Source organism: Pantoea sp. T14, assembly GCF_036663535.1.
Lineage (GTDB): Bacteria > Pseudomonadota > Gammaproteobacteria > Enterobacterales > Enterobacteriaceae > Pantoea > Pantoea phytostimulans.
The window spans coordinates 692,060-807,402 of record NZ_JAWUEB010000027.1 but is presented as its reverse complement, the minus strand read 5'-3'; the positions used below and the strand labels follow the sequence as shown (position 1 = coordinate 807,402).

At 51.0% G+C, this 115,343-nt stretch carries 104 protein-coding genes, 3 pseudogenes and 1 riboswitch (2 of these 108 running past the window's edge); of the genes and pseudogenes, 62 read left to right on the top strand and 45 right to left on the bottom strand.

Going from position 1 to position 115,343, the window contains the following annotated elements; genetic code table 11:
• Together SC127_RS21855 and SC127_RS21850 are read left to right on the top strand one after the other, a co-directional pair.
• Positions 1-638, top strand: the final stretch of a protein-coding gene (locus SC127_RS21855; protein ID WP_243077888.1) for a carboxylesterase/lipase family protein. It extends 883 nt beyond the left edge of the window; only the last 638 of its 1,521 coding nucleotides appear in the window; its start codon lies beyond the left edge, outside the window; the stop codon is at positions 636-638.
• Positions 639-852: 214 nt separating this feature from the next.
• Positions 853-2,514: a methyl-accepting chemotaxis protein gene (locus tag SC127_RS21850; RefSeq protein ID WP_332628126.1), complete on the top strand. Its 1,662-nt coding sequence runs from the start codon at positions 853-855 to the stop codon at positions 2,512-2,514.
• On the opposite strand, the gene SC127_RS21845 is transcribed toward SC127_RS21850, so the two are convergent.
• Complete coding sequence (locus SC127_RS21845; RefSeq protein ID WP_332628124.1) at positions 2,463-3,353, bottom strand: LysR substrate-binding domain-containing protein; 891 nt, start codon at positions 3,351-3,353, stop codon at positions 2,463-2,465. The genes SC127_RS21850 and SC127_RS21845 overlap by 52 nt on opposite strands.
• Positions 3,354-3,479: 126 nt before the next feature.
• Between SC127_RS21845 and SC127_RS21840 the strand changes: the two genes are divergently transcribed.
• Together SC127_RS21840 and SC127_RS21835 are read left to right on the top strand one after the other, a co-directional pair.
• On the top strand, positions 3,480-4,646 hold the full coding sequence (locus SC127_RS21840) for a methionine aminotransferase (RefSeq protein WP_332628122.1): 1,167 nt from the start codon (positions 3,480-3,482) through the stop codon (positions 4,644-4,646).
• A gap of 13 nt (positions 4,647-4,659) precedes the next feature.
• Positions 4,660-5,439: a transporter substrate-binding domain-containing protein gene (locus SC127_RS21835; RefSeq protein ID WP_243077892.1), complete on the top strand. Its 780-nt coding sequence runs from the start codon at positions 4,660-4,662 to the stop codon at positions 5,437-5,439.
• 37 nt (positions 5,440-5,476) lie between these two features.
• Here SC127_RS21835 and pepT read toward each other — a convergent pair whose 3' ends face one another.
• A complete protein-coding gene (pepT, locus tag SC127_RS21830; protein ID WP_243077893.1) occupies positions 5,477-6,703 on the bottom strand; it encodes a peptidase T in 1,227 nt (408 codons plus the stop codon).
• A 119-nt stretch (positions 6,704-6,822) separates the two neighbouring features.
• On the opposite strand from pepT, the gene SC127_RS21825 reads away from it, so the two are divergent.
• Positions 6,823-8,415, top strand: coding sequence for an ABC transporter substrate-binding protein (locus SC127_RS21825; protein WP_243078496.1), 1,593 nt, complete (start codon positions 6,823-6,825; stop codon positions 8,413-8,415).
• A 20-nt stretch (positions 8,416-8,435) separates the two neighbouring features.
• On the opposite strand, the gene SC127_RS21820 is transcribed toward SC127_RS21825, so the two are convergent.
• Positions 8,436-9,353, bottom strand: coding sequence for a LysR family transcriptional regulator (locus tag SC127_RS21820; protein ID WP_332628118.1), 918 nt, complete (start codon positions 9,351-9,353; stop codon positions 8,436-8,438).
• A 165-nt stretch (positions 9,354-9,518) separates the two neighbouring features.
• Here SC127_RS21820 and SC127_RS21815 point away from each other — a divergent pair, with 165 nt between their 5' ends.
• On the top strand, positions 9,519-10,952 hold the full coding sequence (locus SC127_RS21815) for a M20 family metallopeptidase (RefSeq protein ID WP_243077895.1): 1,434 nt from the start codon (positions 9,519-9,521) through the stop codon (positions 10,950-10,952).
• On the top strand, positions 10,949-12,217 hold the full coding sequence (locus SC127_RS21810) for an MFS transporter (RefSeq protein ID WP_332628114.1): 1,269 nt from the start codon (positions 10,949-10,951) through the stop codon (positions 12,215-12,217). Before SC127_RS21815 ends, SC127_RS21810 begins: the two co-directional genes overlap by 4 nt.
• A gap of 142 nt (positions 12,218-12,359) precedes the next feature.
• Here SC127_RS21810 and aldA read toward each other — a convergent pair whose 3' ends face one another.
• The gene (aldA, locus tag SC127_RS21805; protein ID WP_332628112.1) at positions 12,360-13,796 is read right to left on the bottom strand and encodes an aldehyde dehydrogenase; all 1,437 of its coding nucleotides are present in this window, start codon (positions 13,794-13,796) and stop codon (positions 12,360-12,362) included.
• Positions 13,797-14,133: 337 nt separating this feature from the next.
• Between aldA and SC127_RS21800 the strand changes: the two genes are divergently transcribed.
• Positions 14,134-14,400 carry a DksA/TraR family C4-type zinc finger protein gene (locus SC127_RS21800; protein ID WP_215846777.1) on the top strand — a complete coding sequence of 89 codons (267 nt, stop codon included), beginning with the start codon at positions 14,134-14,136 and terminating at the stop codon, positions 14,398-14,400.
• A gap of 4 nt (positions 14,401-14,404) precedes the next feature.
• Here SC127_RS21800 and SC127_RS21795 read toward each other — a convergent pair whose 3' ends face one another.
• Complete coding sequence (locus SC127_RS21795; RefSeq protein WP_008925225.1) at positions 14,405-14,503, bottom strand: YoaK family small membrane protein; 99 nt, start codon at positions 14,501-14,503, stop codon at positions 14,405-14,407.
• Between the two features lie 35 nt (positions 14,504-14,538).
• Positions 14,539-14,862 (bottom strand): hypothetical protein, encoded by a 324-nt coding sequence (locus SC127_RS21790; protein ID WP_215846778.1) that lies wholly within the window; start codon positions 14,860-14,862, stop codon positions 14,539-14,541.
• Positions 14,863-15,220: 358 nt separating this feature from the next.
• Between SC127_RS21790 and rhaT the strand changes: the two genes are divergently transcribed.
• The gene (rhaT, locus tag SC127_RS21785) at positions 15,221-16,255 is read left to right on the top strand and encodes an L-rhamnose/proton symporter RhaT (RefSeq protein ID WP_332628064.1); all 1,035 of its coding nucleotides are present in this window, start codon (positions 15,221-15,223) and stop codon (positions 16,253-16,255) included.
• Positions 16,256-16,299: 44 nt separating this feature from the next.
• Here rhaT and rhaR read toward each other — a convergent pair whose 3' ends face one another.
• Together rhaR and rhaS are read right to left on the bottom strand one after the other, a co-directional pair.
• On the bottom strand, positions 16,300-17,172 hold the full coding sequence (gene rhaR / locus SC127_RS21780; protein ID WP_243077899.1) for an HTH-type transcriptional activator RhaR: 873 nt from the start codon (positions 17,170-17,172) through the stop codon (positions 16,300-16,302).
• Between the two features lie 11 nt (positions 17,173-17,183).
• A complete protein-coding gene (rhaS, locus tag SC127_RS21775; protein ID WP_215846779.1) occupies positions 17,184-18,005 on the bottom strand; it encodes an HTH-type transcriptional activator RhaS in 822 nt (273 codons plus the stop codon).
• 293 nt (positions 18,006-18,298) lie between these two features.
• On the opposite strand from rhaS, the gene rhaB reads away from it, so the two are divergent.
• From rhaB to rhaM, 4 genes are read left to right on the top strand one after another with little or no spacing between them, the layout of a single operon-like run.
• On the top strand, positions 18,299-19,771 hold the full coding sequence (rhaB, locus tag SC127_RS21770) for a rhamnulokinase (RefSeq protein ID WP_243077900.1): 1,473 nt from the start codon (positions 18,299-18,301) through the stop codon (positions 19,769-19,771).
• A complete protein-coding gene (locus tag SC127_RS21765; protein WP_332628060.1) occupies positions 19,764-21,020 on the top strand; it encodes an L-rhamnose isomerase in 1,257 nt (418 codons plus the stop codon). Before rhaB ends, SC127_RS21765 begins: the two co-directional genes overlap by 8 nt.
• Positions 21,021-21,030: 10 nt before the next feature.
• Positions 21,031-21,873: a rhamnulose-1-phosphate aldolase gene (gene rhaD / locus SC127_RS21760; RefSeq protein WP_332628058.1), complete on the top strand. Its 843-nt coding sequence runs from the start codon at positions 21,031-21,033 to the stop codon at positions 21,871-21,873.
• Entirely contained in the window at positions 21,863-22,177 is a 315-nt protein-coding gene (gene rhaM / locus SC127_RS21755; protein ID WP_215846782.1) for an L-rhamnose mutarotase, read from the top strand. Before rhaD ends, rhaM begins: the two co-directional genes overlap by 11 nt.
• 53 nt (positions 22,178-22,230) lie before the next feature.
• Here rhaM and SC127_RS21750 read toward each other — a convergent pair whose 3' ends face one another.
• Complete coding sequence (locus tag SC127_RS21750; protein WP_332628055.1) at positions 22,231-22,881, bottom strand: TetR/AcrR family transcriptional regulator; 651 nt, start codon at positions 22,879-22,881, stop codon at positions 22,231-22,233.
• Between the two features lie 298 nt (positions 22,882-23,179).
• On the opposite strand from SC127_RS21750, the gene bhsA (SC127_RS21745) reads away from it, so the two are divergent.
• Both bhsA (SC127_RS21745) and bhsA (SC127_RS21740) read left to right on the top strand, forming a co-directional pair.
• Positions 23,180-23,437, top strand: coding sequence for a multiple stress resistance protein BhsA (gene bhsA, locus SC127_RS21745; RefSeq protein WP_215846784.1), 258 nt, complete (start codon positions 23,180-23,182; stop codon positions 23,435-23,437).
• A gap of 25 nt (positions 23,438-23,462) precedes the next feature.
• Positions 23,463-23,720: a multiple stress resistance protein BhsA gene (bhsA, locus tag SC127_RS21740; RefSeq protein ID WP_332628053.1), complete on the top strand. Its 258-nt coding sequence runs from the start codon at positions 23,463-23,465 to the stop codon at positions 23,718-23,720.
• Positions 23,721-23,780: 60 nt separating this feature from the next.
• On the opposite strand, the gene SC127_RS21735 is transcribed toward bhsA (SC127_RS21740), so the two are convergent.
• The 4 genes from SC127_RS21735 to SC127_RS21720 all read right to left on the bottom strand — a co-directional run bounded on the left by SC127_RS21735 (position 23,781) and on the right by SC127_RS21720 (position 27,475).
• Entirely contained in the window at positions 23,781-24,965 is a 1,185-nt protein-coding gene (locus tag SC127_RS21735) for a sugar transporter (protein WP_215846786.1), read from the bottom strand.
• 174 nt (positions 24,966-25,139) lie between these two features.
• Positions 25,140-25,682, bottom strand: coding sequence for a cytochrome b561 (cybB, locus tag SC127_RS21730; protein ID WP_215846787.1), 543 nt, complete (start codon positions 25,680-25,682; stop codon positions 25,140-25,142).
• 114 nt (positions 25,683-25,796) lie between these two features.
• Complete coding sequence (locus SC127_RS21725) at positions 25,797-26,054, bottom strand: hypothetical protein (RefSeq protein ID WP_332628051.1); 258 nt, start codon at positions 26,052-26,054, stop codon at positions 25,797-25,799.
• Positions 26,055-26,224: 170 nt separating this feature from the next.
• The gene (locus SC127_RS21720) at positions 26,225-27,475 is read right to left on the bottom strand and encodes an MFS transporter (protein ID WP_332628049.1); all 1,251 of its coding nucleotides are present in this window, start codon (positions 27,473-27,475) and stop codon (positions 26,225-26,227) included.
• Between the two features lie 93 nt (positions 27,476-27,568).
• Between SC127_RS21720 and SC127_RS21715 the strand changes: the two genes are divergently transcribed.
• The 4 genes from SC127_RS21715 to SC127_RS21700 all read left to right on the top strand — a co-directional run bounded on the left by SC127_RS21715 (position 27,569) and on the right by SC127_RS21700 (position 32,197).
• Positions 27,569-28,465, top strand: coding sequence for a LysR family transcriptional regulator (locus tag SC127_RS21715; protein WP_332628047.1), 897 nt, complete (start codon positions 27,569-27,571; stop codon positions 28,463-28,465).
• A gap of 127 nt (positions 28,466-28,592) precedes the next feature.
• Positions 28,593-29,810, top strand: coding sequence for a sugar metabolism global transcriptional regulator Mlc (gene mlc / locus SC127_RS21710; RefSeq protein ID WP_215846789.1), 1,218 nt, complete (start codon positions 28,593-28,595; stop codon positions 29,808-29,810).
• A gap of 113 nt (positions 29,811-29,923) precedes the next feature.
• Entirely contained in the window at positions 29,924-30,622 is a 699-nt protein-coding gene (gene bioD, locus SC127_RS21705) for a dethiobiotin synthase (RefSeq protein ID WP_332628044.1), read from the top strand.
• 198 nt (positions 30,623-30,820) lie between these two features.
• Entirely contained in the window at positions 30,821-32,197 is a 1,377-nt protein-coding gene (locus SC127_RS21700; RefSeq protein ID WP_332628042.1) for a nucleobase:cation symporter-2 family protein, read from the top strand.
• A gap of 42 nt (positions 32,198-32,239) precedes the next feature.
• On the opposite strand, the gene osmV is transcribed toward SC127_RS21700, so the two are convergent.
• From osmV to SC127_RS21680, 4 genes are read right to left on the bottom strand one after another with little or no spacing between them, the layout of a single operon-like run.
• A complete protein-coding gene (gene osmV / locus SC127_RS21695; RefSeq protein WP_332628040.1) occupies positions 32,240-33,376 on the bottom strand; it encodes an osmoprotectant ABC transporter ATP-binding protein OsmV in 1,137 nt (378 codons plus the stop codon).
• Positions 33,376-34,023 carry an osmoprotectant ABC transporter permease OsmW gene (gene osmW / locus SC127_RS21690; RefSeq protein ID WP_215846791.1) on the bottom strand — a complete coding sequence of 216 codons (648 nt, stop codon included), beginning with the start codon at positions 34,021-34,023 and terminating at the stop codon, positions 33,376-33,378. Before osmW ends, osmV begins: the two co-directional genes overlap by 1 nt.
• Positions 34,024-34,032: 9 nt before the next feature.
• Complete coding sequence (locus SC127_RS21685; RefSeq protein WP_442955765.1) at positions 34,033-34,944, bottom strand: glycine betaine ABC transporter substrate-binding protein; 912 nt, start codon at positions 34,942-34,944, stop codon at positions 34,033-34,035.
• Positions 34,945-34,962: 18 nt separating this feature from the next.
• A complete protein-coding gene (locus SC127_RS21680) occupies positions 34,963-35,679 on the bottom strand; it encodes an ABC transporter permease (protein WP_215846793.1) in 717 nt (238 codons plus the stop codon).
• Positions 35,680-36,068: 389 nt separating this feature from the next.
• On the opposite strand from SC127_RS21680, the gene SC127_RS21675 reads away from it, so the two are divergent.
• Complete coding sequence (locus tag SC127_RS21675; RefSeq protein WP_332628038.1) at positions 36,069-37,535, top strand: MDR family MFS transporter; 1,467 nt, start codon at positions 36,069-36,071, stop codon at positions 37,533-37,535.
• Positions 37,536-37,564: 29 nt separating this feature from the next.
• Here the strand turns inward: SC127_RS21675 and SC127_RS21670 are convergent, their stop codons facing one another.
• A complete protein-coding gene (locus SC127_RS21670; RefSeq protein WP_332628036.1) occupies positions 37,565-37,861 on the bottom strand; it encodes a DUF1161 domain-containing protein in 297 nt (98 codons plus the stop codon).
• Positions 37,862-37,912: 51 nt separating this feature from the next.
• The gene (locus tag SC127_RS21665) at positions 37,913-38,236 is read right to left on the bottom strand and encodes a DUF1283 family protein (protein ID WP_215846796.1); all 324 of its coding nucleotides are present in this window, start codon (positions 38,234-38,236) and stop codon (positions 37,913-37,915) included.
• 131 nt (positions 38,237-38,367) lie between these two features.
• Here SC127_RS21665 and SC127_RS21660 point away from each other — a divergent pair, with 131 nt between their 5' ends.
• Entirely contained in the window at positions 38,368-38,694 is a 327-nt protein-coding gene (locus tag SC127_RS21660) for a YnfA family protein (protein ID WP_215848277.1), read from the top strand.
• Between the two features lie 31 nt (positions 38,695-38,725).
• On the opposite strand, the gene ydfG is transcribed toward SC127_RS21660, so the two are convergent.
• A complete protein-coding gene (ydfG, locus tag SC127_RS21655; protein ID WP_332628034.1) occupies positions 38,726-39,472 on the bottom strand; it encodes a bifunctional NADP-dependent 3-hydroxy acid dehydrogenase/3-hydroxypropionate dehydrogenase YdfG in 747 nt (248 codons plus the stop codon).
• A gap of 424 nt (positions 39,473-39,896) precedes the next feature.
• On the opposite strand from ydfG, the gene guaD reads away from it, so the two are divergent.
• The 5 genes from guaD (at position 39,897) to dcp (ending at position 47,935) form a co-directional block, all read left to right on the top strand.
• Positions 39,897-41,225, top strand: a complete 1,329-nt coding sequence (guaD, locus tag SC127_RS21650) for a guanine deaminase (RefSeq protein WP_332628032.1) — start codon at positions 39,897-39,899, stop codon at positions 41,223-41,225.
• Positions 41,222-42,664: a xanthine dehydrogenase small subunit gene (xdhA, locus tag SC127_RS21645; RefSeq protein ID WP_332628030.1), complete on the top strand. Its 1,443-nt coding sequence runs from the start codon at positions 41,222-41,224 to the stop codon at positions 42,662-42,664. Before guaD ends, xdhA begins: the two co-directional genes overlap by 4 nt.
• The gene (xdhB, locus tag SC127_RS21640) at positions 42,654-45,020 is read left to right on the top strand and encodes a xanthine dehydrogenase molybdopterin binding subunit (RefSeq protein ID WP_332628028.1); all 2,367 of its coding nucleotides are present in this window, start codon (positions 42,654-42,656) and stop codon (positions 45,018-45,020) included. Before xdhA ends, xdhB begins: the two co-directional genes overlap by 11 nt.
• Positions 45,007-45,786, top strand: coding sequence for a xanthine dehydrogenase accessory protein XdhC (gene xdhC, locus SC127_RS21635; RefSeq protein ID WP_243077915.1), 780 nt, complete (start codon positions 45,007-45,009; stop codon positions 45,784-45,786). Before xdhB ends, xdhC begins: the two co-directional genes overlap by 14 nt.
• Before the next feature lie 106 nt (positions 45,787-45,892).
• Positions 45,893-47,935, top strand: a complete 2,043-nt coding sequence (dcp, locus tag SC127_RS21630) for a peptidyl-dipeptidase Dcp (protein WP_332628025.1) — start codon at positions 45,893-45,895, stop codon at positions 47,933-47,935.
• Between the two features lie 52 nt (positions 47,936-47,987).
• On the opposite strand, the gene hpxO is transcribed toward dcp, so the two are convergent.
• Positions 47,988-49,145, bottom strand: coding sequence for an FAD-dependent urate hydroxylase HpxO (gene hpxO / locus SC127_RS21625; protein WP_332628024.1), 1,158 nt, complete (start codon positions 49,143-49,145; stop codon positions 47,988-47,990).
• A gap of 636 nt (positions 49,146-49,781) precedes the next feature.
• Between hpxO and SC127_RS21620 the strand changes: the two genes are divergently transcribed.
• The 3 genes from SC127_RS21620 (at position 49,782) to ampC (ending at position 52,465) form a co-directional block, all read left to right on the top strand.
• Entirely contained in the window at positions 49,782-50,969 is a 1,188-nt protein-coding gene (locus SC127_RS21620; RefSeq protein WP_332628267.1) for a glycosyltransferase family 4 protein, read from the top strand.
• A 67-nt stretch (positions 50,970-51,036) separates the two neighbouring features.
• On the top strand, positions 51,037-51,288 hold the full coding sequence (locus tag SC127_RS21615) for a hypothetical protein (RefSeq protein WP_332628022.1): 252 nt from the start codon (positions 51,037-51,039) through the stop codon (positions 51,286-51,288).
• A gap of 31 nt (positions 51,289-51,319) precedes the next feature.
• On the top strand, positions 51,320-52,465 hold the full coding sequence (gene ampC, locus SC127_RS21610) for a class C beta-lactamase (protein ID WP_332628020.1): 1,146 nt from the start codon (positions 51,320-51,322) through the stop codon (positions 52,463-52,465).
• A gap of 153 nt (positions 52,466-52,618) precedes the next feature.
• On the opposite strand, the gene SC127_RS21605 is transcribed toward ampC, so the two are convergent.
• The 4 genes from SC127_RS21605 to SC127_RS21590 all read right to left on the bottom strand — a co-directional run bounded on the left by SC127_RS21605 (position 52,619) and on the right by SC127_RS21590 (position 57,339).
• Positions 52,619-54,454, bottom strand: a complete 1,836-nt coding sequence (locus SC127_RS21605; protein WP_243077920.1) for a glycoside hydrolase family 15 protein — start codon at positions 54,452-54,454, stop codon at positions 52,619-52,621.
• A 63-nt stretch (positions 54,455-54,517) separates the two neighbouring features.
• Positions 54,518-55,411, bottom strand: coding sequence for an SDR family oxidoreductase (locus tag SC127_RS21600; RefSeq protein WP_332628018.1), 894 nt, complete (start codon positions 55,409-55,411; stop codon positions 54,518-54,520).
• Between the two features lie 265 nt (positions 55,412-55,676).
• The gene (locus tag SC127_RS21595) at positions 55,677-56,219 is read right to left on the bottom strand and encodes a cysteine hydrolase family protein (RefSeq protein WP_243077922.1); all 543 of its coding nucleotides are present in this window, start codon (positions 56,217-56,219) and stop codon (positions 55,677-55,679) included.
• Between the two features lie 85 nt (positions 56,220-56,304).
• Positions 56,305-57,339 carry a LacI family DNA-binding transcriptional regulator gene (locus tag SC127_RS21590; RefSeq protein WP_332628016.1) on the bottom strand — a complete coding sequence of 345 codons (1,035 nt, stop codon included), beginning with the start codon at positions 57,337-57,339 and terminating at the stop codon, positions 56,305-56,307.
• Between the two features lie 230 nt (positions 57,340-57,569).
• Between SC127_RS21590 and SC127_RS21585 the strand changes: the two genes are divergently transcribed.
• The 9 genes from SC127_RS21585 (at position 57,570) to SC127_RS21545 (ending at position 68,632) form a co-directional block, all read left to right on the top strand.
• Positions 57,570-58,598, top strand: coding sequence for an ABC transporter substrate-binding protein (locus SC127_RS21585; RefSeq protein ID WP_215846805.1), 1,029 nt, complete (start codon positions 57,570-57,572; stop codon positions 58,596-58,598).
• 80 nt (positions 58,599-58,678) lie between these two features.
• Complete coding sequence (locus tag SC127_RS21580) at positions 58,679-60,907, top strand: ABC transporter permease (protein WP_332628014.1); 2,229 nt, start codon at positions 58,679-58,681, stop codon at positions 60,905-60,907.
• On the top strand, positions 60,904-61,959 hold the full coding sequence (locus SC127_RS21575) for an ABC transporter ATP-binding protein (protein ID WP_332628012.1): 1,056 nt from the start codon (positions 60,904-60,906) through the stop codon (positions 61,957-61,959). The genes SC127_RS21580 and SC127_RS21575 overlap by 4 nt, the downstream gene beginning before the upstream one ends.
• Positions 61,960-61,982: 23 nt before the next feature.
• Positions 61,983-62,780 carry an inositol monophosphatase family protein gene (locus tag SC127_RS21570; protein WP_332628010.1) on the top strand — a complete coding sequence of 266 codons (798 nt, stop codon included), beginning with the start codon at positions 61,983-61,985 and terminating at the stop codon, positions 62,778-62,780.
• A gap of 395 nt (positions 62,781-63,175) precedes the next feature.
• Positions 63,176-63,664 carry a (2Fe-2S)-binding protein gene (locus SC127_RS21565; protein WP_332628008.1) on the top strand — a complete coding sequence of 163 codons (489 nt, stop codon included), beginning with the start codon at positions 63,176-63,178 and terminating at the stop codon, positions 63,662-63,664.
• The gene (locus tag SC127_RS21560; RefSeq protein ID WP_332628006.1) at positions 63,661-64,653 is read left to right on the top strand and encodes an FAD binding domain-containing protein; all 993 of its coding nucleotides are present in this window, start codon (positions 63,661-63,663) and stop codon (positions 64,651-64,653) included. Before SC127_RS21565 ends, SC127_RS21560 begins: the two co-directional genes overlap by 4 nt.
• A complete protein-coding gene (locus tag SC127_RS21555) occupies positions 64,650-67,037 on the top strand; it encodes a xanthine dehydrogenase family protein molybdopterin-binding subunit (RefSeq protein ID WP_332628004.1) in 2,388 nt (795 codons plus the stop codon). The genes SC127_RS21560 and SC127_RS21555 overlap by 4 nt, the downstream gene beginning before the upstream one ends.
• A gap of 64 nt (positions 67,038-67,101) precedes the next feature.
• The gene (locus SC127_RS21550) at positions 67,102-67,677 is read left to right on the top strand and encodes a nucleotidyltransferase family protein (RefSeq protein WP_332628002.1); all 576 of its coding nucleotides are present in this window, start codon (positions 67,102-67,104) and stop codon (positions 67,675-67,677) included.
• Positions 67,664-68,632: an XdhC family protein gene (locus tag SC127_RS21545; protein WP_332628000.1), complete on the top strand. Its 969-nt coding sequence runs from the start codon at positions 67,664-67,666 to the stop codon at positions 68,630-68,632. The genes SC127_RS21550 and SC127_RS21545 overlap by 14 nt, the downstream gene beginning before the upstream one ends.
• A gap of 42 nt (positions 68,633-68,674) precedes the next feature.
• Here the strand turns inward: SC127_RS21545 and SC127_RS21540 are convergent, their stop codons facing one another.
• From SC127_RS21540 to tenA, 4 genes are read right to left on the bottom strand one after another with little or no spacing between them, the layout of a single operon-like run.
• Entirely contained in the window at positions 68,675-69,640 is a 966-nt protein-coding gene (locus tag SC127_RS21540; protein ID WP_332627998.1) for an ABC transporter substrate-binding protein, read from the bottom strand.
• Positions 69,633-70,397 (bottom strand): ABC transporter permease, encoded by a 765-nt coding sequence (locus tag SC127_RS21535; protein WP_332627996.1) that lies wholly within the window; start codon positions 70,395-70,397, stop codon positions 69,633-69,635. Before SC127_RS21535 ends, SC127_RS21540 begins: the two co-directional genes overlap by 8 nt.
• Complete coding sequence (locus tag SC127_RS21530) at positions 70,394-71,134, bottom strand: ABC transporter ATP-binding protein (RefSeq protein ID WP_332627994.1); 741 nt, start codon at positions 71,132-71,134, stop codon at positions 70,394-70,396. Before SC127_RS21530 ends, SC127_RS21535 begins: the two co-directional genes overlap by 4 nt.
• Entirely contained in the window at positions 71,122-71,838 is a 717-nt protein-coding gene (gene tenA / locus SC127_RS21525; protein ID WP_332627992.1) for a thiaminase II, read from the bottom strand. Before tenA ends, SC127_RS21530 begins: the two co-directional genes overlap by 13 nt.
• A gap of 62 nt (positions 71,839-71,900) precedes the next feature.
• Positions 71,901-72,003: riboswitch (TPP riboswitch) on the bottom strand.
• A gap of 129 nt (positions 72,004-72,132) precedes the next feature.
• On the opposite strand from tenA, the gene SC127_RS21520 reads away from it, so the two are divergent.
• The 5 genes and pseudogenes from SC127_RS21520 (at position 72,133) to SC127_RS21505 (ending at position 76,740) form a co-directional block, all read left to right on the top strand.
• Positions 72,133-73,524, top strand: coding sequence for a M24 family metallopeptidase (locus SC127_RS21520; protein ID WP_332627990.1), 1,392 nt, complete (start codon positions 72,133-72,135; stop codon positions 73,522-73,524).
• 41 nt (positions 73,525-73,565) lie between these two features.
• Positions 73,566-73,667, top strand: a pseudogene (locus SC127_RS22645) (GTPase); the annotation flags it as partial.
• Between the two features lie 162 nt (positions 73,668-73,829).
• Positions 73,830-74,111, top strand: a complete 282-nt coding sequence (locus SC127_RS21515; RefSeq protein ID WP_243078534.1) for a DNA topology modulation protein FlaR — start codon at positions 73,830-73,832, stop codon at positions 74,109-74,111.
• Between the two features lie 577 nt (positions 74,112-74,688).
• Positions 74,689-75,399: a lipopolysaccharide core heptose(II) kinase RfaY gene (locus tag SC127_RS21510; protein ID WP_332627988.1), complete on the top strand. Its 711-nt coding sequence runs from the start codon at positions 74,689-74,691 to the stop codon at positions 75,397-75,399.
• 423 nt (positions 75,400-75,822) lie between these two features.
• Positions 75,823-76,740, top strand: a complete 918-nt coding sequence (locus SC127_RS21505) for a bestrophin family protein (protein ID WP_332627986.1) — start codon at positions 75,823-75,825, stop codon at positions 76,738-76,740.
• A 57-nt stretch (positions 76,741-76,797) separates the two neighbouring features.
• On the opposite strand, the gene SC127_RS21500 is transcribed toward SC127_RS21505, so the two are convergent.
• On the bottom strand, positions 76,798-77,433 hold the full coding sequence (locus tag SC127_RS21500) for a TetR/AcrR family transcriptional regulator (RefSeq protein WP_332627984.1): 636 nt from the start codon (positions 77,431-77,433) through the stop codon (positions 76,798-76,800).
• Between the two features lie 268 nt (positions 77,434-77,701).
• Here SC127_RS21500 and SC127_RS21495 point away from each other — a divergent pair, with 268 nt between their 5' ends.
• The 4 genes from SC127_RS21495 to SC127_RS21480 all read left to right on the top strand — a co-directional run bounded on the left by SC127_RS21495 (position 77,702) and on the right by SC127_RS21480 (position 82,191).
• Positions 77,702-78,853 carry a Gfo/Idh/MocA family protein gene (locus tag SC127_RS21495; RefSeq protein ID WP_215846817.1) on the top strand — a complete coding sequence of 384 codons (1,152 nt, stop codon included), beginning with the start codon at positions 77,702-77,704 and terminating at the stop codon, positions 78,851-78,853.
• A gap of 10 nt (positions 78,854-78,863) precedes the next feature.
• A complete protein-coding gene (locus SC127_RS21490) occupies positions 78,864-79,697 on the top strand; it encodes a sugar phosphate isomerase/epimerase family protein (RefSeq protein ID WP_243077939.1) in 834 nt (277 codons plus the stop codon).
• Positions 79,698-79,763: 66 nt separating this feature from the next.
• Positions 79,764-81,005, top strand: coding sequence for an MFS transporter (locus SC127_RS21485; RefSeq protein WP_332627982.1), 1,242 nt, complete (start codon positions 79,764-79,766; stop codon positions 81,003-81,005).
• 16 nt (positions 81,006-81,021) lie between these two features.
• The gene (locus SC127_RS21480) at positions 81,022-82,191 is read left to right on the top strand and encodes a dihydrodipicolinate synthase family protein (RefSeq protein WP_332627980.1); all 1,170 of its coding nucleotides are present in this window, start codon (positions 81,022-81,024) and stop codon (positions 82,189-82,191) included.
• Between the two features lie 128 nt (positions 82,192-82,319).
• Here the strand turns inward: SC127_RS21480 and SC127_RS21475 are convergent, their stop codons facing one another.
• On the bottom strand, positions 82,320-83,552 hold the full coding sequence (locus SC127_RS21475; RefSeq protein WP_243077942.1) for a type II toxin-antitoxin system HipA family toxin: 1,233 nt from the start codon (positions 83,550-83,552) through the stop codon (positions 82,320-82,322).
• A complete protein-coding gene (locus SC127_RS21470; protein ID WP_215846822.1) occupies positions 83,545-83,796 on the bottom strand; it encodes a helix-turn-helix domain-containing protein in 252 nt (83 codons plus the stop codon). Before SC127_RS21470 ends, SC127_RS21475 begins: the two co-directional genes overlap by 8 nt.
• A 200-nt stretch (positions 83,797-83,996) precedes the next feature.
• On the opposite strand from SC127_RS21470, the gene SC127_RS21465 reads away from it, so the two are divergent.
• Positions 83,997-85,565 (top strand): sensor domain-containing diguanylate cyclase, encoded by a 1,569-nt coding sequence (locus tag SC127_RS21465; protein ID WP_332627977.1) that lies wholly within the window; start codon positions 83,997-83,999, stop codon positions 85,563-85,565.
• A 388-nt stretch (positions 85,566-85,953) separates the two neighbouring features.
• On the opposite strand, the gene SC127_RS21460 is transcribed toward SC127_RS21465, so the two are convergent.
• Complete coding sequence (locus SC127_RS21460; protein ID WP_215846823.1) at positions 85,954-86,133, bottom strand: general stress protein; 180 nt, start codon at positions 86,131-86,133, stop codon at positions 85,954-85,956.
• Between the two features lie 406 nt (positions 86,134-86,539).
• Here SC127_RS21460 and SC127_RS21455 point away from each other — a divergent pair, with 406 nt between their 5' ends.
• On the top strand, positions 86,540-86,677 hold the full coding sequence (locus tag SC127_RS21455; protein WP_332627975.1) for a hypothetical protein: 138 nt from the start codon (positions 86,540-86,542) through the stop codon (positions 86,675-86,677).
• A 131-nt stretch (positions 86,678-86,808) separates the two neighbouring features.
• On the opposite strand, the gene SC127_RS21450 is transcribed toward SC127_RS21455, so the two are convergent.
• Together SC127_RS21450 and SC127_RS21445 are read right to left on the bottom strand one after the other, a co-directional pair.
• The gene (locus SC127_RS21450; RefSeq protein WP_332627973.1) at positions 86,809-87,792 is read right to left on the bottom strand and encodes an SDR family oxidoreductase; all 984 of its coding nucleotides are present in this window, start codon (positions 87,790-87,792) and stop codon (positions 86,809-86,811) included.
• A 198-nt stretch (positions 87,793-87,990) separates the two neighbouring features.
• Positions 87,991-88,956, bottom strand: coding sequence for a UV damage endonuclease UvsE (locus SC127_RS21445; protein WP_243077946.1), 966 nt, complete (start codon positions 88,954-88,956; stop codon positions 87,991-87,993).
• Between the two features lie 287 nt (positions 88,957-89,243).
• Between SC127_RS21445 and SC127_RS21440 the strand changes: the two genes are divergently transcribed.
• Complete coding sequence (locus SC127_RS21440; RefSeq protein ID WP_332627970.1) at positions 89,244-90,329, top strand: aldo/keto reductase; 1,086 nt, start codon at positions 89,244-89,246, stop codon at positions 90,327-90,329.
• A 216-nt stretch (positions 90,330-90,545) separates the two neighbouring features.
• Here the strand turns inward: SC127_RS21440 and SC127_RS21435 are convergent, their stop codons facing one another.
• From SC127_RS21435 to SC127_RS21425, 3 genes and pseudogenes are all read right to left on the bottom strand, one after another.
• A complete protein-coding gene (locus SC127_RS21435; RefSeq protein WP_332627968.1) occupies positions 90,546-91,337 on the bottom strand; it encodes a hypothetical protein in 792 nt (263 codons plus the stop codon).
• Positions 91,321-93,378: a lipase family protein gene (locus tag SC127_RS21430; RefSeq protein WP_332627966.1), complete on the bottom strand. Its 2,058-nt coding sequence runs from the start codon at positions 93,376-93,378 to the stop codon at positions 91,321-91,323. The genes SC127_RS21435 and SC127_RS21430 overlap by 17 nt, the downstream gene beginning before the upstream one ends.
• 305 nt (positions 93,379-93,683) lie before the next feature.
• Positions 93,684-93,896, bottom strand: a pseudogene (locus tag SC127_RS21425) (hypothetical protein); the annotation flags it as partial.
• A 196-nt stretch (positions 93,897-94,092) separates the two neighbouring features.
• Between SC127_RS21425 and SC127_RS21420 the strand changes: the two are divergent.
• Together SC127_RS21420 and SC127_RS21415 are read left to right on the top strand one after the other, a co-directional pair.
• Complete coding sequence (locus SC127_RS21420) at positions 94,093-94,974, top strand: ROK family protein (RefSeq protein WP_332627964.1); 882 nt, start codon at positions 94,093-94,095, stop codon at positions 94,972-94,974.
• Positions 94,975-95,119: 145 nt separating this feature from the next.
• Entirely contained in the window at positions 95,120-96,220 is a 1,101-nt protein-coding gene (locus SC127_RS21415; protein ID WP_215846828.1) for an NADH:flavin oxidoreductase/NADH oxidase, read from the top strand.
• 100 nt (positions 96,221-96,320) lie between these two features.
• Here SC127_RS21415 and SC127_RS21410 read toward each other — a convergent pair whose 3' ends face one another.
• On the bottom strand, positions 96,321-96,620 hold the full coding sequence (locus SC127_RS21410) for a putative quinol monooxygenase (protein WP_243077949.1): 300 nt from the start codon (positions 96,618-96,620) through the stop codon (positions 96,321-96,323).
• Positions 96,621-96,949: 329 nt separating this feature from the next.
• On the opposite strand from SC127_RS21410, the gene SC127_RS21405 reads away from it, so the two are divergent.
• Complete coding sequence (locus tag SC127_RS21405) at positions 96,950-97,981, top strand: NADP-dependent oxidoreductase (protein ID WP_215846830.1); 1,032 nt, start codon at positions 96,950-96,952, stop codon at positions 97,979-97,981.
• Between the two features lie 209 nt (positions 97,982-98,190).
• Entirely contained in the window at positions 98,191-98,970 is a 780-nt protein-coding gene (locus SC127_RS21400) for a prepilin peptidase (RefSeq protein WP_332627959.1), read from the top strand.
• 165 nt (positions 98,971-99,135) lie between these two features.
• On the opposite strand, the gene lafU is transcribed toward SC127_RS21400, so the two are convergent.
• On the bottom strand, positions 99,136-100,038 hold the full coding sequence (lafU, locus tag SC127_RS21395) for a putative lateral flagellar export/assembly protein LafU (protein WP_332627958.1): 903 nt from the start codon (positions 100,036-100,038) through the stop codon (positions 99,136-99,138).
• Here lafU and SC127_RS21390 point away from each other — a divergent pair.
• Positions 100,013-101,728: pseudogene (locus tag SC127_RS21390) on the top strand (flagellar biosynthesis protein FlhA); the annotation flags it as partial. The gene lafU and the pseudogene SC127_RS21390 overlap by 26 nt on opposite strands.
• Before the next feature lie 281 nt (positions 101,729-102,009).
• Positions 102,010-102,219 (top strand): hypothetical protein, encoded by a 210-nt coding sequence (locus SC127_RS21385; protein WP_215846832.1) that lies wholly within the window; start codon positions 102,010-102,012, stop codon positions 102,217-102,219.
• Positions 102,220-102,350: 131 nt separating this feature from the next.
• On the opposite strand, the gene SC127_RS21380 is transcribed toward SC127_RS21385, so the two are convergent.
• Complete coding sequence (locus tag SC127_RS21380) at positions 102,351-102,815, bottom strand: YlaC family protein (protein ID WP_332627956.1); 465 nt, start codon at positions 102,813-102,815, stop codon at positions 102,351-102,353.
• A 404-nt stretch (positions 102,816-103,219) separates the two neighbouring features.
• Here SC127_RS21380 and SC127_RS21375 point away from each other — a divergent pair, with 404 nt between their 5' ends.
• Positions 103,220-103,612 carry a GFA family protein gene (locus SC127_RS21375; RefSeq protein ID WP_332627954.1) on the top strand — a complete coding sequence of 131 codons (393 nt, stop codon included), beginning with the start codon at positions 103,220-103,222 and terminating at the stop codon, positions 103,610-103,612.
• 54 nt (positions 103,613-103,666) lie between these two features.
• On the opposite strand, the gene SC127_RS21370 is transcribed toward SC127_RS21375, so the two are convergent.
• Together SC127_RS21370 and SC127_RS21365 are read right to left on the bottom strand one after the other, a co-directional pair.
• A complete protein-coding gene (locus SC127_RS21370) occupies positions 103,667-104,656 on the bottom strand; it encodes a lysozyme inhibitor LprI family protein (RefSeq protein WP_243077954.1) in 990 nt (329 codons plus the stop codon).
• Between the two features lie 184 nt (positions 104,657-104,840).
• Positions 104,841-107,201, bottom strand: a complete 2,361-nt coding sequence (locus SC127_RS21365; protein WP_332627953.1) for a membrane-bound PQQ-dependent dehydrogenase, glucose/quinate/shikimate family — start codon at positions 107,199-107,201, stop codon at positions 104,841-104,843.
• Positions 107,202-107,884: 683 nt separating this feature from the next.
• On the opposite strand from SC127_RS21365, the gene SC127_RS21360 reads away from it, so the two are divergent.
• Both SC127_RS21360 and SC127_RS21355 read left to right on the top strand, forming a co-directional pair.
• Entirely contained in the window at positions 107,885-108,868 is a 984-nt protein-coding gene (locus SC127_RS21360) for a GT-D fold domain-containing glycosyltransferase (RefSeq protein ID WP_215846837.1), read from the top strand.
• A gap of 379 nt (positions 108,869-109,247) precedes the next feature.
• Positions 109,248-110,567: an MFS transporter gene (locus tag SC127_RS21355; protein ID WP_332627952.1), complete on the top strand. Its 1,320-nt coding sequence runs from the start codon at positions 109,248-109,250 to the stop codon at positions 110,565-110,567.
• 125 nt (positions 110,568-110,692) lie between these two features.
• On the opposite strand, the gene SC127_RS21350 is transcribed toward SC127_RS21355, so the two are convergent.
• Both SC127_RS21350 and SC127_RS21345 read right to left on the bottom strand, forming a co-directional pair.
• Entirely contained in the window at positions 110,693-111,946 is a 1,254-nt protein-coding gene (locus SC127_RS21350; RefSeq protein WP_243077958.1) for an enolase C-terminal domain-like protein, read from the bottom strand.
• Positions 111,947-112,033: 87 nt separating this feature from the next.
• Positions 112,034-112,735 carry a FadR/GntR family transcriptional regulator gene (locus SC127_RS21345; RefSeq protein WP_243078498.1) on the bottom strand — a complete coding sequence of 234 codons (702 nt, stop codon included), beginning with the start codon at positions 112,733-112,735 and terminating at the stop codon, positions 112,034-112,036.
• Positions 112,736-113,011: 276 nt separating this feature from the next.
• Between SC127_RS21345 and SC127_RS21340 the strand changes: the two genes are divergently transcribed.
• The 3 genes from SC127_RS21340 to SC127_RS21330 all read left to right on the top strand — a co-directional run.
• Positions 113,012-113,779, top strand: coding sequence for an SDR family oxidoreductase (locus tag SC127_RS21340; protein ID WP_243077959.1), 768 nt, complete (start codon positions 113,012-113,014; stop codon positions 113,777-113,779).
• A 77-nt stretch (positions 113,780-113,856) separates the two neighbouring features.
• A complete protein-coding gene (locus SC127_RS21335; protein WP_332627951.1) occupies positions 113,857-115,155 on the top strand; it encodes an MFS transporter in 1,299 nt (432 codons plus the stop codon).
• 3 nt (positions 115,156-115,158) lie between these two features.
• Positions 115,159-115,343, top strand: the start of a protein-coding gene (locus tag SC127_RS21330; protein ID WP_243077961.1) for an MFS transporter. 1,177 nt of this gene lie beyond the right edge of the window; the window shows 185 of its 1,362 coding nt (coding positions 1-185); its start codon is at positions 115,159-115,161; its stop codon lies off the right edge, out of view.

Below are 115,343 nucleotides of genomic sequence, written 5' to 3'. Positions count from 1 at the left end.
TCGCCGCCCGGCAACATCGGATTCCGCTTATCGCTGGCAGTAACAGCGATGAAGCCAGCGTGCTAGAATTTTTTGGTGTGGATGCCACAGCCGTATTGCATCAGCTGCGTGATAAAAATCGGATGCGCTATCGCCTGCTCAAATGGCTGTATGACATTCATGACGACCAGCGTTTGGGCCGAGCCGTTGCGCGCGATATGGCATTTAGCGTGGTGCCTTGGCTGGTGATGCGGGCTCAGCATAATATTGGTATGCCTGGCTGGCGTTACTGGTTTGATTATGTCTCCGAAAACGCCCGCGATCTTTATCCTCACGGCACCTGGCACGGTAATGAAGTGCCTTATGTGATGAATACCTTGGCTCAGATGCCGACCGCCAATGATAATCGCGCCTATACCGCGAAGGACAAGGCTTTTTCTGACCGGGTGTGTGCCTACTGGTTTGCATTTGCCCGCGATGCCAGCGAATTCAAACACCAGCTTGAGGGGGAAGTTCCCTGGCCAGTCTGGCATCCGGGTGAGGACGTTACGTTATCGCTGGGCGATGAGCGCGAAGATCGTATTGTGCTGAAGCGTAATTTTATGAAGGCGCGTATGCGGCTGTTTCGCCTGATGATGACGCACATGGTCAAACTTTAATAAGCTTGCTAATCATCAAGTGGCGTGAATGAAATCCGGTTCATCATTCCAGGCTAACTTGATGATTATTGGTTGTGTTACCCACGTCACTAAAGAATAACGCAACAATAAATTAGCCAATAAAACCGTTACATCTTCCCCATTCCCTGCCGATAAATTCTCTATGCCCGCTTAAGCTGGGCCAACGTCGGTTATCACCGTAAAGGATTTAGGTATGGGAATTCTCAGAAACTTCAGCATTCGTGCTGTCATGCTTACCGTTCTCGGGCTGTTTTGTCTGCTCTGGAGCGCTGTCGGTCTGTTCAGCATTCACGCATTGGGCTCACTCAGTGAAGGCAACGACGTCGATCGCCATTTGGTTGAGCAGATGACTGTCTTAAGCAAAGGAAACGATCAATATTTTCGCGTGGTTACACGTTTGTCACGTGTAATGGAAGCCAAAGCGGCGGGCACCACGCTTGCGGATACCGCCTATGCGCCTGCACAACAGGCGCTTGAAAGCATGGCGCAGCAGCTGGTGCGTTTTAAGCAATTAGCCCCGGGTCCAATGCGTGCTGAAGTCGTGGACGGCGTGATCAGCAACTGGCAAAAACTGCTGGACGAAGGTGTGGCCTTACAGCTGCAACGCGCCCAGCAAGGATCGTTGGAGGAATATCGTCAGCAGGCCAATAACGTTACGCCTGCGTTGAGCCGCGCGTTTGGTGCCAGCGCGGAGCAGTTTAATCAGGCTGCCGCCGTTAAGCTTGATGAAACGCGCGTTGCAGTTGATGGCCTGACCGCCGTGACAAAAGTGATCATCATGGTGGCGGTGATTACAGGATTGGTGATTTTACTGTTCACCGATCGCTATCTGGTGGCGATGTTGGTGAAACCGCTGGACCGTGTGCGTGAGCATTTTGCCGTCATCGCCAAAGGCGATTTGAGCCAGCCGGTACAGGAATTTGGTCGCAACTGCGTCGGCAAATTAGTGCCGCTGTTGAGCGCAATGCAGGACAGCCTGCGCGAAGCTGTCAGTGCTATTCGCAGCGGTACCGAAAATATTTCACGCGGTGCGGCAGAAATTTCAGCGGGTAATAACGATCTCTCTTCACGTACCGAAGAGCAGGCGGCCGCGCTGGAACAGACCGCTGCCAGCATGGAGCAGTTAACGGCGACGGTGAAATTCAATGCCGACAATGCACGTCAGGCCAGCTCGCTAGCAGAAACGGCGTCAACCACTGCGCAACGCGGCGGAAGTTTGGTCAGCGAAGTGGTCAATACTATGCAGGGCATTTCTGGCAGCTCGAAAAAGATTGCTGAGATTACCAGCGTCATTAACGGTATCGCATTCCAGACCAATATTCTGGCCCTGAACGCAGCGGTTGAAGCGGCGCGAGCGGGTGAGCAAGGTCGTGGTTTTGCCGTGGTCGCCAGCGAAGTGCGCAACCTGGCGCAGCGCAGTGCTGGCGCAGCAAAAGAGATTGCGACGCTCATTGAGGATTCCGTTCAGCGCGTTGAAAAGGGCGCGGAATTGGTTGGTACCACGGGTATCACCATGAACAACATTCTCAAATCAGTACAGGATGTGGATGCGATCATGAAGCAAATCGCAGCCGCTTCTGAAGAGCAGAGCAAAGGCATTTCCCAGGTTGGCACCGCAGTAACAGAAATGGACAGCGTGACGCAGCAGAACGCCTCACTGGTGGAGGAAGTCTCAGCCGCCGCTAGCGCACTGGCGCTGCAAACCGAAGCGCTGCAAGCCTCGGTTGCCAAATTCCGCCTTTCCAATGCTCATCACGAGGTGCGTCCGGTAACAAAAAGCGCGCCACCAAAAGCACCGTCTCTTCAACCGTTGACTAAACCTGCCGTCGATAACGGCGAATGGGTGACTTTCTGAGACTGACACAACCACGCCACCAAATCCGCCAGGAAAGGTGGCGCTTCAGCCGACGGTCGCTGTAATAAACTGTAGGCTGCACCGGTTTTCACACCGCCAGCGAAAGGCGCAACCAGTCTGCCGCTGGCGATATCGTTTTCGACCAGATTGATATCCGCCATTGTAATGCCAAACCCCTGAATGGCGGCGCTAATGGCCAGATCCATGGTGGCAAAGTGCTGATTACGTTTCATGGTGAGCGCGACCTGCTGCGCATCCAGCCATAATTGCCAGTCACGGGTATCGTTGGTGGGGTGCAAAAATGTCATGCCCGCTACATCCTCAACCCTGGCAGGTAGCGGCAATCCTGTCGCCATCACGGGCGTTACCGACTCCTCAAATAACAGCATGGCTTCGGGCTGCGGCTTGCCGTAGACAATCGCAGCATCGAAATTATCCAGTTGCGACACATGATCAAGCGTGGTGGTTAAGGCGACATGCAACTCGGGCCGTGCTTTTTCTAATGAAACCAGCCGGGGAACCAACCAACGCATGGCGCAGGTGGGCGCTTTAAGGCGAATGCTGATGTGGGTGCGGCTGGCCTTTTCCGTCGCACTCAACATCAATTCAAATCCCTGGCGCAGCTCTGGTAACAGCGCCGCGCCTTGCGGCGTCAGACGTAAGCCACGTGCATGGCGATCAAATAACGCAAAGCCAAGCCAGCTTTCCAGCGCGGCGATTTTGCGGCTAACCGCGCCTTGTGTGATGCACAATTCACTGGCAGCGTGAGTCAGATTCTCATGACGTGCTGTCACCAGAAACGCGTGAATAGCATTAAGCGGAAGGGATGAGCGTGTCACGTTAACCTCGAGCTATGCATTATTGTCATGGCTATTATGACAACAATTCGCTTGTCGACTCAAGCCATACTCAGTTGAATAGAAATCTACTTGCCGTCGCTTTTTATGCATTCAACCGGAGTAAACATGTCCCTGGAAACGCCCGTACAGATCTCCTCGAAACTGCCGGATGTCGGTACCACCATTTTTAGCGTCATTGGTCAGCTCTCGGCCCAGCATAAAGCGATTAATCTTTCGCAGGGCGCGCCTAATTTCCCTTGCGATCCGGCGTTGGTTGAAGAAGTTAGCCGTGCCATGCGCGAAGGTCATAATCAATACGCCTCAATGACCGGTTTGCCCGCATTGAGAGAGGCGTTGGCGAATAAAGTCGAAACGCTGTATGGCCAACGCTACGATGCGGCGAGTGAAGTGTTAATAACCGGCAGCGCAAGCCAGGGCATTTACATGGCTATTACTGCGCTGGTCCATCCGGGTGATGAAGTGATTTTTTTTGAACCGGCTTTCGACAGCTATGCGCCGGTGGTGCGTTTGCAAGGCGGCAAACCGATTGGCCTGAAATTACAGGTACCAGATTTTGCGATTAACTGGGATGAATTACAGGCCGCGATCACGCCACGCACCCGCATGATCATTATCAATACGCCACATAATCCCAGCGCGCAGGTTCTCACTCCAGAAGATCTTGATCGCCTGGCAGCTTTAACGCGTAACACTGATATTGTGGTGCTGTCCGATGAGGTGTACGAACACATTCTGTTTGACGGGCGTAAGCATTGCGGCATGGCAACGCATCCAGAACTCGCCGAGCGCAGCGTTATCGTCTCCTCCTTCGGCAAAACCTTTCACGTTACCGGCTGGCGCGTGGGGTATTGTCTGGCACCGGCCGCGCTGATGACTGAGTTGGTAAAAGTGCATCAGTTTATGATGTATGCGGCGGATACCCCGATGCAGGTCGGTTTCGCGCATTATCTGCAAAAGGCTGAAAACTATCTTTCTCTGTCGCGGTTTTATCAGGAAAAGCGCGACCGCCTGCTGACATTGATGAAAGATTCACCGTTCAAGCTGCTGCCTTGTGCCGGCTCCTTCTTTATGTTGGCCAGTTACGGACATTTCAGTGACGAATCTGATAGCGAAATGGTAAAACGTCTCATCGTCGATCACGGTGTGGCGACCATCCCGCTGTCGGCGTTTTATATGGATGGCACAGACAATAAACTTATTCGTCTCTCGTTCGCTAAAGATGATGCAACGTTGCAAGCTGGCGCCGCTGCGCTGTGCAACGTAAAACAATAATCAGGGGTCAGTAATGAAAAAAATCAATACGCTGTTTCTCGCTCTGGGCATGATGACGTCGGTATCCGTTTTTGCGCAAGACAGCCTGCGTTACGGTCTTGAATCACAATATCCTCCCTTTGAAAGCCGCAATGCACAAGGCGAACTGGAAGGGTTTGATATCGAATTAGGTAACGCGATCTGTAAAGCGGGCAACTTTAACTGTCACTGGGTTGAAAGCAGCTTCGATGCCTTAATTCCGGCGCTGCAGGCGAAAAAATTTGATGCGATCAACTCAGCAATGAACATCACCGAAGCGCGGGCGAAAAATATCGACTTTACCCGCCCCATTTACCGCATCCCAACGATGTTAGTCGGTAAAGAAGGGCAGAAAATGGAGCCAACTGCGGCAGCGCTGAAAGGCAAGAACATTGGTGTGTTGCAGGGTTCGATTCAGGAAACCTATGCCAAGAAGCATTGGGAATCGCAGGGCGTTACTGTGACCGCGTATCAAGATCAGAACCAGGTTTATAACGACATGGTCGCGGGCCGTTTGGATGGCACACTGGTGATGTCAGCTGCTGGACAATCGGGCTTCCTCGACAAGCCGCAGGGCAAAGGTTTCGCTTTTATCGGCAAGCCGGTAGAAGATGACGCTATCCTGGGCTCCGGCATTGGTTTTGGCCTGCGTAAAGGCGATGCCAACCTGAAGCAGAACCTGGATGCAGCCATCGCTAAAGTCCAGAGTGATGGCACGGTGAAGAAGCTTGCCGAAAAATTCTTTCCCGGCATTGATGTTAGCGTGAAGCAGTAAATCCAACATCGGGCGCGTCTGCGCCCGATTGCTTTTCCTACCGTGCCGCCAGATAACACAATTTTTCTGCCACCTGATACGATTTCACAAATGACGTGATCGGTAAAAACTCGAAGCGGGAATGGAAATTGTGCGCGCCGGTAAAGAAGTTTGGCGTCAGTAAACCCTTGGCGGACAGTGCCGCGCCGTCGGTGCCGCCGCGCATAGGTATGACCTTCGGTTCAATATCCAACGCTTCCAGCGCGTTAAAAATCAAATCAATCGCTCGACGATCGTCGCCCAGCGCATTAGAGATGTTGCTGTAGGTATCACTGATCGTGATGTCAACCTTGCCGGTTGGGTAACGCGCCGCAATGTCTTGTACAACCTGCTGTAAACGCTGTTTGCGCAGCGCAAAGTTAGCCAGATCAAAATCACGAATTGAGGCTTTCATGGTCGCCAAACTGGCGTTAGCGTGAATTTCATTGAACCAGATATAGCCTTCACGGCCTTCGGTATGCTCCGGCGTTTCTAGTCGATCAAACTGGCTGATAAAGTCGTGCGCCATTAACAGCGGATTCACCAGCACGCCTTTGCCGGACATCGGATGTGCGGGGACACCGGTGAACGTAATTTCCGCTGCGGCGGCATTGAAGTTTTCATATACCACTTCGCCAAGTTCGCAGCAGTCGATGGTCCAGGCAAAATCTACGTTGAACCGCTGCTCCAGATCCAGCGCTTTAGCGCCGCGCAGACCAATTTCCTCATCCGGCACAAATGCCACCACGATGTCACCGTGATCGCCTTGCAGATTTTCCATCAACGTCATCACTACGGTAACGGCCGCTTTGTTGTCGGCGCCTAGCACGCTGGTGCCGTCGCTAAAGATAATCTCCTGACCGATATAAGGCGCAATTTCAGGGTGTTCATCTCGGCGTAGCCAGATATCTTGCTGCGCATTCAGACACAAATCTTCACCTTGCCAGGTCAGTATCTGTGGATGAATATCGGGCGACAGCCCAACATCAACCGTATCGATGTGGGTGATAAAACCGATGCGCGGTGCGTCAGGACGATTACCCGGCTTCACGGCGGTCACGGTGGCGTGTTCATCTATCACCACGTCCTGTAATCCCAACGTCAGCAGCTCATCCGCGAGCAGTTTTGCCATCACGTGTTGGCTTGGCGTGCTCGGTAATGTGGTGGATTTGGCATCGCTTTGGCTGCTTACTGCCAGGTAGCGAAAAAAGCGTTGGGTTAACTGCGTCTCAAGTTTGCCGGTCATCACTAATCCTTATTGGTTCTGAGGTTCGCTAAGCTGCCGAATCGTGCTATCAATGAAGCATATGAATGATTCATTTAGTTATTCTGATCAACGGAAGTCAATAAAAAGCGAGAGTAATGATGAAAATGAAGATGGCCATGTTAGCGCTGCTTACCGCTGGGATAAGCATCACCAGCAGCGTTAACGCGAAAACCCTGGTTTACTGTTCAGAAGGTTCACCAGAGAATTTCAATCCACAAATTTACACCTCTGGCACCAGCGTCGACGCCAGTGCGGTACCGATTTTTAATCGCTTGGTCGATTTTAAAACCGGCACCACTGAACTGGTGCCGAGCCTGGCAGAGCGCTGGGAAATCAGTCCAGACGGCACGGTTTATACCTTCCATCTACGGCAGAACGTTAAGTTTCACAGTAATAAATCCTTTAAGCCAACGCGCGATTTCAATGCTGATGACGTGATTTTTTCGTTTATGCGCCAGATGGATCCCAAAAATCCCTATCACAATGTCTCTGGCGGCACTTACGCCAACTTTGAAAGCCTTGAGCTTTCGACACTGATCAAAAGCATCGACCGCGTCGACGATCACACCATTCGCTTTACCTTGAACCACGCAGAAGCGCCATTTCTTGCCGATCTTGCCTGGTACTTTGCTTCCATTCACTCGGCGGAATATGCCGATAAAATGCTGAAAGCGGGAACGCCAGAAAAGGTGGATATGGACCCGATCGGAACGGGACCGTTTGAACTGGCGCAGTATCAGAAAGATTCGCGCATTCTCTATAAAGCCTTCCCGGATTACTGGCAGGGCAAAGCCAAGCTGGATCGCTTAATCTTCAGCATCACGCCGGATGCCTCGGTGCGTTATGCCAAGCTGGAAAAAAATGAGTGTCAGGTTATGCCATTCCCTAATCCGGCAGACTTAGAAAAAATGCGTGAGAACGCGACTATCACGCTGGCTCAGAAAGCAGGATTGAATACCGGTTTCCTCGCGTTCAATACCACCAAAGCGCCTATGGATAACGTTAAAGTGCGCCAGGCACTGGCAATGGCAATCAATAAGCCCGCTATTATTGAGGCCATTTTTAAAGGCACCGGCACGGTAGCGAAAAACATTCTGCCGCCGGGTGTCTGGAGCGCGGATAAAGACCTCAAGGATTACGACTACGATCCCGAAAAAGCCAAGGCGCTGTTAAAAGAAGCAGGCATCAAACCCGGCACTGAAATTGCGCTATGGGCGATGCCAGTACAGCGACCTTATAATCCCAATGCGCGTCGTATGGCTGAGATGATTCAGGCAGATTGGGAAAAAGTCGGTATCAAGGCCAATATCGTCAGTTACGAATGGGGTGAGTACCTTAAACGTGTGCGCAGCGGCGAGCATCAGGCGGCCTTGATGGGCTGGACCACCGCAACCGGCGATCCAGACAACTTTTTTGGCCCGCTTTATAGTTGTACCTCTGCTCAGGGCGGCTCTAACTCCTCCAAATGGTGTTATCAGCCATTCGAGAAGTTAATTACTGAAGCGCGTAAAGAGCCAGATCAGGGCAAGCGCACTGCACTTTATCTTCAGGCGCAGCAGATCATGCATGACCAGATGCCTGCCGTGATGATTGCGCATTCGACAATATTCGAGCCGGTACGCAAATCTGTCAGCAACTATGAAGTCGATCCTTTTGGGAAGCACATTTTCTATCAGGTAGACATCAAATAATGCCGCTTGCGGCAGGCCAGTTAACCCGCCTGCCGCAGTTGTGCATCCATCTCCGTTAAACGTTGCTGTAGGAACGTCAGGAACAGATTCAATGCCGCGCTGCGCTGTCGACCCGATACGGTTTGCAGCTGCAGCGTGCGCTGGCTAAGTTGATCAACACCCATTGAACGCAACACCAGCTGCGGCGTTTCTTGCCTAAACAACAGTGTAAAGGCGCTGCAAATCGTCACCGCCTGCGGTGTATGGAGCAAGAAGTTGTAGAGGGTAGAAAAATAATCGCAGGTTAGTACCGGTTCAACCACGCTGCCGTTCATCTGACAAGAGAGATCAAACAGTTGGCGCACAGTGGTGTTTTGCCCCGGCAGCGCCAGCGGATAGTGACTTAAATCAGCCAGCGTGACCTGCCGTTTTGCCAGCGGATGCGTGGTTTGCATCGCCAGCAAAACCGGGGCAGGCCACGAACCCAACACCTCAACGCCCCGCTCAGGATGCAGACTAAATTGCAGCGCGACATCACATTCTCCGGCTCGCACCGCTTCCGCCACGCCCTGTGAATGCGTGACTTTCATAGCAAACAGCACGCTGGGATTAGCCAGCCTGAATTCCGCTAGCAGCCCCGGCAACAGGCTGAATGCCATTCCATCGGTACAAGCAATCCTTATTTGCGTGCGGCGCACCGCTTTCAGTCCTTTAATTTCAGCCAGTGCATATTCCATATCCAGCTGACTTTTCCGGACGTGATGCGCAAAGATTTCACCCGCTTCATTCAGCACCATGCCGCGAGCGTGGCGTTCAAACAGCGGTACGCCAACCTGCGCCTCCAGCCGTTGAATCTGTCGGCTGATTGCCGACACCGCGACGAACAGCTGTTCACTGGCGGCGCTCAAGGAACCCTGGTTAACCACGGCGAGAAAATAGCGTATTTCACTACTGAGCATTGCGTAACCTTCGTGTTCAGGTGCCTTAAAAAGGGGCATGCCTCTTAATCGGGCAAATAAGCTTTGTCTTAAAAGCAAAGCTTACTCGATAAATTGATGATTGTGGCAACGCTAATTTTTTGACAATTATAGGTTCATTATTAAGACAAAAAATGCAGGGCAAACATGACACAGCAACAGAGCGTACAGCAGGCCGTAGAACAGGCGATGCGTTATTTCGATAGTGGCGAATTTCAACAGCTTTTAGCACGCCGCATCGCCTGCGTAACAGAGAGTCAGCGTCAGGATCGTGACCAGGAATTAGATCATTACCTGCGCGATGAAATTGCGCCTCAACTCAAGGCGTTGGGATTTACTCTGCACTTCTTTGACAATCCACAAGCGGCTAATCGGCCTTTCCTGATTGCTACACGCATTGAAGATGCTGCTCTGCCAACGCTGCTCTGTTATGGGCATGGCGATGTGGTGTTTGGAGATGATGAAAACTGGCGGGAAGGTTTGTCGCCTTGGCAGCTCAAAGAAGAGGGCGATCGCTGGTATGGACGCGGCAGCGCAGATAATAAAGGCCAGCACTGCGTCAACCTGGCCGCGCTGGAGCAGGTGTTTTCTGCGCGCGGCGGCAAACTGGGCTTCAACTGTAAAATCCTGTTTGAGATGGGTGAAGAGATCAGCTCGCCTGGGCTGGCAGAAATTTGTCAGCAGCAGCAAGAATTACTGCGCGCCGACCTGTTTATCGCCTCTGACGGCCCGCGCCTCAATGCAGTCCGCCCCACGTTGTTTCTTGGTTCACGCGGCGCGGTAAATTTCCGCCTGACGATTAACGCTCGTGACAACGCTTACCATTCCGGCAACTGGGGCGGTCTGCTCAGCAATCCCGGCACGCAACTCGCCAATGCTATCGCCTCTCTGGTCAATGCGCAGGGCGTGTTACAGGTTGAGGCGCTGAAACCCGATTCTCTCACCGAGGCGGTACGTGAAATTCTCAGCGACGTTGAAGTGGGCGGTATGCCGGGCGATCCTGAACTGGCAGCCCACTGGGGCGAGCCAGGGTTATCTCCGACGGAACGATTGTATGGCTGGAATACGCTGGAAGTGCTGGCGTATGAAACCGGCAATTTAGCGCGTCCTATGAATGCAATTCCTGGTAAGGCCACGGCGGTCTGTCAGCTGCGTTTTGTTGTGGGAACAGACTGGCAGAATCTGGTGCAGCACGTTGAAGCGCATTTGCGTCAGCACGGTTTTGATAATGTCGATGTTGAGTTTATGCGAGGTTCACCGGCTACCCGTCTTGATCCTCTCAATCCGCTGGTGACTTGGGCGCTGGAAAGTCTGGCTATTAGCAGCGGCAAAAAACCCGCGTTACTGCCCAATCTTGGGGGGTCGCTGCCGAATGAAGTCTTCTCCGACATTCTCGGTTTACCCACATTGTGGGTGCCGCATTCCTATCCCGCTTGCGGTCAGCATGGCGTGAATGAACATATGCTGAAGTCAATAGCGCGTGAAGGTTTGCAGATCATGACACGCCTGTTTTGGCAGTTAGGTGAAGAGGGCGAACAGCTGATAGCTCGCCATCGTGCTTATCAGGGCGGTGTAAAATGAGCAGTCTGGCCCAAGAAATGCCATTAGCAAAACCGAGCCTGCATAAAACGCTGTTTGCGACCTGTATCGGTAATGCGCTGGAGTGGTTTGATATTGCGGTTTATGGTTTCTTCGCCAGCTATATTGCACACAACTTTTTCCCTACCAGCGATCCTTCAGTGTCCATGCTCCTGACTTTTGGCAGCTTTGGTGTCTCGTTTTTGATTCGTCCGTTGGGTGCTATTGTGCTAGGCAACTACGCCGATCGTCATGGGCGCAAGAAAGCCCTTTTGCTCTCCATCAATTTGATGATGCTGGGCGGCGCGATGATTACCTTTATGCCGAGCTATGCCACCCTCGGCCTGGCTGCGCCGCTGCTGATTTTAATGGCACGTCTGATTCAGGGATTCTCTGCGGGTGGCGAATTTGGCAGCTCAACGGCGTTTTTGGTTGAACACTTCCCGGAACGCAAAGCTTTCATCGCCAGTTGGCAGTTCGCCACGCAGGGCGCGAGTACCTTAATGGCGTCGGCGTTTGGCCTGGGATTAACGCAGCTACTGACAGAGGCGCAGATCCAGGATTGGGGCTGGCGAATTCCCTTTGCTTTTGGCCTGCTGATTGGTCCACTGGGCTGGTATATTCGCCGCAACATTCATGAACCTGCCAGCTTCGTTCAACAGGAGAAGCATGCAGCGCCGCTGAAAGCGCTGTTTGGCAAGCAGAAGTCGCTGATTACGCTGGCGATTGGCTTAATGGTGATTTCAACCGCCGTCAATTACATGCTGAACTACATTCCAACCTACACCACGAAAACGCTGCATTTACCGGGATCGGTAGCGTTTAGTGCCACGCTGGTGGCAGGCATTATCCTGACGGTGGTCACGCCGGTGATGGGGTTGTGGGCGGAGAAAATTGGACGTTTACCCTTGATGTGGGGATCGCTGCTGCTGCTGATCATCACCATCTATCCGGCATTCAAAGGGATGGTGAATCACACCACGCCAACTACGCTCATTCTGTTGGTCGGTTGGATGGCGCTGCTGAAATCGATCTATTTTTCGACCGTGCCGTCGGTGATGGCGGATATTTTCCCGCTCACCACCCGAGCTAGCGGCATGGCGATCAGCTACAACGTGGCGGTAACGGTTTTTGGTGGTTTTGCACCGCTGATTTGCAGCATGTTAATCAGCAGTACCGGCAGCAGCCTGGCACCAAGCTATTACTTGATGGCCGTCGCGTTATTGAGTGGTTTGGCCTTATTGCGTAGCGGCAAGCGCATGGCATAAAGAGATCGGGCCGCTGAAAAGAGCGGCCCGGCTTGCTATCTGAAACAATGTGAGCCGCAGTGCGCCCAAGTGCTTATTCAAGCAGGCGACCAGGGTGAACAAGCGACGCCAACGTCTCTGCGCCAATAACTATGATGGAGAATTAGGTGAATTGCAGATAGGCGACATGGGTCTGCAGATACTCTTCCAGTCCATGTTTTCCATCGGCTCCGCCGACGCCTGATTTCCGCCAGCCCGCATGGAAACCCTGCATCGCTTCAAAATTCTCACGGTTAACGTAGGTTTCACCAAACTTCAGCTTACGCAGCGCGTTCATCGTCGTATTGATGTTTTGCGTGAAAATCGAGGAAGTTAAGCCATATTCGCAATCATTCGCCAGTGCAATGGCTTCATCCAGCGTTTTGAACGTCATGACAGGTAATACCGGGCCAAAGATCTCGTCACGCATGATCTCCATATCCTGGCGCACGTTGGTGATAATGGTTGGCTCAAAGAAGAACCCTTTATCGCCAGCACGTTTGCCACCCAGCACCAGGTTGCCGCCATCTGCCAGCGCATTAGCCACTTTCTGCTCAACGCGAGCCAATGCAGCGGAAGTGATCAGTGGCCCCATATCGATATCCGCTTTTTCGGCTGGATTGCCGAATTTAATCTCTTTAAAGGCGGCTGTAATGGCTGTCAAAAAGCGATCGTAGATGCCTTCCTGCACATAAACACGTTCCACACAGTTACAGACTTGTCCGGTATTGATGACGCGTGAGCTAACAATCGCTTTTACGGCGATATCCAGGTCAGCATCATCCATCACGATGGCGGGCGCTTTACCGCCCAACTCCAGCGACACTTTAGTGACGTTTTTGGCTGCCGCTTCCATGGTAGCGATGCCAGCACCGACGCTGCCAGTCAGGCTGACCAGGCCCACTTTCGGGTTTGCAGCCAGTTCCTGTCCCACTTCTGGGCCATAACCGTACACAAAGTTGATCACGCCGTTGGGTAATCCGATCTCTTGCAGAATTTCAGCAAAAATACCGGCATTGTTTGGGGTCACTTCGCTGGGTTTAATGACGATGGTGTTGCCGGTAATCAACGCCGGTGCGGCTTTGCGCGCAATCAAGAAGAAGGGAAAGTTCCACGGTAAAATACCGGTGGTGACGCCAATCGCCTTTTTGAACAGGAAAATATTCTCATTGGGACGATCGCTGTTAATGATTTCGCCTTCATAGCGGCGCGCCCATTCCGCCATATAGTCAAGATAATCGGCGGTAAACAACACTTCAGTCTGTGCCAGTCCTTGCGTTTTACCGCCTTCGGCCACAATGGTTGCCGTCAGTTCAGGCTCTCGCTTGCGAATAGCGGCCGCAATTTTGCGTAACCAAATACCACGCTCAACAGCGGGCAACGCTTCCCAGCCTGGCTGCGCGGCTTCTGCTGCGCTGATAGCACGGCTGGCGTCGGCAGCACTGCCTTCAGGAATACGTGACAGCAATGCTTCGGTTGAAGGGTTGATAACTTCAATCCATTTATCGTTCTGGTGGGCGACAAATTCGCCATTAATATAATGTTGAAGATGAGTTGTCATTCGAAGTGCTCTCCGCTATCGGTACGTTACATTTATGTAAGCTAAAGGATGTAATAAGTGCAGCCTGAAACAGATCAAGGTGTAGCACCTTTTTCTGGTTGCCAGCGGAGAATCAGACATGGCAGTCAATCGCAGGTTGACGTGACCTTCACAGCAAATCTGCGAGTTTGTTGTAAAATAAAGGTGTTATACCTTAAATGATTCGCGCGCCAGGAAGGCGACAAGCTTGTGCTTTCTCATGTGATTACGCCGTCAGGTGACGGGGACGAATGAGGTGAATCAACGCATCTGCAGCGTAAAGCAGGTTGGATAGGGTGGTTTAAACGAGGGCGAGATCATGGCAAATGGTTGGGCGTCTGACGGCGCAGTGCAAGAACAGATCGACAGCACAGTGAATGACGAGATTAGCCGTGTCCGTCAGTCGCTAGGTCAGGGTGAAAGTGCCACAGAGTGCGAAGCTTGCGGCGAGCCCATTCCTGAAGCGCGACGTAAGGCGCTGAAAGGTGTGCGCTATTGCGTAGCCTGTCAGGAAAAAATGGATAAACAGCAGAAGGGCGCAGGACTGTTTAATCGTCGCGGCAGCAAAGACAGCCAGCTGCGCTAAAAGATCAGGAACCGGGCATTGCCAGACCGCTGCCGATGAACCAGGCGAGAAAGCCGACGCCTGCCACGATAATGGCGATGGGAAACAAAATACCAATTCTCATTATTTTCCTGCTATTCAGTGAAAAAAACGATTTTATCACGCTAACTGCAACACTGCGCGATGGGTTTTCAGCAGGGTGAAGAGCTGGAACTGCGTCTCGTCATCCACCTGACGTAAAACGTCACCCTTCTGATAAGTAATGTGATGCACATGCCCTAACTGACGCCAGACCACAATGGCTGAAGCCACCAGCGCGCAGTTTTCCTCAATTTGAATACATTCCACCGTCGCGTAATGCGACTCATCAAGTCCATTGATAAATATTTTTACCGCTTCGGCAGGCAAAATCGCGCGAATATCATCCAGCATCACGCGGCTGACGGCGCGTGAGAGAAAAAGCGTTAACCACTTCGTTGTCATCACAATCCCTGATATCGATGGATTTTCCCTGTTTATACGACCTTGGCTGGGCAATGAAAAGCGTTCTTTGTCTCTTTGCCAATTTTGCTGATAGGGCGGCAACCAACACGAAAATGTGCTGCGCCACACAGCAATTCAGTAAAAAAATCATAATAATAAGCGACTTAACAGGTTGAGTGCCCGACTTTCCGACAAATGTGATTTTGTGATCTCTGACGGGAATAACAATTAAATATTGCCACTACGCCTTCGCCTTCGGCAGCCATTCAAAGGCTGATGAATTCCTGCAAAACGTAGACTGCGTGCTAAGCGGGAATCTTCGGATTTCTGTAGGCCTCAACCTTACGAAGGAATAACAATGAACAGTGCCATTATTGCAGGTATCTTCTGGCATTTTGTCGGAGCTGCCAGTGCCGCGTGTTTCTACGCGCCATTTAAACAGGTGAAAAGATGGTCATGGGAAACCATGTGGTCAGTTGGCGGCATCATGTCCTGGCTGATTTTGCCTTGGGCAGTCAGCGCCGTATTACTGCCAAATTTCTGGGCGTATTACAGTAGCTTTAGTCTTTCACAGTTGATGCCGGTGTTTCTGTTTGGTGCGATGTGGGGCATAGGAAACATCAACTACGGGTTAACGATGCGTTACCTTGGCATGTCGATGGGGATTGGTATCGCCATTGGCATCACGCTGGTCGTCGGTACGCTTATGACGCCCCTGATTCAGGGTCGCTTTGGCGAGCTCTTTGCTTCCACGGGCGGGTTGCTAACGCTGTTAGGTGTGTTTGTGGCTTTGATCGGCGTAGCGATTGTTTCGCGTGCGGGTTTACTTAAAGAACGCGCACTGGGAATCAATGCCGAAGAGTTCAACCTGAAGAAAGGCTTAGTACTGGCTGTGATGTGCGGCATTTTTTCTGCTGGCATGTCCTTCGCCATGGACGCAGCCAAACCTATGCATGAGGCGGCAGGGCAATTAGGCATTGATCCCCTGTATGTCGCTTTACCAAGCTATGTTGTCATCATGGGAGGGGGCGCCTTGGTTAACCTTGGTTTCTGTTTCTTCCGCTTGATGACCAAACCCGAGTTGTCGATACGCAAAGATTTTTCTGTGGCTAAGCCACTGCTGCTCGCCAACGCAGCTTTTGCTGTATTGGGCGGCACCATGTGGTATCTGCAATTTTTCTTCTATGCATGGGGCCACGCCAAAATCCCACCGCAGTATGACTATGTAAGCTGGATGCTACACATGAGCTTGTATGTGCTGTGTGGTGGCTTGGTTGGCCTGCTGCTGAAAGAATGGAAGTCAGCGGGGCGCCGTCCGGTTAGCGTACTGTCGATTGGCTGCGTGGTCATTATCATCGCTGCCAATATCGTTGGCTTAGGCATGGCGGTGTAGATCTTATATCCGGATGCATTACAGCGAGCCTTAACCGGCTCGCTTTATTGTTTTTCAGTATCAGGAATTTTAAGCGTGTGACGAGGCGAAAGAAAACGCTGGCGCCAGGCGCTGGGGGTTAATCCAGTATCTCGCGTGAATACCACAGAAAAATAGTTACTGTCATCAAAGCCGCAGCGCGCGGCCACTTCTCCGATTAAACAGTCTTGTGTACGCAATAAATACTTTGCCTGACACAGTTGCAGTTGGCGCAGGTAATGGCCAACGGTCATCCCGGTTTGCTGACGAAACAGCTGTTTTAGCGATCGCTCATTGAGTTGGTTTTGCTGACAAAACACGGCAAGGTCAAAGGGCCTGGCAACGGCACCTTGCAGTGCTGACATCAACAAATCGAGTTGTTCACCTTCAGGCAAAGCCCAAGGCCGATCAGCGGCATAGCCGTGACGACGCAAGATGATGGCTAACTGAAGGAAAAGTGCTTCTGAAAGTTGAATGGAGAGAGGATCGGTTTTGCGGCTTTCCCGTTCAAGCTGACTAATCACGCCGCGCGCCAGCGCCATGCCGCGCGTGGTTAAACGCCAGCATCCTGGCGCATCGTGACCTTGTGAAGGAATGAGTTGCTGCCAGTCCAGTCCCAAACCAAAGCGATCGCGACAATAGAGAATGTTATCCAGCACTAAATCGTTGACGCTGTCATAGCTGTGGCAATCATTATCTCGGATATAGAAAACGTCGCCGCAGGTGACTAACCAAGGTCGATCATTCAAGACATGCAAGCCATTGCCTCGCCAAACAATGACAATTTCGCTGAACTCATGCCGATGAGGGGGAAATGAGGGTTGTGGCATACGTTCTGCCACCGCAACCGGGAGGTTAGGGGCAGGAAAATAATCCTCTCGGCTGAGTAACAACGTCATGGCTGGCTCCTCTATAACATCTGCTGGCGCTCCGCCCGTGGAGCACAGCCAAATTCACGCCTGAACAAAGTAGAGAAGTGATTGCTGTCACCAAAACCACATTGAAAGGCGATATCCGTAATGCGCATATCACTGTGACGCAGCAAGTGACGCGCTTGCAACAAGCGCAGCCGGTTGAGATAACGCTGCGGCGTACTGCCTGTTTGCTGCTTCATTTGCCGATGTAGCGTACGCAGCGAGAGCGAAAAACGATCCGCTATCTCATCCCATATAATTTCATCACTGTAATGATCGTTCAACCAGTCCAGTAAACGGTGTAAACGCGCCTCCTGATCCTGTGCATTTTCGTCACGGCAGGCTTCACGCAATAACACCAGCAGCTGCAAGAACAGTTGCTCCTGACGCGCTTGTTTTTCCAGTGACCAGGCCTGATCCTGGCGCATTTGTGCCACCACGTTCAACGCCTGCGCCATCACTTTATGATTGATGCGCCAATGTGATGAATATTGACCATCCTGGTCGCAGGGCAGCAGCGCTTGCAGGCCAGAGAGAAAACGAAACGCACTGGGGCTGCGGTAAAGCACATTCGTCAGGCAAAGGTTTTCCGTTTGCTCATATAAGTGGCGATCGTGATCGCGGATAAAGCAGACGCATCCTGCACATAACGTTTGTGGCTGACCATTAAAGACATGAATTCCCGATCCCTGTTCAACCAGCACAATTTCGTGGAAATCATGATGATGCTCTGGAAAAGCCTGTTGCGGCACGCGAGGTTCAATCGCTATCGCGTAATCACCTTCAGGGAAAAAATCGGCACTGTGCAAAATGGTCATGGTCGCCTCTTATTATCGTTAACAAAAACGTAACCGAGTCTAAAGAGGACACCCAAACTCTACCTTGAATTTTTACCTTAACTCAGCAGGAATTATGCTGTTTATTTAAGAAAGCCGCAGTAGATAACAGAATTGCGGCGAATGTCACATCCCCTCGCATGCCACCTCTGTGATCTCCCTCACGAACATCTTTGCAAGTCTGCCAGCGCTAATGCGCCACTGGCAGTATGCGGAAGGTGCAGAAAGGGCAAGGTTTCTACTCTGTGAACATCAAATCACAGGAAGAACACGCCATGAGTAAGCGAAATATCGTTGCCATAGATTTAGGCGCATCCAGCGGACGAGTGATGCTTGCCCACTGGGATGCAGCGACCCGCCATCTCAATCTGCGTGAAGTCAAACGCTTCGCCAATCAACGTCAACGCCGCGCCGGCTATGACTGTTGGGATGTCGATCAGCTCGAACAGGAGATTCGTGCTGGTCTGGCCCAGTTAGATCAGGAAGGTATCGTACCCGATAGCATCGGTATTGATACGTGGGGTGTCGACATGGTGCTGCTGAATGCCCAGGGTGCGCGCGTTGGCGAAGCGGTTAGCTATCGTGATGCACGTACTCACGGCGTGATGGAGCGTGCCCTGCGAGAAGTGGGCAAAAGTGCCATCTACGCACGCACCGGTATTCAGTTCCTGCCTTTTAATACGCTGTATCAAATGCGTGCGCTGCATGAGTCGCAACCCGACTGGCAAGCTGACGTAGCACATGCTCTGATGATTCCTGATTACCTGCATTATCGCCTGACTGGCAACATGAACTGGGAATATACCAACGCCACGACGACCCAAATGCTGAATATCGAAAGCGGCGAATGGGATGCCGATTTGCTGGCATGGGCAGGCGTTGAGGCTAAATGGTTTGGCAAGCCCCAGGCGCCAGGCAATACCATCGGCTTTTGGAAAAGCGCAACCGGCGAACCCATTCCGGTGATCGCCGTTGCCACCCATGATACCGCCAGCGCGGTTTTGGCCACGCCGTTGATGCAGGATGATTCCGCTTACCTCAGTTCAGGCACATGGTCATTGATGGGGTTTGAAAGCTTACAACCTTACGCTTCAGAAGCTGCGATGCGCGCCAATATTACGAATGAAGGTGGCGCAGAAGGGTATCGGGTACTGAAAAATATCATGGGCTTATGGCTACTACAGCGAATTTGCAGCGAACTGAATATTGAAGATTTGTGCCAACTGATCGCCGAAACAACACACGAACCCGCCTGCCGCTCGCTGATTAACCCTAACCATGCGCGCTTCATCAATCCCGACAGCATGGTAGGTGAAATTCAAAATGCCTGCGCTGAACAAGGTATGCCCGTTCCGCAATCTGCTGCTGCTTTAGCCCGCTGCATCTTTGACAGCCTGGCGCTGCTTTATCGTGAAGTGATGGGTGAGCTGGCGACGCTGCGTGGACAAAATTTCAGTCAGTTACACGTGGTCGGCGGCGGCTGCCAAAATCATTTTCTTAATCAACTTTGTGCCGATGCCTGTGAAATCTCTGTGCTGGCGGGGCCAATTGAAGCCTCAACGCTCGGCAACGTCGGATGCCAGCTGATCGCGCTCGGCGAACTGACCGACGTGGCGGATTTCCGTCGCTGCGTAGCGAAGAACTTCCCACTCGAAAAATTTGAACCGCAAACTAACAGCGCTTTTGGTGCCAGCCAGGCACGCTTCACCGCGCTGAGCCAACCTGCTAAGGAACTCGCTTATGACTAAGCTAATTGAACAAGCCTTTGAACTGGCTAAACAACGTTTCGCTGAAATTGGTGTTGATGTAGAAGAAGCCATTAAGCGACTGGACAGCGTGCCTGTTTCAATGCACTGCTGGCAGGGAGATGATGTTCGTGGATTTGAAAACCCGCAAGGCACCTTAACGGGGGGGATTCAGGCAACGGGAAATTATCCCGGTCGTGCACGTACAGCAGAAGAGCTGCGCGCCGATCTTGAGAAAGCGTTGTCATTGATTCCTGGACCTAAACGCCTGAATCTGCATGCTATTTATCTGGAAAGCGACACGCCGGTTGATCGCGATGCTATTGAACCGAAACATTTCGCTAACTGGGTAGAATGGGCTAAGAAAAATAAACTGGGCTTGGACTTCAACCCAAGCTGCTTCTCACATCCTTTAAGCGCAGACGGCTTCACGCTGTCTCACACCGATAAAAATATTCGCCAGTTCTGGATTGATCATTGCAAAGCCAGCCGCCGTATTTCTGCTTACTTTGGCGAGCAACTCGGTACGCCTTCCGTCATGAATATTTGGGTGCCAGATGGCATGAAAGATATCACCGTTGATCGCCTGGCTCCGCGTCAACGCCTGATGAGCGCGCTGGATGAAATTATCGCTGAGAAGCTCAATCCAGAACATCATATTGATGCGGTCGAAAGTAAGTTGTTCGGTATAGGTGCCGAAAGTTACACCGTCGGGTCAAATGAATTCTTCCTGGGATACGCCAGCAGCCGTCAAACCGCATTAACGCTGGATGCCGGACATTTCCATCCAACCGAAGTGATCTCTGACAAAATTTCTGCCGCCATGTTGTACGTACCACGCCTGTTACTGCATGTCAGCCGTCCGGTGCGTTGGGACAGCGATCATGTGGTGCTGCTTGACGACGAAACGCAAGCCATTGCCAGTGAAATCGTACGCCACCAGCTGTTCGATAAAGTACATATCGGTCTCGATTTCTTCGACGCATCCATTAACCGCATCGCCGCGTGGGTCATCGGTACGCGTAACGCGAAAAAAGCGCTGCTGCGCGCCTTGCTGGAACCTACCGACCGCTTGCGTAAGGTGGAAGCGGAAGGTGATTACACCGCGCGCCTGGCGCTGCTGGAAGAACAAAAATCACTGCCCTGGCAGGCGGTGTGGGAAGCCTGGTGCCTGCGTCACGACGTCTCGGCTGATGCCAGCTGGTTAAGCGATGTCCGTCATTACGAACAGCAAATTTTGAATCAACGTTAAGGATTTCACTATGCAAAGCATTCTTTCTTCCTGGTTTGTTAAAGGAATGGTTAAAGCCACGAGCGACATGTGGTTGAAAGGCTGGGATGAGCGCAACGGCGGCAACGTTAGCTTGCGTTTGCTGGAAGAGGAGGTGAAGCCTTTTGCTGAGGATTTCTATGCTGAGCCGCGCTGCATCGAACTGACGCAACCTGCGCCAGCGCTGGCAAATTGTTGGTTCCTGGTCACCGGCTCCGGTAAGTTTTTCCGCAATGTACAGCTCGATCCAGCAGATTGTCTGGTATTGCTGCAGGTAGATGATAAAGGCTTGTCATACAAAATTCATTGGGGCTTGTCGAATGGCGGATTGCCAACCTCAGAACTGGCCTCGCACTTCCAGTCGCATTGTGTGCGTAAAGAGGTCAGTAACGGCGTAGATCGCGTCATCATGCATTGTCATGCCACAAACTTTATGGCGCTGAGCTATGTGGTTGAACTCGATTCTGCTCGCTTTACCCGTTTGTTATGGGAAGGCAGTACCGAGTGTCTGGTGGTCTTCCCGGATGGTGTGGGCATTCTGCCATGGATGGTACCGGGCACCGACGGCATTGGCGCCGCTACCGCCGAACAGATGCAGTCGCATACGCTGGTGATGTGGCCTTTCCACGGGATTTTTGGCACCGGGCCAACGCTGGATGAAGCTTTTGGCTTAATCGACACCGCAGAAAAATCATCAGAAGTGATCGTGAAAGTGCTTTCGATGGGCGGTATACGTCAAAGCATTACCACTGAGCAGTTGATTGCTTTGGGTGAACGCTTCGGCGTGAAACCGTGGCAGCCAGCGCTGGATGTAGGACCTGCCAATGCTGCGTAGAGCGTTTGTTATGCAGGTGAACGCAGATTGCCATGCAGAGTATGAGCGTCGCCATTCACCTATCTGGCCAGAGCTGTCCGAAACGCTCAAAGCGCACGGCGCACACAATTATGCCATCTGGCTGGATGCCGATCGTAATTTACTGTTTGCAAGCGTAGAGATTGAGTCGGAAGAGCAGTGGAATGCGGTGGCACAAACAGACGTTTGTCAGCGCTGGTGGGCTTCAATGAAAGATTTGATGCCATCGAATCCCGATAACAGCCCTAAAAGCCAGGCCTTGAAGCCGGTGTTTTTTCTGGAATAGCGTTTGGCAGTAATTTTGCGAATAAAAGGGGGCGGATAATGCGCCCCCTTTATTTAGTGCTGCCCCTGACACAAACCGGTTAACGTTGGCCACATTGCCATCAGCGTATCAATAATACTGTCGAGATCTTTTCTTAAAGCCCCTTCACGTGCCCGCACAGACATCCCTTGCAGCATACAGGCGAGATAACGCGATAATGACTCAATGTTTACTTTTTGGTTGAGTTCGCCGCGCTGCTGACGCGCCACTAAAAAACGACTCAACGTCGCTTCCTGCGCCTGATTTTGCTGCTTCAGCATATTAGCAATTTCGCTGGATGATGCGGACAACGCCGTCGACGTGCAGATAAAGAAGCAGCCAGAAGGTGAATTCCGGTCAGTGAAGCAGGCGGCTGTCGCGCGGAAATAGCCTTCAATGGCTTTATCTACCGCAAGTTGATCATCATCAAGTGCCGCTTCACGATAAGCACAGAACTTTTCTGTATAGCGCGCCATAGCCGCTCTAAACAAACCTTCTTTATTAACAAACTCTGCATAGAGTGTGGGTGCTTTAGCGCCAGTGGCGGCGACCAAATCGGCCAGCGATGTTCCTTCGTAACCATGCGTCCAGAAAAGTGTCAGTGCTTTATCCAGCGCAGCCTCACGATCAAACACTTTTGGGCGGCCCCGACATTTCTTCACATCGCAATCTTGTACCTGGCTCATACAACCTCACTACTTTAGAAACACTCTAATAAATTACCGATCATTAACTTAATTAGCAAGGTGCTCTGTCAACGGGCTGTAAACGCGTTGCCAATTTGTGCCTTACCGCAAACTATCCGCCCCAATGGTTAAGTGAAAATCCACGCTAAAGCCCATAATCACGCCACTTCGCGATTAAAATAACGCTCATTAAATAAATATTGACGACAACCGAGTAACAGGTCTATCATTTATTTAACGGTCGTTAATTAAATGGCGACAACGATTTTTAAACCTCATTCGTAAGCGAGAAAATATTATGAACAACATCAAATTCACTCTGGCAGCGGTTGCACTTTCTACTCTGACTTTTGGTGCTTTTGCTGCAGAACAAGTTTCCAGCGATCCACTGAACCAACAGCAGGTCGGTACCATTTCTGTCCAGGCCGGTAGCAGCCTTGACTCGGTTGAAGCGCAATTGAATGCGAAAGCAGACGCAGCGGGTGCCAAATCATTCCGCATTATCTCAACAACCGGTCAGAACAAATTGCACGGCACTGCTGTGATTTATCAGTAATTGAAGAATTGAGAAGGGGTTCGTTATGAAAAAGCTACATATTGCCTTGATGGCAATCGTGCTAGGCAGCGTCTCGTTTGCCTCGCTAGCTGCGCAGGAAGTGAGTCATACGCCATTAGATCAACAGCAAGTGGGTGTGATTAGCGCCACCGGCAGCACTAATCTCACTTCGCTTGAGCAACAGCTCTCCGAGAAGGCCAGCGATGTGGGGGCAAAGTCTTTCCGCATCACTTCGACCTCTGGCAACAACAACCTGCATGGCACAGCCGTTCTTTATAAATAAACAGTGATAAATAAGTCACTAAGCAGGCTTCAGATAAGGAAACTTATCTGAAGCCTTTTTTTAGCCGTTTGAACGTAACTGCGGATAACGGCGGAAGATATAGACACACCAGAGCAGCGCAACCAGACCAATTATCCCGCCGACATTCCCTACATCAGCCATACGCATATGCAGGCTAACCTGGTTGCCTAACAGTGCACCGGCACCAATGCCAATGTTATAGATGCCGGACATTAATGACATGGCGACGTCCGTCGCATCAGGCGCCAGCGAAAGCACCCGTACCTGCATTGCCAGACCAATCATCATCATCGACATGCCCCAAATTACGCACAATGTCGAGATAGCTGCAGGACGAACCGCAGCAAAAATCAGTAATCCCATGCACAGCGTAATCAGTGCTACCGCCGAAATTAACAGCGCAGACGGAAATTTATTACCCAGTGAGCTAAACAGGATGCTGCCCAGAATACCCGCCGATCCAAACAGCAGCAGCAGCAGCGTGGTAAAATTCTCACCAGAGTTCGCCACCACCTGCATAAAAGGCTCGATGTAGCTGTAAGCGGTGTAATGCGCCGTCACAACTAAAGTAACCAGCACATACATACTGACTAACGCCGGGCGGCGAAACAGCATTGGCACGCTGCTGAGAGAACCGGTGTGTTCGCTTGGCAGGCGCGGCAAAATGCGAGCCAGCATGATCATCAACACCAACGCGGTAAGGCCAATGATGCCAAACGTTGTGCGCCAGCCAAGGTATTGCCCAACGACGCGTCCAATCGGCACGCCTAATACCATCGCCAAAGCAGTTCCGGTCGCTAACATGCTCAGCGCCTGTGTTTTCTTGCCCGCAGGTGCAACGCGGATCGCCAGTGAGGCGGTGATCGACCAAAAAACCGCGTGTGACAACGCAATGCCGATACGAGAAACAATCAGCGAGGTAAAGTCCCAGGCGAAAGTTGTCAGCACATGACTCACGATAAAGATGACAAACAGCACCGCCAGCAGCATGCGCCTTTCAACGTTGCGCGTTAGCAGCATCAACGGCAATGAAAGCAGCGCGACGACCCACGCATAGATGGTCAGCATGATGCCAACATCAGCGGTTTTCATCGAAAAGTCGGCGGCAATATCAGACAACAGGCCAACAGGCACAAATTCGGTGGTGTTAAAAACAAACGCAGCGATTGCCAGCAGCACCACGCGTAGCCAGGCCGTTTTACGGGAAACAGTTATTGATTGCATGAGGAGTCAATTAGTCAGAACAGCGAAATTGGATGACGTTGAGCATCCAGTGAAAGTGACTTGCGTCACAATTTAGCGACTATTGTGGATGAAGAATGCGGATTACGAAACCTTGAAATCCGCTTTTATTATTGAATATTTTTTATCGCCCCCAGTGAAGGCGATAGCCTGAGGTTATCTACCGCGCCGTTGACCCGGCATCATGCGCATCAGCGTGTTGTCTTTCAAAAGATAGTGATGAAACAGTGCCGCAACAACATGCAGCCCTACCAGCCAATAACCCAACGGTGCCAGCGTTTCATGCCAGTCGATCAACGTATCGGATAAATCGACGTTGGGTTCACTGGCAACCGGCATCGACAGGCCAAATAACCACCAGTCGCGACCACGCAGATAACGCGAAGCGAGCCCTAAAATCGGCAGCGAGATGAACAGGGCATAAATTAAGGTGTGAGTGAGATGCGCCAGTCCTGTTTGCCAGCGCGGCGCGGGTGGCAAAATCGCCGGGCTGCGATGGCGTATGCGCAGAAATAACCGGGAAAGCATGATAACCAGTACCGTCGCGCCGGCACTAAAATGCGTAACAATTAGCGTATAACCTTGCCACGAACCACGCTGGGCAAAGCCGCGAAGTTCGATAGTGCTGTAAGCAATAACAATGAGAAAGAAGGTAAGCCAGTGTAAGGCAATCTGTGACGCCGCAAATTTTTCCCGCATGTTAAATCCGAACAAAAAGAATCAAGAAGCCTAACATAGCGGAAACGGATGTAAATGCTTAACAAATTGACACAGCAGCAGCGATAGTAGCCTGCCGTGAAGGGCAGGCTACTATCAGAGACAGACCATATGCTTTAGTCCCACGCTATTCTGGATGTTCAGCTTTTTTTTTAGCGTGACGGGACAGCAGTTATCGCATCCTAATGCATTGGGATAATATTTGCGTGCTTGCTGAATAGCGGCTGTTGGGGCGTAAAAACTGCCCAGAAAAAGTCGTCCCGCCTGGGACGGCAAGTATTTGCACCCTGAAGCATGGACCACATGGTTATCGTTATACCCTGATTGTTTATTGACGTAATAGTAAAGAGCCATAGGGCATCCTCATTGCTGTTAAAAAATGAAAAATTACATTTATCGTTGGAATGGAATCGATTATAGCGAGGAAAATACGTTTTGTTTCATTTGGCCCTGATAACCTAACAATTTATCGTCTGGCGATCAAAAAAGGGCGCTTGCGCGCCCTTTGTAAGAGATTAATTAAATTACAGCTTTCGACATTGCAACCGTCTGGCGACGAGTAAGGCAAGCAACAGCAATACGGTGATGAAAAGGGTAATGCCTGTCCAGCCGTAGCGATGCCAGAAAAGCCCGCCCAAGGTTCCGGCAACACTGGAACCCAAATAGTAGCTAAACAGATAGAGTGATGAGGCCTGACCTTTGGCACGGCGGGCGCGAGGACCAATCCAGCCGCTGGCAACAGAGTGTGCGGCGAAGAAGCCCGCCGTGAACAGCATCATGCCAATCAAAATGACCCAAACAGAACTGAAAGCCGTAATAAGAAGCCCGGTCAGCATAATTGCTGTAGCGCCGAACATCACCGGTCCACGCCCCAGTTTGCTGGTCAGCGCCCCGGCTTTGGGAGAGCTCCACGATCCTGTCAGATAAACCACAGACAATAAGCCGACCACTGCCTGACTCAAGTGCCACGGCGCACCCAGTAACCGATAGCCGATGTAATTGAACAGGGTCACAAAGGCACCCATCAGTAGGAAGCCTTCAGCAAACAGCAGCGGCAAGCCTTGATCACGCCAGTGCAGGCGAAAGTTAATGATCAGGCTGCGTGGACGCAGTGAGGCGGGACGAAAATGGCGGGAAGCGGGCAAAATTTTCCAGAACATCACCGCAGAAGCCAGTGCAAAGCAGCCAATCACTGCAATCGCAATCCGCCATGAGTAAAAGTCTGTTAACACGCCGCTGATCAGGCGGCCACTCATGCCACCAATCGAATTACCGCTGATGTATAACCCCATTGAAAAAGCAACCATGCGGGGGTGGATCTCTTCACTCAGATAGGTCATTCCCACCGCAGCAACACCGCTTAACGACAGACCAATCAAAGCGCGCATCAATAATATGCCGTGCCAGCTGGTCATGGTCGCAGAGATAAGCGTACAAATAGCGGCCAGCATTAACGCGGTCACCATCACCGGTTTCCGTCCAATGGCGTCAGACAGCGGGCCCGTTACCAGCAAACCTAATGCCATTAAACCGGTTGAAATCGACAGAGAGATACTGCTTGCAGCGGGCGAAACGCCAAATTGCTGGGAGAGAACCGGCAAGATAGGTTGAACACAGTAAAGGAGTGCAAACGTGGCTAAACCGGCAGAAAACAGCGCCAGAGTCACACGCATAAATTGCGGCGTTCCGCGTTCTATCCATCCTGACGTCGAGACGGAAGCGGGCGAACGGGGTGATTCATCATCAATTATCACCGCCTGAGAAGAGCGACTCACGGAAATACCTCCTTTGTTCCTGATGCGTCAACTCTAGAAAAGCTGGATTAGGTTGTCTAATATATTAATAATCTCAAATAAGATGTTTGGCATATGAATATAGAGTTACGTCATCTCCGATACTTTATCGCTGTGGCCGAAGAGCTGCATTTTGGGCGCGCCGCACAGCGCCTGAATATTTCTCAACCGCCACTGAGTCAGCAAATTATGCAGCTAGAGGCGGAAACCGGCGCGCAACTGTTTAATCGCACCAACCGCAGCGTAAAACTCACCGCCGCTGGACAGCAGTTGTTGTCAGATGCACGCGCTATTCTGTTGCAGGTGGAGCAAGCGGCAGAACGGGCAGCACGCTTACATCGTGGTGAGGAAGGGGAGTTACGTATTGGTTTTACGTCCTCGGCGCCTTTCACGGGCGTGCTTTCCAATGCGTTGTATCAGTTTCGCCAGCGTTGGCCGAAAGTGCATATTCAGATGCAGGAAATCAACACGCGCCAGCAGTTAGCCCCGCTACATGACGGTCGGCTTGATTTAGGTGTTATGCGTAATACGCCGCTGCCGGGCGATCTCCGTCATCAACTGCTACTCAGTGAACCGCTTTACGCTGTGGTGCATTGGGCCCATCCTTTGGTGGATGCGGACAAAATCTCCATCAAGGCTTTAGCGTCTGAACCTTTTGTCTTTTTTGATCCTCAAGGGGGAACCGCACTTTACAGTGAAATCCTGGCGCTGCTGCATCGTTATCAAATCAAACCCTATATCACGCAGGAAGTCGGCGAAGCCATGACCATTTTAGGGTTAGTTGCCACAGGCTTAGGCGTGTCGATTTTACCCGCTTCGTTTCGGCGCGCACGTCTAGCCGATGTTGTGTGGTTACCGCTGGAAGAGCCTGATGCGTTATCAGAACTGTGGTTGGTCTGGTCAGGGGAGCGCGAAATAAATGCGCAAATGGATCGAATGATGCAGCTACTGCGGCGTGACTTTGCGGGGTAATCCCTCTTTCCCATCAGCAATGTGTGCGACAAATCACATTTCCAATCAAATATTTGACGCTCAAGGCTAATCTGCCGCACCATATCTCATGTTTATTTAGAAGCGCGAAAATAACCGGGAGCAGGGTGTGAACCTGGACAGTCAACCTGGCCACATTGACCAAATTAAGCAGACTAATGCAGGCGTCGTTTACCGATTAATTGATCTTTATGGTCCCATTTCGCGTATCGAACTCTCTAAACGGGCACAGCTCGCGCCAGCCAGTATTACCAAAATTGTGCGTGAAATGTTAGAAGCGCATTTGGTGCAGGAAACGGAATTTCAGGAGCCAGGAAGCCGTGGAAGGCCTGCAATTGGCTTGATACTGGATACTGTCGCCTGGCACTATCTGGCGATCCGCCTGCATCATGGTGAGATGACCATGACCCTCCGCGATCTCAGTAGCCGTTCACTGGTTGAAGAGATCCTGCCGTTACCGGAAGAAACTCAACAGCCGTTACTGGCCTCACTTGTGAATGAGGTGGATGCGTTTTTCATTCGCCATCAGCAAAAGCTGGAGCGTTTGACGGCAATTGCGATCACGTTGCCCGGACTGATCAATGCGGCATCTGGCGTGGTACATCGTTTACCCGGCTATGCTGTACAGGATATGCCGCTCGGTGAAGTGCTTGCAGCCCGTACCGGGCTACCGGTTTTTATTCAGCATGATATTTCCGCCTGGACTTTAGCAGAATCACTGTTCGGTGCTTCACACGGCGCGCAGGATGTCATTCAGATTGTCATTGATGAAACGGTCGGTGCAGGCGTGATCAGCGGTGGTCAGCTACTGCATAAAAGAGGCAGGGCGTTAGTCGAAATCGGTCATACTCAAATCGATCCATACGGTAAACAGTGCTATTGCGGCAATCATGGCTGCCTGGAAACCGTCGCCAGCACCGGCAGTTTGCTGGCGCTGGTCACACAGCGATTAGCATCGCAACTCGACAGCACGTTGCATCAGCAACCGCTGACGCTGGAATCGCTTTGCTCGGCCGCACTCGCGGGTGATCGACTGGCATGTGATGCTATTGCCAGTGTCGGCCATCACGTTGGCCGCATGTTAGCTATGATGGTTAACATCTTTAATCCGCAACAAATTCTTATCGGTTCACCGCTTAATCAGGCTGCTGAAGTCTTATTCCCCGCAGTAAGTAGCACCATTCATCAGCAAGCCTTACCCGCTTACAGTGCCGAAATTAATCTGGCTACAACCGAATTTCGAGAGCCCGGAACATTAGGTGCCGCCGCTTTAATCAAAGATGCGCTTTACAGTGGATATTTACTGGTGAAGCTATTGCAAGGTTAAGCCTGACTTAACCTTGCGCTAACGCAAGTTGCGTCGCGAACCCTTTCCTTACTATGCCTCTTCGTACTTATGTTCATTGTCGACTGGACAAACCAAGTCTGAAGGAGGATGGGGTGAAAACACTCTTTGTCACCGGCACCGATACTGCTGTTGGGAAAACGGTAGTATCGCGCGCGCTGTTGCAATGTTTTACGCAGGCGAACCTGAGCGCAGTGGGTTATAAACCCGTTGCACGCTGTGCCGCGTCTACACAGAACGGCCTGAGAAATAAAGATGCTTTAATTCTGCAAAGCGCGTCCTCTCTTGCGCTTCCTTATGAAGCGATCAATCCACTGATTTTCGAGGAAGAGGAAATCTGCATCCACCCACACAACAGCATCGATTATGCTCAACTCACTAACGGCTTAAACAGTTTGCAACAGCAAGTCGATCGGGTTGTTGTTGAAGGAACCGGCGGCTGGCGTAGCCTGATGAACGATGAACGGCCGCTTTCTGCTTGGGTAGTCGAGCAGCAACTCCCGGTTGTCATGGTGGTGGGTATTCAATCGGGTTGCATAAGCCATGCACTGTTAACGGCAGAAAGCATTGTCCGTGACGGTTTACCCCTTTTGGGCTGGGTAGCAAATCGCATCAATCCTGGCCTGGCACACTACGCGGACATCATTGCTGTTCTCCGCGCCAAAATTGCCGCACCTTTGGTGGGCGAGCTTCCTTATTTGCCCCGCCCAGAGCAACGCGATCTCACCGCTTACCTGGACATATCATTATTACTTGAGGCAGGCGTGCACAGTATAAGTGCAAACAGCGCCTAGCCCTGCAACAAATGGCATCAAAAAGCAGCACGGTGAACGTAAAGTTTCATGGGCGTCGTGCTGTTTCTTCTGAATAATTTCTCATATTTAACAATAACCTGATTTATTTTCAGCCTGTGAGCTGACGGTGTGGCGCAAAAAATGCATTAGCAGCTTTGATAAATAGCACAGCTAATAACTATTTGCCGGAGCACCATTATGTCGCAATCGCACGAGAAAGGTTTGCTGTACGGGCTTGATGCTCGGATCGGGCCTGTACCCGCTTTTTTTGCCGCGCTACAACATGTTTTGGCCAGCGTGGTCGGAATCATTACGCCGCCGTTGATCATTGGGTCGCTATTAGGGCTTCAGGCCTATATCCCTTATCTGATCAGTATGTCTTTGCTGGTCTCTGGCTTGGGTACGTTTATTCAGGCGCGCCGTTTTGCGGGTATAGGTGCAGGCATGATTTGTCTACAGGGCACCAGCTTCGCTTTCCTTGGCGTGATTCTCTCTGGCGGATTGATGGTGAAAGCGCGGGGTGGCTCACCGGAAGAGATTATGGCGATGCTGTTTGGCTGCAACATGGTGGCAGCCTTCATTCCTATACTGTTAAGTCGCTGCGTCAAACAATTGCGTAAAGTGCTAACGCCCGTGGTCACGGGCACGGTTATTACGTTGATCGGTATTAGCCTGATAAAAGTCAGCATTACCGATTGGGCGGGAGGACATAACGCGCAGGATTTTGGTGCGCCCGGTAACTTAGCATTAGGCGCATTAACTTTGCTGGTGATTGTGGCATTGAATCGCTCGCGTAACCGTTGGGCCCGCTTAGTCGCTGTGGTGGTGGGGATTACTGTGGGATGTATCGCCGCTGCGTTGACGGGGCACTTGCAAGTTAAGCCTGCCGTTGAAACCGCTTGGCTGGTGATGCCTTCGTTCTTCAAATTCGGTTTTAATTTTGACTGGACCCTCTTTGTGCCGATCGCGCTGGTTTCTGTGATCGCGGTGATAGAAGCGGTAGGCGATCTCACTGCCAACTGTATGTTGTCTCAGCAGCCAATTGTGGGCCCTCAGTTTCAACGGCGGTTAGAGGGCGGCATTATGGCGGATGGCATTAGCTGCATGCTGGCTGCCATCTTCTCCGCCTTTCCCAATACCACTTTTGCGCAGAACAACGGCGTGATCCAAATGACCGGCGTTGCGAGTCGTTACGTGGGTATGGTTTTAGGCTTGATGCTGGCGCTGTTGGGGATCTTCCCGGCGATTGGGTCGCTGTTGCAGCAGATTCCGCCGCCGGTTTTAGGCGGGGCAACCATTGTGATGTTTGGTAGCGTGGTCGCGGCAGGCATTCGTGTGATGACGCAAACGCCATTAGGCCGACGCGAAATGTTAATTGTGGCCATCTCTTTTGGCATTGGCTTAGGCGTTGAGGCGGTACCCGATGTGCTGAAACAGTTCCCTGTGCTGATCACTAACCTGTTTGGACATGCTGTTACCACAGGCGGTATTTTAGCCATTCTTCTTAACATTATTTTGCCTACTGAGCAGGGCACATTACCGTTAGCGGAAGGCGAAACCGTAAAAGAGCAGTAAGAAAAAGGGCCGTTATGGCCCTTTTTTGTTTTTGAGTTTACATCAAGGATTCAAGCGGCGGCGCGTTCGTCCAGAGCTCAGATAATCCGCAATATAATCTTGCGAAATTTCTCCGCTATAACGTCCATCCTCATCCACGATAGGCATCCACACTGTGTTGTGCTCGTAAAGCTTAGAGAGTACCACGCGCAGGTTTTCTTCTGCTTTACCGGTCACTTTAAAGGTGTTCAGGATGTCTTCGCAGTTTCCGCTGGCGTTGCGTGCCTCGCGACGCTTCACAAAGCCCAGAGGTTTACCATCATTATCGACCACCGTAATAGACCGCATGTCATTGTCATCCATCATGCCAAAGGCTTCTGACAACGGCGTCGAGCGTCTAACGGTAATCGTCGGCTGTTGATCGGTAACATCACCTGCTTGCACTAACAGCAGGCGTTTCAAGGTGCGGTCTTGGCCCACAAACGACCCCACAAACTCATTAGCCGGTGTTGCCAGCAGTTCATCCGGGCTGGCGCACTGCACAATTTTGCCCTGACCAAACACCGCTATTCGATCACCCAGTTTCAGCGCCTCATCAATATCATGACTCACCAGCATCACGGTTTTTTTCAACTGGCGCTGCATATCAAGAAATTCGTTTTGGATCACTTCACGGTTGATGGGGTCGACAGCGCCAAAAGGTTCATCCATCAGCAACACCGGTGGATCCGCTGCCAAGGCACGAATCACGCCGATACGCTGCTGCTGTCCGCCCGACATTTCACGCGGATAGCGATGCAGGAACTTGGTTGGATCCAGCGCGACCATGCTCATAAGTTCAGTTGCGCGCTCATGGCAACGTTTTTTGTCCCAGCCCAGCATGCGCGGTACGACCGTGATGTTTTCCTCAATGGTCATGTTGGGGAACAGACCAATTTGCTGAATCACATAACCAATGTTACGGCGTAACGTTGTGGTGTCCTGCGTGCTGGTATCTTCGCCATTAATCAAAATTTTCCCGCTGGTGGCAGGAATAAGGCGGTTGATCATTTTTAAGGTGGTGGTTTTGCCGCAGCCTGAAGGGCCAAGCAGCACACACATTTCCCCGGCAGGGACTTCAAGACTGACGTTATCCACGGCTTTCATGGTAGTGCCGTTCTTTTGCGTAAAGGTTTTCGTCAGGTTTTCCAGTTTTATCATTATCGAATCCCCTTAGGAGTCAGCGCCAGCTGCAAACGATGAAGCAGCCAGTCAAGAATAATGGCCAGCAGGCAAATCATCAGCGCCCCGGCAATCAACATACGAATATCACTGCCGCTGATCCCATCCAGCAGCAACAGGCCAAGACCGCCTGCGCCAATAACTGCGGCAATCGCCATCACACCCACGTTCATCACCACAGCGGTACGAATCCCGCCAAAGATCACCGGCAGCGCCATAGGAATTTCTACCCAACGCAGACGTTGCCAAAAGGTCATCCCGATACCGCGTCCTGCTTCACGCAGGCCCGGCGGCAGGTTTTCCAACGCTGTGTGGGTGTTACGCACAATCGGCAGCAGAGAATAGAGAAACACTGCGGTAATTGCCGGTAATGCGCCAATGCCTTGCCCAATCATGGAAAACAGCGGAATCATCAGGCCAAACAGCGCAATGGTTGGAATGGTGAGCACCACCGTAGCGATGCCCAATACCGGCGTAGCGAGCCATTTAAAACGCACAATCAAAATGCCAAGCGGTACGCCGATGACGATGGCAAAACCAACGGCAACCAGCACCAACCAGGTATGTTGCCAGGTGAGGTTAAGCAGGCTATTCCAGTTATGCATGATGTAGTGAAGGGTATCCATGATGCCTCCTTACAGCATGTGTTTTGAGTTAAGAAATTCGCGTGCCACCTGTTGCGGTGACTGATGATCAATATCCACGCGCTTGTTCATTTCGGTAATCGCTTCGTTGGTCAGCAGTGGAGTAAGCTGATTCAATGCGTCTTCTAAACCGGGATGGCTCTCCAGAACATCTTTCCGCACCACCGGCGTCACGTTATAGCTCGGGAAGAAATGTTTATCGTCTTCCAGTACTTTCAGGTCGAAGCCTTTGACGCGCCCGTCAGTGGTGTATACCAGACCTGCATCGACAAAGCCGTCACGCACCGCGTTGTAAACCAAACCCGGATCCATTTGACGGATTTGTGGGCGATCCAGTGGCATGTTGTAGGCTTCCTGCAAAGGCTTCATTCCATCCGAGCGCCCGGCAAACTCCAAATCCAACGCTAACCGCCAGTTTTTGTCAGGATCGGTTTTACGTACTTGCTCCAGCTTCGCCACCATTTGAGACATCGAGGTGATCCCCTCTTTTTCCGCCCGCGAACGCTGCATAGCGAAGGCATAGGTATTGTTCATCGGGGCGGGATTGAGCCAGACCAGACCCAGTTTGGCGTCGAGCTGTTTCACGGTGTTATAGGCATCTTGAGACGACATCGGTTTATTGATGTGGTTAAAGATAATCAGCGATGTGCCAGTATATTCCCAGGTCATATCAATCTGTTTATTAATCATGGCATTACGGCCAATCGTCGTAGCGATGTTACGTTTCGGCACGACCTGAAAGCCTTTCTTTTGTAGCCACATTACCGTCATTGCAGAAAGAATATGCTGCTCGGTAAAGCTTTTCGTCGACATCACGATCGGTTCAGCGGCATGCGCCGCCTGACTCATCGCCAGCGTTGCCGTTAGGGCGAGGGCGGTCTGTTTTATCCAACGCTTCAGCATCACAAAGCTCCTTAAATGTTATGCCGCAGCGTGCGGGCTGAGATAACGTCCCAATGCTGCCAACAGCATGTCTAAAACCAGCGCAACCAAAGCCGTGGCGACTGCGCCGAGAATTAAAGTAGGGAAGTCGTTCAGGTAAATACCGGGGAAGATCAGTTCGCCAAAACTGCTGGCACCGATCAAAAAAGCCAGCGGAGCGGTGCCGACATTGATCGCCGTTGCAATACGCACACCGGCTAAAATCACCGGCAGCGCATTAGGCAGTTCAACCTGGCGCAGGCGCTGGAACTTGGTCATGCCGATGCCGTTCGCCGCTTCAATCAACGATGCAGGCACGGCGCTCAGACCAGAGAAGGTATTACGCACAATGGGCAGCAGCGAAGCCAGGAACAGCGCAATCAACGCGGGACGATCGCCAATGCCGATCACGACCATTGCTAACGCTAATACGGCCAGCGGCGGCAACGTATTACCGACATTAAAGATTTGCATGACGTATTCAGCCCAGCGACGGGCAAAAGGGCGGCTAAGGATAATGCCGCTGGGAATGCCAACCAGCAGAGCGAACAGCATTGACCAAAACACCAGGAAAAGATGTTGTTGACCGAGGTAGAGTAAATCGACTTTGCGCGCGACCAGCGTGTCCCAGCCAATCCCCCAAACCAGCACAGCCAGCACGATAACGACGGCAAGCAGCGCAAGACCGGCGCGTTTGGCCAGCGAAGCATTTTGCATAAGGTGAGTCTCCCTGTTTATTCAGTCGATCTCATTTGTTATGGCAAAGAGTGACAGCACAACAAAAGCTAAAAACGGGCAGAAGCTTCCAATACTGTGTCTGTCGTAAATCGCAGATAAAAAGTGTGCTTATCTGCTCTTTTTCAGCGGGGAGCGAAAAAGTTGCTTTATTTCTATAGCAGCGCAAAGCGAAGCGCGCTAGTTTTTATGGGCAAAATCAGTCAGATAGAACACCTTGAAATGCGAGCTGATCCCGCGTAATCACTGACGATAGGCGACAATAAAAAAAATTCATCGACTTAACGTGACGCTGTCACACAACGAGCGCACTAAGAGGAAACCCTTTACGCCTTTTATGCGCTAGCCTTGCTGCATAAAAAAGGAGAGTTATGACTGAGAGCGCACAACTTCAAACGGGTCAGCGTCATTGGGTTTTGATTGCCTGCATGCTGGCGATGTTTATGGCGGCCATCGAGGTAACGATAGTTGCTACGGCTATGCCAACCATCATTGCTGAACTGGGCGGTTTTTCGCAGTTCGGCTGGGTTTTCTCTATCTATTTGCTCACGCAAGCCGTTAGCGTTCCTTTATATGGCCGACTCGCGGACATGTGGGGACGTAAAAAGATGCTGTTTATCGGCACCGCCATTTTTCTTATCGGCTCCATTTTATGTGGATTTGCCCACAGCATGACCTGGCTCATTCTGTTCCGTGCTTTTCAGGGTTTAGGGGCTGGAGCCATCATGCCGCTTAGCTCAACCATCGTCGCGGATATTTATTCTCCACGTGAACGCGCCAGCGTGCAGGGTTGGTTATCCAGCGTCTGGGGCGTGGCGGCGATTATTGGCCCGCTTACCGGTGCCTGGCTGGTTGAGCATTTCAGCTGGCCGGTGATTTTCTGGGTCAATCTCCCCATTGGGGTGATCAGCATGTTGATGCTGGCGCGCTGGCTTCCCGCTCATCAGCAAGATGAAAAGCCACAACCGCTTAATCTGGCCGGTAGCGCATGGTTGATGTTATGCGTAAGTGCCTTATTAATTGCACTGCTTCAGGCGGAGTTACTGCGTTATTGGCTGCTGCCTTTTGTTGCACTGTCACTTTTTGCTGGCTGGCAGCTCAAGCGGCATGAACAGCGGGCTGAAGCCCCTTTATTTCCGATAATTATCTGGCGTAGCCGACTGATTATTGCCGGTAATGCAGGCAATTTAATTATTGGCGCGGCGATGATGGGGATCAGCGCTTTTTTGCCCACCTGGATCCAGGGCATTACCGGCGGCACACCTTTAGCCGCAGGCAGTGCGCTGGCGATGATGTCGATAGGTTGGCCGCTGGCCAGCACGCTCAGTGGCCGATTAATGCTGCATACTTCCTACCGCTTTACCGCTCAGCTGGGCGCATTGCTGCTGATTGCCGGCAGTGCGTTGCTGTTGCTGCTGCAAACAGGCAGTTCAATTTATCAGTCTGGATTGACTGCGTTTGTGATTGGCACCGGGATGGGCATGACCAGCACAACCTTTTTGGTTTCGGTGCAGAATCATGCAGATTACGATATTCGCGGTATTTGCACCGCCTCGATCATGTTCAGTCGTATGATCGGCTCCGCAATTGGTACAGCTATAATGGGCGCGGTGCTGAATATCAACCTGGCGTGGCGATTACCGCATGCACAGGATCCGGTACAGCAAATCATGTCAGAAGAGACGCGCAAGGCCTTACCCGCCGACACATTGCATCAGATGGTGCAGGGCATTGCAGTGTCGTTGCATTGGGTATTTGTGGTTGCGTTGTTGATTGCAGCGTTGTCGCTGTGGGTAGCCTGGTTGATGCCGCGTCAGCGGCCAGAACATGCGGAGTAAAGCAAAGGGCGACGATGTCGCCCTGAATATTACTGCGCTGGCGAGTCTTGTGAGCTGCCTGCGCTGTCGGGCACGCTGGATTCATCGTCCCGGCTGGTTTTCTTATAAACGATTTTCTGTGTGTCATTTTCACAGTGACCGACTACCTGGCCGCCTGCTTGATCAACCTGATCATTAGCCACGATGCCTAACGTGAAGCCTGACTCAGGAACACCGTTTTGAATAATTTTCTGGGTGATATCCGCTTTCACCGATTCACATGAAGCCTGTGCCAGTATTGGCACGGCAAGTAACGCCGCTACCCACCATCCAGTCTGTTTCTTCATTACCTTCTCCTTATGTAACAGGTCCGTCATTACTATAGCAGCGGAATGTAATCAGGGTGCTATGGGACGACCAGAACGACGATCAAGGCAACGCAGGGTGTTCGGTTCCCAATATGCATTGAGATTCAGGCTCTGTTCGCACTTATCGCGGGTATCAAATGCGGTATCTGTCTTATCGAACTCTTTTTCCACCCGCGAATTAACTTTGTTACGCAGCATACGCGTGTCGTTCCATTGCTCTTTACTTTGACGCGCGGCTTCATTGCTCGCAGCGCTGCTGCCATCTTCAATAATCACCCGATTAGTGGTGGCGCTAACGCTAAATGCGGAAGCAGAAAGCAGAGCCACCATCAGGGCTGGAATCAATTTTTTCATGATATTTTCCTTCGGTTAACGCAGACAGTGCCCACAGTAACGGCTGTTGCCACGGATTTGCATAGTATATCATCGCCATTTCTTCGCTCACCAGCGATGAGCGTTTTGTTTACTGTTATGAGAGTAAAATGCTGATTAAAACCGCGCTGCTGTTTTTCATTACCGCACTGGCAGAAATTATTGGCTGTTTTTTGCCATGGCTATGGCTAAAAAAGGGCGCTTCGGTGTGGTTGTTGATTCCTGCGGCGGCGAGTCTGGCGCTGTTTGTCTGGTTGCTGACACTTCATCCGGCAGCCAGTGGGCGTGTTTATGCGGCCTACGGCGGCGTGTATGTTTTAACGGCGTTGCTGTGGCTGCGTGTAGTTGATGGCATAAAGCTGAGCGTGTGGGACTGGAGCGGCGCCGCCATTGCTTTTACAGGCATGCTGATCATTGTGATGGGTTGGGGACGCGCCTGAAAAGAGCCAGCCGCTGGGGCTGGCGATATTATTAGGGTTTATGCACTTTCAGACCCGCCAGCGTCTGGCTCACCGGCATCATTTCAAGGCTGTTGATGTTGACGTGTTTCGGCAGCGTTGCCACCCAATAAACCGCTTCGGTAACATCTTCAGGGGTCAATGCTTTTGCACCTTCGTAAACCTGGCCTGCTTTATCGTCGTCGCCCTTGAAGCGAACGTTCGAAAATTCTGTTCCGCCGACTAAACCTGGCTCAATATCCGTTACGCGCAGCGCGGTGCCATGTAAATCAGTGCGCAGATTAAGGCTAAATTGGCGCACAAAAGCTTTGGTCGCACCGTAAACATTGCCGCCTGCATAAGGCCAGCTGCCTGCAATCGAACCGATATTAATGACATGACCGACATTGCGTTCAACCATGTGCGGCAGCAGGGCGCGCGTCATGTAAACCAACCCTTTGGTGTTGGTATCAATCATGTTTTCCCAGTCTTCAACGTTGGCTTTATGTGCCGGTTCTATACCCAGCGCCAGCCCAGCGTTGTTCACCAGAATATCGATGTTGCGCCATTCTGCAGGTAACGCCGCCACGGCCTCATCAATCGCCGTACGATCACGCACATCAAGCTGTACCGTATAAAGGTTATCGCCCAGCTCATCTTTAAGTGCTTGTAGGCGCTCGGCGCGGCGTCCGCTGGCAATAACTTTGTGACCTGTCTCGATAAATCGGCGGGTGATACTTTGACCAAAACCGGCCGTCGCGCCGGTAACAAAAATAATCATCTCACTGTTCCTTATGCAATTTCAGGTTCGACGCATTCACCATACCATTTCGTTTTAGCTTGTGCCTGCCGAAATCTGGCCTGCGCTGTAAAGGGATTTTTCTGCCGTCGCGCTATGCGCTTATTTAGCGCACGACGCACTCGAAAAGTGCATCACGGTGGGGCGTTTTATGCGGGTAACCTCTTTTTTGTGTCTCTCTTTTTGATAAAACCCTAATAGCAAACGGTTGCTTTAATGAGCAACCGTTTGCGCACAGATCCAAGGTGGTTACATTTAGAAGTTACTGCCAAATCTTCATAAGCTATTGATATTTAAATGATATGCAAAACTCAATTATTGGCATGCCTCTTGCTAATCTTGTTTAAGGCCATTACCTGCATAATTAATGAGAAAGCCCGAAGTTTTCTCACAAGAAGGAAATCTCATGCCTTTAACTAAAGATACGGCTATCCGCGCCAGTTTTTTCGATTTTGCTGCTATCGCGGAACAGCCAGAAGCCATTCTCGAGCACGCCCGTTACCTGGAAGATGGCGTGCTGCTGCTGCGTGAAGGGCGCGTGGTTGGTTTGCATGAATGGCAAAGCGTGAGCGAACAACTCAACACGCACGACATTATCGATATGCGCGGCAAGCTCATCATGCCGGGATTTGTCGATACGCATATTCATTACCCACAAACTGAAATGATTGGCGCGTTTGGCGAGCAGCTACTGGAATGGTTGAATCAATATACGTTTCCGGTGGAAGCGCAATATCACTGTCCCGATCATGCGGCGCAGATGTCCGCGTTTTTCCTTCATCAGCTGCTGGCTAACGGCACCACCAGCGCGCTGGTCTTTGGCACGGTACATCCTCAATCAGTGGATGCACTGTTTAGCGCGGCTGAAGCGCTGGATATGCGCATTATTGCCGGCAAAGTGATGATGGATCGCAATGCACCTGATTATCTGACGGAAACGCCCGAAGAGAGTTATCAGCAAACGCGAGCGCTGATCACGCGCTGGCATGAGCGGGGCCGCTTGAGTTACGCCTTAACACCACGCTTTGCGCCGACCTCATCGCCCGCTTTGCTTGAGAAGGTCCAGCAGCTGCGCGAAGAATTTCCCGATACCTGGTTGCATACCCATTTAAGTGAAAACCCGCAAGAAATCGCCTGGGTAAAAGCGCTGTTCCCGGAGCGCGCAGGTTATCTGGATGTTTATCATCACTATAAATTAACTGGCCGCCGCAGCGTCTTTGCTCACTGTATTCATCTTGAAGAGAGAGAGTGGCAATGCCTGCACGATACCGATTCTTCCATTGCTTTTTGCCCCACCTCAAATCTGTTTCTCGGCAGCGGCCTGTTCAATATCAAACGCAGCTGGCAGCAGGGCGTTAAAGTGGGCATTGGCACTGACGTCGGCGCAGGCACGACCTTTAATATGCTGCAAACGCTGGGTGAGGCTTACAAAGTCGGCCAGCTACAGCAATACAAAATCAGCGCCGCTGAAGCCTTTTATCACGCGACGTTGGGTGGTGCGCATGCGCTGGATCTCGACCACGCCATCGGCAATTTTAATCCGGGCAAAGAGGCGGATTTTGTGGTGCTCGATCCTGCCGTATCCGCGTTGCAAACCTTACGCATCGGCAACAGTAAAGATATCTGGGAAAAGTTGTTCGTGTTAATGACGCTGGGCGACGACCGCAATATCGCGCAAACCTGGGTAAATGGTCGTCCGGTTTGGCATCGTGACGCCGGGGAGAAAGCCGCATGATCCAGTTTCTGCTTAATAATCAGTTGGTCACTGAAACCGAAATCGACCCGAATCTCACGGTACTGAATTATCTTCGCACTCGCCAACGGCGCACAGGCACCAAAGAAGGCTGCGCCTCTGGCGATTGCGGAGCTTGCAGCGTGACATTAGGTAAAGCTGTTGCAGGAAAAATGCAGTACGAAACCGTTAACAGCTGCCTGACGCTGGTCAGTACATTACAGGGTAAGCAGCTCATTACCGTGGAAGATCTTAAACAAGGTAGCCAGTTACATCCTGCCCAGCAGGCGATGGTGGATTGTCACGGTTCACAATGCGGGTTTTGTACCCCGGGATTTGTCATGTCACTGTTTAGCTTGCAAAAACAGGCTAACGGTTGGGATCGCCATCAGGCAGAAACCGCGCTGGCAGGCAATTTGTGTCGCTGCACCGGCTACCGCCCGATTATGGATGCTGCCGAACAGCTTTGCTCGCAACCCAGTAGTGATAAGTTTGACCAGACAGCCACGCAGGTGGTGCAGCGTCTTGAGGGGTTGGCACACGATCAAATGCAGGAGCTGAGCGGCAACGGACATCGCTGTTTTCTGCCAAAAACGGTGCAGCAGCTGGCGCAAATTTACCTCGAGCATCCCAACGCGAAACTGGTGGCAGGCGGCACCGATCTCGCGCTAACCCTTACTCAGCACTATAAACCGCTGCCAACGCTCATTGCGTTGGAGCACATCGACGCATTAAAAACCTGCAGTGAAACTGACGAAACGTGGCTGCTGGGAGCAGGCGCTGCGCTAAACACCATCAGCGCGTTTTTAACTGAACGTATTCCTGGCGTCAGCGAAATGTTGCAACGCTTTGCTTCATTGCAAATTCGTTCTCAGGGGACGCTTGGCGGCAATATCGCGAATGCTTCACCGATTGGTGATGCCTCGCCGATGCTGCTGGCGCTGAATGCGTCATTGCTTTTACAGCAGGGCGAAACGCAGCGCAGCGTTAAGCTTGATGATTTTTTCACGGGCTATCGCCAAACGCTGCTTGCTGAAGGGGAGTTCATCCGTGCGATAAGTATCCCTAAAGTGACAGTGTCACCTGATTTCATCGCGTGGAAAGTTTCTAAAAGGCTGGATGATGATATCTCTGCAGTGTTCGCGGCGTTTAATATTTGGGTTGAAAATGGCGTAGTGCGCAATGCCAGTATTGCGTTTGGTGGTATGGCGGCAACACCAAAACGTGCCAGCGCCTGCGAACACGCATTAACAGGCCAGCCTTTAAATGCGACAACGCTGGCGCAAGCTTGTGCTGCGCTTGCCGATGATTTCCAGCCGCTAAGTGATTTCCGCGCCAGTGCAGATTATCGCTTGCAGGTAGCCCGCAATTTACTGCGTCGTTATTACCATCGTTACAATGGCGATGTGACCATTACGGAGGTAAGCCGCTATGTCTCATAATCGTCCCGCGCTTTCAGAAGATGTCATCAAGGCGCAATTCGCCGCAGAGATCCAGAGTGGCGTAGGCCGCAGCAATAAACATGAAAGCGCTGAAAAACATGTTTCTGGCGAAGCGATCTACATTGATGACAAACCTGAACTGCCAGGCCTGCTGCATTTGTGCCCGCGGCTGAGCGAACATGCTCATGCTCGTATTACACGTATAGATGTTCAGCCGTGTTACGCCATTCCTGGGGTGATCAGCGTATTGACCTGGCAAGATGTGCCGGGCATTAACGATGTCGGGCCGCTGGAACCGGGCGATCCGCTGTTGGCTCATGAAAAAGTGGAGTATCTCGGTCAAATCATTATCGCCGTCGCGGCGGAAACAGCTGAAGCCGCTCGTCTGGGGGCGGAAGCCGCCATTATCGACTATGAAGTGCTGGAGCCGCTGTTGGATGTTGAGCAAGCTCTGGCGCTGGGCAGTTTTGTGCAGGAACCCCATATCCACCAGCGAGGCGATGCAGAAGCTGCTTTAGCGCGTGCGCCACACCGTATCAAAGGGCAATTCCATATTGGCGGTCAGGAGCATTTCTATCTGGAAACCCAGACGGCGATGGTAATCCCGGGCGAGGACAGCTCGCTGCAAGTCTTCTCCTCTACGCAAAACCCAACGGAAGTGCAGAAGCTGGTAGCGGAAGTCATGGGCATTACCATGAATAAAGTCACCATTGATATGCGTCGTATGGGCGGTGGTTTCGGTGGTAAAGAGACGCAGGCGGCGGGCGTAGCGTGTTTATGCGCCATAGCAGCACGGCAAACCGGCCGCGCAGTGAAAATGCGCCTGGCACGCAGTGACGACATGCGCATTACCGGTAAGCGGCATCCTTTCTTTGTTCGCTACGATGTTGGTGTGGATGATGATGGACGTTTTTGTGGGGTGAAAATCGATCTTGCCGGCAACTGCGGTTATTCACTGGATCTAAGCGGATCCATCGTCGATCGTGCGATGTTTCACGCCGATAACGCCTATTACCTCGGTGATGCGCTGATTACCGGCTATCGCTGCCGTACCAATACGGCTTCTAACACCGCTTATCGGGGTTTTGGCGGTCCGCAGGGCATGGTAGCGATAGAACAAATCATGGATCACGTGGCGCGACAGCGTGGATTGGATCCTTTAGATCTTCGCAAACGCAACTATTACGGCAAGACCGAACGTAACATCACGCATTATCACCAGCAGGTCGAAGACAACTTGCTGGATGAAATGACCGAACAGCTGGAACGCAGCAGCGAATATCAGGCACGTCGCGCAGAGATCACTGAATTCAATGCCAAAAGTCCGTTTTTAAAACGTGGCCTGGCGCTGACGCCGATTAAGTTCGGCATCTCTTTTACCTCCAGCTTTCTTAATCAGGCTGGTGCACTGATTTTGATCTATACCGACGGTACGGTGCAGCTTAACCACGGTGGCACTGAAATGGGCCAGGGGCTTAACACCAAAGTGGCGCAAATTGTGGCTGAAGTGCTGCAAATCGACGTTGATCGCATTCAAATTACCGCCACCGATACCGGCAAGGTGCCAAACACATCGCCGACTGCCGCTTCCAGCGGCACCGATCTCAATGGCAAAGCAGCACAGAATGCGGCAGAGATTTTGCGCGGCAGGCTAACTGAAATGCTGTGTAAGCTGCATTCGTGCGATGCAAGTGACATTGGTTTCCGCAACGGCATTGTGCGGGCCGGTAATAAGCATTACACCTTTGCCGAAGTGGCGCAGCTGGCGTGGTTTAATCAGGTGCCGCTCTCAGCAAACGGCTATTACCGCGTACCGGGCATTCATTACGATCGGCTCGCGGGCCGTGGCAAGCCGTTTTATTACTTTGCTTACGGCGCAGCCTGTTGCGAGGTGGTGATCGATACCTTAACCGGCGAATATCGCCTGCTGCGCGCCGATATTCTGCATGACGTTGGTGCATCCTTGAATCCGGCGATAGACATAGGTCAGGTGGAAGGTGGATTTGTTCAGGGTGTAGGCTGGTTGACCTGCGAAGAGCTGGTGTGGAATGCCAAAGGCAAATTGCTGACTGACGGCCCCGCGAGCTATAAGATCCCGGCAATCAGTGACGTACCGCCTGATATGCGCGTCACTTTGGTCGAAAACCGCAAAAATCCACAGGACACTGTTTTCCATTCCAAAGCCGTGGGTGAGCCGCCGTTCATGCTTGGCATTGCCGCGTGGTGTGCTTTGCAAGATGCCGTGGCCAGCGTTGATGATTATCGTCAACATCCCTTGCTGGATGCGCCCGCTACGCCAGAACGTGTCTTCTGGGGCGCGCAGCGGTTAGCAGGAGCCTGCGATGATTTATCATGACTGGATAACCGTGTTACACGCGCTACGCGAAAAACGGCAAAGCTGCGTATTGATTACCGTCTTGAGTGAGCGCGGCTCGGTGCCGCGCGACAGCGGCAGCAAAATGGTGGTCACGCCACACGAAACGTATTTGACCATTGGTGGCGGTCATCTGGAATTCCAGTGCATCGCGCAGGCCCGTGAAATGCTACACAGCGGCCAGACAGCGCCGCGCAGTGAAGATTTCTCTCTTGGCGCACGTTTAGGCCAGTGTTGTGGCGGCATGACCACCATTTTGTTTGAACCGTTGTTACAGGCGCAACCGATGATTCAGGTTTATGGCGCAGGTCATGTCGGGCAAGCGCTGGTGACGTTGCTGTCTACGTTACCCTGTCACATAAGCTGGATTGATAGCCGTGCAGCGCAGTTCACTTCTGTGCCTGCGGGCGTGACGGTGGTTCAGCCTGAAGATCCGCTGGATTGCGTGGCGCAGGCGGCACCCGACACCTATTTTGTGGTCATGACGCATCATCATCCGCTGGATCTGGCGTTAACCGAGGCCATATTAAAGCGCGGTGATTTCCGCTATGTCGGTCTCATTGGATCTCAAACAAAATCTCAGCGTTTTCGTTACCGTCTGGAAGGCAAAGGCATTTCTGCCGACCAACTGGCGCAACTGCGCTGCCCGGTTGGTCTGCCTGATGTCAAAGGCAAATTGCCCGCAGAGATTGCCGTGGCCATTGCGGGTGAAATCATCACTGTTTATCAGCAGCACAGGCTTAATTAGCCGCAAATTTCTTATCAGTAGAAAATTGTCTACGTTGTTCAAGCAACAACAACCTGTCAGGATGCTGTTTGCGATGATGTGTTGTATTGGCCCTCCAGGAGCGACTATGAACGCCCGACAAAACCCTTTCTTTAGCGTCAGCGATTTACCGTATCAGGCACCGCCCTTTGATCAGATCGAGCTGCACGATTTTTTACCTGCTTTGCAAGCCGGTATTGAAGAGAAGCGCCAGGAAGTATTGGCGATAGCCAACAATAAAGATGAGCCAACCTTTCTGAATACCTACGAAGCGCTGGAACGGAGCGGCCAGTTTTTAAGCCGCGTCAATTTAGTGTTTGGTGCGATGACCGCGGCGCATACCAACGATTATTTGCAACAGATCGATGAAGAGATCGCGCCGCAACTCACTGCGCTGAATGATGAAATTATGCTGAACCGTCCGCTGTTTGCTCGACTCGATGCGGTTTATCAACAGCGTGCCAAACTGGATGCCGAATCCAGGCGTTTGGTTGAAGTCACCTGGCAGCACTTTCAGCTGGCGGGGGCTAATCTGCCGGAAGCACAGAAGCACACGCTTAAAGCGCTGAATCAGGAAGCCGCCAAACTTAGCACGCAATTCACCAACAAATTATTGGCCGCAACCAAAGCGGGCGGTTTAGTGATTAACGATCTTCAGCAGCTTGACGGTTTAGGTGCTGCCGACCTCGCTGTGGCGCAAGCGGCAGCCAAAGCGCGCGGTCTGGAAAATGCCTGGCTGCTGGTGTTGCAAAACACCACGCAGCAACCCGCTTTGCAGAGCCTGAAACAGCGCGATACGCGTCATGCCCTGTTCCAGGCTGCGTGGACGCGCAGCGAAAAGGGCGATGAAAACGATACGCGTGAAGGGGTGTTGCGTTTGGCGCAGGTCCGTGCAGAACAGGCAAGGCTGCTCGGTTTTGCCAGCTATGCAGCCTGGCAATTGCAGGATCAGATGGCGAAAACCCCGGATGCGGCCTTTGCCTTTATGCGTAATATCGTGCCGGCTGCGCGTGCCCGAGCCGAACGCGAAGCCGCTGCGATTCAACAGACAATTGATCAGCAACAGGCTGATTTTACGCTTAGCGCCTGGGACTGGAGTTTCTACGCTGAGCAAGTGCGTCATGCGCAATACGATCTGGATGAGAGCCAGATAAAACCCTACTTTGAGCTCAACAATGTGCTGGAAAAAGGGGTGTTCTGGGCAGCGACGCAGCTGTTTGGCATCACTTTTTCTGAGCGTCACGACTTGCCTGTTTATCACCCTGACGTGCGGGTTTATGAAATTTTTGATGCAGATAACCAGCCAATGGCGCTGTTTTACACCGATTTCTTCAAGCGTGACAGCAAAGGGGGTGGCGCGTGGATGAGCAATTTCGTCAATCAATCGACGTTGCTCGATAGCAAGCCGGTGATTTACAACGTCTGCAACTACACCAAACCGCCCGCTGGCGAACCGGCGCTACTGAGCTGGGACGAAGTTATCACGCTGTTCCATGAATTTGGTCACACGCTGCACGGCTTATTTGCAACCCAGCGTTATCCGAGCCTCTCTGGCACCGCCACGCCGCGTGACTTCGTCGAGTTCCCTTCACAAATTAATGAACACTGGGCCAGCGAAACCGCGGTTTTCCGCAATTTTGCGCGTCACTATCAAACCGGCGAAGCGATGCCCGCCGAACTGCATGAGAAAATCGTACGTGCTGAGAAGTTCAACAAAGGGTATGACATGAGTGAATTACTGGCAGCCGCGCTGCTGGATTTGCACTGGCATAGCCTGAACGGCAGCAATAGCCCAAAATCAGTTGATGGTTTTGAACAGCAGGCGCTGCAAAGCGATAATCTGGCGCTCGCCGCCGTACCCCCGCGCTATCGCTCCAGCTACTTTCAACATATTTGGGGAGGAGGGTATGCGGCAGGTTATTACGCTTATATCTGGACGCAAATGCTCGCTGACGATGGCTTCCAATGGTTTGTCGAGAATGGCGGGTTAAATCGCGAAAATGGGCAGATATTCCGTGAAAAAATCCTGTCTCGCGGCAACAGCAGTGATCTGAAAAAACTGTATGAAAGCTGGCGTGGCGGCGAACCGCAGATTGAACCGATGTTAAAAAATCGCGGTTTAGCTGAGTAAGGCAAGGGCGGTCGGCTTTCGAGCCAATCGCCCTTTATCGATGACCCCGTGATTAACCGAATGGACCGCCTTCGATGGTTTCACACATGCCCGCTAATACGCGTTCACCCGTCTCTTTTTTCAGCGATTGATACCATTCAGCCGTCACGACCGGATCTTTGCCGTGCGTGACATCGCAACGCTTACGCGCTTTCAGCACTAAATCCTTTACTCGCTCAACGCGCCGCGACTGATAGCGCAGCAATGCATCTTCTATACCCAGCGAGTGTGATGCCAGCGTTGAAGCAAGGACAATGGCATCTTCCATAGCTGCACAACCGCCCTGGCCAATGTCGGGAGTGGTGCTGTGTGCCGCATCTCCTAACAGCGCCACCCGACCTTTAACGAAACTGCTAAAAGGTTCGATATCATGAATTTCAACCCGATTGGTGGTCTCTGGATTAATCGTCGCGATCAGCCTCTGTACCGGTTCAGCCCAGCCGCTGAAATAACCTCGCAAATCATCTTTAAGGGTAGTGCGATCTTCGGGTAAGCCTTTCGGTAATGGCACATCAAAGAAGAAGTAGAAGCGGTTACCGCTAACAGGCATCAGTGAAACACGTTTGCCTTCACCGACAAAGGTGGTCCACTGATCGGCTGGCGCAATGGATTCATCAATTTCAACTAAACCATTCCAGTTAACATAGCCGGCGTAACGCCGTTCTGGCGCCTGCTCGACGACATATTGGCGGATCACGGAATGCGTGCCATCAGCAGCAATCAGGAAATCTCCGCTTACCTGGCTGTTATCGTCAAAGGTCGCAATGACGCCATTTTCGCTCTGCTCAACCTGAATAACGCGTTTACCAAAGTTAATGCGCGTGCGCCCATAAGTATCAATCAGCATTGCTTGCAGTTCTGCGCGTGCAACCGGGTAAGGGTATTCACCAACCTGTTGCACCAGCGGCGACATGCTAAAGCGCGTTAGCGTGGTGCCTGAAGCGAAATCGTTATAGGCCATATAAGCCATATTTCCACCCAGCGCCCGCAGCGCCTCTTTCATCCCTAAGGCATTTAAACACTTCACGCCATTTGGCCAGATGGAAATTGCCGCGCCTACCGGTTTTATCTCTTTGACCGCTTCATAGACTGCCGTTTGATAACCCGCTTTTTCCAGTGCAATCGCGGTACTCATTCCGCCGATACCGCCACCAATCACAATCGCTTTCATATTTATCTCCTGTCATCTGAAGATATCTTTGCAACTTTTGTACCAATGCCGAGAACGCCGTATCCGTAAAAATTAAACTTAATAAAATGAGTAAGATAATGGCAAATTTAAATTGATGAGACACGCTGATGCACGTTTAAGAGGCACTGATTTGCTCTGATATGGTGCACTTAAAATCATTAAACGCGCTGTTTGCACCTTTTGTTTCATCAAAGTGGCGCGAGAAAAGCAAAACCGCTGAAACGTTAGTTAAATAATCTGTATGTAATTTTGATATTTTCCGGCGCGATAATTAATCTGTTTAAAAATAATCATTAGATCAAGGCCGGCCTGCGAGTTAACTTAACGTAATGAGGATTTATTCATCACTGCGTTAATAGCGGTAAGAATAAATAAAGGGCATTAATCAATTTAATTAATCAAGCAGTTACTGATTGTTTTTATGAATGATCGGGACTTATTTTCTGCGGGATATCTTAAATTAACTCAAGAAAGCGACTTTGTTATTAAATTGTGAATGATTAATCTTTTTAGATGTTTTTCTTTGGTGGGGTTTTTTAAGAAGTTCCGTAGGTTCTCGCTTTCTCGTCTCATGATATATATCAACGTAGGAAACACTGGCCTCGGAAGAAAATGATGAAAATAGGCATAACCAATAACCAATATCCGGAGCGGCGTAATATTATTGTTAACCCGGATAACACATATCTAAATCTAAAAAAGCACAATCTCTTTTACTTCCTCAATCCTTTTCGCACGCGCATTCTTCAAAAGAATAAAACTTTTGTGTTTTTACCGCTTCCCTTATTGGCACGACAGCAGCCAGATATTTTGCACTTATTCAATGAGGTCGCGATAACCCGACGAAAATGGTTAGCGACTTTTGAAACCGAATTACCCCGCGTGTTGCCTGTCGCAGGGGTCGCTAAACAAGATAACCCTGAGCTAAAGCGTTTGATCCCCCACGTATTAAAAGACAACTGCTTCGGATTAATCGCTATTTCAGAGGCCACGCTGAACATTCAGATGAAGCTCTTTCAACATAAACCTGATATTGCAAAGCGTATGCGAGCCAAGACGGTGGTGCTTCATCCACCACAAAAACTGTTTTGCCAACAAAAAATGCCACGTTCCCCAGGGAAATTGCGCCTGGTTTTTGCGGGCGGTGAGTTTTATCGCAAGGGCGGTGCTGAAGTCGTACTGGCAATAACGCAATTGCTGGATGAGAAAAAGATTGATGAGTCACAATTAGAGGTGCAGTTAATTGGTGATCTCACTAAGCGCCATAACATTGCGCATCGGCAATATCAGGACAATGAAGACTTTTATCGCAGTATTGAAAACCGTATACAGCGCTATCGCTGTTTTAAACATCAAACCCGCATGGATAATGCCGCGCTAATGGCGCTGTTTCGCCACAGTGATGTCGGTTTGCTGCCCACCTGGCAAGAGACTTACGGCTTTTCCGTGCTGGAAATGCAATCCAGTGGCTGTCCGGTAATAACCAGTAATGTGCGCGCTTTACCTGAAATTAACCCACCTGGCGCGGGCTGGTGTATTGGTGGGGCCTTAAATGATGACCGTGAATACAGTATCTCCAGCGTCACTGAAAAAGACCACCTGCGTCAGGCATTGATTAATGCCTTAAAACGCACGCTGATGGATATTATTGAAGATCCCACCATCGCCCATGAAAAAGGTGAGGGCGGCATTACACGTATCAGAGAGCAACATTGTCCGCTGCGTTATATTCACCAACTCAACGATATTTATCACCGTGGCGTAGCAGAATTTGTGCGTCATCCGCCGATGATCTCAATTTGATAAGATTTCTCTGACGTGACGTTGTGCATTGACCATACTTAATGCAGCGTTCATCTGGAGAACCATCATGAAATCTATCCTAAGCCTTAGCCTGCTGCTGTGCGCATTTCTGTTCAGCAGCGCCTTCGCTCAAACCGCCGCTATGTTTCCTTCTCGTGCGCCTCTTGCCCAACTCACACCCATTGCGGCTAAATGTGACGTTTCAGCCTGTCAAACCAACTGCTATGTAGAACGTTCACAATGTAATACCCGGAATAACAGCTCCTGCAGTTCACAGGCACAAATATGCGTGCAATCATGTGCATCTCAATGCAAATAATTTGATTCAGTGAAGAAACGAATAATCGCTAATGAAAAAGCTGCTCTCTTTGGTCTTACTTTTCTCTCTTTCGCCCTGCAGTGTTGTCGCCTCACCCGATTTGACGTCACAGCAGGTCACTCTGTTGGTCCAACAAACCATCGAACCGCTGCTGAAGCAACAGGCGATCCCTGGCATGTCGGTAGCGGTGCTTTATAAAGGCCGCGCGCAGTACATTAATTTTGGTCTGGCCGATGTTGAATCAGGCCGAGCGGTCACGGAAAACACCATTTTTGAATTAGGATCCGTGAGCAAAACCTTTACGGGTGTGTTGGCCAGCGTGTTGATACGCAACGGCGATCTGCGTCTTACTGAGCCAGTGAAAAAATACTGGCCGGAACTTTCAGGGGCGCAATGGCAAAACATCAGAATGTTGCATCTCGCGACCTATACGGCAGGCGGATTGCCTTTGCAGCTTCCTGATACTGTTACCGATCAGGCTTCGCTGCTGAGCTATTACCAAAACTGGCAGCCACAAGCGGCACCGGGCACGATTCGCCAGTACTCCAACGCCAGTATTGGCTTGTTTGGTTACTTGATGACCAAAGGCCGCTTCGAAGAAGCAATGACCAAAAGTGTGTTTCAGCCTCTGCGTTTGACGCGAACCTTCTTTACCGTACCGAAAACCATGATGTTTGATTACGCATGGGGCTACAAAAATGGCCAGCCGATACGCGTTTCACCCGGCATGCTCGACGCCGAAGCCTATGGGATAAAATCGTCGGCACGCGATATGCTCACCTTTATGCAGGCGAATGCCAATCCCAACGGCTTATCATCCGGTAATACGCTGCTGCGAAACGCCATCATGACATCACAGTCACGCTACTTTGAAACCGGTTTAATGTTCCAGGGTTTGGGATGGGAAATTTATAACTGGCCGGTTGCTGTGCAAACGTTGGTGGATGCCAGCGACAACAACGTGGCGTTATCAGCACAACCAACAAAAATGGTAACGCCTGCGGGACCGACCGATCGCGCCTCATGGGTTCATAAAACGGGTGCCACCAACGGATTTGGGGCTTACATCGCTTTTATTCCAGCACGCAACACCGGCATTGTGATGCTGGCTAATAAAAATTACCCCAATCAAGAACGCATTAAAGCGGCATTTCACATTCTGGAAGCGCTGCAGTAAAAAAAACGCCAGCCCACTTAACGCGGCTGGCGAGTCGTTGCATTGCATTTTGTTGGGGTCGCCTTTCTCACAAAGCGGAAGAGGGGTCATGCGCGATTTGCAGCGCGCGGCACGCTTCACCCACTCAGTGAAATCACCGAGCATGTAACCCGGTCATTCTGACTGCGTCTGCTCTTTTTGATGTTCAGTAATCGCCTGCGCTGCACAAATTAATGCCAGATGACTCAATCCTTGCGGCATGTTGCCGCGCCAGCTATTGCTGCGGACATCAAACATCTCATTAAAAATATCAACATTACCGTGTTGGTTTAGCGCAGCCAGAATGTCGGTCATCGTCTCTTTTGCTAATTCAATTTCACCCAGCGCAGCCCAGGCTTCAGCCAGCCAAAATGAGCAAGCGAGAAAAGTACTCTCCTCTTTTTCTACACCGCTGTAGCGATAGAGCATGGCGGTATCATGGCCTAACTCTTTTTTGATTGCGCAGTAAGAGGACAGCATACGTTCAGGATTGACCGTGTTGCCGTAGTGATGCATCAACCCCAGCGAGGCATCGAGACGATCTTCACAGCCTACGTAAAACAGGTAAGCCTGTTTCTTCTCCGACCAACAATGCGTTTCTATCCAGTCGCTAATGCGATCACGCTCGCGCCGCCAACGCTCAACCCAGGTAGGTTCGATGTATTTCCTCTCTGCCATGGCGACAGCCTGATCAAGCGCCAGCCAGCACGCCATTTTCGAGTGGGTATAATGCTGCTTTTCTGGTAACTCCCAGATACCGGCATCCTTCTGACGCCAATTATCGGCACAGCAGTTAGCCAGTTCGCCCAGCATGCGCGATGTAGTGAGATCCAAAACGTGTCCCGCTTTGATGAACAGCCGGGCCGTTCCCAACATGTCGCCGTACATACTTAACTGGAGTTGATCGCGCGCATTATTCCCCACGCGAACCGGCAGTGAATCCTGATATCCCGCTAATTCGGGATAGCGTTCTTCAGGCACAATATCGCCTTCAAGCGTATAACAGGCACGTAATCTCACCCCATGACGAATAATGGTTTTCGACAGCCAGGAAAATGCGGCTTTACAATCTTCGAGCGCACCCAGATAGACAAACGCTTTAATGATCAGGCAAGCATCACGTACCCATGCAAAGCGATAATCATAATTTTTTTCGCCGCCGATGCCTTCAGGGAGGGACGTGGTCGCCGCCGCAGCTAACGCCCCGGTCGGGGAGTACCAGAGAAATTTCAGCGACAGGGCGGAGCGTTTTACTAATTGCGGAAAACTGCCGTCATAACTCAGGCTTTCAACCCAGTCGCGCCAGGCGATATCGCTGGTATCGATGCGGTTATCGATTGCCGAAAGTTCAGGCACCGCCAGCGGTTCATTTTCACTGATTAACAGTGCGCAGAGTGAGCTTGAGCCAGGTGAGGTGCGCAGTTTCCCGGTGAGTTTTTCATCATCTAAATGATCAATATCGATATCTTCGCTGGTACGCACCATCGCCAACACATTGGCAATGTGAAAAACCTTGCCCTGATCACTTTCTGCAATCCACGGCGAGCGGGTTTCAGCCGCTGTACCAAAGCGCAGACGAACAATCAGTTCGACATGGCCTTCAACACCTTCTATGCGCCGTGCCAGCTCGCTCCAGGGCAGGCGACCTGCCAGCGTGCTGTTAATCGATTCGGTGAGCAGTACGCTGCCCGCATCGGTTTCAAAGCGCGTTTCTAAAACGTTACTGTTTTCACGATACTGGCGCGATACGCGATAAGGTGCGTTAGGAACGATTTGAAAATAGCCGCCGATGTTAGGATCGAGCAGGCGGTCAAACAGTGGAGTGGAATCCAGATTGGGCGCGCTCCACCAGTCTATTGAACCGTCGGGCGCTATTAGCGCCACTGAGCGTCCTTCACCAATGGCGGCATAATCGCCCAGGCCGGCAAAGCCATTGTCTCGGGTTGGAGAGTCGAAAATCTGGTTTTCCATAATCATCCTGGTATACGAAAAACAGAAAAATGGCCGCATGATGCGGCCACATTGGGCGTTTAATTACAGTGTGCCGGTACCGCCATCGGTGCACCAGACTTGTCCTGAAGTGTAGCTGGATTCCGTTGAGGCCAGCGTGACATACAGTGGGGCGATCTCAGCCGGTTGACCCGGGCGGCCCAGTGGCGCTGACGCACCAAACTGTTTAATTTTTTCTTGCGGCTGACCACCGCTGGTTTGCAATGGCGTCCAGAAAGGTCCCGGTGCCACAGCATTTACGCGAATGCCTTCCTCGCCAAGCTGCTGCGCAAGGGATTTAGTGAACGCCACGATACAGGCTTTAGTTTGTGCATAATCCAGCAAAATTTCGCTGGGTTTAAATGCCTGAACAGAAGAGGTGTTAATAATACTGGCACCGCGCGGTAAATAATCCACTGCCGCTTTCGTGATCCAAAACATCGCATAGACGTTGGTTTTAAACGTAGCGTCAAAATCTTCTGTACTTAACGTACGAATGGATTCATTAAACTGCTGGCGACCCGCGTTATTGACCAAAATATCCAGGCCACCTAATTGTTCTACCGCGTCTTTAACCAGTTTCTGGCAAAAATCTTCACTACGAATATCCCCAGGAATAGCGATAGCTTTACGGCCTTCCGCCTGAATCAGCTTAATCACTTCAGCTGCATCAGATTCCTCAGCAGGTAAATAGTTGATCGCCACATCCGCACCTTCTCGTGCATAGGCAATCGCTACGGCGCGACCAATACCCGAATCACCGCCCGTGATCAGCGCTTTACGGCCGGTAAGGCGTCCAGTGCCGCGATAGCTGGTTTCGCCATGGTCGGGAACCGGTACCATTTTGCTGGCTAAACCCGGTACATCTTGTGATTGTTCTTCAAAGGGTGGTTTTGGATATTCGTTCAAATCGAGGGCTTTATTGGTTGGCGTTGTCATATCTGGCTCCTTGAACTTTGCTATCTGAGAATATAAGCCTGGCACAAAGGTGATATTTGTCACATCCAACAGGCGACTATTTAGGCAGTTAGCTAAATTTGATAACGTAACGAAATGAGACTATTTAAATAAGCGGAGCGACTATTTGCAATTGAGGTAGGGCAATAAGGGGTTATTTCAATAAGAAAGGGTATTGCAAGAAAAAGTATAACCAAATATGAATGGTGCATTTATTTTAGAGGGCGGTTTACCCTCTATTTGGTTATTAAAAAATATAGGTTTTAGTCAAACAGGTTTTAACAAAGGGCCCCGATAACGTGTCATTGTGGTGGGCAATAATCGCCTCGGCAGGAATGACTTTAGAATCGGTCGTGGTGTGCGCATCGGCGATCAGCACCACGCTGTATCCGGCATCTGCGGCAGCCCGACAGGTCGTATCAACGCAAAATTGGGTTTTCATGCCAACAATAACCAGTTCATTGATGTCGCGCGCTTTGAGTTTTTGATGCAAACCGGTATCCCGGAAGCAGTTGGGGAAGCGCTTGATAAACACCTCATCTGTATTGGGTTCAACCTGTAGCTCCTCAATCAGATGGGTAATCGGATTGTCAGGATCAAAAGGGGAACCGGCGGGCCCGGTATGCCTGGCGGCAAATACTGGTGCACCCGCAGCCCGCGCTTTTGCGATCAACTGATTGATGTTCGCCAGCACTTCAGTGCTATTGAAAGGATCTTCGCTGCCGTAAAACAGCGCATTTTGCATATCAATAATCAGCAACGCTTTGGAACAAAAGGGGGAAGATTCCATCTCTACTCTCCGTTAATGCCTGCTGGGCCGGCGTTCTCACCCCAACCAAAACAGGCGGGGCTTGCGGTTTTACATGGTTTTTTATTCAACCGCCACGTACTGAACCGCGCCATTTCACCTCTGCTTCATACATCCGGCTATCACTTTGCTGTTCCGATCGCAGTAGAAGGGTGTGATCCTGCTGTTCAGCGTCAATCAGCCACTGCACCGCATCGCGGGCAAAGCGCTCCACAGGCTGCGCAAAGGTGGTGAGGTTATAGGATGACCAGCCCGCCTGCGTGATGTTGTCATAGCCGACTATGCATAAATCTTCGGGGATTCTCAACGAGAAGCGATGGCGTGCTTCATCCATAAAACCACACGCAATGAGATCGGTAACGCAGAAAACCGCATCCGGACGATTGTCGCGGGTCAGCAACCGATGCGCCAGGATCTGGCCGCTTTCATAAGAGGTCGTCCCAAAGCGTTCTACTGTCACCGGTAAGTTTGCTTTGTCTGCTGCGGCAAGGAAATCCTTTTCACGCTTCATTAGGCTGGGCGTTCCCGCCAGGGAATTAGCAAAAGCCAGGTGACGACATCCGGCGCGTAAAAAAGCCATCACTGCCATCTCAGCCGCAGAGCGTGAATCGAGATTAATACTCAACGAACCCGGCAGCGATTCATCTCGATTGATCAGCACCAAATGTTGTCCATGCTTTGAACAGAGGCGGGTAATCGCGCTGTCGGGCATGCCGGAAAGAATAATCGAGGCATCGGCGCGAAAATTAATTGCCTGCTGCAACGCGGCAGAAACGCTGTCATCAGAGCGATCGGTATTAATTAACATGGCAATTTTGCCCGCTTCCTGCAGAAACTGGGTTAGCCAGCGCACCAGATTGGCACGATAGGGCGTATCAACCTCAGACGCGATCAAACAAACGATACCGCTTCGATTGCGCACCAGCCCGCGCGCCAGATGATTGACGTGATACCCCAACTCCTCGGCGGCCTTCAAAACACGGGCGCGGGTCGCTTCTGAAACGCTGGCACCGGGTGTGTAGGTACGCGAAACGGCGGAGCGAGAAACGCCCGCGCGTTCCGCGACGTCCTGCGCGCTCACTACCCATTTGTCATTGTTCATCAACACATTTCCACCCGCAAAAGACTCGCCTGTTTAATGATGCAATAAGTCTGCCTCAGATTGCAAAGCTGTGCAAAAAACAATTTCACCATAATGTTTAATATTTGTGACATCGCCTAACAATTGCACAACAAGCGGATTGACAGCGTGTTGCCGCTTCTCTACTAATTTGCACACACGTGCAAAAAAAGGTGCCAGTGAAGCACCACCCTACACATCAGGAGAACATCATGCGTTACTCATCGCTCGCCGCCGTTCTGGTTTTAAGTAGCTCGACGCTGTCCTTTTCTGCCTATGCAGCCGGTAATCTCAATATGATTTGCTCCGCAGACGTGGTGGTTTGTGAGCAGATGACACGCATCTTCAGCCAGTCACATCCCGATATAAAAGTCAGTATGGTCAGGCTTTCAGCCGGTGAAGCCTATGCGCGTATCCGTAGCGAAGCTCGCAACCCGAGAACCGATATTTGGTGGGCGGGCACCGGCGATCCCCATATGCAGGCCGCAGAAGAGGGGTTGTCGCAGCCTTATAAGTCACCGTTATTAGACCAGCAGCAGGATTGGGCAAAAAAACAGGCGGAGATTTCAAATTATCGCACCGTGGGCATTTATGCGGGCGCGTTAGGCTGGGGCTATAACACCAAATTATTGGCCGATAAAAAGCTTAAAGAGCCGAAGTGCTGGGCCGATCTGCTCGACCCCGCGTTCAAAGGCGAAATTCAGATTGCTAACCCGAACTCATCCGGCACCGCCTACAACACCCTGGCGACGCTGGTGCAGATCATGGGTGAAGACAAGGCGTTCGATTACCTGAAAAAGCTCAACGCCAATATTTCGCAATATACCAAGTCAGGTTCTGCGCCGGTAAAAGCGGCGGCACGTGGCGAAACGACGATTGGTATTGTGTTTATGCATGATGCGGTGGCGATGCAGGTTGATGGGTTCCCGATTAAATCTGTCGCGCCCTGTGAAGGTACCGGTTATGAGATTGGCTCAATGTCGATCATCAAAGGCGCGCGTAATCTCGCCAGCGCCAAAATCTGGTATGACTGGGCACTCAGCGCCGAGGCGCAATCACACATGAAAGAGGCAAAATCTTTCCAGCTACCGTCTAATCGCAGTGCTGAAATCTCGGAATACGCACCACGTTTTGAAAACATCAAGCTGATCGATTACGACTTCAAAACCTACGGTGATTCAGCGAAGCGCAAAGCGCTGTTAGGACGCTGGGATAAAGAGATTGGATCCAGCGCACAGTAATGCTCCGGTGCGACACGCCGAACACTGAACAGCGGTGGCCTGAGCCTGATTTCCGCTTCCTTACAGGGTCGAGGTAATTCATGAATGCGTATAATCGCCGCTTAAGCGGCGTACTGATCGCGGGCGCTATCGCGCTGACGTTGCTGCCGTGGTATAGCCTTGAAAATGGTTTTTTCGATGGCGGCTGGCTAACGACGTTATGGGGCGATGCTGCCAGCGCGCCCGCGCTATGGCAGATTGTTACGTTTGAACATCCGTGGCTGGCTATCGCAACCGGGCTATTTTTACTTTGCGGAGCCAGTTGCCTGTTGCCTTCAGGTCAGACGCGAAGTTTGCTGTTGCTGGGTCTGAGCGCAGTCGGCGTCGCTTATCTGGTTGTCGAGGGACACGCGATCGGTTACAGCGGCTGGAATTGGATCTGGCTGGAAAATCTGCTTGGCCCGCTGGCGCAAGGCCAACCCGCAATGGGCGCAGGCGCGCTGCTGCTGCTGACCGTTTTTTTGCTTATTTTCTCGTTTGCGCTGGCTGAACGTGGCGTACTGCGGGGCGATGCATTTGTCGTGGCATCCATTGTTTTGCTGGTGGCGCTGGTCACGACCTTTGTGCTGTATCCCGTGCTGAGCCTGTTTGTGGCCTCGGTGCAGGATATTGACGGCAGCTTTAAACCCGATGGCCTGATCAACAATATGCAAGATCCCTCAATCTGGAGCTTGTCATGTCTGGCTGGTGGCACCTGCGGCACCGCCTGGCGCACCTTGTGGCTGGCTCTGATGACCGCCAGCGGATCCACGTTGCTGGGATTGGCCTTTGCGCTGGCGGCCACGCGTACGCCGTTGCCGTGTAAAAAAGCGCTGCGCATGCTGACCATTCTGCCCATCATCACGCCGCCATTTGTGATTGGTCTGGCGTTGATTCTGTTATTTGGCCGTTCGGGCGTCGTCACTGCGCATCTCGCCACGCTGTTTGGTATTGAACCCGGCCGCTGGTTATATGGCTTAACCGGTATCTGGATTGCGCAGGTGCTCTCCTTTACCCCCATTGCTTTTCTGGTACTGATTGGGGTGGTGGAGGGCGTCAGTCCTTCTCTGGAGGAAGCATCACAAACCTTACGCGCTAATCGTTGGCGCACCTTCAGCCGGGTTTCGCTGCCGCTGATGGCGCCGGGTCTGGCAAATGCCTTCTTAATTAGCTTTATCGAAAGCATGGCGGACTTTGGTAATCCGATGGTGTTGGGTGGCAGTCACGGCGTGCTTTCAACCGAGATTTTCTTCTCGGTTGTCGGTGCACAAAATGATCCGAGCCGCGCGGCGGTACTGGCGATGATTCTGCTGGGCTTCACGCTGGCGGCATTCCTGATCCAGCGCCTGTGGCTGTCTGGCAAAAGCTTTGCCACCGTGACCGGCAAAGGTGATGGCGGCACACACGGTAAATTGCCCGCACCGGTACGTTACAGCGTGTATGGCCTGGTGATCCCTTGGGGCATTTTCACCCTGGTGATTTACGGCATGATCCTGATCGGCGGGTTCGTGCAATCCTGGGGGCTCAATAATAATCTCACCCTCGATCACTATATTCACGCCTTCAGCGTCAGCGTCAGTGATGGCAGCCTGATATGGAGCGGCGTGGCGTGGAACTCGTTCTGGACCACGCTGGAGATCGCCTTGATTGCTGCGCCGCTCACCGCCATTGTTGGCCTGCTTACCGCCTGGCTGATTGTACGGCAGAAATTTGCGGGGCGGCAGACGTTTGAATTCATGTTGATGTTGAGCTTCGCCATCCCCGGCACCGTTATCGGCGTCAGCTACGTCATGGCCTACAACTTGCCGCCGCTGGAAATCACCGGCACCGCGATGATCCTGATTGCCTGCTTCGTCTTCCGCAATATGCCGGTCGGCGTGCGTGGTGGCATTGCGGCCATGAGCCAGCTCGATAAAAGTCTTGATGAAGCTTCATTAACTCTGGGTGCCAACAGTTTCCGCACCTTACGTAAAGTGGTGCTGCCGCTGCTCAAACCGGCAATCAGCGCGGCGCTGGTGTATGCCTTCGTGCGCGCCATCACCTCCATCAGTGCCGTGATTTTTCTGGTCAGCGCCCAATACAACATGGCGACGTCTTACATCGTCGGGCTGGTTGAAAACGGTGAGTATGGCGTCGCCATTGCTTATTCATCCGTGTTGATTGTAGTGATGTTAGTCATTATCGGCGCGTTTCAGCTGCTGGTGGGCGAACGCCGCTTACGTCGCAGCACCCGCAGTGTGGACGTTCCCACGCCGCCCCCTTCGGTATTAACTCAGGAGCGAATCGTATGATCTCACCCGGATCGGTTGTTTTTGAACATGTCTCCAAACGCTTCGCCGGATTCACCGCGCTACCCGATCTCTCCTTAACGGTTGAGCCGGGTACGCTGGTCACGTTGCTGGGGCCTTCCGGCTGTGGGAAAACCACCACGTTGCGGCTGCTGGCCGGGCTGGAGCATCCCACCTCGGGCCGCATTTTGATTGGGGGTAAAGATGTTACGCAGTTGCCGGCCAACGAAAGGGATGTGGCGATGGTGTTTCAATCCTATGCGCTGTTTCCGCATATGAACGCCTTAGACAATGTCATGTACGGGCTGCTTTCCTCTGGGCTCACCAAGCGGGAAGCGCAGGATCGGGCGCGTGAAGGGTTGAAGCTGGTTGGGCTGGAGCATCAGGGAGAGCGGCTGCCCTCGGAGTTATCCGGTGGGCAACAGCAGCGTATCGCGGTGGCGCGAGCGTTGGTGCTGGAGCCGCAGGTGCTGTTACTGGATGAACCCTTATCCAACCTGGATGAACGGTTAAGAAGGCGAGTACGTACCGATATTCGTGATCTGCAACAGCGGCTGGGATTTACCGCTGTGTATGTGACGCACGATCAGGAAGAGGCGCTGGCGGTCTCTGACAAGATTATTGTCATGAAAGAGGGGAATATTGCTCAGCAGGGCGTGCCGGAAACGCTTTATCACTCGCCCAGCTCGGTCTTCATCGCTGACTTTATGGGAGAAGCTAACATTGTGCCCTGTGAAGTCGAACAGCTGGAAGGCAGCGAGGCGCTGGTCAGGATTGGTAGCCAGCAATATCGCATACGTGGAGAGGGCGCGCAGAAAGGTGCTGCGCAGCTGGCGGTGCGGCCGCAATTCATTACGTTACGCGGTGAAGGTACGGGCGCATTAAAAGGCGAAATTACCCATAGCACCTGGCTTGGCAATCACATTGAATATGAAGTGCAAACCGAACTGGGTTCGCTGTTTATCGTCGATTCAATGATGGAGCAACGGCTGGCGTTATCGACCCGCGTTGCCGTGGATTTTAAACCGCAGGGTTTGGCCCTGATCGCGCGTTAACCGGTTAACTTCAAGGAAAACCTATGGAACAGCAAAACAGTGAACTTTCCGCACGTCTGGCGTTAGCGGAAGCCGTGGCGCGCAGCGGCGGCGCGGTTGCCTTAGATTATTTCAATCGCCGCGAAACGCTGGTGATAGAAACCAAGCATGATTTGCAGGATGTGGTGTCAATTGCCGATCGCGAAGTGGAACAGCTGATCGCCGCCCGCATTCGGGACACGTTTCCCGACGACGGATTCCTCGGTGAAGAATATGGATTGCAGCCGGGAAGCTCGGCGTATACGTGGGTGGTCGATCCGATCGATGGCACCAGCCCATTTTTGAATGGCATGCCGAACTGGTGCGTGTCAGTGGCGGTACTGCATGAAGGCGTGCCGGTGATCGGCGTGATTTTCGCGCCTTTTTATCAGGAGTGTTACGTGGCGGCGTTGGGCCAGGGCGCGACGTTGAATGGCCGCACATTACAGGTTGATGCTACGCGAACCTTACAAAATCATGTCACCGGTTTTGGGGCGAACAGCTATGTCAGCCCGGAAAAAGTTGGCGAAATCCTCGCGTCTCTGCTGGCTGCGGGGGGCAATTTTATTCGCATCGGTTCGGGTGCGCTGATGCTGGCGTGGGTAGCGGCAGGACGCGTCGTTGGCTATTACGAACCCTATATGCACGCCTGGGATTGCCTGGCGGGTTACTGTTTAGTGAAAGAGGCGGGCGGTTGGTATCATCCGTTTAATACCGAAGGCGAACGCATTACTAAGGGTGCGCAGGTTTTAGCGGTGGCACCGGGCGCCGAAGCCGATTTACGGCGCATTGCCGGTCTCTGACTCCTCGACACCGCAGGCCGTTAACCCCACCTGCGGTGTTTATTGACATCATCTTTGCGCCACTTCGATGCAAAGCGAGCGTCTCTTCTGTAAAGCTGCCCCTCCAACGCCGTAAAGACAATTAACCCGCTGTGCGATCACCTCCCGCTTAAATCATTTATTAGTTCAACTAAATAGGCTCATAAATGAATAGGCATAATGGCTAGAAATATTTCTGTTAGGATTTTTATTACACATCCTTGGTGTGGTTTTTGTGCTGCACAGTAAAAAAAAGCACGCGATATGCTGCGCAGAAAACAGGTAGACGACGAGAAGCTTCGCGGATTTTTTACTTTTAGCCGGTCGGTGTTTTACACCTTTATGGCCATTTCCCTTCACTGGAACAGGTAATCGCAATGTCTGAGAAAATAACTCTTCAGTTGATGATCAACAATGAGACGCAACACCTGACTATTGATCCAAGGGTAACGCTGTTGGATGCGCTGCGTGAGCATTTGCAATTAACCGGCACCAAAAAGGGGTGCGATCAGGGTCAATGTGGTGCTTGTACTGTGCACGTAAACGGGCAGCGCGTATTGAGTTGTTTGACGTTAGCGGCACAAGCGCAAGGCGGGAAAGTCACCACTATCGAAGGGCTGGCGGATAAACAGGGCAAACTGCATCCGGTGCAATCCTGCTTTATGGCCAATGATGCCTTCCAATGCGGTTACTGTACGCCGGGCCAAATCATGTCTGCCGTCGCCTGCATCAAAGAGGGCCACGCGGGTAGCGACGCTGAAATTCGGGAATATATGAGTGGCAATCTCTGCCGCTGTGGTGCGTACCCCCACATTGTTGAGGCGGTAAAACAGGCCGCAGCAGAAATGTCAGGGGATGCATCATGAATGAGTTTATCTTTAAAACCCCCGCCAGCGCCGACGAAGCCGTTAAGCTCAACGTGGCTGAATCCTCACGTTTTTTAGCCGGGGGGACCACGCTGCTCGACTTAATGAAATGCAATGTTGAAGCGCCGCCACAGCTGGTGGATATTTCCCGCTTAACCACGCTGCGCGACATCAATTTCAGTCACGATACTTTACGTGTTGGCGCCTTGGTTCGCATGAGCGAGCTGGCAGCAGATAAAGAGTGTCAGCGTCTGGCACCTGCTATCTATGAAAGCCTCTGGCAGGCAGCCTCACCGCAAATCCGTAATATGGCGACCATTGGCGGCAATTTACGGCAGCGTACGCGCTGCGGCTATTTCCGCGATCCCGCTACGTTCCCCGCGTGTAATAAGCGCCAACCCGGATCGGGCTGCTCGGCAATTGAGGGAATCAATCGCGGTCACGCTATTTTAGGCGCCAGCGAAGCGTGCGTGGCGGTTTATCCGGGTGATTTGGCAGTAGCGTTAACCGCTTTTCAGGCGCAGGTGATCCTGCGTAATAGCCAACAGCAGGAACGTCGTGTACCGGTTGAAAAGTTCTTTCTGCTGCCACGCGACACGCCACATCAAGAACATGATATTGCCGCCGACGAGATGATCGTCGGTGTAGAGGTGCCTTTGTCTGCCGCGTTACGGCAGTCTCACTATTTGAAAGTGCGCGATCGCGCATCTTATGAATTTGCGGCGGCCAGTGCGGCGGTGGGCGTTGAGATGCAAGGCGACATCATTAACGATGTGCACATTGCTATCGGCGGCGTGGCCACCAAACCCTGGCGTGCTTATGAAGTGGAAGATGCGTTGCGCGGTAAAGCCTTCAGTGAAGTGCTGATCCGTCAGGCATCCGAGTTGGCGGTGATTAACGCCAAAGCGCTGTCGCATAACCAAGCCAAAATTGTCCTGGTTCCGCGCGTCATCAGTCGGGCCTTATTAGCGGTAGGGAAGCCTTCATGAAAAATTACACTGACAAAACACGCAGAAATTTGCTCAAGGCCACTGCCGCTGTATCGGTGATGGCCGCAGGAGGTCTCCACGTGAAAAGCGTTCGTGCCGTACAACAACATCAACTGCCCCTTTCTGAACAGACGCCGCCTCAACAGGGTTTAGGTGCTGCGCCACAGCGTAAAGATGGCACGTTAAAAGTCAGCGGGCACGCCACGTATGCCGCTGAACATCAGGTTGAAAACGTGCTGTATGGCGTGGTAGTACAATCAGCTGTTTCCAGCGGCCGCATAACGGCAATGGAGACACAGGCGGCCCGCCGCGCAGAAGGCGTACTGGCCGTTTATTCGCACCTCAATAGCCTGAAAATTAACAAGCCGAGGTCGATTCCTGAGGGCGGTGCTGCCCAAACCACCTATCTCCCGATTCAGAACGATCGCATCATCCATAACGGGCAGAACATTGCCTTGGTGGTGGCAGAAACCTTTGAGCAGGCAACACATGCCGCCTCCCTGATTAAAGTGGCGTACGCCGAGACGCCCGCGCTGATTTTCCCGGAAGACAAAGGCGCTAAACCGCAGGATCAGGATTCGCTGACGATCACCATGGGAAATGCGCAGCAGGCAATGGAACAGGCCGAGGTGCGAATTAAAAATAAATTTATTACGCCGCGTGAATACAATCAGCCGATGGAACCGCACGCCTGTATCGCGCACTGGCAGGATGACAAGCTGACCGTGTGGGAACCGAGCCAATGGGTGGCGGGCGCGCGTACCGCCATTGCTGAATGGATGGGAATCGATATCAGCAAGGTTGAGATTATCTCGCCTTATGTTGGTGGGGGGTTCGGGTCAAAAGCGTCGCCTGCCACCCACGTTGCGCTCGCCTGCGTGGCCTCACGTGAACTGAAGCGTCCGGTGAAAGTCGCGCTAACGCGCCCGCAGACCTTTACCGGTTTTGGCGGCCGTGCGTCTACCCATCAATCTCTGGAGATGGGCGCAACGCGCGACGGTAAAATCACCGCCATTATTCATGATGGCTATAACGAAACGTCCCTTGATGATGTGTTTGCCGAAGGCACCAACCGTGTCACTGCGCGGATGTATGCGATTGAGAACGTGACCTCTCATCATCGCGTTGTCCCGATTAACACCGTGACGCCTGGATGGATGCGCGCGCCAGGTGAAAACCCCAGCGCGTTTAGCCTGGAAGTCAGCATGGATGAAATGGCCTATGCACTGAATATGGATCCGCTGGCGTTGCGCATAAAAAACTGGGCCGATCACGATTATCAACAGGGTAAACCCTGGAGTTCTCGCCAGCTGAAAGAGGCGTATCAAAAGGGCGCTGAAGCATTCGGCTGGAGTAAACGCAGTATGGAACCGCGTTCAATGCGCGAAGGGCGAGAGCTGATCGGCTGGGGAATGGCCAGTGGAACCTATCCAGTGAACCTGCAACCGGCGGAAGCGACTCTGATTCTGCAACCGGATGGACACCTTACGGTGAAGAGCGCGGGCGCGGATATCGGGACCGGCACTTACACTATCCTGGCGCAGACCGCAGCCGATGTGCTGAAAATTCCACAAGATCGTATTCAGGTTGAACTGGGTGATTCGCGCCTGCCGACAGCGGGCGTGGCCGGTGGGTCCCAGTTGGCAGGTAATCTCACCGCGGCCGTGTTTAAAACGGCGCTGGCGTTACGTGAACGTCTGTTCACGCTGGCCATCGAAACCCCTGATTCACCGTTGTTTGGCACACCGCGTGACAAGTTAGTGGTCATGGATAACGGCGTGGCGATGACTATGCGTCCCAACCGTAAAGTGACGTTTGAACAGTTGCTGTCATTAGCGGGTTTACCTTCGCTTGCACTTTCTGCTGATACCTTTAAAGGTAATGCCTCCGCTGAAGAGCGCGACAAAATGCTCAGCGCACTTAATACCATTACGCGCCCAGAAGATGTTTCGGCACATAGCTGGAGCGCGCTGTTTGTTGAAGTTCGCGTGGATGAAGACTTTGGCACAGTACGCGTGAAGCGTATGGTCGGTGCTTTTGACAGCGGAAGGCTCTATAACCCCGCGCTGGCACGCAGCCAGTGGATAGGGGGAATGGTAATGGGACTGGGACAAGCGTTGTTGGAAGAAGGCACCCTTGATCCGCGTAATGGTCGGGTTATCAATAATAATCTCGCCGATTATTTGGTGGCGGTGAGTGCAGATGTGCCAGAAATCACTACGATTGATGTCGGTCAGCCAGATTACAAGGCTACAACGATGGGCGGCAAAGCGGTGGGTGAACTGGGTATTGTCGGCATGGCTGCGGCAATCAGTAATGCAGTGTTCCACGCAACCGGTAAGCGCGTACGTGAATTGCCCATCACCATGGAAAAACTGATTTGATTGGATACTGCGCGCAGGGCTTTTGCCTGCGCCTCGTTTGTGGCCTTTACCTCGGTACGCATAAATGAAAGTGGCAATTTTGGTGATGGCTGCTGGCTTCGGGCGGCGTTTTCGCGAGCAGGGCGGCGGTCAAAAACTGTTGGCTGAGATTCAGGGGCTTCCCATGTTATCGCATACCCTGCGCCACGCCCTGGCGACGGGCGCCGACGTGTACGTTGTTACCCAGTCAGAAGATCGGGCGATACACGCGCTGCTCAACGGGTGTCAGCCCATCTATTGCCAGAGCCAGGGATTAGGTGAGTCGATTGCTGCAGGCGTCCGTGCAACGGCGGACTATGACGGCTGGATTATCGCGCTCGGTGATATGCCGTGGCTAAAAACATCCAGCTATTTGGCTGTTATACATGCGCTAGCGACTGAATCCATAGTCAGGCCGCTGGTGAATGCTCAGGCCGGTCATCCGGTGGGCTTCAGTCGAATTTTCTATCCCCAGCTGGTGGATTTGCACAAGGATGAAGGGGCGCGTTCGATACTGGCGGCGCATCCCGCCACCTTAATTACGTTGCACGATCCCGGATGCCTTAACGATATCGATTATCCCGTCAACCTGAACTCGGGAGAACAGAATGATTACGCTTGATCAACGGGTTATTGATTGTGCTTTGTGCTGGCATCAGTTGCAGCAGCCGGTGTGGCTCTGTACCGTTTTGCATACGTATGGCTCGTCACCGCGTGCGCCCGGCACCATGATGACCATTAACATTCAGGGTGAACATTGCGGCTCGCTTTCGGGCGGCTGTATTGAGGAAGATTTTCTGCAACAGCTGGCGTCAGGTGCCTATCGTGATAGCAGCCAAATTGTGCGTTATGGCGAAGGGGGATTACGTCCCAATGTGGCGTTGCCGTGCGGCGGCAGTGTGGATGTGTTGATCGAGTATCTTCCCGCTGACCCGGAGAGTTATGCATTGCTTACCGCCATGCAAACCGCGTTGATCGGTAAACAGCATCTGGTAAAGAATGTGCAGCTTGGGCAACGCGCCGCGTGGGAGATCGTTTCTACAGCGCATGTACTGCCCGCGTTATCGCATCAGCAGAATCAGGTCGTGATCCCCGTGGGTGCGGTGCCGCAACTGTTGATTGCCGGTTATTCGGTGGTGGCGTTTGAGTGCATTCGGCTTGCGCTGATCCTCGGTTTTAGGATCACCGTCTGTGAACATCGCCCCGAGCAGCTGGCTGAAACAGAACGCCATTTTGGCGCGGAATATCATGTCACTATTGTGCCGCAGCATCCGGCTAAGTGGCTGGAGAATCATGAAATAAGCAGTAAGGTGGCGATACTTTCTTTGACGCACGATCCGCGTATTGATGAACTCACCATGATGGAGGCGGTTAATACCCCTGCGTTTTATCTCGGTGTGATGGGTTCAGTTAAAAACAGCGCTAAACGCCGACAGCGGCTGGTGGAGATCGGGGGACTGAGTGAAGAAGAGCTGACGCGCATTCAGGCGCCCGTGGGCATTAGGATTGGCAGTAAAACACCGGCAGAGATCGCCTTGTCGGTGATGGCAGATGTGGTAAGGGTCAAAAACCTTTAACCGCTGAAGTGGGTTAGCCCGCAACAAGGCTAACCCAACACGTTAATTAATTTCTGTCGCGTATTGTTCAACGGGCGTGATTTTCTTAATCAGCTTGTTATCAAATAAAAACTGCTCATAAGCCTGATAACGCGGTTTATCTAACTTCGCAGGCTCCGTGGCAAACAGCGGCAGCGTCTTCATCCACGCCTGATGATTCAATGGGGTATTTAACTCAGGATGCTGACGAGCAAAAACCTTCCAGCTCTCTTCAGGATGCGCACGTAAATAGGCTGCACCTTTCTCTAGCGCGATAAGAAACTTTTTGATCTTCGGTTCGGCAACGGCATCGCGGTTAGCCACAATAATTAATTCATCGTAAGCCGGGACGCCATAATCCTCGACGTTAAGCACGACCGGATCTTTACCCTGCAATGTCATCTCCAATGCTTCGATATTGCGGTAGCCGCCAATCACGGCATCAACCTTTCCGGTTAACAGGGCGCTGGTGAGCTGAAAGTTTACGTTGATCAGTTTGACTGCGTTTGCGTTGAGATTTTCATGTTTGAGCATGGTGGCCAATGTCGCCTGCTCGATGCCGCTCACAGAATATCCCACGGTTTTACCGTTGAGATCGGCTGGCGTCTTAATGCTTTTATCCAACGAAATAACGGTGTTAAGCGGCGTGTTAATTAAGGTGCCTACGCGTACCAGCGGCAAACCCTGATCGGCAAAAAAATGGATTTGCGGCTGATAGGTAATGGCTAAGTCGGCCTGTTTAGCCGCCACAAGGCGGGGCGGTAAAGCGGGATCGGAGGGGGGGATAATCTGCACATCCAGCCCCTGCGCGCTAAATGCGCCGATCTGCTCAGCAACCATGATCGGCGCGTGGTCGGGATTGATGTACCAGTCGAGCATGAGAGTGAGTTTTTCATTGGCGCTTGCGCTGGTGGCTAAAACGGCGCTGGCAATCAGGGCGGTTAGTCGCGTTTTAAACAGGGTTTTACGTGGGTGATTGAGGTTATTCATCGTTGTCAGGCATCCAGTTGATTACACGTTTCAGCAAAGCATCAATCACGCTCCAAAGCAGAAGCGTCATCAGCACCAAAATAAACAGGGCGGCAAAGCACATATCACTCTGCATTCGAGCATTGGCATTCAGCATGACGAAGCCCAATCCTTCAGCCGAACCGACCCATTCGCCGATGATCGCGCCGATCGGTGCCACGGCGGCGGCCATGCGCAATCCTGAACCAAACGCAGGCAAGGCCGCCATCAGGCGTACGTGACGTAACTGGGCATACGGCGAAGCGCGCAGGGTGCGGGCTAAATCGAGGTAGTCGTTATTGACGCGGCGCATACCGTCGAAAAACGTGGATGTGACCGGAAAGAAGATCACTAACACTGCCATCACCACTTTTGCGCTCATGCCAAAGCCAAACCACAGCACCAGCAGCGGGGCCAGCGCAAACACCGGAATCGCCTGGCTGGTCAATACCAGCGGCATCAGCCAACGTTGCAGTCGTGGCGAGTAGATCATGCACAGCGCCAGGCTACAGCCGAGCAAGACACCGATGACGAATCCGCTGGCAATTTCTGACAGCGTAATCAGCGAGTGGTAGGCCAGGAACGGCGCATTATCCCAGGCGGCAAGCAACACGGCGCGCGGCGCGGGCAACAAGAAAGCAGGGATGTCACCCCATTTTGTTGCCAGCCACCAAACGCCAATCAGGCCGATAAAAACGCTGAGCCCACGCCTGCTGCGTGCAAGATGATTGTGTTTCATCCTGCCGCCTTGATCAGTTGTTGCAACAGCTCAGCCTGACTTCTCATCGAATCCAGATCGTCTGGCGCACGCGGCGGTAATCCGGCAATGCTGTGCGAGTCATCAATACCGAAAGGATAGGGTGAAAGCACCAACAAACGGTGACTCAAGCGGCAGGCTTCAGCGGGATCGTGGGTAATCAGCAGCACGGTATGTTGTGCCAGTAATTCAGCCGCCAGGGTTTGAATTTGCGTGCGGGTAATGGCATCCAGCGCGGAGAACGGCTCATCCATCAATACAATCGGTTGCCGTTCATAGAGGGTACGGGCCAGCGCAGCACGCTGACGCATACCGCCGGAAAGGGTGGCCGGCAGGGATTTTTCTTCGCGGCTCAAGCCTACGCGCGCCAGCAAATGCCTTGCCCAATCGCGATCGACTTTTTCGCCCCGCAAACGCGCGCCCAGCGCCACGTTATCTATCACTGATAGCCACGGATAAAGCAGATCTTTTTGCCCCATCCAGGCAATGCGACCCGCCAAGGGTTGATTATCGCTGCCCGTCACCGAGCCAGAAGTGGGCGGCGCAAGGCCAGCAATAATGCGTAACAAGCTGCTTTTCCCTGCACCGCTGGCACCCAGAAGCGCCACGAATTCGCCGCCGGTGATATCCATATTCAGCCGGTCAAAAATGATCTGCTCACCGAACTTTAGGCTGAGATCGCGCACTTTAATACCGGGAATGGCGCTTAGCGGCTGCATGCGGAAATCAACGCGTTTGAGGTGTTACCGGCATTGAGTCCCATTTGCCAAAATGCGCTTTCTAAGCGCGTTGCAGTGGTGAAAATATTGGCTAGCGCATCAAAACGGCTTTCACCACCGCGCTGGCGGGCAATATTTTCAAACAGCGTCAGTGAAGCCTGCACGCCAGCCAAATAGCTTTCATCGCCATAGTTTTGTATCCATGCAGCATAGGGATTATCGCGTATCACAGTGGCGGGATTGTTTAATAAACCAAGCCCAATTTCGGCATAACCTGCGACACAAGGCATCAATGCCGCCAGCAAATCCAGCGCATCACCTGAATGTCCAATATCCAAAACGTAGCGGGTGTAGTTCAGCGTTTCTGGCGCTTCAGCGTCGTTGACGATGTCGCTTTCGCTCAATCCCCATTGCGCGCAATACGTGAGATGCAAGGGCAGCTCACTGACAATAGCGTTGAGGGATGTGGTTGCCGCACGCATTTCGGGTAGCGTGTGGAGTTTGCTGACCAACAAGGCGTAAGCGCGGGCAAAATGCAGCAGGAAGAGATAATCTTGCGTGAGGTAACGCTGAAAAGCGGCATGCGGCAGGGTACCCGCAGCGAGCTGTTGCACAAAAGTGTGCGAGACATAATCGTGCCAGTGTTGACCCGCCTGCTGGCGAAGACGGCCATATAAGCCATCATTGAACATTGAGAGAGACATGGGACCTCCAGTGATAAGTGGAGATCCGGGCATACTGAGGTAAGAACAGGCATTTGCTGAGTGCAATATTGCCAACCCGTCCCTTCGCTGGCATGACCCAGATCAGGTTCAAAGGGTTCGGCTTACGCCATCTCAGCCCATTTCAGGACACCCCTCGGAGACACTTTTTATACGTCAATTAAAGGGTGAATTCAACGTGTCGATATTGTGGGTTTGGCCGAGTTAGCCACGCTTACTGCAAATTTCCCTCTGCTTTTAAAAGAGAAACCTCTCTTTAACTCTTCAGGAGACGCCATGGATACACGCTATTCGCTACAAACGCTTTCGCCACCGCAATGCTTCCGTCATATCGCGAGCCCCGTTTTATCTGATGAAACCCTGAAGCAACGCGTGGTTGAAGTGGTTAATATGATGAAGCAGCACGGGTTGGCGCACTTGGTTATCTATGCAGATAAAGAACATGGCGGCAATTTTGAGTATCTGGCGGGGTTTATTCCGCGTTTTGAAGAGGCACTTTTAGTACTCAGTGATCAAGCTGCTATTAGTTACATCATAGGTAATGAGAACCTCAAACTTGTGCCTTATGCACGTAATGCAGGATTACCTCTGCATGCGCCGATCTTTTCGCTGCCCAATCAACCCATGACACATGAACAGCCGTTAGAGATGTTGCTCGCGAGCGCAGGTTTAATCGCTGGGCAAAAAGTGGGCGTCGTCGGGTGGAAGCTTTTCACCGGCAATGCTGAGCAGCGAAGCAGCCTGTTTGATGTTCCTGCATTTATTCTTGATGCGGTTAAGAAGGCGGCAGGGGGACAACATTGTGTTGTTAACGCAACGGGGATATTTATCTCGCCTGAATATGGCGTTCGCCGCATAAACCGGGCAGATGAAATCGCTTTTTATGAATATGGCGCCAATTTGGCCTCAACTAATGTCCTTAGCGCGCTGGACAGCATTGAACTCGGCAAAAGCGAAAAAGAGATCGGCCATTTGCTGGCTGCCGACGGTCAACCGAATAACGTTATTATGATTGCCGCCAGCGGGGATCGCTTTGCGTATGCCAACCTTTATCCTTCGGATAAACGCATCTGCCTGGGCGATAAGATCTCGCTGACGGTTGGCTTCAAAGGTGGACTCACCAGTCGCTCAGCCTATGCAGTTGCCGACGACACCGCGTTGCCCGACGCGGTTTCTGACTGGCTGACGCAGTTAGCCACGCCGTATTATCATGCCGTGGTGACCTGGCTCGAGAGTTTGCGGGTAGGCATCACGGGCGGAGAAATGTATGCCATTGTCGAGAATGTTCTACCAAAAGCGCGTTATCACTGGCATTTGAATCCGGGGCATTTGGTGGCGGATGAAGAGTGGCTTTGCTCACCAATCTATCCTGATTCCACAATTCCATTAACCAGCGGGATGCTATTGCAGATTGATATTATTCCCTCTTTGCCGGGTTATGGCGGCAGTAGCATAGAAGATACGGTTGGGCTGGCAGACATTACATTGCAACAGCAGCTAGCGGCACAATTCCCCGAAGTATGGAAAAGGATGGAAATTCGCAAACGTTATTTGAAAGAGGTATTAAATATTAAGGTTTCAGATGAGGTGATTTTACTTTCTAATACGGTAGGTTATCTGCGTCCTTTTTTGTTGGATAAAACTCGCGCACTGGTTCGCGTTAAGTAATGAGCAGGTCGCATTTACTTTATGACTAACAGGCGTTAACGATGAGCAGTGACATTAAATCTTTATCTTTTCTTGGACCGCGAGTCGCTATTATAGGGCCATCTAACAGTGGAAAATCGACGCTGGCCAATGCGATTTCTCATAAAACATCTTACCCCGCAATACACCTTGATCAGCTTTATCATTTACCTGGCACGCATTGGCAGGCGCGACCTAAATCGCATTTTTTAGCCCTGCATCGAGCGGCTATCGATCAAGAGTGTTGGATTATTGAGGGTAATTACTCCAGCTGCCTGAAGGAAAGAATGGATCGCGCAACAGGCGTAATTTTACTGGATATCAGTTTACCCTTGATGCTAATGCGTTATTTCCGCCGTACCGTCTTCCAGCGTGAACGAATAGGTGGCGTGCTGGCAGAACATCAGCGCGATCGCATTAATAGCGACATGTTGAAATATCTGCTTTTCACCACCCCGAAGAACAGAGCGCATCACCGGACGATATTTGATGAATTAACAATGCCAAAAGTGGCCTTGTTATCAGCAGAGCAGGTGAAGCGTTGCTGGAAAGAGTGGGCGTTGAAATGAACCCGCTGCAGCGGACGTCAGTGGTTAAAAAGAGAAGGGGGTACATAACGAAGAAGCCAACGTGTTGGCCACAGGCATAAAACGATATCCATATAATGCAGGCTATTCGGTCAAGCGAAGTTAAACAGATTAATCTGCTTCTTAACGGATAAGGCGTAATAAAGATACGCCCAACGTGCTATTTTCAGTGAATCTCAATGTTATTTACTGAAGGTTTAGACATGCGCGTAAATAATCTGCTCGAAAATTTTCGCATAATAGAATCATGAGACTTAAATGATTAATTAACGTTATTATCACTCTGTAATAAAGGTGAAATTTTATTACTTTTAAGCATTTTCTAACAAGATTGTTATATCTATATGTCGATAATTCCTACTTTTATTGTCTGCCTTTTTGTAGGTGCTTACCCGTTAAGGTCAGCGGCCTGGCAGATATTGCAGGAGGTATTTATGGCGATATTTTTACCGCTATTACGATTGTATGGCTTTTCCGCCGCCGCAGAGTCGCGAAGGGCGCAGATCGGGTCTATACCTAACGGAATTATCCATTTTTTCACTCTGGCCGTAGGCTAATTATGCTGCACAAAACTAAATATAATAATCTTACGCTGTGCTTCAAAGAGAGTCGTGTTCCGTATAACGAGATCCTGGAGGATTTTGTTCATTTACGTCTTCCGATACGTAAAGTGTTCCGCAACAAGGACAATACCAAGGTCATGCTGGTCCAGCACCAGGAACAATTATATATATTGAAAGTATTCAAACCCAACGGTAAAAAAATCGAAAGGGTGCTTAAATCCTTTTTCAGAAAGGATTACTTTTTAAGTCTGATTCAACTCAACGACGAGCTCTGGTCAAGAGGCATGCGTTTTCAAAATGACGTTTACCTGTTAGCGCAGCGCAAACAGGGTCCTTATACCGATCTCTACATTATGTTGAATGAATACATTCCCGGCACGGTGCTGAATGAGTTTGATGTCATTCCTGAGGTAATCAAACAGGACCTTGTGCATAACATGGCGTTATTGCATCAACATAAACTCATTTCTGGTGACGCCCATAAAGGCAACTTTATCCTTTCTGAACACGGGCTGCGTATTATCGATTTATCCGGTAAGAAGTTCACCCGACGCAGAGTGGCAGAAGATCGCCTGGCGCTGGAGAGTCGTTTCAACATCAAGGAGATAGAGAGGGACTTTTCCTACTATCTGCTCAAAGCGAAATTCCACCTCCGACAAAAAATCAAAAGCGGTAAGCAAGTTCTGGCGAAGATGTTTGCCTTTTAAAGGATATTTTCGGCAAGTGCGCAGTGTTTCTGTTTCGGCCAAAAAATTGACGCTTGCTGAGCTTTTCTGCGGCAAGTGCAGGCCGAAACCGGCGTAACTTTCGCGTAGCAGCGTCAAAATGGGTAGCTCTGAAAAAGAGCGGTAAAGCTGCCATATCAATATAGCCAGACGCGGACATCTGAATTTAGCCGCCATAAGCTAAAGTACGCATAATGTATATTATGTTAAATGGGATAAACATCGGTGCGGTTAAACCTGCCTATAAGCCCTTTACTCCCTTTTCAGTCTTACCTTCATTCATTCAAACCCGGCTTTTCATTACAACGCGCATCTCAAATGATCCTCTCAGCTTTCGAGGTCGATTTTGTTTTTACAGCAGCGTACTCTTTAGCAACGACATTTAAACAGCCCTCATCACACCTTATGATTATTCGTCCTTCCCAACACTGGTTCCGCCGTTTGTTTGTCTGGCATGGTTCCGTGTTATCAAAAATTATGTTTCGCCTGTCACTCAACGTGTTGATGTCTGTTATTGCGGTACTGAGTTACCAATGGTACGAGTCGCTGGGCGTTCACCTCACTCTTGCACCTTTTAGCTTACTTGGCGTGGCTATCGCTATCTTCCTTGGTTTTCGTAACAACGCCAGTTACGCCCGCTTTATTGAAGCCCGCACGCTTTGGGGTTCATTGTTGATCACTCAGCGCTCGCTGTTACGCCAAATCAAAAGCACGCTGTTGTCCGATGACGCTGCGGTTCGCGAAATTTCTGCACTGATGATGGCGTTTAACTGGAGCCTGAAACATCAATTGCGCCAAACCGACGGACGCGCTGATCTGCTCCGTCTACTGCCGCCACGCTGGCATGATCAGGTGATGAACGATCCGTCGCCGTGCAATCAGCTGTTACTCTGTATGGGATTTTGGTTAGGTGAACAGCGTCAACGTGGCGTAATCTCTGATATTGTCTGGCAAAGTATTGATGCCAATATCAATCATCTCTCTCAGGTGCTGGGCGGTTGCGAGCGTATCGTGACAACGCCTATTCCTTTTGCATACAGCCTGATATTGCATCGCACCGTTTACCTGTTCTGTACCCTACTGCCTTTTGCGCTGGTCGCCGATTTGCACTACATGACGCCGCTGGTATCCGTGTTTGTTTCCTATACCTTTTTGTCGCTGGAATCATTGGCAGAAGAACTGGAAGATCCCTTTGGTATGGCTGCCAACGACCTGCCGCTGGATGCGCTTTGTGTGATTATCGAGCGCAATTTAAAGGCGCTACAGGGTGATTACCCGCTTCCCGAGCCCTTGAAGCCAGACAACCATTACAACTTAACATGATTCAAGGGCTAAAACCGGCGTGTTGGCGCCGGGTTTATTTAACATAAAAAGCGCGCATCAGGGTTTAATCCATGCGGCTATACACTCTTTCATCACGCGCAAACGCTCTGCCAACGCCGTTTTTTCACTGAGATCTTTTTGATACAGAATCGACAGCGTTGATTGGTTGATCAGATAAAAGAAACCCAGCGCTGAGATATTGATATTTAGCTGCATGACATCAATATTCGTCCTAACGTTACCTTCAAGGACGCCGCGTTCCAGCAGGCTTTTGGTAATGCTGATCCAACTCTGGTTGATCTCTACGGTCACAGATGAATCTTTGAGATGCCGCGCTTTGAGTTGGTTTTCACTGTTCAGCAGACGGATGAACTCTGGATTTTTTAGATAATAGTGCCAGGTGAACTCAACCAGTTTGAGGATCGCTTCATTGGCAGGAACTTCATCCAGCGACAGCGCCGCTTCGTGCTCACGTATATCCCGATACGCATCTTCCAACACCCGAGTAAACAGCACATCTTTGTTGGTGAAGTAGTAGTAAATAAGCTGTTTATTCGCCTGAGCACGTTCTGCGATACTGTCTACACGCGCCCCGTCAAACCCCTTCTCTGCAAACTCTGCACGGGCAGCCTGGAGAATACGCTGCTGTTTATCAGCCGAATCATTTTTATCTTTAACGCTCCTGTTAGCCAAACTCCTCTCCTCATTTTCGCTGCGCTTTTCAACAGTATAGTGCCTTAATTTGTCGGTAAAACAAGCAAGGAAAAATTTTCAACCAACTAGTTGGTTATGTGAAATTGATCAAAGTTAAAATGATTTTTGACTCCTATAGTGAAGCCATCAACCAGTTAGTTGAATAACTATTAACCGGCTTGCTCATCGTTTCCTGAAGATTTGAGGCGTTATGTCGTCTCGATCACAACTCACGCGGCAAAGCGATTTTCAACAATGAGGTGAATGAATGGCTCAGATTCCCGTTGGCATCATCATGCATGGCGTTACAGGACGGATGGGGAAAAATCAGCACTTAATCCGTTCGATTGTACAGATTCGCGAGCAAGGTGGCGTGCCGTTGGCCAATGGTGATCGCCTCATGCCTGACCCGATTCTGATAGGTCGCAACGCGGAAAAGATCGCCGCACTGGCGCAGGAATTTGGCATCAACCGCTGGGGAACGGATGTTGATGAAGCACTTGATAACGCGAGTGACATCATCTTTTTTGATGCGGCGACCACCCAGGCGCGCCCTGCTCTGCTGAAAAAAGCCATCAGCAAAGGTAAACATGTTTATAGTGAGAAACCGGTGGCGATGGGCCTGGATGACGCGTTGGATCTTTACCATTTCGCCCAGGAAAAAGGCGTTTGCCACGGTGTCGTTCAGGACAAACTTTGGCTGCCGGGCTTGCAGAAACTCAAGCTGCTAAATGAATCGGGCTTTTTCGGTAAAGTGTTATCGGTGCGTGGCGAGTTTGGCTACTGGGTATTTGAAGGCAACCTGCAACCTACGCAGCGCCCATCGTGGAATTATCGCAGTGAAGATGGCGGCGGCATTATTCTCGATATGATTTGTCACTGGCGCTATGTCATCGACAACCTGTTTGGTGAGATTAAAAGTCTCAGCTGTATTGGCGCAACCCACATTCCTCAACGCTGGGATGAGCAACATCAACCCTATCAAGCCACGGCGGATGATGCTGTTTACGCGACCTTTGAGCTGCACAACGGCACGATTGTGCAAATCAACAGTTCCTGGTGTGTTCGCGTTCGCCGAGATGATTTAGTGACTTTTCAAGTCGATGGCGTTAACGGTTCGGCGGTTGCCGGTCTAACTGATTGCTTCACCCAAGCCAACGTCAACACGCCAAAACCGGTGTGGAACCCCGATGTTCGCCAGACGCATAACTTTTTTGCCGACTGGGCGGAAGTGCCTGAAACCCAAACCTATGACAACGCGTTCAAAGTGCAGTGGGAACTTTTTCTGCGGCACGTTTGGGGCGAAGGCGATTATCGCTGGGGCCTGCTGGAAGGCGCCAAAGGTCTGCAACTGGTGGATCTGGCACTTAAAAGCTGGAAAGAGCGGCGCTGGATTGATGTGCCTTCATTAGAGCGTTGAGGATCACATCATGCAGAGACCTAATCCACATAAACTTTCTCTGAATACGGCAACGGTTCGCCAGCAGTGGAATCTCCAGCAGATTATTGAAGGTTGTGCCCGCCACGAGATTCGCGGCATTTCACCCTGGCGCGATCAGGTCGCCGAGCTGGGGCTCAAGCAAACGGCCCGGCTAATTAGAACACATGAACTTAGCGTCAGCGGATATTGCCGCGGCGGGATGTTTCCGGCTAATACCGCTGAACAGCGCCATAACAACCTCAGCGACAATTTTCGCGCCGTGGATGAAGCGCTTGAGTTAAACGCGGCTTGTCTGGTGTTGGTGGTGGGCGGATTACCCGCTGGCTCCAAAGATTTAGCGGGCGCCCGTCAGCAAGTACATGACGGCCTGAACACCTTGCTGGAATATGCCCGGCCCCGCGGAATGCCGTTAGCCATTGAGCCGCTGCATCCAATGTATGCCGCTGATCGGGCCTGCATCAATAGTTTAAAGCAGGCCAACGATCTGATTGACGATCTGGGTGATGAGGGATTGGGCCTCGCGGTCGATCTCTATCACACGTGGTGGGATGCGGATTTTCATCACGAAATCCAGCGAGCGGGAAAGAAACGACTGCTGGCTTTTCACATCTGCGACTGGCTTAACCCGACACAGGACCTGCTCGAAGATCGCGGCATGATGGGCGATGGCGTGATTGATATTCGCGGTTTTCGTCTGGCCGTTGAAGCACTGGGTTATGACGGTTTTCATGAAGTCGAAATTTTTTCCCGCCTCAACTGGTGGATGAAAGATCCTGACGAGGTGCTGCGCACCTGCAAAATGCGCCATCAGGAACACGGTTAAACATCACTTGTATCTGACAGAGCTGAAAAGCTGTTTTCGTCGGTCAACAGACATGTCGAGAAAAATATGAATACAGATACCCGAAAAATGATTCTGGTCACCGTGCTTTGCGGCCTGGGATACATGATGTACTCGGTTGATCGAATGACGGTGTCGTCGGCGATTGGCCTGATTGCCGCTGAGTTTGGTCTGGGTAAAGGCGAAAGCGGCATTCTGCTCTCCTCCTTCTTTTTTGGCTTTATTCTCTTTCTGTTTATTGCCGGGATTATTGCCGACAAGCTCAGCGGAAAACCGGTTTTGATTCTGGGATTGATGATGTTTTCGCTCGCCACTTTGTTCACTGGCGTGGCGGGTAGTTTATCGAGCCTGATTTTTTACCGAGTGATGACCGGCATCGGTGAAGGCATCTTCTGGCCTGCCGCCTCACTGGAGGTCGCCAATGTCACCAGTGATAAGCAACGTACTACGGTAATGTCGCTTTACTGGATGGGTTATCCGATTGGTGGCTTTCTCGGCACGTGGATGGGCGCGGTGCTGGGGCCGGTGTTTGGCTGGCGCGTGGTGTTTTATGTCGCCGGTGCGATGGGCATGCTCGTGGCGTTGCTGTATGCCGTATTGGTCAAAAACGATCGCAAACCGGCCGACCTTGTTGCCCGCCAGGCGGCTGAGAAAGTGCCGCTGCGCACGCTGTTTCGTCATGCGCCAGTGATGATGATGGCCTGCTATTACTTCGTGCTGCTGGCCGGCTGGTGGATTGTGCTGCTGTGGGCACCGAGCTATCTCATGCAGGTAAAAAATCTGACGATCGGTACCGCTGGAACCATCGCCAGTTTGCTGGGACTCACCGGCGCGCTGGGTGGCTTCCTGCTTGGCCGTTACTGCGATAAAGGCGATTTTCTTCGCCGCCGCAACATCCTGATGACCATCACCATTGCCAGCGGATTTCTGATGGCGGCGATGGTTGTCAATCTCTCCGTTCCGTTGGTGATTGTGCTGGTGATGCTGCTGGGTTTTTTGGGCTATCCCATCACGCCTATCGTGCTGTCTATTACCGCCGAACTGGTTCCCCCTTCTCTGCGCGGCTCGGCCATTGGCTTTGTTATGAATATGGGAATGGCGGCAGGCGGCATCTCGCCCATCGTGGCAGGTTATTTCGCTCAAACCTACACGCTGCAACCCGTGTGGCTGGTAGCTGCCGCAGTGATCCTTTGCAGCAGTTTTGTGCTGCTGGGTGTGCGTAAACTCCCCGTTTCCGCCACAAAAAACGCCGCAGACGCCGTGCCGCATGGGCGTCTGGTTAAGCATTAATCGAGAGGGACAGAAAATGACGATCAGTAATAAGGTGCGTTTAGTGGACAGCGACGGGCAACCGTTCAGCTATGTGGTGAAAGGCCAACGACACTGGAGCGTACCGCAAAAACCGGTGTTTAACCGCAAGGTGTTTGCCGCGGCACACGTGGTCGCTGATCCTGTAAAGATGCAGAATCCTACAGGTGATATGGCTATCGACTGGGAGTCAACGCTGGAATATCGACGCCATCTCATGTCACTGGGTTTTGGCGTGGCAGAAGCGATGGACACCGCTCAGCGCGGCATGGGACTTGACTGGCCAACCAGCCTTGAGCTGATTCAACGCAGTGTGGCCCAGGCAAAGGATTTTCCGCAGGTTACTATTGCCAGCGGCGCGGGCACCGATCACCTGACTGATTTCACGGGTTTGACCTTAAATGATGTGATCAATGCTTATGAACAGCAGATTGCGGCCATTGAAGCCTGCGGTGGTCGCATTATCCTGATGGCGAGTCGGGCACTGGCCGCCATCGCTAAGGGGCCTGAAGATTACATAACCGTCTACGACACCGTGCTAAAGCAGGTGCGTGAACCGGTGATTCTGCATTGGCTGGGTGATATGTTTGATCCGGCGCTGCGGGGTTACTGGGGCGCCGGGCAGATCCACAGCGCCATGGAAATTTGCCTGTCGGTGATACGCAACAACGCAGCGAAAATTGACGGCATCAAAATCTCATTGCTGGATAAAGATCGCGAAATCGAGATGCGCCGTCAGCTTCCCGCCTCCGTCAAAATGTATACCGGCGACGACTTCAATTATCCCGAATTGATTGCGGGCGACAGTCAGGGCTATTCACACGCACTGCTAGGGATTTTGGATGCGATTGCACCGGCAGCCTCTGGCGCGCTGCATGCGCTGGCGCAAGGCGATCAGCAGAAATATCATCAGATTCTTGCTCCGACGTTGCCGTTGGCACGACATATCTTTGCCGCTCCAACGCAGTACTACAAATCGGGCATTGTGTTCTTGGCCTGGCTCAATGGACATCAGCGTCATTTTACCCTGCTGGGCGGTATGCAGAGCGCACGCAGTCTCACACATTATTGCACGCTGTTCCGCCTGGCTGACGAAGCGGGATTACTCGATAACGCTGACGTTGCGTCGGAAAGGATGTGGTTACTGGCTAAGCTCCATGGGATTTAAACGGTTCCCCTCCGCTTCAAGGCAGAAACGGAGGGGAAATACCCTGGCGGTGGCGACATCACCAGAACAGTAAGCCAGGCAGCAACATCCCGCCGCCGATCATGCCTGTATGAGCGAGTCGAAAAAGGCTACAGCAGAGAATCTGTTTTGCGTTTTTTAGGCCGTTTCACATCCGTTTTTAAAAAGAGGTTATTGGTTGCGCCCGCCTTGGTTAAAGAACGGCTGATCGCCGCCTGCAACTCAGGAAACTCGCCAAACAGATCTGGGTTTGCCAACTGATCGCTAATCAAATCAGCGAACTCTTCCAATACGCTGGCAGGTTTAACGATTTTAAGTTCGCGACCAAATTTGATCAGGCTATCCCGGTCTGGGAATAGCTTGCTTTTATTCATTTTCAGCGCCATTTCTTTATCGTTGGTGGGATAGATAAACGTGTTAACCACATCATAAAGCGGCGAAAGTGTTGGGGTCGGCTCACCGTTTGCGGAATATAACAGTGAGAAATTCTTGAGATGCGCATCGCCGTTGCCCACCATGCAGCTGAACAAAACGTAGCGCCAGTAAAGCTCAACCTGAGACTGATCGCGTGTAAAAAGAGCGACAATTTTGGCGCCGGTTTCATAAGAGCCGGCGTACTTATGATCAGAGGTTTTCCCCGCCAGGACGCAGAAATCTTCCATCGCTAAACGCTTATCGCCCGCGATATCGAAACGCTCCATGATAAACAGCTCTTTATTATCGGACAGCCAAAACGGCGCGACCGGTAATCCACAGGTTTTGGCCAACGACATGCAGATAAATTCATTTTCTGCCAGCCGTGGATACTCTTCATCGCCGGTTTTCGCGATCAAATTGGGATAAAGCACTGCGCCTCGGCTTTCAGTGCTGATCATCACTTTGGGTTGTACACCGGAAATAGAGGTGTTGAGCAGATATTTATTCAGTAGATATTCGAATGCGCTCTCTTTGTGATCCCATTTCAGCAGCTCTTCAAGCTTTTCTGGCGCTGGCGTGGGCAAATCAATATTGCTCACGTATGAGAGTGCACCGATGCCCGTATCCTGTTGCAAAGCAAGAAACAGCATGTCTGAAATGTTTCCCACGTAGCGGCGTAGACGTTCAGCAATATGATAACGAACGTAGCCTTCCGGGATATTCATTTCAAAGATGTTGAACAGCCGACTGGCGTTGTAACTCATTTTGTTATCGGGCTGCATGGTCAGCGACACGCGCCGCCGACGGGTGTCAGCATAGGTGAAATTGTAACTGCCGTGTTCGTGGATGAGCTTGCCGCTGTATTCACCGCCGTTATACACATCGATATGACGTACAGGTTGTGAAAGCTGTTTGAGGTCAGTCATCGTCAAAGAGCGCCTCAAGTTCATCCAACTGCGGTAAACCTGAAGACTGAACGGTTAATATCAGTTCCACCGCCGTCAGATAAAGGGTCAAGGATTTCAGCGAGCCGGTGTAGGCACCGTTCTCAATTTCTGAAATTACCGTTCTTTGAATGCCAGCACGCAAAGCCGCAGCGGATTGCGTCCACCCTTTTGCTTTGCGTTTTTCACGGCACTTCATTCCTATCGCTTTCAAACCCGGCAGCATAAGCCCTCAAAATGTCACTATATAGTGACAATAATGCGTTATTCATCATAATGTCACTATATAGTGACATATTCAACCCGTTTTCCCTCTTAAATACGTGACGTTAACAAGCGCGATGTTTGTAACAAACAGCCAAATAGCCTTGGTTTACCCGTGTTACCTCATCATCAGGGAATAATTAACTGTGCTTTACTTTATGCATGGAGATAAGAAACGTTTTTACACAGAAGCCCAACGCGCAACCGGAGGCAGAACGCATTGCTCGTTCCCCGCTGGTCAGAAGCATTTGGATTTTTGGCGGCCTGCTGATCGTTGCCGTGCTGACCATTAATGCCTGGTCACTCAGTCAATCCTGGCAACGAATGATTCGCAACGCTGAGGATACAGCCATCAACCTTTCACTTTCTCAGGCGCGCCAGGCGGAAGATACTTTCTTGCAAACGGAAATTACGCTTAGAGAATTGCAACGCGATCTTCAGAGTAACATCGCCGCGGGTGCCCAGGGTTCCAGGCTGAGTTTAACCATGCGAGACCTTAAGAGCCGCCTGCCCCAGCTGCATGGCCTGTTTTTTTATGATGCCAGCGGTAAGTGGATTGCTACTTCGGCGCAACCGGTGCCGGTCGGCATTAATAACTCCGATCGCGACTATTTTGTCTATCACCGTAACAATCCGCGCAACAGCGTACATATCGGGCCGGTTATTCGCAGCCGCAGTACTGGCGAGCTCGTTATACCGGTTTCCATGCGAGTGACCAGCGCGGGTGGTGGGTTTGGCGGCGTGCTGTTAGCCACAATAAAGGTGGATTATTTCCGACATTATTACGGCTATTATGAGATGGGCAACAGCGATGTTTTGGTCTTGATGCTTGCTGATAGCACGGTGCTTTACGCCCGCCCAATGCCAGACAGTTACATAGGAAAAAACCTTTCTTCAAGTTGTCTGTTTCGCGAAATGTTGATGAAGTCTGATCGCGGTAGCGGACAATGGAGTGCGGCGTTGGATGGAAAAAAACGCATCTTTGGATTCGCACGCTCTGAGCGTTATCCGCTGGTGGTCGCCGCCGGTTATGACAAACAGAGCCTGATAAAACAGTGGATGAAAAGCCGGGTGCAGGATGTCACGTTAAACCTGGCGCTACTGGCAGGCATCCTGATCATGATTTTTTTCATTCTGCGCCAGGCGCGCATGAATCTGCGTTATCAAGCTGAGCTGACTCAACTGCGTGATGAATTAACGCTCGTGAACAACAGCTTAAAATCGATGGCAATGATTGATGGGCTAACTGGACTGGCTAACCGCAGGCAGTTTGATCTCTATCTGCACGAGTGCCTAATGCGCTCAGCTGTAAACGGGGAACCCGTTTCGTTGCTGATGATCGATGTCGATTATTTTAAGCGTTACAACGACACGTATGGTCATACTAATGGCGACGAATGCCTACGGCGTTTGGGTGATACGCTGAGTAAAATGCCCCATCGCAGCGCTGATTTAGTGGCGCGTTATGGCGGTGAGGAGTTTGCAATTATCCTGCCGAACACTCAGCAAAAAGACGCTTTACGCGTGGCTATGCGCGCTGTTGAAACGGTCCGTAGCCTCTCGATTTCTCACCAAACAACTGACGTTCCAGCAGGTATCGTCACTATCAGTGCCGGTTGTGCCACGATCACGGCAAGTGGAAAAGAGAAAGATGTGCAACAGCTTCTCACCCATGCAGATGCTGCCCTTTACCGCGCCAAACACCATGGGCGAAATCGGGTGGCGCTATGAGTTCGATAATCTACAAAAGCGAATGGGGTTATTAGTGAACCGTAAGCGGATGCATAAAGCAAAAAAATCATCTGTATGCAGAGGATTGGGCGGATGTAGAAGATTCAGTTGTGTTTACCAAAACAGACTGACTTATTTAGCCTTGCGTTAATGCGCTAAATATATATCTATTAAACTTAAGCGCATTATGAAATTTAAATGAACAAAATTGCAATTTAGACGGAAAGATCAAAGAACTATTCTTTAAAAATAAATGAGCACTACGATATTTAAATTAATTCCACGACTGACAATGCGGGTACTTTTATTAAAAATAGCGTACTAAAAAAAACATGGCCCCGACACTGAACGTGCCGGGGCCTGTGGCTAAAAGAAGCTAATCGCCCTTTTATTCAGACTTGCGTCCGCCACCATGACTGCTTTGGCCGCCTTTTTTACCAGCCTCAGAAGCCTTCTCACGATCATTTGCGAAATTACCGCCGCTGTTCTGTCCGCCTTTTTTACCGGCTTCAGATGCTTTACCAGGATTTTCCGCAAAATTACCTGAACCACCACGATGTTCGGCCATAAATTCCTCCTGAACATATTGTCATTAATTTAATGGCAAACAGCATAATGCTAATTACGCTGAACGTTTTCTTCGTGTTGCAGGATTAATAGTAGAGAAGGATGCCAGGCTTGCAAATATATTTCAGGGGATTTTTAGGCATATTTGTACAGGACACATTAGCATGTACATTTATAAACAAAGCGGCAGCGATAAGTTTTACTTATATTATGCGGGTTTAGCGCCACGCATAGAGCGAGTCTTTACAGCTGTAAATTCACATAAAGTTACACTCTGACACCCATAGAAAATAATACCGAAACAGTTTATGCCTACGTTTTGCGACAGTTTCACCGCGTCAATCAGCCGCTGACTGACAAAAATCGGTACGAAAAAAGAATACAGAGAGTCTTGGCAGAAAGTCACCGTGCCTTATGCCCTTTGCTCAGAAGATCACAACGGCGCAGTGTTGTTACTGACAAATTTCAGCGAGAAGCCGCTGAAGGTGGAGATCAGCAAAGCGGGCGCTGAAGAACTCACGGAACAGCTGGCCGGAAGCGAATAATCGCTTTCCGGCTTTAAAAAATATCCGTGAGAAGATGATCTCAGCGGTTATGGTTATCGCGGGTTCACGGTTAAAAAATCGCCAGGTAAATCTGCTGGGCAATGCCGGAAAACGCCGACAGTGTCCATACATTAACGTGCTTTTCCGTAACGTTTGCACAACGCCAGCAGCGCCAGCCCGGCTACCGTGAGCACGAAGTTGCCGGGTAATCGGGCATCCACCGTTATCGCCTTCTCTTTTGCTTCGTGATCAAAACGTCCGTGCGCCTGATGTAAACCTTCCACTGGCTTATCCAGGTAGTCCGGTTTTGGTGTCGTGATGGGCGCTGACTCTTTCTGCCCTTCCCAAGCCTGTTTTGCCATCATCTTGTCGAGCAAGTCAGGAAAGAGAAAATGGCCCACAATGGACTGAAAGCTGGTTTTACCTACCCAAACTTCACGCACGTTGCGCTGTGAGGCGTTAAAAATAGCGTTGGCAGCCACCTCAGGTTGATAAACCGGCGCAACAGGCCGAAGCGGACGATCCAGTTTGTTGCGCGCCCAGTCAAACTGCGGCGTATTTATTCCCGGCAACTGCACCATCGTCAGCCTGACCGCGCTTTTCTCATGAATAAGCTCACAACGCAGTGAATCGGTGAATCCGCGAATAGCGGCTTTTGCAGCACAGTAAGCAGACTGGAGCGGTATTGAGCGATACGCCAAGGCAGAACCTACCTGGATAATGATCCCTTTATTGCGCGGCTTCATGAGTCGCAACGCTTCTCGGGTTCCATTGACACTGCCCAGATAAGTCACGTCTGTTACGCGGCGATATTCGTCATCGCTGAAGGCATCAAAAGGTGCCAGAACCGTACACATGGCGCAGTTAATCCACACATCAGGTGGGCCGAGTTCAGCATCAATACGATCTGCTGCTTGCGTAACCTGGCGGGCATCTGCGACATCTGCGCTGATGCCGAGCGCTCGGACAGCGTACTTCTCTACGTTTTTCACGGTCTCTGCCAGACCCGCTTCACTGCGGGCAATTACCGCCACATCAAAACCCGCTTGGGCAAAGCGTTCGGCTGTTGCTCTACCCACGCCCGCCGTTCCGCCCGTAATCACCACTATACTCATAACGCCTCCTAAAGCCTGACGAGGAGCGCCAAGGCTGATTTGTCAGAGGGGATTATGTCTTTATAGACTCTGGCTGAGCAGAAGGCATAGCAGGCGTATGACGTTATCGCTCAGCAAGCCGAGAAGCCAACCCACTGACAGAGAAAAACAACGGCGACAACCAAGAGCAGCGTAGGAGCCGCACAGCATGCTGGCCCATCAGCGATCAAGATTGGCAAGTAAACGCTTATATAACGGATCTCTGGCTAAGTTTTTCATTTTAACTTCACACATAATATCGAAATCTGTGAAAGATAAAGCCCAGTCATTTAATGTTTCATTAAAATAGAAATCAGAATGCGCCCTTAACTTCGATTTAGAGAGACCTAAAATGTTTTGATCAGGAAAGCCTTGCTCAGGAATTAATCCCTCTTGGGAAATTGAGTAATGTAGAACGGGCCTTACGCCTCGCCACGATGCTTTGATTAATGCGATGCGAGGGTCATCAGGTTTAATAAATTCATTTTCTTTAACCCAGTGATGATGAATATCCAGCACGATTGGGCAGAGATCCTTGGCTTGTAACACATCATCAAGTGAACATGATATCTCGTCATTCTCCACGGTTAACATACGCTGGGCTTCGGTGCTGAGCTTCAAAAATGATGCCTTAAAACCACTGAACCCAAGCTTGCCATTCATATGGATATTGATTTTGAAATCCTGAAATTCTTGACCATAACCCATTAATTTAGCGCAAGTTGTATGATACTCCACATCGTCGATAGCGCGCTCGACCACGGCCGGATTGTCTGAGGCTAATACGGTATATTGCCCTGGATGAAATGAGAGCCTGATATTATTTTGTTTGGCAACGTTGCCGCAGGCTAAAAACAGTGGGTATAAATCGGGTAATAAATTCGCATAAGGCTTTTTTGCTTCAGGAACGGTATATAACGGCAATAAATCGCTGCCTATTCTCATCATCCTCAGTGCTTCAGGTAATAAAGCTAACTGTTCCAGAGTTGAGCGAAGATGCGTTAAATTCAACGTTGCCAGATCGGCTAATACGCTTTCTCTTTGCGCTTCATTCAGGCTTAAAAACCGGGTGCGCGTAGTACCTTTCAGAGGAAAAAGTTGTTTTAAATCTGAATTGATATATTTACATGCGAAGCCTAATTTCATTACTCATCCTCTTATACATCCCTTAAAAATAACAATATAAGTCTAACAAACCCGCAGCCGGGCGCTGAAAAATTTAGCGACTTTCCACTTATAGAGACGTGTACACAACGTAATGCACCGCGATGAGATGATTCAACGGCTTGCGTTAATGTGCTTTGGGCATTTGCAACAATCACAGATGCTTTCTACCCTTTCCTTCCATCACATTTATAACAAGACGTTTATCACAAGAAGATGCTTGCCCTCTGTGCCAAACCGCTTAATTAACCAGAAAGGGAGAATGAAATATGCAGTACAACAAGCTAGGTCATTCAGGATTACTGGTCTCGCAGTTCGCCTTGGGCACGGTGCCATTCGCAGGTAAAGCTGGGTTTGAAAAAACCGGTAACGTTGATGCAAAAGAAGCGCGCCGGTTTATCGACATTGCGCTGGATTATGGCGTGAATATGATCGATACCGCTGATCTTTACTCAATGGGCGGCGCAGAACAGGTTGTGGGTGATGCGTTGGGCGACAAGCGCGACAGCGTTATTCTTACATCTAAAGCGCGCAGTCCGCTGGGCGACGATCCTAACAACAGCGGTGCGAGCCGTTATCATTTAATCAGAGCCTGTGAAGCGAGCCTGCGCCGGTTGAAAACCGATCACATCGATTTATATCAAATCCACAATTGGGATGGTGTTACGCCCGTTGAAGAAACGCTTAGAGCGTTAGAGGATTTAGTAAAAAGCGGGAAAATCCGCTATTTCGGCACCTCAAACTACACGGCATGGCAAATGATGAAGACGCTGGGTTGCGCTGAAAAATATAACCTTCTCAAACCCATCAGCCAGCAAATTTATTACACGCCTGAATCGCGTGAAGCAGAATATGAACTGCTGCCGATGGCACGGGATCAAGATATTGGCACGCTGGTCTGGGGCCCACTTGGTGAAGGTTGGTTAACCGGAACGGTGCGCCGTAATGTCAAAACGCCTGAATCGTCACGTCAAGGTAATGGCTGGCCGGAACCCTATGTGCACGATATGGAACACGCCTATAACGTGATTGATGTGCTGGCTGAAGTCGGTTCAGAACTTGATGCCTCAGTAGCGCAAGTTTGTCTGGCTTGGCTCGCTACCCGTCCAGGCATCACGTCATTACTCATTGGCAACCGCACTGAAGCGCATTTGCGCGACAATTTGGCTGCCGTCGATCTGGTTTTAAGCGATGAACAGCGGCAGAAAATTGAACAAGTGACCCGTCCTGCTCCGCAATATCCTTACTGGCATCGGTTTACCAGCGGCATGGATCGTTTAGATGCCGCTGAAAAGCCATTTTTAGATGAACATCGGCAGACAATCGATAACAGAAAGGATTTGTCTGTTAAATGATACGGTTAAGCCGCCTGCCGGGCGGCTTATGCCCCACACATCCCGGGTTACTTCGATTGTTAGATCCTCTTTTCATCAAGCTTATTTTTAAGCGTGAAATCGGCCCAATGGGAGCGAAGCTGCAAAATGCGACATTTTACTAAATGTGCAGGTTCGAAGGCTAAAGTGTAAAAAAAGGATCTCAAGAAGATCCTTTTTAGATGGATGAATGCATCATTATTTCATAGAAAGTAATTTTGTATAGTCGGGAATAATACCTCTAATCTTTTCGGTCGTACCATCTGGATATAACACGGTCATCCCCGGGCTATCTTTCCGATTTCTAGGACTTTCAAGTTTGACAACTTTTTTGGAATACACTATTGGTTCAATGCGTATATTTTTTGTACCACTAAGCCTGTAGTACCTATTCCATTTCTCATATTTTGTATTCCCAGCAAACAGCTGAGCATACGTCTCAATGAACATATTATTGGTAATGACCATCGGGAAAAACTCAGTTTTAAACATTAAGTCACCACTGACAAAATTTGGTTTTCCTTTCCCAAATGCATTGCTGTAGCCCTCATCATCAAAATCAAATACATAGTTTGCAGGAATAATATCTTTCCCGTTAGCCAGTACAGAGGTTTTGGCTAACTGTATTCCGACCCTGATACCGCTTAGGGTCCAGCCACACTTTGTTCCACCGTCAAAGGCAATACGAATCTGGCGAACACCATTACCATCGGCTGGACTGAGATCCATCTGCATGGGATTAAGTCCCCTTTCCGTACTCACATGTGATTCAGTCGTGGGATCATAAACTTTCCGTCGGCATGTCTCAGAGCGATAAAGCACATCCAGCGGTAATACCTCCGTCTCAGCTGGCAGTTTCACCGCTACCGTTACCCATTCACTACTGGCTGGGGGTCTAAGAGTATAGTCCGGGCGACTGGCACAGCCACTCAAGGGTAACAGCGCCAGAAGTGGCAGCAATCCTGCCAGAGATTTAGCGTGTCGATTCAACTTCTTCCTCCGTAATCGATTTAAAACGGGTCAGGGCATTCTCACCGCCCAGCAGCTTCCGGGTAATCGTCAGCGAACTGCCCACCATATCCTGCAGGGCCAGGAACATCCGGTTTCGCTTCAACTCTTCCGGTGGACTGCTTGTCCCGTAATCCGCCATTTGCTGCCGGAAATCCTCACGGTACTCTTTCCGGCTCAGTTTCAGTTCCGGCCATGCCGATTCCAGAAGCTGGTTGTTCAGGAACGGCAGATACTCACTCGCCATTGAGTGCTGGCCCGGACTGGTCATATGGTCAAAATTTGGATTGGTGTTCCGGGGGAAAATCGTCTGAATATCCGCGGCCGGGAACTCTCGCACAAACGCCTCCTGCGCCTCTTTCGCCTCCGTGTTTTCTGCCTCAGACAGCGACGGGACAAGGAACAGTTTAACTTTGTGCATATCGCTGGAGCTGAGGCGGCGGCAGGAATAATTATTTATCGCCTTGCATTCCAGCCAGGTTCGGGTCTGTGTGGCGCGGAAGAAGACCACCGGGCTGCCGTGATGCCAGTAATGCTCACCAATGTAAGCCCCTGCCATCTGCGCCGGCAGCTCGGCCGTCAGTGTCCAGAAAAAGCCCAGCGTGGCGCCGAGAGGACCAAACTTACCGTACAACCAGTTATCCAGATTGGCATCAAACGGCACGCTGGTGATGGTGTCGCTGTCGTTGACGTGCCGGTAGTGGGTGATCTGATACAGGTTACCCACAGCATCCGCAGTAAAGGTCCGGGGCATTCCGTATGTGTAGAGTATCGGCTCAGCTGCTTTCATTTCTGCCGCGTAAGTCAGCCCTAGCGCTCCCCCCAGACTATGCCCGCAGATAAACAGCTTTTTCGTTCCATTAGCGTCTGCCAGATCATCTTTTATTTGAGTAAACGTATCCTTAAACCGCTCCTTCGCCAGCTGGTATGCCTCCAGAAAACCGCCGTGAATACGACCGGCTTTAGCCAGCTCAGCCGGGCATGGTTGCGGTAAATACCAGCTGTCGGTGATCCAGTCCGGCACCTCCTGCGTTCCCCGCCATGCCACGATCACATGGGCCGCATTTTCCACGTAAAAAAGCTGGGTGCTGTCGAGCAATAAGCGGGCGGGGGCTTTGTGACTTAAGCGGGATGAGTCCAGAAATTCAGCAGTGATGTACCGCTCACGGAACGGTACATCAACAACAAGCGCGTAAGGAAATGATGGAAATTCTTCATATCTCGGTGTCGTGGACAAATCCAGGCATTTTTCCAAGAAAAACGGCTTAATAACCTTATTCCCACCTTTCGCATAGGCCATATCAGCCATCACGCCGAGGTTATAGCCATTTGCCAGCGAATAGTCTTTCGTGTCATGCAGCACCAGTGTCCACGCCCGAAACGGGCAGATTTCTATCACATGCCGCTTCTCCAGCATCTCCCGAGGGATTTCCGTGCCTTTCAGCGATGTTCCATGCGGAAAGTGAAACCGTGGCGGCTCTTTATCTGTCCATTCAGGGATATCGGGCATCCGGTCACACAGTTTACCAATGGTCACATAATGGTGGTCATAGCCGTGCTGCTCAGCGCTAATCTGCACGTTTGAACGCCATTTCGGATCGCGCGTTTCTGGCCGGAAAATATTATTACTTACCGGCTGACTGTTCGGGTTCCGGCTGAGGCCCAGCGGACGCTGTTCCATCTCGTCGGCCAGCTGCTGGCCGTCTGTTTTCACGTCAACGCTAATCCAGTACAGGTCGTCGAACCGCACCAGACCCTGGCTGTCGGTCACCCCGACGGGCGGATTCGCCGGCGGTGTGGGGTCAAACCGGGCGTGACCGCCCCTGGCCCACAGCGCCAGCTCCTCCGGCGTTGCCAAATGATGGTACTCCAGCTGAACCTTCAGGCCGGATACCGCATTGTTGTCCTCGTCTACAAACTGCAGTTCCAGCCAGTGCATCCGCTGCTTATCACAGGTGACCTCTTTGTACTTCATTTTGTGGCTCAGGCAGGTCACTGTTGTGTTATCTTTCGCGTCCGCCATGCATTTAAATCCTTTTAGTTTCTCAGGTTAAGTATCGGTCCATCATACACCGCAGGCATTTTATCGCCGTTGCCGGGGAGACACACAAAAGTAAATTTTGTAAGGTGCGGCACTTTAACTCACTAAACTGGCTGCTTTTACCTGAGAATAGTTTGTCGGGTAGTGCTAAATTCACGGGCCACGGCACTCACAGTTATCACCATGCTGAATCGTTCCAGAACCGATTTCTTTTATTCATCATTCAGTGCAGCGGGGCGTCCAAAGCGTTTCCCTGATGCTTTTGCCCGTGCAATACCGGCATGTGCGCGCTCGATTAGCTGATCCTTCTCAAACTCAGCGATAGCTGAGATCACCTGCATGGTCAGATAGTGACTACCGTAAGAAGAACGCATGGATTCATGTACTTCCTGTTCGGTATTTACCCCCAGTGTTTTTAATTCATCGACCAGATTTTGCAGCATTTTCTGTGAGACAACAGGATAGACAACCTCCTTTATGACGCCGTCCGGCTGGTCTAGGTAATCGCTATGGTAACCATTTCACAGGTGAGTAATTTTTAATCAGATCCAGTTCAAAAAAGCCAGATGTCGCATTTTGCAGCTTCGCTCCCACTAGGCAAATCAGTGATTAAAGACACTTGAACGCGTTTTAACGTCTGGTGTTTTCATCGCCCTCTATACTTCTAAGCGTTGATTGTCTTTCTGGGAGAAAAAAATGAAGATTGCGGCGTTTGATATCGGTGGTACTTCGTTGAAAATGGGTGTTGTAACTAATGAGGGTGAGATGCTGTGTCAGGAGAGCGCGGATATCTCGCACAATTCTCGCGATAAAATCCTTAATGAAATATTGGGTTGGTTGAAGAAAAACAGTGAGTGTGAAGGTATTGCGATTAGCGTGCCGGGTTACGTTGATGCACAGCGCGGCTTTATATCCATGGGAGGCACGGTCAGAGAGTTTGATCAGTTCCCGCTTGCCGAATGGTTATCAGAAAAAACCGCATTACCGGTGAGCGTCGAAAACGATGCGCATTGTGCCCTGCTGGCAGAATATTGGTTGGGTAAAGCCAGCAAAATGTCAGATTTTTTGATGCTGACCATCGGCACAGGCCTGGGTGGTGCCGCCTTTTGTAATAACGCCTTGATACGCGGCAAACGCGATCGTGCCGGTGAGTTTGGCTGCCTCCTCACCTCTCGCCCTGCCAGCAGCAATATCATGCATTACAGCATGAGTAAGACCTGCACCATGACCGCGCTGCGCGAGTATTACAGCGAGCAGAAAGGTTTATCTACTAAAGACGTTTCTGGCAAAGATGTTTTTGATCACTATGACCAAGGCGACGCCATCGCCAGCCGCATGGTGACGACCTTCTACCAGGATCTCTGCTCTGGCATCTTTAATTTGGCCTCCATATTTGACCCCGAAACGATATTCATTGGCGGCGGTATCGCCGAACGGGAATCCTTTTTAGACGAGGTCAAGTTTCATCTCGAATGGTTCAGTCAGGATATCTCGATTGATACGGCAACCCACGGCAATGATTCAGGCATGTTGGGTGCGGTTTATCACTTCCTGCAAAGCCAGAATGTTGATAAATAATTGCGCGGCTCAGGCATGTCGCCCGCTTATCATTAACATATCTTGCTGTTTTTGCACCCTATTCATCTTTTAAGGCGCATAAGAAAACAGTCAGTTCTATAGTTGTTGAAGGCCATTTCAGTCGGTAAAGCAAAAAGAGGTTTTCATGAGTCAACTTTTCTCCAACATCAGTATTGGTCAGTTAGCACTGGATAACAGAATCGTGATTGCGCCCATGTGTCAATATTCTGCTGACGCGGGCAAGGCAACAGCATGGCATCGCATACACCTCGGTCAACTGGCCTTTTCTGGTGCCGGCTTGCTGATTATCGAAGCAACTGCCGTTGAAGATATTGGCCGCATTACCCCGCAGGATTTGGGGCTATGGAATGATGAAACGGAATCTGCGCTTCGCACAGTGCTGGAAGATATACGCCAATATTCATCTATACCGATCGGTATTCAGCTGGGTCACGCAGGTCGCAAGGCGTCATGTGCTGCGCCATGGGAAGGCGGTGAGCAGTTAAGTCTGGATGCGGGTGGATGGCAAACTGTTGCGCCTTCAGCGCTGGCCTACAGCGAACAACAAAACCCACCTATCGCCATGGATGAAGCCGCTCTGGAACGCGTTAAAAAAGCCTTTGTTGAAACCGCGCAGCGTGCCGTTCGCTTGGGGATTCAACTGATCGAGGTACATGCCGCGCACGGTTATTTATTGCATCAATTCCTTTCTCCATTATCGAATCAGCGCACAGATCAATACGGCGGCTCTTTAGAGAACAGAATGCGTTTTCCCCTGGAAGTCTTTCGCGCGGTGAGAGATGCCGTGCCAGAAAACATCCCTGTTGGCGTACGCATTTCAGCAACAGACTGGGTCGAAGGTGGATGGGATGTGACGCAATCTATCGCTTTCTCTAAACAGCTTGAATCACTGAACAGCGCCTATATCCATGTCTCCAGCGGAGGGTTGTCGCAGGATCAGAAAATTGAGGTCAAAGCGGGTTATCAGGTTCCGTTTGCCCGCGATATTCGTGAGCAAGTGACGATTCCAGTGATTGCGGTTGGGCTAATTACAGAACCGCAACAGGCAGAAACCTTGCTGCAAGAGGGCGAGGCCGATTTAGTGGCGCTGGCTCGCGGCATTCTCTACGACCCACGCTGGCCATGGCACGCAGCAGCAGAATTAAAAGGCAAAGTCAGTGTTCCGCCACAATATTTGCGCTCTGAACCGCACGGCGTCAAAGGCATACTGGAGTCAAACGAGTAATTGATAATGACTTATCGCAAAACGCGTCAGCGTCTTTATTGATGAAGGAATAAAAACGGGGCCATCGCGGCCCCGTTTTTTCATCGTACATTGATAACTCTTAAGCGTGTCCGCCTGCGGCCTTATTCAGAATGATCACCTCTGAAGATTCAATATGCGCTGGCAGATCGGCAAAAAGCTTAACGATATGGGGCGCTTCCAGGTGCTTTTGCAGCGCCTCACGCGACGCCCACTCTTCAGTCCAGACAAAACGACGTGCATTGTCATTGTCACGGTTGAGCTGATACGTAATGCAGCCCTCTTCCACCAGCGTCGTCTCAACCACGCCTTTGAACAGCGCTTCTACAACCTCTTCTTTGCCAGCTTTAGCGGTAAAAATAGCCACCACGGGTACGGTCATCTTTAACTCCTTGTCAAAAGGCTCACTCAAATGAAGCCCGAGCCTGTCGTTTGCAGGTTAGGGATTGTTGAGAACGCGTTGAGCGTTATGGCATCGCACTCTTGCGAGGCAATAACGTCACTTCAACCGCCGTTCGCCATGAAGCGTAGCCTCTTCAACAGGTTATGTCTGCGACATCCGTGCGGTAATACCCGTTTAAATGCGTCACGATAAAAAATTTCTTACCCCACAAACCGCTAATCCCTCTTGGTCAGGCTCTGCTAGACCTACACTCTAACGGAAGAACACCTTCGTTAATGCAGCACACTGAAGATGAAAAAGGAGAAACAATGTCGAATCAGCAACCGCAAAATCACGCATGGCTTTTGGCTTCACGTCCTGATGGCGAACCTACCAAAGATAACTTCCGTTTTGTTCAACAGCCGATTCCAGAACTGAAAGAGGGCGAAGTGCTGTTGCGCACCGCTTATCTGTCGCTGGATCCTTACATGCGCGGTCGCATGGATGACGGAAAGTCTTATGCCGCGCCTGCCGAATTGAATGAACCTATGGTGGGCGGCACCGTTTCTCAGGTCGCCGCATCAAAACATGCTGATTATCAGGAAGGAGATTGGGTCTTAGGCCAAAGCGGGTGGCAGGAATATGCCCTCTCCGACGGTTCCGGTTTAGCGAAGTTAGGCAATGACCTGCCCCATCCTTCATGGGCGCTGGGTATTTTGGGAATGCCTGGCTTCACGGCTTATATGGGATTGATGGATATTGGGCAACCTAAAAAGGGTGAAACTTTAGTGGTTGCCGCAGCCACTGGCCCCGTGGGCGCAACGGTGGGTCAGCTAGGTAAAATGCAGGGATGCCGCGTGGTTGGCGTAGCGGGTGGTGAAGAAAAATGCCGCTATGCGGTAGAGACACTGGGCTTCGACGCCTGTATTGATCATCACAGCAACGATTTTGCTGAACAACTCGCCGCAGCCTGTTCAGATGGCATTGATATTTATTACGAAAACGTCGGCGGAAAAGTGTTCGACGCGGTGTTTCCTCTGCTAAATACCGCTGCACGCGTGCCAGTGTGTGGATTGGTTTCGGGCTATAGCGCAAAAGATTTACCGGAAGGCCCCGACAGAACGCCGTTAATTATGGCGGGCATCCTCAAGCGCCGCATCCGTATGCAAGGCTTTATCATTTTCCAGGATTACGGTGATCGTTATTCTGAGTTCTTATCCGTCATGACGCCGCTGGTTGAGAACAAGAAGATTCATTATCGCGAACACGTTATCGATGGGCTGGAAAACGCGCCACAGGCGTTTATCGATATGCTCAACGGAAAAAACTTCGGCAAGACCGTGGTGAAAGTTTCAGAGTAGCCCGTTGGCGTTACGCTAAGACGCTTCACTTATCCCCGTGTCAGCCCTTTCTGACACGGGTTAAGCAGCAAAATCTCAACGCTTCGGCACAGCGCATAAAACTCAATGAAATCCCCTGTAATCACCGAGACGCAATAGCGGCGGAGCGTGGTTGCGTTTACTGTTGCATCCACTCTTTCCGCTGCAATTGGTTCATCAGAGGTAACAGCATGGATGTTGACATCATTACCGGGTCGATTACTGTTTTAATTGCACTTTCTGCCGGCAGTTTTATTAATGTGGTGGTCTATCGATTGCCACTACAGCTTCTTCAGCCGACGTCTCCGGTGACGCTCTGTCGCCCTCGATCCCATTGTCCAGACTGTAAAACCCCTTTACGCTGGCGCGATAACCTTCCTTTGCTAAGTTGGCTGCTGCTACGCGGTAAATGCTTTCACTGCCAGGCGCCGATTAGCCTGCGCTATCCGCTTACTGAAGCCCTGACCTTGTTAATCGGTGTCGTGTCCGCCTGGCAACTGCCACAGGATCGCTTTTTAATCATAACGCTGGTGCTGTGTTGGACGCTGTTGGCTTTAACGCTGATAGATATCAAACACCAGCTGTTACCCGATGCCTTAACGCTTCCCTTGCTTTGGCTAGGTTTATTACTGCACGTTTATGCACTGTTGCCGGGAAGTTTAGGCGATGCGGTTATTGGCGCGGCCGCAGGTTATAGCCTGTTGTGGCTATTGGCCACCAGCTATCGCTGCTTGCGGCGTTGTGAGGGATTAGGAATGGGCGATGCCAAACTGCTGGCTGCGCTGGGCGCCTGGCTTGGCTGGCAATCTTTGCCTGAACTGTTGCTTATTGCTGCCGGAGGTGGGTTAACCTGGATGCTGCTTAATAAAGCTCTTTTCAACCAAGCCTTGTCCCGTGCAATTCCCTTTGGCCCGTGGCTTTCCCTGGCGGGTGTTGACCTGTATTTCAGCAATTGTCTATCGCGGCTGTAAAAACGTAATGCGGTATGGGGATTGCAAGCGGTGGAGCATCCATCCCAGCTGGCCTCTTTGAGTTTGATCGCTAAAAAGAACCGGTGGCACTTACCACCGGTCGAGCCAAATCGGCTCAATGGCACTTCGCTTCATGGATGACGACAAAACTGCCCTTTATTGCCGCTACCTGAGATGCTGAGTAATCGGCTTAACCACCTTTTCACCATTAACGCCGTAGAACTGGAAAAGAGAGTCTGTTGCGGCTTCGGTCAGTACCATGATTTCAATACGACGGTTACGATCGGCCAGCGGATTCTCCGTATCCAGCGGCATGCGTCCCGCCATGGCGTTAACCTGGATAATGCGATTTTGTTCCAGGCCACCCTGCTCCAGCGTACGACGCGCCGCTAAAGCACGATCGCCCGACAGATTCCAGTTGTTATAAGCCGCCTTGCCACTGTATTGCGCGGCGTCGGTATGACCGCTGATCATGATCTTGTTATCCAGGCGGTTAAACGCTGGCGCAAGTTCAACCAGCAACTTGCTGAAATAAGGGGTCAATACCGCGCTGCCTCGCGGGAACATCATGCGGTTACTGTCATCCTGAATCAGAATACGCAGCCCTTGCGGCACTTTTTCCAGCACTAAGTTGCCTTGGGTATTAAGGTTCTGCATGATTCGCATTATTAGCTGGCGTAACGCTTCCAGCTCGGTATCCGATCGACTTAACACGCTTTCAAGGCTCTCTTTGGGCGCGTTGTCTAAGGCGCTATCCAGCACGCTGTCAGCCTCCTCGCGAACGGGTTCAGACTGTGCTGCGAGGCTTTCTCCCACCAGCACTGCCCCTTGTTCCCCGGAATCTTGCAGCGGATTAAAGGAAGACTCGTTAAAAATAGAGGTGCCGTGCAGCTGTGCAACGATCTCTTTGCGCTCCTCTTCTGTTACCGAACCCATGATCCACAGCACCATAAACAGCGCCATCATCGCCAGGGTAAAGTCCGCGAAGGCCACTTTCCACGCACCGCCATGATGTGCGTTGTGCGCTTTTTTGGCCGATCGTTTGATAATCAACTTTGTGGTGGTCACCAAAGGCGCAGAACGTATCTCAGAGGTCTCTGCGCGCTTTACGCTGGACGCATTGCCCGGTAAACAGATGGCGATTGATGCCGATCTTAATGCCGGTTTAATTAATCAGGAACAGGCGCGCGACCGCCGCCGCGATGTGGGCAACGAAGCGGACTTCTATGGTTCGATGGACGGCGCCTCTAAATTTGTTCGTGGTGATGCGGTCGCAGGCATCATGATCTTGCTGATCAACGTGATTGGCGGGATTTTAATTGGCGTATTCAAACACAACTTGCCCGCCGGTCAGGCTTTTGAACAATATGTTCTGCTCACCATTGGTGATGGCTTAGTGGCACAGATTCCGTCATTGCTGTTGTCAACAGCGGCGGCGATCATCGTGACCCGCGTCAGCGATGGTAACGACATTGGCGAAGAAGTTAAGTCGCAGATTTTGGCTAAGCCGACCACGCTTTATAGCGCAGCGTTGGTGATGTTTATCCTCGCGATTGTTCCTGGCATGCCACACACCGTCTTCCTGCTGTTCACCGCCCTGCTGGTGTTTGCCGGATGGCGTCAAAGCCGCCAGGTGGCAAAACCCACCCAGAATCCTGAAGAGATCGCAGCCCTGACTCAGGCACTCCAGCAGGAAGAGGACGTTGCGCCGATAAACTGGCAAAGCATTCCAATGGTTGAGCCGATTGGCCTAAACCTTGGTTACAAAGTGGTGCCGCTGGTTGATAGCTCACGCGGCAGCCCGCTGAAACAGCGCGTACGCGGCGTGCGCCAGGTGGTCTCTGAAACCAGTGGTGTGCTGCTGCCTGAAATTGCCATTCGCGAAGATTTTCGCCTTAAACCCGCCCAGTACGCCATTCAGATCAACGGGGTGCGCTCGGCAACCGGCGAAGTGCATCCCGACCGCCTGATGGCGATCCCGACCCCGGAACAATATGGCGAAATTGATGGTGTGCTGGATACCGATCCCGCCTACGGCTTAACCGTGACCTGGATTTTGGCTGAGCAGAAAGCCAAGGCACTCAATCTTGGTTATCAAGTGGTGGATTGTGCCAGCGTTATTGCGACGCACGTCAACAAGATAGCGCGCGAAAATCTGCCTGAATTGTTCAATTACGATGACATTACTCAACTGCATGATCGTCTGGCTGCGATGGCACCCAAACTGGCTGAAGATCTCAGTCAGGCGTTGAATCACAGTCAACTGCTGCGCGTTTATCGTCTGCTGCTGACTGACCAGGTTTCACTGAAAGATATCACCACCATCGCGACCACGCTGCTGGAATCAAGTGCCGTGACCAAAGATGCGATTCTATTGGCTTCAGATGTGCGATTCGCGCTGCGCCGCGCCATGGTGGCGGCTATCGCGCCAGACCACAAGCCGCTTTCGGCTTACACACTGAACAGCGAACTGGAGAACCTGTTGCTCAACTCACTCAATCAGGCGCAGCAGGCGGGCAAAGTCTCGCTCGACAGCTTCCCGGTGGATCCCAATATTTTGACGCAGTTGCAGTCAACCTTGCCGGTGATCACCGAACAACTGAAAGCGCAAAACCTGACGCAGGTCTTACTGGTTACGCCGCAACTGCGTCCGCTGATTGCGCGTTACGCTCGCTTGTTCGCCAGCAGCCTGCATGTGCTTTCTTACAATGAGATCCCGGATGACGCTAACCTGAATGTGGTTGGCGTGGTGGAGTGATTGACTGGACAGCCCTGACGTCATCCCTGGAATTATGTTGGGGCTGGCGTTTAAGTTTTTCTATTTTAATTAGAGTAAATCAACGACCGGTTAAAGCGTTTTCCCCTTTTTTTGCTAGCATTACCCAACTTGCAGTCAATTAAAACGGCACCAGCCGATATTTTTGATTAGGTGAAACGTGGAAAGTTTAAGCGAGGCCGTTAGGTTATACTTACCGCTGAAATTGGATGTTTTTGTTTGTCTTTTTTAACTACCTGAAAGGTCAAAATAAAGGAGCAATAATGGACGATGCTGATTTAGCTCAGGAACGCGAGGAAGCGTTGATAACAGCCGCACTTTCGGCCCGACAACCACGACTCAAAAGTCCTGACGGAAAATGCATCTGGTGCAAAGATGAACCTGTCGTATCAGATACCGCATTTTGTTCAGCCGAATGCGGTGAGGATTATTCCAGGCATACGCGTGAGATGAAACAACGCATTAACGAGTAATTCAGTGATGACGCCATCCCAGATTTATTTAGGATGGCGTTTTTCTCTCTGCTTCATGGGGAAGAGACGAAGCATTGTGTGGCATCAAAGCGGAAATTAAAAACAGCGGCACTTACCAACACAACACCCGTTTATTTATGTCTTAATCTGTAGATATCAGCAAAATAGAGATAACCTTTCTTTTGGTATTGTCGGTCAAGAGTGGCTTTTTCCTCCTGCGTGAGCAGGTCTCCGTTCAATAGTTCTTGTATAAACGCTTCCCGAACGTGAACTTCCATATACCAGTCGCCGGTGTAACAGTTTTTCCACGCCCCTTTATCGATATCTTTGGCTTTATAAGAGGGATTGATATGGAAAAAGAAGAAAAAGTTAAGCACGAAAAAGATCAGGCAGCAGACAATGACTTCGGCTTTGCCAAAGGTATCGACATACAGAAGCACGCCCAACGTGATGAGAAAAAGAATCCACATCAGAGCATAAAGCCCTGAATATTCCTTGATAAAGGAGATATCAAAATAGGGTTTGTCGTCTCTTTTTTCTGTTGTGTTAATGTGGTCAAGTTCGCGTTGTAATCTCTGCTCTAAGGGCTCAATCATTTACTGTTATCCTGCGCGCAACGGTAATTAAAATAATTTCATGCTGTATTTTACACCTAATCACCCCCGTCTTCCAGTTTAGAAAACCCTCACTTTAAATTATAAATCAATAGGTTAAAGCAAATAATAATCAGCCAAAGATCCCCTATTCACGCTGTTCTCTGCCTGGCCGCTGGAAACGCAGTGGAAGCAGAAGACCTTGAGGCGCTAGCGGTTATTTATCAGTGCGGTTTAACGGGAGCGACGATGGTTTCGCCTTTTGCTGTGTGGCGATAACTCTGCCACCTCCATCACACTACAGGTTTAAAAACTTCATCTTTATGCGCAATCGCTGAATAGTAAGAACTGCCCTGTTTCGACCTAAGGGTAACTATTCCACTTCCTTTATTTTGAGGAGATAGCGTATGGAAAAATTTACGGGCGGTTGCCTGTGCGGCAATGTGCGTATTGAGGCTTCAGGACTTCCCTACCGGGTTGGCCTGTGCCACTGCCTTGACTGCCGTAAGCATCATGGCGCGCTTTTTCACGCCTCTGCCATATTCCCTCAGCAGGCGGTGACCATTGTGGGAGAAATGCGTGACTATGCTGGACGCTTTTTCTGTCCACACTGCGGCTCGTCTGTTTTCGCACGCTCCGACGATGAAATCGAAGTAAATCTGGGATCGTTGGATAGCGCCGACCAGTTAAAGCCGACTTACGAAAGTTGGATCGTGCGTCGTGAATCCTGGTTGCCTCCGTTTCCGCTGATAAGGCGTTATGAAGGCGACCGTGACGCCACAAGCCGATTTGAAGATTAAATCGGCGGACGTTGATGATGCCAACCTGAATAAGATCGACGTGGTCAGCGTGATTTACTGCGTAACAATAAAGTGGCTGCGCCATCCCTGAATCGTTTTAGGGATAGCGCTTTTGTCTTCCTGATTGGTCAGGTAATGGAATTCCAGTTTGTTCTGCGCATTGGGCGCAACACGCATTGCCCAAATACTGCCACTTGGGTTGTACATGATGATTGCCGCACGGCGATTGGCTTCGCCAATGACGCGCAAAGTCATGGCTTTCGCTGACACATTATCCAGATCTTGGGTGTAATGCAGGGCATTAGCCGTGGCGACGTATTGTGCATATTCGTCACCTGCCAACTGGCGAAACGCACTGTCCAGTTTTTCATCGGGTAAGATTCCTGTATTCAGCAGCGTCGAGGCTGGACGGGGATCGTGATCTCCCCTTACATAAACGCCATCAGGCCGTACGTCGGTGGGGAAAAGTAATGCGCAACTGCCATTGCTTTGTGTGCTGACTTCCAGATTGCCGTCTTGACGCGGTACCACAATCATGGCGCAATTTTCTGCCCCGTTGATATTGTTGACATAGAGCACGCCATAGTAGCGGCGCGCTTCGCTATCGATATCAATTTTGTAAGCACCCCGTACGGCGTGCAGATCCAGTTCGGCAGAAAAATCACTGGCGTTTTTAATCACCAGACGTCCGCTTTCGCCATTGGTGGCGCTGACGTTCCACCACTCACCACTCCAGTCGATATGGCGATTAGCGTTAAACAGTTGGCCGTAACCCTGAAAATAGGCGCGCTTGAGGCAAAACGGGCTACTACAGGCTTTACGCTGTTGCAGCCACTCGGTATAGAGTTTGCCGTTGGGCTGTGCTTGCCCCACCAGCTGTTCAAGCCAGCGGGCATCTAAGGTGTGATCCAACCAGCGCAACTCGGGATCGCGACACACCATTTGTTCGGTCGGGCTGCTTGCACGCTGGCAATCAACTGCCTGCGCTGCGGTCGAGAGCAGCAAGACCAAACCTGTCAGCAGGAAGATAAAAAACGTTTTCATTTTTTCTCTTTAGTGGAACGTAAGGATAGCGAAGCGGCAGGATGCCAAAAAGGGCTGTAATTATAGGTTGAGGTGGCTGTTTTCGATAGCGCGAAGCTGAGGAATGGGTGTAGAAGTATTGAATTAAATAATCGGCAAATCAAAAAGCTGAGTGCCAGACACGCTGGCACTCAGCCTGTTACGCTTACTTCAGTCGGAACGCGACTACGCTGTCACCCGCTTGTGTACCCAGCGAGCCGTGACCGCCTGCAGCGATAACCACATATTGCTTACCATCTTTACCCATAAAGGTTGATGGCGTGGCTTGTGCGCCAGCAGTCAGTTCAGTCTGCCACAGTAACTCACCGGTGCTGCTGTCATAAGCGCGGAAGAAGTTATCTGCCGTTGCGCCGTGGAAAACCACATCGCCCGCAGTGACCAGCGGCCCACCGTGCGCCACCATACCCATCGGGAATCCGATTGGGAAACGGCCCGGCAGGAAGCTGGTTTTCAGGTTTTTGGTGGTGCCTACGCGGCGCAGCCATTCTGTTTTACCGGTTTTCAGGTCAACACCCACCATGCGTCCCCACGGCGGCGCGATACACGGAATACCGAGACCGGAAGCCAGCTGCTGGATATGAATGGCATAGTCGCCGTGGAAGTTTTCATTCCAGTAAGGCTGACCATCTTTGGTGAAGGTGCGCTGAGTGGCGGTCTCAGGCGTACGTTTGATCAAGTTGTATTTGTAGGCCAGACGAACAGGTGTCGCAATTAACATCTGACGTTCAGGATCAATAGCCACCGAACCCCAGTTAAACACCCCGATGTTACCTGGGAAAACCAACGTGCCTTTTTCCGTTGATGGCGTCCATGGGTTGCCGTCGTAACGCAGTTCACGGAAATTCGCACGGCAGCTCATCTGATCAAACGGTGTGATGCCCCACATCGATTTTTCAGTCAACGGTTGCGGAATGAAGTTCAGGCTGGAAACGGGCTGCGTAGCAGCAAACTTCTCGCCTTCCACCCCACCTTCGGTTGAGACCTTGACTTGCTCAACCGGATAAACCGGTTCGCCGGTAAGACGGTTCAGCACAAACAGGTTGCCGGTTTTGGTCGGCAGAATCACAGCAGGCTGCGCATTACCTTTGTAGGTGATATCAACCAACGATGGCTGAGAAGGATTATCGCGATCCCACAAGTCGTGGTTTGAACTCTGATAGCGCCATTTGAAGGCACCGGTTTTCAGATCCAGCGCGACCAGCGCATCGCGAAATTTCTCGGTGTTGCTGTTGGCATCACGCTCAATGCCCACTTCGTCCGGTGACGCATTACCAAATGGCACGTACACCAGACCATTTTTCAGGTCAGCGCTTAGCGTGCCCCATGCGACTGGCGTATCTTGTGGATAGGTCGCATCAGCCGCAACCGGCGCGGTGTTTTCCGGGTTTGCTGGATCGAAGTTCCAGACCAAACGGCCGGTGATCACATCGTAAGCGCGGATCACACCCGATGGATTGCCGGTGTTAAAACCGTTATCCATCACCGAGCCCCCAACAATCACCAAATTGCCAGCGACCAGCGGTGCCGCAGTTTGCATCAGAGCGTGTGGACGCACTTCGCCCATATTGTCACGCAGATTGACTTCGCCGTTCTGGCCGAAATCGGCGCAGCGTTTGCCGGTGTCAGCGTCAAAGGCAATCAGACGTGCATCGGTGGTCGCGTTGAAGATGCGCTTGCGACACATTGCGGGTTGCGCAGCACTGTTTTCTGCAGCCGCGTTGCTCTCTTCGTAATAACTCACGCCACGACAGGTTTGATGCTGTTGCAGATAAGAGCGATTTTTATCCGGCGTCGTTTTCCATTTCACCGCACCCGTTTCGGGGTCAAGCGCATGCACTTCGTTATGCGGTGTACAGAAATACAACATACCGTTGGCTTTCAGCGGCGTAGCTTCAAAGGTGTATTCGGTCGCGTCATCGCCCTGGCGCAAATCACCCGTGTGATACGTCCAGGCCACTTCCAGATCCTTGACGTTATCTTTGGTGATCTGATTCAGTGACGAGAAACGCAGGCCGTTGGTTGAACCGCCATACGCGCTCCAGTCATTACCCGCGCCCATAGAGGCAGAAGGCGCACGCGTATTGCTGATAGTGCCCTGTTGCGGCAGCGGATCGTAAAAGCACAGGCCAATCACCAAGGCAACCATGATCACAACCGTACTGCCCAGCAGCGGATGGAAGCGGCGTTGACCTTGATAAAGCGGGCGGACGACAAACGGCAGCGCCAGCCATACGCCGATTACGCCAAACAGGTCGCCGCGTGGAATCCATTGCCACTTATCAAAACCGACTTCCCAGATAATCCAAAATAATGTGATCCACATCAGCAGTGCATAAAACGTTAAGGCGCTGCGTTTATTCAGGAACAGTAAAATTGCTGTGATCAATAAACCTGCCGCCATCAGCGCATAGAATGCACTGCCTCCAAGCAGCAGGAGTTCTCCCCCCATGTACAACATCACAACCGCGACGATTGCGATGATTACACTGGTAATTTTGTTAACCATGATCCTTCCTCAGGCCATCAATAATGATGATTACTCAAATAAAAACACATAAAATCAACGCGATTTTAACCAACGTAATGATTTTGTAAAATCACTGTAAAGGGCGAGTGTTTAGTTTAATTAACGAATTGGCGGGCGAAGATTAGCGTAGCGGCGGGCTTTGAAGGCTTTTTGTTAAGACTTTTCCGTGACATTCATCACATAAAATTAACCATTTCCCCAGATTTATCGCATCTTTTGTGCAAAACAAGGATTAATTCTCTCACCCATTCGTACGAATCTTTACGTAAATCCTGTTGAAAGATCAAAAATGGTTTAACAGTTAATTCATATTGTCCTGCAATTATTCTTAATAGCGGATGAAGTATAACGATCAATTTAAATTGATTTAAGAACCGAAATAAAATAATTACTAATATTTTCAGCGGGTTGAATTTTCAGCGCCCTCCATTCTCGTTATTGAAACTTATCATTCATCTCGACTTCTTCTTATTTCATAAAAATCATTTTTTAATAAAACATTAATTAATGATTGTATTTCATGCTCATTATTCTCTTTAGGATATTTCGCAGCTTTGAAATAATTCCTAACGTGTTATAGATAATATTAACATGCTCCTGATGATTCTCTGTTTTAACGCCACCAGAATGCGTTAAATCGCCACCTTAAAGGCAGGTAAATAATGGCCATGCTTTATTCTATCTATCGAAAATTCCGTTTTCCGATCAAGTTCCTTCACGCTTCGGTTAAATACCCCGCAGCACAGAAAAAAGTAAATAAAATAGCTATCCTTTCAATTGAAGAAACGATAGATCTGTTATTAAGAAATGAAAAGCTCTCGCTGGCACGGTACGGTGATGGCGAACTGGAAATGACTTACTACAAGAATATTGGCTTTCAACCCTTTGATGAGCGCCTCTCTGCCCGGCTTAAAACGCTGTTGCAGCGCAGTCCGCAGGATAATCCCGATTGTCTGATCTGCCTGCCCGATGGTTTTCGTAACACCCGCCAGATGCGTTCAGGTGCCGCCCTGTTTTGGTTCTTCCATAAATCATTTTACTTTTCACGCTATGAGAACTTGTTGAGTAAGAATTATCAATATGGCAATACGTCCGTAACGCGCCCTTATCATGATTACAAAAGCAAAAATTTATCACGCGCCATTTTCGACAAATTTAAATTACTGTTTAAAGACCGAAAAGTATTAATCGTTGAAGGAAGCGGAACACGATTGGGATTAGGTAACGACTTACTGGATGGTGCAAAAGAAATTAAGCGGATAACCACGCTTAATCGCAACGCTTTTTCAGTTTATGACCCGCTCTATGCCTCTATTTTAGTCCACGCCAGTGAATTTGATCTGGTCCTTATTTCACTGGGCCCGACGGCAACCGTGCTGGCTTATGATCTCAGTTTGCAAGGCATTCGCTGTATTGATAGTGGGCATGTAGATATCGAATATGAGTGGATGCTGGCTTCAGCTACCACAAAAATAAAAGTTGAAGGGAAAAACGTAAACGAAGTGGGTGTGTTATTAAGTGAAAATAGCGCTGTGCTGGATAGCAATTATCAGCAACAAATTCTGTGTCATATCGATGAAACCACACCCGCCGCGATCACCCTTCATCAGCCGCCTTTGGCTTCTTCCCATGAAACGGCTGCCTGACGTTCGTTCAAAGGATTTATGCCGTCCCTCCATGCGGTAAGCGATTGTTTGTTCAAGGCGCGCACTCACCGCTTGCAGCCACAATCCTTTCGCACCGTCAGGCTTTTAGCCGGGTGCGCGGAATAATTCCTATATCATGGATTTTAACGCTAACCTGACAGCGTCAACAGAAGCATCTGGTTGTCATGTAGCGAGCAAAATCCGCACCAAATTGATGCGCAGGCTCATTATTAACCGTAAAATTAATCAGCAATATTGATGTTCCGTCTCGCTACGGGCCTCTTTTATAGTTTTATGTCCCTGTTTTTGCGATAGTTAATCATTTCAGGCATCTATTTTGCTTATCACTTCTGTCAGTTTTTTATTCAGGAGAGATGAGATGAACCCGGGTCGCTATCGTTACACTATATTTTCAATGCTGTTTCTCATTGCCCTGATTAACTATGTTGATCGCGGCGCACTCTCATTTGCCGCGAATGCCATTTCAGCGGAATATCACTTTTCAAAAGTGCAGCTTGGCGCGGTGCTGGGCTATTTTGGCTTTGGCTATCTGTTTGGATCGCTGTGTGGTGGCTTTCTGGCCGATCGTATCGGCACTAAAAAAGTCTGGATGATGGCTGGCGTGCTTTGGTCGATTCTGGAAATTGCCACTGCCTGGGCGGGTGATTTAGGCATGGCGCTGTTTGGCGGATCGGCCATCATGGGGTTTGCGGCGTTACGCATCATGTTTGGCTTTTCGGAAGGCCCGGCGTACGCGTTGATGAACAAAGCCATCGCGCACTGGGCACCCGATAACGAACGCGGTTTCGCTCTGAGCATTGGCCTGCTTTCCACCCAAGTTGGATCGTTACTGACAGCGCCGATTGCTGTCGGTCTGCTGCTGCTGACCAACGACTGGCGCATGATGTTTATCCTGCTTGGCGTGATGTCGCTGCTGACAATGCTGCTTTTTGCCCGCACCTTCAGCGATAGCCCAGATACCAGCGCTGCAACCCATGCCGCAGAACGTGAGTTTATTCACCGCGGACAAAAGGTGACTCAACACGACGATACCCCGCTGCCGTGGTGGCGCTTTTTTACCAGCCGCACGCTGGTGTGCAATGCGCTGGGCTATTTCTCCTTTCTCTACATCACCTTTACGCTGGTGACGTGGATGCCGAAATATCTGCAGGATAACTTTCATTACGATCTGCACGCATTGTGGTACGTCGCGATGATTCCATGGAGCGGTGCCTGTATTACCGTGCTGCTCGGGGGACGTTTTGCCGACTGGCTGCTGGCTCGCTTCAACAATCTGCGTCTGGCACGTAATGTTTTTGCCGCCGTCACGCTGTGCGGCACCGCTTGCTGTTTTATGGCGATTCCGTGGATGCACTCAGCGGCGGGTATTATCGCCTTGATGACGCTGGGCAACGCACTGAACGCCCTGGTGAACAATGTTTACTGGTCTGTGGTGATTGACGTAACGCCGAAATCATCGGTCGGAACCTACAGCGGCATGACATTGGCTATTGCCAATCTCGCCGCGATCATCTCCCCGATGCTCTGCGGTTGGTTGGCCGAATATTATGGCTATAACGCCATGTTTACCGTCACCGCTGTGATCGCGTTTGGCAGCATGTTGGCGATGACGCTGCTGCAACCGGAGAAGCGCTTGCACCCTCAAACTGAGGCTAACGTGACGCAGCAAACGGCCTGACGGCGCATCAGCGCGTTAACATGAAAAAAGGCGGAGTGGTTAGCTCCGCCTTGTCTCACGTTCCGGCTAGTTGCATAAGGCGACTATGCTCGCCTTGCCACCACTGAACGCCTTTTCCTGAGGTATTAAGGACGTGCGGCCGTACCATCGGGTAGACGCGCAAGGGTCCATTCTGGAATGCCGCCGGATACCGGATATTTAGCGGCTTCTTTTAAATCGATATCTACGCCCAATCCAGGTCGATCGCTCAGATAGGCATAACCGCGATCAATTTCAGGGCAACCGGGGAAAACGTCCTGCAACGCGTCATTCACCGGCGTGTATTCCTGTATACCCAGATTGGGGATGCTCATGTCGATGTGCAAATTCGCAGCCACCCCAACCGGTGAAATATCGCCCGGACCATGCCAGGCGGTACGCACCCCGTAAAGCTCAGCAAAGGTCGCGAGTTTTTTCGCCGGTGTAATCCCGCCAATAGTACTGACATGGCAGCGAATATAGTCAATCAGTTGATTTTGAATCAGTGGCTTCCATTCGTTGATTTGAGTAAAGAGTTCACCCATCGCAATCGGGGTGCTGCTCTGACTGCGCAATTTGCTCAGCCAGTCGATATTTTCAGGCGCAACCGGATCTTCAAGGAAGAATAACTGATAAGGCTCAAGCGATTTTGCCATCTGTATTGAGGCTATCGGTGTAATACGTTCGTGAACGTCATGAATAAACTCAACGCCAAATCCCAGCTTGCTGCGCAGATGATCAAACAAGCGCGGAACCGCACGCGCGTACGCATCTGGATCAAAGTAAATGCCGTGTGTCTGACTGCGCGGCGACACTTTTGGCTGAATGTTGCGCGCTTTAGCCAGCTTGCCGGCGATCAGACGCATATCGTCGGTTCCCGCTCCACCATACATGCCAATCTGACAACGCACATATTGATAGCCCTCTTCCATGCGCGCCCGAATGTTATCTTCCACTTCAATTTCATCTGCACCGTCGCAGTGACGATAAAGCGGAACGCCATCCCGACACTGGCCACCCAACATTTCAAACACCGGTAAATTAGCCACCTTGCCTTTCAAATCCCACAGTGCCATATCAATGCCGGATAACGCATTGTTCATTACCGGGCCATTGCGCCAGTAACCGCTTACCGCTGCCGATTGCCAGATGTCTTCAATCCGCGCCGGGTCTTTGCCAATCAGAAACGGTTTCATGTAATTTTCAATCGCCGCGGCTACGGCAAAGATTCGCTGAGTAAAGGTTGCGCAGCCCAAACCGTATAAACCCGGTTCGCTGGTTTCAATTTTCACTACCACGAGATCGATGCCGCCGGGCGCAGTCAGTATGGTTTTTACATCGGTGATCTTCAGATTGCTCATGATGTTCCTCACGTATTCTGGATAAGATGTTGTATGATGTCCTACATGTTGGGCACTTTAAAAAGCCCTTCAGGGCTTTTCGATGAATCAGTTGTGACGTACGTCTTCTATCGCATGAACATTGTGCGTCATAGCACTGTTTAGCGTCTCAGCCGCCAGCGAAGCGTCGCGATTTTTCAACGCCATAAAGACCTTGATATGCGCCTCTACGCTTTCCAGCGTGATGCCCAAAACCCGGTTCAACTCCTCGAGATAATGTACGTATATCCCTTTCAGCGACTCCATCACGTGAATGAAGACTTTATTGTGTGAAGCTTTGACGATGGCAAGATGAAAATCATAATCGGCCAGCGAATATTTTTTATAGTCATCCTTACTCACCAGCATACGATTTAAAGCATTTTCCAACCCTTTCACATCCTCGTCAGTGGCGTTCTGTACCGCCAGCTCCATGCACTTAAATTCCACGGTTTGACGGAAAACACGCATATCATCGAATTCCTCCTGTGATAAATGCAGAATCGGCTGGTTATCACTGAATGCCCCGTAGCGTGCCACTTCGCGGGTCACATACGTGCCTTTACCTTGATGCGTCACAACCACACCAAGATCCCGCAGCTTCTGAACTGCACTTCTGACACTCACACGGCTGACCTGAAAGGTGGCCGTCAGTTCAGCTTCTGATGGCAGTTTGCAGCCGGGTTCCCACAGTCCATCCTGGATGTTCTGCTTCATCTGCTCGTAAATCACATCGACTACATTATGTTTTTGGATACTTTCCAGCGCCACAGCATTACTCACTTGTCCTACATGTCTGGAGCTTTTTTAACGTGTCGCCGCTGCCATGACAAGAGAAAATTTGTCGGGTCTTTTTACGTTTCCAGCAAACACATTTTATTTATCATGAAGTTATCTGAATTTCCTTCATCGTATCGCATCGTTCTTAAGTTAAAAATTTGTGAAGCATCTTACAAATTTACGCTGTGCTAATTGCCGCTTTAAGACGCTTGACGTAAAACAAATCCACTTAACTTGTTAGTCATGTTACATGAGGCGGATATTATCATGCAGACGTTTTTTAACCTGAGCGGAAAAACCGCGCTAATTACCGGCTCAACGCGCGGCTTAGGATTCGCCTATGCGCAGGGTCTCGCACAAGCAGGTGCAACCGTCATTCTGAATGGCACGCAACAAGAACACATGACCACGGCGTTGGAGAAGTTACGGGCACAGGGGCTTGAAGCAGAGGGTTTTATTTTTAACGTGGCGGATGAAGCCGCCATTGAGTCAGTTTTCAGTCAACTCGATGAAAGAGGCGTGCAGGTCGATATTGTCATCAATAATGCCGGCATTCAGTTCCGAAAACCGATGCTGGAGCTGGCTTTAAGTGACTGGCAACGGGTGCTGGATGTGAATCTGACCAGCGCCTTTTTGGTTTCCCGCGCCGCAGCGAAACGCATGATTGAACGCCAGCGCGGCGGAAAAATCATCAACATTGGATCGCTGACCAGCGAAGCGGCTCGTCCTACCGTTGCGCCTTACACGGCGGCCAAAGGCGGCATCAAGCTGCTGACTAAGTCGATGGCAGCGGAATGGGCGCCTTTCAACATTCAGACCAACGGCATTGGACCTGGCTACATCCTGACTGACATGAACGAAGCGCTGGTCGCTAACGAAGCCTTCAATCAGTGGGTCTGTAGCAGTAATCCCTCTGGCCGCTGGGGAAAACCCGAAGAGCTGGTAGGCACCGCAATTTATCTGGCCTCTTCGGCGTCGGATTACGTTAACGGCCAGATGATCTACGTCGACGGCGGCTGGCTGGCAACGCTGTAACTGACTTCCCAGGACGATCTGAGCTGAGCATGAAGACTTGGCCGTACCCTACTCAATGAGCGACCCGAGGTCACACTATGAACCAGAAAATTGCAGGGATTTTACCCGCCAGTCGTTGGCGAAAACTCATTCCCATCGCCTTTATTACCTATAGTCTCGCCTACCTTGATCGTGCCAACTACGGCTTTGGTGCTGCAGCCGGGCTGGCAGAAGATCTGCATATTACGCCAGCGATCTCTTCCTTGCTTGGCGCACTCTTTTTCCTTGGATACTTTTGCTTTCAGGTGCCTGGTGGCATTTACGCAGAAAAACATTCGGCTAAGCGGCTGATTTTCTGGAGTCTGATTCTGTGGGGCGCACTGGCCACCGCCACCGGTATGGTGCACAGCGTGGCATTACTGGCAGCTATTCGTTTCCTGTTAGGGGTTGCGGAAAGTGTAGTGATGCCTGCCATGCTGATTTTTCTAAGCCACTGGTTTACGCGAGAAGAACGCTCAAAAGCGAACACCTTTTTATTCTTGGGCAATCCCATCACCGTATTGTGGATGTCGATTCTTTCAGGTTATTTGGTGAATTCGTTTGGCTGGCGCGGCATGTTTATTATTGAAGGTGTGCCGGCAATCTTATGGGCCTTCATCTGGTGGCGGGTCTATGCCGATCGCCCACGCGATGCAAAATGGCTGAGTGAACCTGAGAAGCGTGCCGTTGAAAACGCTCTTGCGGCTGAACAACAGTCAATCAAACCGGTGAAGAATTATCGAGAAGCCTTTCGTTCGCCCAAAGTTCTGGCGCTGGCCTTTATTCACTTCTTCTGGAACATCGGCATGTACGGTTTCATTATGTGGCTGCCGTCCATGTTAAAAAGCGCTTCAGGAATGGGAATTGTTGCAACTGGCTGGCTTTCCGCCGCCCCCTATCTGCTTGCCGTTCCGCTAATGCTAGGTGCTTCCTGGTTTTCTGACCGATTTCAGCAACGTAAAGCTATTGTGCTGCTGTTCCTTGGATTAGGCGCAGTCTGCTTTATCGCTTCATTTACACTTGGCGCAACACACTTCTGGATCTCGTGGGGATTGTTAGTGATCGCCGGTGGCGCGATGTACACACCTTATGGACCTTTCTTCGCCGCTATCCCTGAAATGCTGCCTCGAAATGTGGTCGCTGGCGCGATGTCATTTGTGGTCTGTTTTGGTGCGCTGGGTTCTTTTGTCGGTGCCTGGATTGTCGGCTATCTCAACGGCTTAACCGGCGGCCCTGCCGCATCCTATGTTTTCATGGGGGGATCGTTGATTGTCGCGGTATTGCTTACTGCCTTCACCACCTTTAGTAGCCAGGCAACACCGGCTGCTCGTACCCCTCTGTTTACTGAGAGAGGATAATCGATGACCCTTAAACCTACCCATACGCGCTTAAACATTCTGCTCATGCTGTTTGTTGTCACCGCCATTAACTACATGGACAGGGCTAATCTGGCCGTCGCAGGCTCTCATATTCAGGGTGAGTTTTATCTCTCAGCGACACAACTGGGTTTACTCTTCTCGATGTTTACCTGGTTTTATGCCCTGAG

Coding starts and splice junctions, on each gene's coding strand:
- SC127_RS21850 (WP_332628126.1), top strand. CDS start 853: ATGGGAATTCTCAGAAACTTCAGCATTCGTGCTGTCATGCTTACCGTT.
- SC127_RS21840 (WP_332628122.1), top strand. CDS start 3,480: ATGTCCCTGGAAACGCCCGTACAGATCTCCTCGAAACTGCCGGATGTC.
- SC127_RS21835 (WP_243077892.1), top strand. CDS start 4,660: ATGAAAAAAATCAATACGCTGTTTCTCGCTCTGGGCATGATGACGTCG.
- pepT (WP_243077893.1), bottom strand. CDS start 6,703: ATGACCGGCAAACTTGAGACGCAGTTAACCCAACGCTTTTTTCGCTAC.
- SC127_RS21825 (WP_243078496.1), top strand. CDS start 6,823: ATGAAAATGAAGATGGCCATGTTAGCGCTGCTTACCGCTGGGATAAGC.
- SC127_RS21820 (WP_332628118.1), bottom strand. CDS start 9,353: ATGCTCAGTAGTGAAATACGCTATTTTCTCGCCGTGGTTAACCAGGGT.
- SC127_RS21815 (WP_243077895.1), top strand. CDS start 9,519: ATGACACAGCAACAGAGCGTACAGCAGGCCGTAGAACAGGCGATGCGT.
- SC127_RS21810 (WP_332628114.1), top strand. CDS start 10,949: ATGAGCAGTCTGGCCCAAGAAATGCCATTAGCAAAACCGAGCCTGCAT.
- aldA (WP_332628112.1), bottom strand. CDS start 13,796: ATGACAACTCATCTTCAACATTATATTAATGGCGAATTTGTCGCCCAC.
- SC127_RS21800 (WP_215846777.1), top strand. CDS start 14,134: ATGGCAAATGGTTGGGCGTCTGACGGCGCAGTGCAAGAACAGATCGAC.
- SC127_RS21795 (WP_008925225.1), bottom strand. CDS start 14,503: ATGAGAATTGGTATTTTGTTTCCCATCGCCATTATCGTGGCAGGCGTC.
- SC127_RS21790 (WP_215846778.1), bottom strand. CDS start 14,862: ATGACAACGAAGTGGTTAACGCTTTTTCTCTCACGCGCCGTCAGCCGC.
- rhaT (WP_332628064.1), top strand. CDS start 15,221: ATGAACAGTGCCATTATTGCAGGTATCTTCTGGCATTTTGTCGGAGCT.
- rhaR (WP_243077899.1), bottom strand. CDS start 17,172: ATGACGTTGTTACTCAGCCGAGAGGATTATTTTCCTGCCCCTAACCTC.
- rhaS (WP_215846779.1), bottom strand. CDS start 18,005: ATGACCATTTTGCACAGTGCCGATTTTTTCCCTGAAGGTGATTACGCG.
- rhaB (WP_243077900.1), top strand. CDS start 18,299: ATGAGTAAGCGAAATATCGTTGCCATAGATTTAGGCGCATCCAGCGGA.
- SC127_RS21765 (WP_332628060.1), top strand. CDS start 19,764: ATGACTAAGCTAATTGAACAAGCCTTTGAACTGGCTAAACAACGTTTC.
- rhaD (WP_332628058.1), top strand. CDS start 21,031: ATGCAAAGCATTCTTTCTTCCTGGTTTGTTAAAGGAATGGTTAAAGCC.
- rhaM (WP_215846782.1), top strand. CDS start 21,863: ATGCTGCGTAGAGCGTTTGTTATGCAGGTGAACGCAGATTGCCATGCA.
- SC127_RS21750 (WP_332628055.1), bottom strand. CDS start 22,881: ATGAGCCAGGTACAAGATTGCGATGTGAAGAAATGTCGGGGCCGCCCA.
- bhsA (WP_215846784.1), top strand. CDS start 23,180: ATGAACAACATCAAATTCACTCTGGCAGCGGTTGCACTTTCTACTCTG.
- bhsA (WP_332628053.1), top strand. CDS start 23,463: ATGAAAAAGCTACATATTGCCTTGATGGCAATCGTGCTAGGCAGCGTC.
- SC127_RS21735 (WP_215846786.1), bottom strand. CDS start 24,965: ATGCAATCAATAACTGTTTCCCGTAAAACGGCCTGGCTACGCGTGGTG.
- cybB (WP_215846787.1), bottom strand. CDS start 25,682: ATGCGGGAAAAATTTGCGGCGTCACAGATTGCCTTACACTGGCTTACC.
- SC127_RS21725 (WP_332628051.1), bottom strand. CDS start 26,054: ATGGCTCTTTACTATTACGTCAATAAACAATCAGGGTATAACGATAAC.
- SC127_RS21715 (WP_332628047.1), top strand. CDS start 27,569: ATGAATATAGAGTTACGTCATCTCCGATACTTTATCGCTGTGGCCGAA.
- SC127_RS21700 (WP_332628042.1), top strand. CDS start 30,821: ATGTCGCAATCGCACGAGAAAGGTTTGCTGTACGGGCTTGATGCTCGG.
- osmV (WP_332628040.1), bottom strand. CDS start 33,376: ATGATAAAACTGGAAAACCTGACGAAAACCTTTACGCAAAAGAACGGC.
- osmW (WP_215846791.1), bottom strand. CDS start 34,023: ATGGATACCCTTCACTACATCATGCATAACTGGAATAGCCTGCTTAAC.
- SC127_RS21685 (WP_442955765.1), bottom strand. CDS start 34,944: ATGCTGAAGCGTTGGATAAAACAGACCGCCCTCGCCCTAACGGCAACG.
- SC127_RS21680 (WP_215846793.1), bottom strand. CDS start 35,679: ATGCAAAATGCTTCGCTGGCCAAACGCGCCGGTCTTGCGCTGCTTGCC.
- SC127_RS21675 (WP_332628038.1), top strand. CDS start 36,069: ATGACTGAGAGCGCACAACTTCAAACGGGTCAGCGTCATTGGGTTTTG.
- SC127_RS21670 (WP_332628036.1), bottom strand. CDS start 37,861: ATGAAGAAACAGACTGGATGGTGGGTAGCGGCGTTACTTGCCGTGCCA.
- SC127_RS21665 (WP_215846796.1), bottom strand. CDS start 38,236: ATGAAAAAATTGATTCCAGCCCTGATGGTGGCTCTGCTTTCTGCTTCC.
- ydfG (WP_332628034.1), bottom strand. CDS start 39,472: ATGATTATTTTTGTTACCGGCGCGACGGCCGGTTTTGGTCAAAGTATC.
- guaD (WP_332628032.1), top strand. CDS start 39,897: ATGCCTTTAACTAAAGATACGGCTATCCGCGCCAGTTTTTTCGATTTT.
- xdhA (WP_332628030.1), top strand. CDS start 41,222: ATGATCCAGTTTCTGCTTAATAATCAGTTGGTCACTGAAACCGAAATC.
- xdhB (WP_332628028.1), top strand. CDS start 42,654: ATGTCTCATAATCGTCCCGCGCTTTCAGAAGATGTCATCAAGGCGCAA.
- xdhC (WP_243077915.1), top strand. CDS start 45,007: ATGATTTATCATGACTGGATAACCGTGTTACACGCGCTACGCGAAAAA.
- dcp (WP_332628025.1), top strand. CDS start 45,893: ATGAACGCCCGACAAAACCCTTTCTTTAGCGTCAGCGATTTACCGTAT.
- hpxO (WP_332628024.1), bottom strand. CDS start 49,145: ATGAAAGCGATTGTGATTGGTGGCGGTATCGGCGGAATGAGTACCGCG.
- SC127_RS21620 (WP_332628267.1), top strand. CDS start 49,782: ATGAAAATAGGCATAACCAATAACCAATATCCGGAGCGGCGTAATATT.
- SC127_RS21615 (WP_332628022.1), top strand. CDS start 51,037: ATGAAATCTATCCTAAGCCTTAGCCTGCTGCTGTGCGCATTTCTGTTC.
- ampC (WP_332628020.1), top strand. CDS start 51,320: ATGAAAAAGCTGCTCTCTTTGGTCTTACTTTTCTCTCTTTCGCCCTGC.
- SC127_RS21605 (WP_243077920.1), bottom strand. CDS start 54,454: ATGGAAAACCAGATTTTCGACTCTCCAACCCGAGACAATGGCTTTGCC.
- SC127_RS21600 (WP_332628018.1), bottom strand. CDS start 55,411: ATGACAACGCCAACCAATAAAGCCCTCGATTTGAACGAATATCCAAAA.
- SC127_RS21595 (WP_243077922.1), bottom strand. CDS start 56,219: ATGGAATCTTCCCCCTTTTGTTCCAAAGCGTTGCTGATTATTGATATG.
- SC127_RS21590 (WP_332628016.1), bottom strand. CDS start 57,339: ATGAACAATGACAAATGGGTAGTGAGCGCGCAGGACGTCGCGGAACGC.
- SC127_RS21585 (WP_215846805.1), top strand. CDS start 57,570: ATGCGTTACTCATCGCTCGCCGCCGTTCTGGTTTTAAGTAGCTCGACG.
- SC127_RS21580 (WP_332628014.1), top strand. CDS start 58,679: ATGAATGCGTATAATCGCCGCTTAAGCGGCGTACTGATCGCGGGCGCT.
- SC127_RS21575 (WP_332628012.1), top strand. CDS start 60,904: ATGATCTCACCCGGATCGGTTGTTTTTGAACATGTCTCCAAACGCTTC.
- SC127_RS21570 (WP_332628010.1), top strand. CDS start 61,983: ATGGAACAGCAAAACAGTGAACTTTCCGCACGTCTGGCGTTAGCGGAA.
- SC127_RS21565 (WP_332628008.1), top strand. CDS start 63,176: ATGTCTGAGAAAATAACTCTTCAGTTGATGATCAACAATGAGACGCAA.
- SC127_RS21560 (WP_332628006.1), top strand. CDS start 63,661: ATGAATGAGTTTATCTTTAAAACCCCCGCCAGCGCCGACGAAGCCGTT.
- SC127_RS21555 (WP_332628004.1), top strand. CDS start 64,650: ATGAAAAATTACACTGACAAAACACGCAGAAATTTGCTCAAGGCCACT.
- SC127_RS21550 (WP_332628002.1), top strand. CDS start 67,102: ATGAAAGTGGCAATTTTGGTGATGGCTGCTGGCTTCGGGCGGCGTTTT.
- SC127_RS21545 (WP_332628000.1), top strand. CDS start 67,664: ATGATTACGCTTGATCAACGGGTTATTGATTGTGCTTTGTGCTGGCAT.
- SC127_RS21540 (WP_332627998.1), bottom strand. CDS start 69,640: ATGAATAACCTCAATCACCCACGTAAAACCCTGTTTAAAACGCGACTA.
- SC127_RS21535 (WP_332627996.1), bottom strand. CDS start 70,397: ATGAAACACAATCATCTTGCACGCAGCAGGCGTGGGCTCAGCGTTTTT.
- SC127_RS21530 (WP_332627994.1), bottom strand. CDS start 71,134: ATGCAGCCGCTAAGCGCCATTCCCGGTATTAAAGTGCGCGATCTCAGC.
- tenA (WP_332627992.1), bottom strand. CDS start 71,838: ATGTCTCTCTCAATGTTCAATGATGGCTTATATGGCCGTCTTCGCCAG.
- SC127_RS21520 (WP_332627990.1), top strand. CDS start 72,133: ATGGATACACGCTATTCGCTACAAACGCTTTCGCCACCGCAATGCTTC.
- SC127_RS21515 (WP_243078534.1), top strand. CDS start 73,830: ATGGATCGCGCAACAGGCGTAATTTTACTGGATATCAGTTTACCCTTG.
- SC127_RS21510 (WP_332627988.1), top strand. CDS start 74,689: ATGCTGCACAAAACTAAATATAATAATCTTACGCTGTGCTTCAAAGAG.
- SC127_RS21505 (WP_332627986.1), top strand. CDS start 75,823: ATGATTATTCGTCCTTCCCAACACTGGTTCCGCCGTTTGTTTGTCTGG.
- SC127_RS21495 (WP_215846817.1), top strand. CDS start 77,702: ATGGCTCAGATTCCCGTTGGCATCATCATGCATGGCGTTACAGGACGG.
- SC127_RS21490 (WP_243077939.1), top strand. CDS start 78,864: ATGCAGAGACCTAATCCACATAAACTTTCTCTGAATACGGCAACGGTT.
- SC127_RS21485 (WP_332627982.1), top strand. CDS start 79,764: ATGAATACAGATACCCGAAAAATGATTCTGGTCACCGTGCTTTGCGGC.
- SC127_RS21480 (WP_332627980.1), top strand. CDS start 81,022: ATGACGATCAGTAATAAGGTGCGTTTAGTGGACAGCGACGGGCAACCG.
- SC127_RS21475 (WP_243077942.1), bottom strand. CDS start 83,552: ATGACTGACCTCAAACAGCTTTCACAACCTGTACGTCATATCGATGTG.
- SC127_RS21470 (WP_215846822.1), bottom strand. CDS start 83,796: ATGCTGCCGGGTTTGAAAGCGATAGGAATGAAGTGCCGTGAAAAACGC.
- SC127_RS21465 (WP_332627977.1), top strand. CDS start 83,997: ATGGAGATAAGAAACGTTTTTACACAGAAGCCCAACGCGCAACCGGAG.
- SC127_RS21460 (WP_215846823.1), bottom strand. CDS start 86,133: ATGGCCGAACATCGTGGTGGTTCAGGTAATTTTGCGGAAAATCCTGGT.
- SC127_RS21450 (WP_332627973.1), bottom strand. CDS start 87,792: ATGAGTATAGTGGTGATTACGGGCGGAACGGCGGGCGTGGGTAGAGCA.
- SC127_RS21445 (WP_243077946.1), bottom strand. CDS start 88,956: ATGAAATTAGGCTTCGCATGTAAATATATCAATTCAGATTTAAAACAA.
- SC127_RS21440 (WP_332627970.1), top strand. CDS start 89,244: ATGCAGTACAACAAGCTAGGTCATTCAGGATTACTGGTCTCGCAGTTC.
- SC127_RS21430 (WP_332627966.1), bottom strand. CDS start 93,378: ATGGCGGACGCGAAAGATAACACAACAGTGACCTGCCTGAGCCACAAA.
- SC127_RS21420 (WP_332627964.1), top strand. CDS start 94,093: ATGAAGATTGCGGCGTTTGATATCGGTGGTACTTCGTTGAAAATGGGT.
- SC127_RS21415 (WP_215846828.1), top strand. CDS start 95,120: ATGAGTCAACTTTTCTCCAACATCAGTATTGGTCAGTTAGCACTGGAT.
- SC127_RS21410 (WP_243077949.1), bottom strand. CDS start 96,620: ATGACCGTACCCGTGGTGGCTATTTTTACCGCTAAAGCTGGCAAAGAA.
- SC127_RS21405 (WP_215846830.1), top strand. CDS start 96,950: ATGTCGAATCAGCAACCGCAAAATCACGCATGGCTTTTGGCTTCACGT.
- SC127_RS21400 (WP_332627959.1), top strand. CDS start 98,191: ATGGATGTTGACATCATTACCGGGTCGATTACTGTTTTAATTGCACTT.
- SC127_RS21385 (WP_215846832.1), top strand. CDS start 102,010: ATGGACGATGCTGATTTAGCTCAGGAACGCGAGGAAGCGTTGATAACA.
- SC127_RS21380 (WP_332627956.1), bottom strand. CDS start 102,815: ATGATTGAGCCCTTAGAGCAGAGATTACAACGCGAACTTGACCACATT.
- SC127_RS21375 (WP_332627954.1), top strand. CDS start 103,220: ATGGAAAAATTTACGGGCGGTTGCCTGTGCGGCAATGTGCGTATTGAG.
- SC127_RS21370 (WP_243077954.1), bottom strand. CDS start 104,656: ATGAAAACGTTTTTTATCTTCCTGCTGACAGGTTTGGTCTTGCTGCTC.
- SC127_RS21365 (WP_332627953.1), bottom strand. CDS start 107,201: ATGGTTAACAAAATTACCAGTGTAATCATCGCAATCGTCGCGGTTGTG.
- SC127_RS21360 (WP_215846837.1), top strand. CDS start 107,885: ATGGCCATGCTTTATTCTATCTATCGAAAATTCCGTTTTCCGATCAAG.
- SC127_RS21355 (WP_332627952.1), top strand. CDS start 109,248: ATGAACCCGGGTCGCTATCGTTACACTATATTTTCAATGCTGTTTCTC.
- SC127_RS21350 (WP_243077958.1), bottom strand. CDS start 111,946: ATGAGCAATCTGAAGATCACCGATGTAAAAACCATACTGACTGCGCCC.
- SC127_RS21340 (WP_243077959.1), top strand. CDS start 113,012: ATGCAGACGTTTTTTAACCTGAGCGGAAAAACCGCGCTAATTACCGGC.
- SC127_RS21335 (WP_332627951.1), top strand. CDS start 113,857: ATGAACCAGAAAATTGCAGGGATTTTACCCGCCAGTCGTTGGCGAAAA.